At 62.2% G+C, this 113,331-nt stretch carries 103 protein-coding genes, 4 tRNA genes and 3 pseudogenes (2 of these 110 running past the window's edge); 53 read left to right on the top strand and 57 right to left on the bottom strand.

Annotated elements, in window-relative coordinates:
• Together BLV47_RS03770 and BLV47_RS03765 are read right to left on the bottom strand one after the other, a co-directional pair.
• On the bottom strand, positions 1-824 hold the 5' portion of the coding sequence (locus tag BLV47_RS03770) for a FecCD family ABC transporter permease (RefSeq protein WP_092310048.1). 214 nt of this gene lie to the left of the window's left edge; the window shows 824 of its 1,038 coding nt (coding positions 1-824); it begins with the start codon at positions 822-824; its stop codon lies off the left edge, out of view.
• Positions 821-1,696 (bottom strand): heme/hemin ABC transporter substrate-binding protein, encoded by an 876-nt coding sequence (locus BLV47_RS03765; RefSeq protein WP_092310045.1) that lies wholly within the window; start codon positions 1,694-1,696, stop codon positions 821-823. The genes BLV47_RS03770 and BLV47_RS03765 overlap by 4 nt, the downstream gene beginning before the upstream one ends.
• 219 nt (positions 1,697-1,915) lie before the next feature.
• Between BLV47_RS03765 and BLV47_RS03760 the strand changes: the two genes are divergently transcribed.
• Positions 1,916-2,233 carry a Rieske (2Fe-2S) protein gene (locus tag BLV47_RS03760; RefSeq protein WP_092310042.1) on the top strand — a complete coding sequence of 106 codons (318 nt, stop codon included), beginning with the start codon at positions 1,916-1,918 and terminating at the stop codon, positions 2,231-2,233.
• Here BLV47_RS03760 and sfsA read toward each other — a convergent pair.
• Together sfsA and BLV47_RS03750 are read right to left on the bottom strand one after the other, a co-directional pair.
• Entirely contained in the window at positions 2,230-2,943 is a 714-nt protein-coding gene (gene sfsA / locus BLV47_RS03755; RefSeq protein WP_092310039.1) for a DNA/RNA nuclease SfsA, read from the bottom strand. The genes BLV47_RS03760 and sfsA overlap by 4 nt on opposite strands.
• A complete protein-coding gene (locus BLV47_RS03750; RefSeq protein WP_092310036.1) occupies positions 2,943-4,115 on the bottom strand; it encodes a pyridoxal phosphate-dependent aminotransferase in 1,173 nt (390 codons plus the stop codon). The genes sfsA and BLV47_RS03750 overlap by 1 nt, the downstream gene beginning before the upstream one ends.
• A gap of 342 nt (positions 4,116-4,457) precedes the next feature.
• Between BLV47_RS03750 and dksA the strand changes: the two genes are divergently transcribed.
• From dksA to BLV47_RS03680, 14 genes are all read left to right on the top strand, one after another.
• On the top strand, positions 4,458-4,898 hold the full coding sequence (dksA, locus tag BLV47_RS03745) for an RNA polymerase-binding protein DksA (RefSeq protein ID WP_011063504.1): 441 nt from the start codon (positions 4,458-4,460) through the stop codon (positions 4,896-4,898).
• A gap of 110 nt (positions 4,899-5,008) precedes the next feature.
• A complete protein-coding gene (gene gluQRS / locus BLV47_RS03740; RefSeq protein WP_092310033.1) occupies positions 5,009-5,905 on the top strand; it encodes a tRNA glutamyl-Q(34) synthetase GluQRS in 897 nt (298 codons plus the stop codon).
• Positions 5,906-5,982: 77 nt separating this feature from the next.
• Positions 5,983-6,159, top strand: a complete 177-nt coding sequence (locus tag BLV47_RS03735; RefSeq protein WP_003176118.1) for a hypothetical protein — start codon at positions 5,983-5,985, stop codon at positions 6,157-6,159.
• The gene (locus BLV47_RS03730) at positions 6,143-9,097 is read left to right on the top strand and encodes a sensor histidine kinase (RefSeq protein WP_161799193.1); all 2,955 of its coding nucleotides are present in this window, start codon (positions 6,143-6,145) and stop codon (positions 9,095-9,097) included. Before BLV47_RS03735 ends, BLV47_RS03730 begins: the two co-directional genes overlap by 17 nt.
• A 22-nt stretch (positions 9,098-9,119) precedes the next feature.
• Positions 9,120-10,547, top strand: a complete 1,428-nt coding sequence (locus BLV47_RS03725) for a sigma-54-dependent transcriptional regulator (protein WP_092310030.1) — start codon at positions 9,120-9,122, stop codon at positions 10,545-10,547.
• Positions 10,548-11,290: 743 nt separating this feature from the next.
• Positions 11,291-12,688: a polynucleotide adenylyltransferase PcnB gene (locus BLV47_RS03720; protein ID WP_092310027.1), complete on the top strand. Its 1,398-nt coding sequence runs from the start codon at positions 11,291-11,293 to the stop codon at positions 12,686-12,688.
• 3 nt (positions 12,689-12,691) lie between these two features.
• Complete coding sequence (folK, locus tag BLV47_RS03715; protein WP_092310024.1) at positions 12,692-13,171, top strand: 2-amino-4-hydroxy-6-hydroxymethyldihydropteridine diphosphokinase; 480 nt, start codon at positions 12,692-12,694, stop codon at positions 13,169-13,171.
• 395 nt (positions 13,172-13,566) lie between these two features.
• Positions 13,567-14,367 (top strand): 3-methyl-2-oxobutanoate hydroxymethyltransferase, encoded by an 801-nt coding sequence (panB, locus tag BLV47_RS03710; protein ID WP_060841129.1) that lies wholly within the window; start codon positions 13,567-13,569, stop codon positions 14,365-14,367.
• Positions 14,364-15,224 (top strand): pantoate--beta-alanine ligase, encoded by an 861-nt coding sequence (gene panC / locus BLV47_RS03705; protein WP_092310021.1) that lies wholly within the window; start codon positions 14,364-14,366, stop codon positions 15,222-15,224. Before panB ends, panC begins: the two co-directional genes overlap by 4 nt.
• A 470-nt stretch (positions 15,225-15,694) precedes the next feature.
• Positions 15,695-17,359 (top strand): glucose-6-phosphate isomerase, encoded by a 1,665-nt coding sequence (gene pgi, locus BLV47_RS03700; protein ID WP_092310018.1) that lies wholly within the window; start codon positions 15,695-15,697, stop codon positions 17,357-17,359.
• A gap of 126 nt (positions 17,360-17,485) precedes the next feature.
• Complete coding sequence (gene acs, locus BLV47_RS03695; RefSeq protein ID WP_092310015.1) at positions 17,486-19,423, top strand: acetate--CoA ligase; 1,938 nt, start codon at positions 17,486-17,488, stop codon at positions 19,421-19,423.
• Positions 19,424-19,475: 52 nt separating this feature from the next.
• Positions 19,476-20,342: an oxygenase MpaB family protein gene (locus BLV47_RS03690; RefSeq protein ID WP_092310012.1), complete on the top strand. Its 867-nt coding sequence runs from the start codon at positions 19,476-19,478 to the stop codon at positions 20,340-20,342.
• 246 nt (positions 20,343-20,588) lie between these two features.
• Complete coding sequence (locus BLV47_RS03685; protein WP_092310009.1) at positions 20,589-21,605, top strand: class I SAM-dependent rRNA methyltransferase; 1,017 nt, start codon at positions 20,589-20,591, stop codon at positions 21,603-21,605.
• A gap of 106 nt (positions 21,606-21,711) precedes the next feature.
• Positions 21,712-24,630 (top strand): DUF748 domain-containing protein, encoded by a 2,919-nt coding sequence (locus BLV47_RS03680; RefSeq protein WP_092310006.1) that lies wholly within the window; start codon positions 21,712-21,714, stop codon positions 24,628-24,630.
• A 184-nt stretch (positions 24,631-24,814) separates the two neighbouring features.
• On the opposite strand, the gene BLV47_RS03675 is transcribed toward BLV47_RS03680, so the two are convergent.
• Both BLV47_RS03675 and BLV47_RS03670 read right to left on the bottom strand, forming a co-directional pair.
• The gene (locus BLV47_RS03675; RefSeq protein WP_092310002.1) at positions 24,815-25,171 is read right to left on the bottom strand and encodes a BON domain-containing protein; all 357 of its coding nucleotides are present in this window, start codon (positions 25,169-25,171) and stop codon (positions 24,815-24,817) included.
• A 241-nt stretch (positions 25,172-25,412) separates the two neighbouring features.
• Positions 25,413-25,829: a pilin gene (locus tag BLV47_RS03670; RefSeq protein ID WP_092309999.1), complete on the bottom strand. Its 417-nt coding sequence runs from the start codon at positions 25,827-25,829 to the stop codon at positions 25,413-25,415.
• A 248-nt stretch (positions 25,830-26,077) separates the two neighbouring features.
• On the opposite strand from BLV47_RS03670, the gene BLV47_RS03665 reads away from it, so the two are divergent.
• From BLV47_RS03665 to yacG, 4 genes are read left to right on the top strand one after another with little or no spacing between them, the layout of a single operon-like run.
• The gene (locus tag BLV47_RS03665; RefSeq protein WP_092309996.1) at positions 26,078-27,295 is read left to right on the top strand and encodes a type II secretion system F family protein; all 1,218 of its coding nucleotides are present in this window, start codon (positions 26,078-26,080) and stop codon (positions 27,293-27,295) included.
• Between the two features lie 2 nt (positions 27,296-27,297).
• A complete protein-coding gene (locus tag BLV47_RS03660; RefSeq protein WP_092309993.1) occupies positions 27,298-28,170 on the top strand; it encodes a prepilin peptidase in 873 nt (290 codons plus the stop codon).
• A complete protein-coding gene (gene coaE / locus BLV47_RS03655; RefSeq protein ID WP_092309990.1) occupies positions 28,167-28,790 on the top strand; it encodes a dephospho-CoA kinase in 624 nt (207 codons plus the stop codon). The genes BLV47_RS03660 and coaE overlap by 4 nt, the downstream gene beginning before the upstream one ends.
• A complete protein-coding gene (gene yacG, locus BLV47_RS03650) occupies positions 28,787-28,990 on the top strand; it encodes a DNA gyrase inhibitor YacG (RefSeq protein WP_092309987.1) in 204 nt (67 codons plus the stop codon). Before coaE ends, yacG begins: the two co-directional genes overlap by 4 nt.
• A gap of 19 nt (positions 28,991-29,009) precedes the next feature.
• Here yacG and BLV47_RS03645 read toward each other — a convergent pair whose 3' ends face one another.
• The 3 genes from BLV47_RS03645 to BLV47_RS03635 form a co-directional block, all read right to left on the bottom strand.
• Positions 29,010-29,225 (bottom strand): hypothetical protein, encoded by a 216-nt coding sequence (locus tag BLV47_RS03645; protein ID WP_016968161.1) that lies wholly within the window; start codon positions 29,223-29,225, stop codon positions 29,010-29,012.
• A 63-nt stretch (positions 29,226-29,288) separates the two neighbouring features.
• The gene (locus tag BLV47_RS03640) at positions 29,289-29,978 is read right to left on the bottom strand and encodes an energy-coupling factor ABC transporter permease (RefSeq protein ID WP_016968160.1); all 690 of its coding nucleotides are present in this window, start codon (positions 29,976-29,978) and stop codon (positions 29,289-29,291) included.
• A complete protein-coding gene (locus tag BLV47_RS03635) occupies positions 29,975-30,442 on the bottom strand; it encodes an FAD/FMN-containing dehydrogenase (protein ID WP_092309984.1) in 468 nt (155 codons plus the stop codon). Before BLV47_RS03635 ends, BLV47_RS03640 begins: the two co-directional genes overlap by 4 nt.
• A 146-nt stretch (positions 30,443-30,588) precedes the next feature.
• Here BLV47_RS03635 and BLV47_RS03630 point away from each other — a divergent pair, with 146 nt between their 5' ends.
• From BLV47_RS03630 to BLV47_RS03600, 7 genes and pseudogenes are all read left to right on the top strand, one after another.
• On the top strand, positions 30,589-31,218 hold the full coding sequence (locus BLV47_RS03630; protein ID WP_092309981.1) for a DUF1780 domain-containing protein: 630 nt from the start codon (positions 30,589-30,591) through the stop codon (positions 31,216-31,218).
• A 187-nt stretch (positions 31,219-31,405) separates the two neighbouring features.
• Positions 31,406-31,579 carry a DUF3094 family protein gene (locus BLV47_RS03625; protein ID WP_092309978.1) on the top strand — a complete coding sequence of 58 codons (174 nt, stop codon included), beginning with the start codon at positions 31,406-31,408 and terminating at the stop codon, positions 31,577-31,579.
• A gap of 60 nt (positions 31,580-31,639) precedes the next feature.
• Positions 31,640-32,311 (top strand): annotated as a pseudogene (locus BLV47_RS03620) (NAD(P)/FAD-dependent oxidoreductase); the annotation flags it as partial.
• 225 nt (positions 32,312-32,536) lie between these two features.
• Positions 32,537-34,222: an IS21 family transposase gene (gene istA / locus BLV47_RS03615; protein WP_062838241.1), complete on the top strand. Its 1,686-nt coding sequence runs from the start codon at positions 32,537-32,539 to the stop codon at positions 34,220-34,222.
• Positions 34,110-34,859: an IS21-like element IS1474 family helper ATPase IstB gene (istB, locus tag BLV47_RS03610; RefSeq protein WP_062838242.1), complete on the top strand. Its 750-nt coding sequence runs from the start codon at positions 34,110-34,112 to the stop codon at positions 34,857-34,859. Before istA (BLV47_RS03615) ends, istB (BLV47_RS03610) begins: the two co-directional genes overlap by 113 nt.
• Before the next feature lie 55 nt (positions 34,860-34,914).
• A complete protein-coding gene (locus BLV47_RS03605) occupies positions 34,915-35,586 on the top strand; it encodes an NAD(P)/FAD-dependent oxidoreductase (protein WP_341865635.1) in 672 nt (223 codons plus the stop codon).
• Positions 35,587-35,825: 239 nt separating this feature from the next.
• Complete coding sequence (locus BLV47_RS03600) at positions 35,826-37,037, top strand: M24 family metallopeptidase (RefSeq protein ID WP_092309975.1); 1,212 nt, start codon at positions 35,826-35,828, stop codon at positions 37,035-37,037.
• 339 nt (positions 37,038-37,376) lie between these two features.
• Here the strand turns inward: BLV47_RS03600 and BLV47_RS03595 are convergent, their stop codons facing one another.
• Entirely contained in the window at positions 37,377-38,006 is a 630-nt protein-coding gene (locus tag BLV47_RS03595) for a response regulator transcription factor (protein WP_092309971.1), read from the bottom strand.
• A gap of 329 nt (positions 38,007-38,335) precedes the next feature.
• Between BLV47_RS03595 and BLV47_RS03590 the strand changes: the two genes are divergently transcribed.
• Together BLV47_RS03590 and BLV47_RS03585 are read left to right on the top strand one after the other, a co-directional pair.
• The gene (locus tag BLV47_RS03590; RefSeq protein WP_092309968.1) at positions 38,336-39,511 is read left to right on the top strand and encodes an EAL domain-containing response regulator; all 1,176 of its coding nucleotides are present in this window, start codon (positions 38,336-38,338) and stop codon (positions 39,509-39,511) included.
• 122 nt (positions 39,512-39,633) lie between these two features.
• Positions 39,634-43,284: a transporter substrate-binding domain-containing protein gene (locus tag BLV47_RS03585; protein ID WP_092309965.1), complete on the top strand. Its 3,651-nt coding sequence runs from the start codon at positions 39,634-39,636 to the stop codon at positions 43,282-43,284.
• A gap of 96 nt (positions 43,285-43,380) precedes the next feature.
• On the opposite strand, the gene BLV47_RS03580 is transcribed toward BLV47_RS03585, so the two are convergent.
• The 7 genes from BLV47_RS03580 to rluD form a co-directional block, all read right to left on the bottom strand.
• A tRNA-Pro gene (locus tag BLV47_RS03580) sits at positions 43,381-43,457 on the bottom strand.
• 93 nt (positions 43,458-43,550) lie between these two features.
• Positions 43,551-43,626, bottom strand: a tRNA-Lys gene (locus BLV47_RS03575).
• A gap of 5 nt (positions 43,627-43,631) precedes the next feature.
• Positions 43,632-43,708 (bottom strand) — tRNA-Pro (locus tag BLV47_RS03570).
• A 9-nt stretch (positions 43,709-43,717) separates the two neighbouring features.
• A tRNA-Asn gene (locus BLV47_RS03565) sits at positions 43,718-43,793 on the bottom strand.
• Positions 43,794-44,088: 295 nt separating this feature from the next.
• Positions 44,089-46,653, bottom strand: a complete 2,565-nt coding sequence (clpB, locus tag BLV47_RS03560; RefSeq protein WP_092309962.1) for an ATP-dependent chaperone ClpB — start codon at positions 46,651-46,653, stop codon at positions 44,089-44,091.
• Positions 46,654-46,783: 130 nt separating this feature from the next.
• Positions 46,784-47,509 carry a peptidoglycan editing factor PgeF gene (pgeF, locus tag BLV47_RS03555; protein ID WP_092309959.1) on the bottom strand — a complete coding sequence of 242 codons (726 nt, stop codon included), beginning with the start codon at positions 47,507-47,509 and terminating at the stop codon, positions 46,784-46,786.
• Positions 47,506-48,468 (bottom strand): 23S rRNA pseudouridine(1911/1915/1917) synthase RluD, encoded by a 963-nt coding sequence (rluD, locus tag BLV47_RS03550; protein WP_016964308.1) that lies wholly within the window; start codon positions 48,466-48,468, stop codon positions 47,506-47,508. The genes pgeF and rluD overlap by 4 nt, the downstream gene beginning before the upstream one ends.
• Before the next feature lie 150 nt (positions 48,469-48,618).
• On the opposite strand from rluD, the gene BLV47_RS03545 reads away from it, so the two are divergent.
• The 3 genes from BLV47_RS03545 to BLV47_RS03535 all read left to right on the top strand — a co-directional run bounded on the left by BLV47_RS03545 (position 48,619) and on the right by BLV47_RS03535 (position 51,584).
• Positions 48,619-49,641, top strand: coding sequence for an outer membrane protein assembly factor BamD (locus tag BLV47_RS03545; protein ID WP_092309956.1), 1,023 nt, complete (start codon positions 48,619-48,621; stop codon positions 49,639-49,641).
• Positions 49,642-49,768: 127 nt separating this feature from the next.
• Positions 49,769-50,002: a PP0621 family protein gene (locus BLV47_RS03540; RefSeq protein WP_092309952.1), complete on the top strand. Its 234-nt coding sequence runs from the start codon at positions 49,769-49,771 to the stop codon at positions 50,000-50,002.
• A gap of 253 nt (positions 50,003-50,255) precedes the next feature.
• Positions 50,256-51,584, top strand: coding sequence for a sigma-54-dependent transcriptional regulator (locus BLV47_RS03535; RefSeq protein ID WP_092309949.1), 1,329 nt, complete (start codon positions 50,256-50,258; stop codon positions 51,582-51,584).
• Here the strand turns inward: BLV47_RS03535 and thiO are convergent.
• Genes thiO through pilV form a run of 6 tightly spaced genes read right to left on the bottom strand, consistent with a single transcriptional unit; the run spans position 51,581 to position 55,237 of the window.
• Positions 51,581-52,681, bottom strand: a complete 1,101-nt coding sequence (thiO, locus tag BLV47_RS03530) for a glycine oxidase ThiO (RefSeq protein WP_092309946.1) — start codon at positions 52,679-52,681, stop codon at positions 51,581-51,583. The genes BLV47_RS03535 and thiO overlap by 4 nt on opposite strands.
• Positions 52,682-52,736: 55 nt before the next feature.
• Complete coding sequence (locus BLV47_RS03525) at positions 52,737-53,138, bottom strand: type IV pilin protein (protein WP_092309943.1); 402 nt, start codon at positions 53,136-53,138, stop codon at positions 52,737-52,739.
• Positions 53,139-53,153: 15 nt separating this feature from the next.
• Positions 53,154-53,597, bottom strand: a complete 444-nt coding sequence (locus BLV47_RS35250) for a hypothetical protein (protein ID WP_143038235.1) — start codon at positions 53,595-53,597, stop codon at positions 53,154-53,156.
• A 7-nt stretch (positions 53,598-53,604) separates the two neighbouring features.
• Entirely contained in the window at positions 53,605-54,087 is a 483-nt protein-coding gene (locus tag BLV47_RS03515; RefSeq protein WP_244168836.1) for a pilus assembly PilX family protein, read from the bottom strand.
• Complete coding sequence (locus tag BLV47_RS03510) at positions 54,087-54,797, bottom strand: PilW family protein (RefSeq protein WP_092309934.1); 711 nt, start codon at positions 54,795-54,797, stop codon at positions 54,087-54,089. The genes BLV47_RS03515 and BLV47_RS03510 overlap by 1 nt, the downstream gene beginning before the upstream one ends.
• Positions 54,794-55,237, bottom strand: coding sequence for a type IV pilus modification protein PilV (gene pilV, locus BLV47_RS03505; RefSeq protein WP_092309931.1), 444 nt, complete (start codon positions 55,235-55,237; stop codon positions 54,794-54,796). Before pilV ends, BLV47_RS03510 begins: the two co-directional genes overlap by 4 nt.
• 405 nt (positions 55,238-55,642) lie before the next feature.
• On the opposite strand from pilV, the gene BLV47_RS03500 reads away from it, so the two are divergent.
• Positions 55,643-56,167 (top strand): GspH/FimT family protein, encoded by a 525-nt coding sequence (locus tag BLV47_RS03500; protein WP_092309928.1) that lies wholly within the window; start codon positions 55,643-55,645, stop codon positions 56,165-56,167.
• On the opposite strand, the gene ispH is transcribed toward BLV47_RS03500, so the two are convergent.
• The 6 genes from ispH to murJ form a co-directional block, all read right to left on the bottom strand.
• Positions 56,168-57,115 (bottom strand): 4-hydroxy-3-methylbut-2-enyl diphosphate reductase, encoded by a 948-nt coding sequence (ispH, locus tag BLV47_RS03495; RefSeq protein WP_092309926.1) that lies wholly within the window; start codon positions 57,113-57,115, stop codon positions 56,168-56,170.
• A 103-nt stretch (positions 57,116-57,218) separates the two neighbouring features.
• On the bottom strand, positions 57,219-57,656 hold the full coding sequence (fkpB, locus tag BLV47_RS03490; protein WP_177431320.1) for an FKBP-type peptidyl-prolyl cis-trans isomerase: 438 nt from the start codon (positions 57,654-57,656) through the stop codon (positions 57,219-57,221).
• Positions 57,657-57,663: 7 nt separating this feature from the next.
• Entirely contained in the window at positions 57,664-58,176 is a 513-nt protein-coding gene (gene lspA, locus BLV47_RS03485) for a signal peptidase II (RefSeq protein WP_092309920.1), read from the bottom strand.
• The gene (gene ileS / locus BLV47_RS03480; RefSeq protein ID WP_092309917.1) at positions 58,169-61,000 is read right to left on the bottom strand and encodes an isoleucine--tRNA ligase; all 2,832 of its coding nucleotides are present in this window, start codon (positions 60,998-61,000) and stop codon (positions 58,169-58,171) included. Before ileS ends, lspA begins: the two co-directional genes overlap by 8 nt.
• Positions 61,001-61,013: 13 nt before the next feature.
• Positions 61,014-61,958: a bifunctional riboflavin kinase/FAD synthetase gene (gene ribF, locus BLV47_RS03475; protein WP_167365622.1), complete on the bottom strand. Its 945-nt coding sequence runs from the start codon at positions 61,956-61,958 to the stop codon at positions 61,014-61,016.
• 129 nt (positions 61,959-62,087) lie between these two features.
• Complete coding sequence (gene murJ / locus BLV47_RS03470) at positions 62,088-63,626, bottom strand: murein biosynthesis integral membrane protein MurJ (RefSeq protein ID WP_092309911.1); 1,539 nt, start codon at positions 63,624-63,626, stop codon at positions 62,088-62,090.
• A 251-nt stretch (positions 63,627-63,877) separates the two neighbouring features.
• On the opposite strand from murJ, the gene rpsT reads away from it, so the two are divergent.
• A complete protein-coding gene (gene rpsT, locus BLV47_RS03460) occupies positions 63,878-64,156 on the top strand; it encodes a 30S ribosomal protein S20 (RefSeq protein ID WP_016967023.1) in 279 nt (92 codons plus the stop codon).
• A gap of 109 nt (positions 64,157-64,265) precedes the next feature.
• On the opposite strand, the gene BLV47_RS03455 is transcribed toward rpsT, so the two are convergent.
• From BLV47_RS03455 to rplU, 5 genes are all read right to left on the bottom strand, one after another.
• On the bottom strand, positions 64,266-64,727 hold the full coding sequence (locus BLV47_RS03455) for a CreA family protein (RefSeq protein WP_092309908.1): 462 nt from the start codon (positions 64,725-64,727) through the stop codon (positions 64,266-64,268).
• A 19-nt stretch (positions 64,728-64,746) separates the two neighbouring features.
• Positions 64,747-65,865: a glutamate 5-kinase gene (proB, locus tag BLV47_RS03450; RefSeq protein WP_060841168.1), complete on the bottom strand. Its 1,119-nt coding sequence runs from the start codon at positions 65,863-65,865 to the stop codon at positions 64,747-64,749.
• Between the two features lie 184 nt (positions 65,866-66,049).
• A complete protein-coding gene (gene cgtA / locus BLV47_RS03445; RefSeq protein WP_016967026.1) occupies positions 66,050-67,273 on the bottom strand; it encodes an Obg family GTPase CgtA in 1,224 nt (407 codons plus the stop codon).
• 195 nt (positions 67,274-67,468) lie between these two features.
• Entirely contained in the window at positions 67,469-67,726 is a 258-nt protein-coding gene (gene rpmA, locus BLV47_RS03440; RefSeq protein WP_003228360.1) for a 50S ribosomal protein L27, read from the bottom strand.
• Positions 67,727-67,761: 35 nt separating this feature from the next.
• Entirely contained in the window at positions 67,762-68,073 is a 312-nt protein-coding gene (gene rplU / locus BLV47_RS03435) for a 50S ribosomal protein L21 (protein WP_003228361.1), read from the bottom strand.
• Between the two features lie 263 nt (positions 68,074-68,336).
• On the opposite strand from rplU, the gene BLV47_RS03430 reads away from it, so the two are divergent.
• The 3 genes from BLV47_RS03430 to BLV47_RS03420 all read left to right on the top strand — a co-directional run bounded on the left by BLV47_RS03430 (position 68,337) and on the right by BLV47_RS03420 (position 70,243).
• Positions 68,337-69,305, top strand: coding sequence for a polyprenyl synthetase family protein (locus tag BLV47_RS03430; protein ID WP_016967027.1), 969 nt, complete (start codon positions 68,337-68,339; stop codon positions 69,303-69,305).
• A gap of 122 nt (positions 69,306-69,427) precedes the next feature.
• Positions 69,428-69,769, top strand: a complete 342-nt coding sequence (locus BLV47_RS03425) for a zinc ribbon domain-containing protein YjdM (protein WP_016967028.1) — start codon at positions 69,428-69,430, stop codon at positions 69,767-69,769.
• Between the two features lie 204 nt (positions 69,770-69,973).
• Positions 69,974-70,243: a PA4570 family protein gene (locus BLV47_RS03420; protein WP_016967029.1), complete on the top strand. Its 270-nt coding sequence runs from the start codon at positions 69,974-69,976 to the stop codon at positions 70,241-70,243.
• Positions 70,244-70,333: 90 nt separating this feature from the next.
• On the opposite strand, the gene bamJ is transcribed toward BLV47_RS03420, so the two are convergent.
• The 6 genes and pseudogenes from bamJ to BLV47_RS03390 form a co-directional block, all read right to left on the bottom strand.
• Positions 70,334-70,951, bottom strand: a complete 618-nt coding sequence (gene bamJ / locus BLV47_RS03415; protein WP_044465159.1) for a BamJ family beta-barrel-assembly machinery protein — start codon at positions 70,949-70,951, stop codon at positions 70,334-70,336.
• 127 nt (positions 70,952-71,078) lie between these two features.
• Complete coding sequence (locus BLV47_RS03410; protein WP_060841170.1) at positions 71,079-71,384, bottom strand: DUF6482 family protein; 306 nt, start codon at positions 71,382-71,384, stop codon at positions 71,079-71,081.
• Positions 71,385-71,518: 134 nt separating this feature from the next.
• Positions 71,519-71,644: pseudogene (locus tag BLV47_RS36455) on the bottom strand (TIGR00645 family protein); the annotation flags it as partial.
• Positions 71,645-71,737: 93 nt separating this feature from the next.
• Positions 71,738-72,487, bottom strand: a complete 750-nt coding sequence (gene istB, locus BLV47_RS03400; protein ID WP_062838242.1) for an IS21-like element IS1474 family helper ATPase IstB — start codon at positions 72,485-72,487, stop codon at positions 71,738-71,740.
• The gene (gene istA / locus BLV47_RS03395) at positions 72,375-74,060 is read right to left on the bottom strand and encodes an IS21 family transposase (protein WP_062838241.1); all 1,686 of its coding nucleotides are present in this window, start codon (positions 74,058-74,060) and stop codon (positions 72,375-72,377) included. Before istA (BLV47_RS03395) ends, istB (BLV47_RS03400) begins: the two co-directional genes overlap by 113 nt.
• 223 nt (positions 74,061-74,283) lie before the next feature.
• A pseudogene (locus BLV47_RS03390) lies at positions 74,284-74,655 on the bottom strand (TIGR00645 family protein); the annotation flags it as partial.
• Between the two features lie 162 nt (positions 74,656-74,817).
• Between BLV47_RS03390 and BLV47_RS03385 the strand changes: the two are divergent.
• Entirely contained in the window at positions 74,818-76,650 is a 1,833-nt protein-coding gene (locus BLV47_RS03385; protein ID WP_092309905.1) for a hypothetical protein, read from the top strand.
• Positions 76,651-76,671: 21 nt separating this feature from the next.
• Here BLV47_RS03385 and BLV47_RS03380 read toward each other — a convergent pair whose 3' ends face one another.
• Positions 76,672-76,995 carry a PA4575 family protein gene (locus BLV47_RS03380; RefSeq protein ID WP_092309902.1) on the bottom strand — a complete coding sequence of 108 codons (324 nt, stop codon included), beginning with the start codon at positions 76,993-76,995 and terminating at the stop codon, positions 76,672-76,674.
• A 213-nt stretch (positions 76,996-77,208) separates the two neighbouring features.
• Positions 77,209-79,647 (bottom strand): Lon protease family protein, encoded by a 2,439-nt coding sequence (locus BLV47_RS03375; RefSeq protein WP_092309899.1) that lies wholly within the window; start codon positions 79,645-79,647, stop codon positions 77,209-77,211.
• Between the two features lie 277 nt (positions 79,648-79,924).
• On the opposite strand from BLV47_RS03375, the gene BLV47_RS03370 reads away from it, so the two are divergent.
• The 4 genes from BLV47_RS03370 (at position 79,925) to BLV47_RS03355 (ending at position 83,380) form a co-directional block, all read left to right on the top strand.
• Positions 79,925-80,413 (top strand): DUF3015 domain-containing protein, encoded by a 489-nt coding sequence (locus tag BLV47_RS03370; protein ID WP_092309896.1) that lies wholly within the window; start codon positions 79,925-79,927, stop codon positions 80,411-80,413.
• A 92-nt stretch (positions 80,414-80,505) separates the two neighbouring features.
• Positions 80,506-82,359 carry an Lnb N-terminal periplasmic domain-containing protein gene (locus BLV47_RS03365; protein WP_092309893.1) on the top strand — a complete coding sequence of 618 codons (1,854 nt, stop codon included), beginning with the start codon at positions 80,506-80,508 and terminating at the stop codon, positions 82,357-82,359.
• Positions 82,360-82,458: 99 nt separating this feature from the next.
• Positions 82,459-82,815, top strand: coding sequence for a hypothetical protein (locus BLV47_RS03360; protein ID WP_092309890.1), 357 nt, complete (start codon positions 82,459-82,461; stop codon positions 82,813-82,815).
• A 70-nt stretch (positions 82,816-82,885) separates the two neighbouring features.
• Complete coding sequence (locus BLV47_RS03355; protein WP_092309887.1) at positions 82,886-83,380, top strand: GreA/GreB family elongation factor; 495 nt, start codon at positions 82,886-82,888, stop codon at positions 83,378-83,380.
• Between the two features lie 6 nt (positions 83,381-83,386).
• Here BLV47_RS03355 and gdhA read toward each other — a convergent pair whose 3' ends face one another.
• Both gdhA and ettA read right to left on the bottom strand, forming a co-directional pair.
• Positions 83,387-84,724, bottom strand: a complete 1,338-nt coding sequence (gdhA, locus tag BLV47_RS03350) for an NADP-specific glutamate dehydrogenase (protein ID WP_092309884.1) — start codon at positions 84,722-84,724, stop codon at positions 83,387-83,389.
• 279 nt (positions 84,725-85,003) lie between these two features.
• The gene (gene ettA, locus BLV47_RS03345) at positions 85,004-86,668 is read right to left on the bottom strand and encodes an energy-dependent translational throttle protein EttA (RefSeq protein ID WP_092309880.1); all 1,665 of its coding nucleotides are present in this window, start codon (positions 86,666-86,668) and stop codon (positions 85,004-85,006) included.
• Between the two features lie 282 nt (positions 86,669-86,950).
• On the opposite strand from ettA, the gene BLV47_RS03340 reads away from it, so the two are divergent.
• From BLV47_RS03340 to BLV47_RS03320, 5 genes are all read left to right on the top strand, one after another.
• Positions 86,951-90,799: a sensor domain-containing protein gene (locus BLV47_RS03340; protein WP_092309877.1), complete on the top strand. Its 3,849-nt coding sequence runs from the start codon at positions 86,951-86,953 to the stop codon at positions 90,797-90,799.
• Between the two features lie 194 nt (positions 90,800-90,993).
• On the top strand, positions 90,994-92,247 hold the full coding sequence (gene glyA, locus BLV47_RS03335) for a serine hydroxymethyltransferase (RefSeq protein ID WP_060841179.1): 1,254 nt from the start codon (positions 90,994-90,996) through the stop codon (positions 92,245-92,247).
• A 270-nt stretch (positions 92,248-92,517) separates the two neighbouring features.
• Positions 92,518-93,831 (top strand): C4-dicarboxylate transporter DctA, encoded by a 1,314-nt coding sequence (locus BLV47_RS03330; RefSeq protein ID WP_092309874.1) that lies wholly within the window; start codon positions 92,518-92,520, stop codon positions 93,829-93,831.
• Positions 93,832-93,909: 78 nt separating this feature from the next.
• On the top strand, positions 93,910-94,623 hold the full coding sequence (locus BLV47_RS03325; protein ID WP_092309871.1) for a FadR/GntR family transcriptional regulator: 714 nt from the start codon (positions 93,910-93,912) through the stop codon (positions 94,621-94,623).
• Between the two features lie 37 nt (positions 94,624-94,660).
• Positions 94,661-95,374 (top strand): GntR family transcriptional regulator, encoded by a 714-nt coding sequence (locus BLV47_RS03320; protein WP_092309868.1) that lies wholly within the window; start codon positions 94,661-94,663, stop codon positions 95,372-95,374.
• A gap of 22 nt (positions 95,375-95,396) precedes the next feature.
• Here the strand turns inward: BLV47_RS03320 and yjiA are convergent, their stop codons facing one another.
• From yjiA to BLV47_RS03305, 3 genes are all read right to left on the bottom strand, one after another.
• Positions 95,397-96,368 carry a GTPase gene (yjiA, locus tag BLV47_RS03315; RefSeq protein ID WP_092309865.1) on the bottom strand — a complete coding sequence of 324 codons (972 nt, stop codon included), beginning with the start codon at positions 96,366-96,368 and terminating at the stop codon, positions 95,397-95,399.
• Positions 96,369-96,482: 114 nt separating this feature from the next.
• Positions 96,483-96,680, bottom strand: coding sequence for a YbdD/YjiX family protein (locus tag BLV47_RS03310; protein ID WP_010448516.1), 198 nt, complete (start codon positions 96,678-96,680; stop codon positions 96,483-96,485).
• A 16-nt stretch (positions 96,681-96,696) separates the two neighbouring features.
• Positions 96,697-98,763 carry a carbon starvation CstA family protein gene (locus BLV47_RS03305; RefSeq protein ID WP_092309862.1) on the bottom strand — a complete coding sequence of 689 codons (2,067 nt, stop codon included), beginning with the start codon at positions 98,761-98,763 and terminating at the stop codon, positions 96,697-96,699.
• A gap of 239 nt (positions 98,764-99,002) precedes the next feature.
• Here BLV47_RS03305 and BLV47_RS03300 point away from each other — a divergent pair, with 239 nt between their 5' ends.
• Entirely contained in the window at positions 99,003-99,371 is a 369-nt protein-coding gene (locus BLV47_RS03300; protein WP_092309859.1) for a PilZ domain-containing protein, read from the top strand.
• A 16-nt stretch (positions 99,372-99,387) separates the two neighbouring features.
• On the opposite strand, the gene BLV47_RS03295 is transcribed toward BLV47_RS03300, so the two are convergent.
• The 4 genes from BLV47_RS03295 to BLV47_RS03280 all read right to left on the bottom strand — a co-directional run bounded on the left by BLV47_RS03295 (position 99,388) and on the right by BLV47_RS03280 (position 103,757).
• Positions 99,388-100,116 carry a hypothetical protein gene (locus tag BLV47_RS03295; protein ID WP_425272141.1) on the bottom strand — a complete coding sequence of 243 codons (729 nt, stop codon included), beginning with the start codon at positions 100,114-100,116 and terminating at the stop codon, positions 99,388-99,390.
• Between the two features lie 33 nt (positions 100,117-100,149).
• The gene (radA, locus tag BLV47_RS03290) at positions 100,150-101,517 is read right to left on the bottom strand and encodes a DNA repair protein RadA (RefSeq protein ID WP_011063580.1); all 1,368 of its coding nucleotides are present in this window, start codon (positions 101,515-101,517) and stop codon (positions 100,150-100,152) included.
• 45 nt (positions 101,518-101,562) lie between these two features.
• On the bottom strand, positions 101,563-102,102 hold the full coding sequence (locus BLV47_RS03285) for an ankyrin repeat domain-containing protein (RefSeq protein ID WP_092309856.1): 540 nt from the start codon (positions 102,100-102,102) through the stop codon (positions 101,563-101,565).
• Positions 102,103-102,215: 113 nt separating this feature from the next.
• Complete coding sequence (locus BLV47_RS03280) at positions 102,216-103,757, bottom strand: catalase (RefSeq protein ID WP_092309853.1); 1,542 nt, start codon at positions 103,755-103,757, stop codon at positions 102,216-102,218.
• A 287-nt stretch (positions 103,758-104,044) separates the two neighbouring features.
• On the opposite strand from BLV47_RS03280, the gene mscL reads away from it, so the two are divergent.
• Complete coding sequence (gene mscL / locus BLV47_RS03275) at positions 104,045-104,458, top strand: large-conductance mechanosensitive channel protein MscL (RefSeq protein WP_092309850.1); 414 nt, start codon at positions 104,045-104,047, stop codon at positions 104,456-104,458.
• A 47-nt stretch (positions 104,459-104,505) separates the two neighbouring features.
• Here mscL and BLV47_RS03270 read toward each other — a convergent pair whose 3' ends face one another.
• The gene (locus BLV47_RS03270; protein WP_092309847.1) at positions 104,506-105,282 is read right to left on the bottom strand and encodes a ferredoxin--NADP reductase; all 777 of its coding nucleotides are present in this window, start codon (positions 105,280-105,282) and stop codon (positions 104,506-104,508) included.
• A gap of 214 nt (positions 105,283-105,496) precedes the next feature.
• Between BLV47_RS03270 and BLV47_RS03265 the strand changes: the two genes are divergently transcribed.
• Positions 105,497-106,621 carry a methyltransferase gene (locus tag BLV47_RS03265; protein ID WP_092309844.1) on the top strand — a complete coding sequence of 375 codons (1,125 nt, stop codon included), beginning with the start codon at positions 105,497-105,499 and terminating at the stop codon, positions 106,619-106,621.
• A gap of 66 nt (positions 106,622-106,687) precedes the next feature.
• On the opposite strand, the gene BLV47_RS03260 is transcribed toward BLV47_RS03265, so the two are convergent.
• The 3 genes from BLV47_RS03260 to BLV47_RS03250 all read right to left on the bottom strand — a co-directional run bounded on the left by BLV47_RS03260 (position 106,688) and on the right by BLV47_RS03250 (position 109,409).
• Positions 106,688-106,855, bottom strand: coding sequence for a DUF2474 domain-containing protein (locus BLV47_RS03260; protein WP_080963156.1), 168 nt, complete (start codon positions 106,853-106,855; stop codon positions 106,688-106,690).
• Positions 106,856-106,967: 112 nt separating this feature from the next.
• A complete protein-coding gene (gene cydB, locus BLV47_RS03255; protein WP_092309841.1) occupies positions 106,968-107,975 on the bottom strand; it encodes a cytochrome d ubiquinol oxidase subunit II in 1,008 nt (335 codons plus the stop codon).
• A 3-nt stretch (positions 107,976-107,978) separates the two neighbouring features.
• A complete protein-coding gene (locus BLV47_RS03250; RefSeq protein ID WP_092309838.1) occupies positions 107,979-109,409 on the bottom strand; it encodes a cytochrome ubiquinol oxidase subunit I in 1,431 nt (476 codons plus the stop codon).
• Positions 109,410-109,896: 487 nt separating this feature from the next.
• On the opposite strand from BLV47_RS03250, the gene BLV47_RS03245 reads away from it, so the two are divergent.
• From BLV47_RS03245 to BLV47_RS03235, 3 genes are all read left to right on the top strand, one after another.
• Positions 109,897-111,135 carry an MFS transporter gene (locus BLV47_RS03245; RefSeq protein ID WP_092309835.1) on the top strand — a complete coding sequence of 413 codons (1,239 nt, stop codon included), beginning with the start codon at positions 109,897-109,899 and terminating at the stop codon, positions 111,133-111,135.
• A gap of 98 nt (positions 111,136-111,233) precedes the next feature.
• Positions 111,234-111,512 carry a type II toxin-antitoxin system RelE/ParE family toxin gene (locus tag BLV47_RS03240; RefSeq protein ID WP_016966171.1) on the top strand — a complete coding sequence of 93 codons (279 nt, stop codon included), beginning with the start codon at positions 111,234-111,236 and terminating at the stop codon, positions 111,510-111,512.
• Between the two features lie 15 nt (positions 111,513-111,527).
• Complete coding sequence (locus BLV47_RS03235) at positions 111,528-111,818, top strand: HigA family addiction module antitoxin (RefSeq protein ID WP_016966170.1); 291 nt, start codon at positions 111,528-111,530, stop codon at positions 111,816-111,818.
• 3 nt (positions 111,819-111,821) lie between these two features.
• On the opposite strand, the gene BLV47_RS03230 is transcribed toward BLV47_RS03235, so the two are convergent.
• Together BLV47_RS03230 and BLV47_RS03225 are read right to left on the bottom strand one after the other, a co-directional pair.
• Positions 111,822-112,373, bottom strand: coding sequence for a DJ-1 family glyoxalase III (locus BLV47_RS03230; protein ID WP_092309833.1), 552 nt, complete (start codon positions 112,371-112,373; stop codon positions 111,822-111,824).
• 62 nt (positions 112,374-112,435) lie between these two features.
• Positions 112,436-112,885, bottom strand: coding sequence for a DUF4879 domain-containing protein (locus BLV47_RS03225; RefSeq protein ID WP_092309831.1), 450 nt, complete (start codon positions 112,883-112,885; stop codon positions 112,436-112,438).
• 207 nt (positions 112,886-113,092) lie between these two features.
• Here BLV47_RS03225 and BLV47_RS03220 point away from each other — a divergent pair, with 207 nt between their 5' ends.
• Positions 113,093-113,331: the 5' end (the start) of an NCS2 family permease gene (locus BLV47_RS03220; protein WP_092309829.1), read on the top strand. Its footprint extends 1,054 nt past the window's final position; the window shows 239 of its 1,293 coding nt (coding positions 1-239); the start codon lies at positions 113,093-113,095; its stop codon lies off the right edge, out of view.

The following is a 113,331-nucleotide window of genomic DNA, read 5'->3' as shown; positions in this document are numbered from 1 at the left end:
ACGAAACCGATCATGCCTGCCGCGGCTACCGCGGCGCCCACGCCCAGGGCGGTGCAGAACACCAGCTCCCGCTTGAGCCCTTCGACATCAATGCCCAGGTGCCTGGCCTCTGATTCGCCCAGCAGCAGTGCATTCAACGCCTTGGCCCTGCGGGGCAACCACAGGGCCACCAGCACCGTCACCAGCAACAACGGCCACAGGCGCTGATAACTGGCACCGTTAAGACTGCCCAGGTTCCAGAAGGTAAGGGTACGCAAGGTCGCGTCATCGGCCAGGTAGGTGAACAGGCCCACCGCCGAACTGGCCAGGGCGGTCAGGGCGATCCCCGCCAGCAGCATGGTCGCCACGTGAGTCTGGCCATTGCGCCGGCCCAGGCGATAGACCAATGCCGTGACCCCAAGCCCGCCGAGAAAGGCACAGAGCGAGAGCAGGTAGGGCGCGATAGATTCCGCCACGCCGCCGAACATCGAGCCGCCAACAATAGCGATTGCCGCCCCTAATGCCGCCCCACTGGATACGCCCACCAACCCGGGATCAGCCAAGGGGTTGCGAAACAGCCCCTGCATGGCCACGCCGGACAGCGCCAGCACCCCGCCCACCGCCAGACCGAGCAGGGTCCGTGGCAAGCGGATCTGTCCAAGGATCAACTCAGCCTGCTCCAGCCCCTGCCCATCGATGGGTAACCCGATCAGGCGCAAGGCGGCACGCAAGGTATCGATCAAGGGCAGGCTGACCGGCCCCAGCGCCAGGGACAGCCAGATAGCCAATACACACAGGGCGCCAAGCCCGAGAAACAGCGTTCGAGGTTTGACCAGGCGGCTCATGGGGCAGGCTTGGCCTGGGGATAGAAGGCCGCCGCCAGGCGTTTCAGACTATCTGGCAGACGCGGCCCCAAGCCGCCCACCAACAAGGTCGGATCCAGCTCCACCACCCGCCCAGCCTTGGCCGCGGCAGTGGAGGCCAACACCGGACTTTCCTTGAACAGCGCAACGCGGGCCGCATCGCCACTCAGGCTGCGGTCGGAGAACACCAGCACCTGAGGATTCAGTCCCGCCAGGGATTCCGCCGAAAACGGCTTGTAACCGCTATGGGTCGCCAGGTTGCGCGCGCCGGCCTGTTGCAACAGCCAGTCCGCGGCCGTGTCCTTGCCGGCGATCAGCGGCTTGCCTCCCGCGTGCCCCAGTAGCAACAGCACTCCAGGCGCCGCCTGCTGTTCCTGCACTTGTGCAATCCAGGCCCGCTGTTGCTCAAGACGCTGTTGATAGGCGCTGAACAATTGCCCGGCCTGGTCCTCGCGCCCCAGGAGTCGCCCCAACTGGCGCAGGGTGCGTTGCAGGGTCGGCAGGTCGGCCTGAGCAGAAAACAGCTCGACCTTGACCCCGGCACTGCGAATCTGCGCCAGCACCGGCGGCGGGCCCATTTCTTCAGTCCCCAGCAGAATATCCGGACGCAGACTGAGAATGCCTTCCGCCGACAGCTGCCTTTGATAGCCGATGCTCGGCAAGGCCTTGAGCGACTCCGGGTGCTGGCTGGTGGTATCGACCCCCACCAGCTTGGGCTCCGCCCCCAGGGCCACCACCCACTCGGACAAGGCGCCCCCGGCACTGACCCAACGCTGCGGCAACTCCTCGGCGGCGGCCCACGGGCTCACCAGCAGTGCGACCCAGAACGCGAGGGCGCTGGCACTCAGGCGCATAAGTAGATTTCCTTTGATAGCAGTGAGGCCCGCGAAGCGACTGTCCGTGTGACATGCCAGACTGAGCTGGCATCGAAAGGAGCAAGCACGCCGTGCCGGGCGAGGCGGCCATTTGATAATTGTTTTCATTTAGCCGTCAAGCGCCGACATGTTTCATCCTGCCGTCAGCCAAGAGCTGTGACAGCCCGGGCCCAGAGCCTTAGGACCAAGAGGATAGCCATGAAATTTCTTTGCGCCGGGAGTGAGCTGGTCGAGGCCGGCAGCCGCGGTTTCCAGTTGGAAGGCTTGAAGCTGTTTGCCGTGCGTCGAGCAGGCCAGGCCTACGTTTATGCCAACCGCTGCCCGCACCGTGGCGTTCCCCTGGAGTGGCAGCCCGAGCAGTTTCTCGACCCCAGCACCAGCCTGATCCAGTGCGCCACCCACGGCGCACTGTTTCTGATTGAAAGCGGCGAGTGCGTGGCCGGCCCTTGCGCCGGCCAGTTCCTGCAGGCCATCGACTGCCGGGAAGACAGCCGGGGGATCTGGATCGATATCTAGCCCTGCAACCGCACGTCGAGGCGCCGGTCGATACAGACTTCCTGCGCGGTCAGGCGCACGCCGTATGCCAGTACCTCAACCCCGGCGGCCACCGCTTCGCGCAATGCGGCGGCATAACCCGGATCAATCTCCTCGGCCGGACGCACGGCTTCGATGCCCGACAGATTGACGCAGTACAGCAACACGGCCCGTACACCCTCCCGGGCCAGGCTCGCCAGCTCACGCAAGTGCTTGGCACCGCGCTGGGTCACCGCATCGGGAAACGCCGCCACTGGCGAACCATCGAATCCCAGGGTGACACTCTTGACCTCGACATAGGCCGGCCCATGAGGGTAATCCAGGCGAAAGTCGATGCGACTGTTCTCCTGCCCATAGGGCACCTCGCGCTTGAGGCCGGTAAAGCCTTCCAACTCGCTGATCAGCCCGGCGCGCAGCGCCTCCTCGACCAGCCCATTGGCCCGTCCGGTGTTGACGCAGGCCAGTCGCCCCTGCGGGGTTTCACTGATTTCCCAGGTGCCCGGCAGCTTGCGCTTGGGATCATTGGAGCGGCTGAACCACACCTGCCCGCCCTCGACCATGCAATTGAACATCGAGCCGGTATTGGGACAGTGGATGGTCAGCAACTCGCCCGTAGCGGTTTCGATGTCCGCCAGAAAACGCTTGTAACGCCGCAGCAGACGCCCTTGCTCCAGGGCCGGATCGAAACGCATCAGCCTTGCCAGCTCTGCAGGCCACGGGCAATGCGCGCCACGGCCTCTTGCAGGCGCGCCAGGTTCTGGGTGTAAGCAAAGCGCACATGATGACCGGCCTGATGACGTCCAAAATCCAGACCCGGAGTGAAGGCCAGGTGCTCGGTTTCCAGGAAGTGTCGGCAGAAGGCAAAGGCATCCCCGCCAAAGGCGCTGATGTCGGCATACAGGTAGAACGCCCCTTCCGGCTCCACGGCGATACCGAAGCCCAGTTCGCGCAAGGCCGGAAGCAGAAAGTCCCGGCGGCGTCCGAACTCGGCGCGACGCTCCTCCAGCAAGCTGATGGTTTGCGGCTCGAAACAGGCCAGGGCCGCGTACTGGGCCATGCTGGGCGCACTGATGTAGAGGTTCTGCGCCAGCTTCTCCAGCTCGCCCACAGCCGCCGGCGGTGCCACCAGCCACCCCAGGCGCCAGCCGGTCATGCCGAAATACTTGGAAAAACTGTTCAGGACAAACGCACTGTCATCGACTTCCAGAACACTGGCAGCGTCCGTGCCGTAGGTCAGGCCGTGATAGATCTCATCCACCACCAGATGCCCATTGCGCGCCTTGACCGCCGCGGACAGGCCCGCCAGCTCATCACGACTGAGAACGGTCCCGGTGGGGTTCGCCGGAGACGCCACCAGGGCTCCGACACTGTCCTGATCCCAATAGCGTTCCACCAGATCCGGAGTCAGTTGATAACGCACATCCGGACCTACCGGCACCAGTTGCGCGGCGCCTTCCACCAGGCGCAAAAAATGCCGGTTGCACGGATAACCCGGGTCTGCCAGCAACCAGTGCTTGCCCGGGTCGACCAACAGGCTGCTGGCCAACAACAGGGCACCGGAGCCTCCGGGGGTGATCATGATCCGCTCGGGGTCGATGTCCAGGCCATAGCGCTGCTGGTAGAACCCGGAGATGGCTCCGCGCAGCTCGGGAATGCCCCGGGCCGCGGTGTAGCGGGTCTTGCCGGCACTCAGCGCGGCCTGCCCGGCCTTGATGATCGGTTCGGCGGTGGTGAAGTCCGGCTCGCCGATCTCCAGGTGAATCACATCGTGTCCCGCCGCTTGCAGTTCATTGGCGCGAGCCAGCAGGGCCATGACATGGAAAGGTTCGATAGCGCGACTGCGCGCACTGTAGGGCAGAGCCATTAGCCTTCCTTCATTACAAGGTGGGGAAGCAAAAAGTCCGATTCTACCCATCCATAGAAGCCAGGGAGAACCCGGAGCCGTTCACGCGGTCTGCTACCTTAGCCAACCGGCGCCAACAGAACCCGCAGATTTGACTAAAATCAATGATTGAACGAACCGTTCAACGGGCCGTGTCAGACTTTTCCCGTATCCATGGGCGATACACGACATAGGCTCGACAACCGGGAGTAGCGCGCTCTGGTTTGATCTGGTAAGTTCGCCCGCTTGCAGCCGCAGGGCCGGCAAGTGTCGGAGATGGAGCAATCCTGCGCAATGGATTACAAGAGTAGAGGCGGTCCATTCATGCCCACCCAAGCAAAGCAACAGATTCAATCGATCAGCGGTTTTGAACCTTATGTTGAAACTGCGGGCGAAGAGTACATGGGCAAGCCCATGCGCGAACACTTCACCAAGATCCTGAACAAGTGGAAACAGGACTTGATGCAGGAAGTCGACCGCACTGTTGATCACATGAAAGACGAAGCGGCCAACTTCCCCGATCCGGCTGACCGTGCCAGCCAGGAAGAAGAGTTCAGCCTTGAACTGCGTGCCCGTGATCGCGAGCGCAAGTTGATCAAGAAGATCGACAAGACCCTGCAACTGATCGAAGACGAAGAATACGGCTGGTGTGAATCCTGTGGCGTCGAGATTGGCATTCGCCGTCTGGAAGCCCGCCCAACCGCCGACATGTGCGTCGACTGCAAGACCCTGGCGGAAATCAAGGAAAAGCAGGTCGGCAAATAATCGCCGACTGAGCCTGAAACGGAGCGTACCCACGCTCCGTTTTCGTTTCCGCCGCCCTGCAGGAGCGAGCTCGCTCGCGAAAGCGATCCCCCGGAACATCGTCGCCCTTCATGACTGCCTCCACATCCTCCGCGTACATCGGGCGCTTCGCCCCCACCCCCAGCGGCTATCTGCATTTCGGCTCTCTGGTTGCCGCGCTTGCCTCCTATCTTGATGCCCGCGCCGTCGGCGGTCGCTGGCTGGTGCGCATGGAAGACCTCGACCCGCCCCGGGAAGAACCCGGCGCCCAGGCGGCGATCCTCAAGGCCCTGGAAAGCTACGGCTTCGAATGGGACGGTGACATGATCCGTCAAAGCGACCGCCACGCGGCCTATGCCGAGGTGCTCAACCGCTTGTTCAACCAGGGCCTGGCTTATGCCTGCACCTGTTCACGCAAACAACTGGAGCCCTACCACGGCATCTACCCGGGCCTGTGTCGCAACCTCGGCCATGCCCGAGAGCATGCAGCGATCCGCCTGCGCGTGCCGGAGCTGGAGTACCGTTTCACCGACCGGGTCCAGGGCGAGTACCGCCAGCACCTGGGCCGGGATGTGGGGGACTTCGTGATCCAGCGCCGGGATGGCCTGTATGCTTATCAACTGGCCGTGGTGCTGGATGATGCGTGGCAAGGCATCACCGATATCGTCCGCGGTTCGGACCTGCTGGACTCCACACCGCGTCAGTTGTACTTGCAGGAGTTGCTGGGGCTGCACCAGCCGCGTTACCTGCATGTGCCGCTGATCACTCAGCCGGACGGCCACAAACTGGGCAAGTCCTACCGCTCGCCGCCACTGCCCGAGGACCAGGCGCCGCCCTTGCTGTTGCGGGCGCTGCGGGCCCTGGGGCAGAAACCGCCAAGCGAACTGGCCTATGCCAGCGTGGCAGAGATCATGCGCTGGGGCATCGCGCACTGGGATGCCGGCTTGATTCCCCGCACGCCAAGCGTGCCGGAAGCGCAATTGAGCTGACGCCCCTTGCAGCTTGGCGCCCATCCGTTACCATCGCCGCACGTTTTCGGGCACGCAGACAATAAAGAGAGGCCGAGATGTACATCTATCGCTTGGTCCTGCTCCTGGTAGTGGGGATCTATCTGTTTTCCCCCGCCATCATGGATTGGTGGATCGATGCTACTGGCGCCTGGTATCGCCCGTATCTGCTCTGGCTGATTCTGATCGTCGTGACCTTCATCCTGCAGAGCCAAAAAGATGCCGATGAGCTTTAGCCTGACCCAGATGATCCTGATCAGCGCCGCCTATTTGCTGGTGCTGTTCGGGGTGGCCTGGATCAGTGAGCGCGGCATGATCCCGCGTTCGATCATTCGCCACCCACTGACCTACACCCTGTCGCTTGGGGTCTATGCCAGTGCCTGGGCCTTCTACGGCACAGTGGGCCTGGCCTATCAATACGGCTACGGCTTTCTCTCCAGTTACCTGGGGGTGTCCGGGGCCTTCCTGCTGGCGCCGGTGCTGCTCTATCCGATCCTCAAGATCACCCGTACCTACCAGCTGTCATCCCTGGCGGATCTGTTCGCCTTCCGATTTCGCAGCACCTGGGCCGGCGCCCTGACCACCATTTTCATGCTGGTGGGGGTCCTGCCCCTGCTGGCCCTGCAGATCCAGGCGGTGGCCGACTCCATCGGCATCCTCACCCATGAGCCTGTGCAACATCGCGTAGCACTGAGCTTCTGCGCGCTGATCACCCTGTTCACGATTTTCTTCGGTTCCAGGCACATTGCGACCCGGGAAAAACACGAAGGCCTGGTGTTCGCCATTGCCTTCGAATCGGTGATCAAGCTGATCGCCATCGGCGGCGTCGGCCTCTACGCGCTGTACGGGGTTTTCGATGGGCCACAACAGCTGGAGCTCTGGCTGCTGCAGAACCAGACCGCCCTGGCCGCGCTGCATACGCCCCTGCAAGAGGGGCCGTGGCGCACTCTGCTGCTGGTGTTCTTCGCCTCGGCCATCGTCATGCCGCACATGTACCACATGACCTTTACCGAAAACCTCAACCCCCGCGCCCTGGTCAGCGCCAGCTGGGGCCTGCCGCTGTTCCTGCTGCTGATGAGCCTGGCGGTACCGCTGATTCTCTGGGCCGGACTCAAGCTCGGCGCCACCACCAATCCGGAATACTTCACCCTGGGCATCGGCATTGCCGCCAACAGCCCGGCCCTGGCCCTGCTGGCCTATGTCGGCGGCCTTTCCGCCGCCAGTGGCCTGATCATTGTCACCACCCTGGCGTTGTCGGGGATGGCCCTGAACCATCTGGTGCTGCCGCTCTATCAGCCGCCGGCGGAAGGCAACATCTATCGCTGGCTGAAATGGACCCGCCGCGCCCTGATCGTCGCCATCATCATGGCCGGCTATGCCTTCTATCTGCTGCTGGGGGCCGAGCAAGACCTGGCCAACCTGGGAATCGTCGCCTTCGTCGCCACCCTGCAATTTCTGCCGGGCGTACTGTCGGTGCTGTACTGGCCGACCGCCAACCGGCGTGGTTTCATCGCCGGGCTGCTGGCCGGGATCCTGGTGTGGCTGGTGACCATGCTGCTGCCGTTGATCGGCAACCTGCAGGGTTTCTATATCCCGCTGCTGAACATGATCTACGTCCTCGACGACACCAGCTGGCACATGGCGGCCATCGCCTCGCTGGCCGCCAACGTGCTGATGTTCACCCTGATCTCGCTGTTCACCAACGCCAGCAGCGAGGAAGCCAGCGCCGCCGAAGCCTGTGCCGTGGACAACGTGCGTCGCCCGCAACGACGGGAACTGCATGCCGCCTCGCCCCAGGAATTCGCCACTCAACTGGCCAAGCCGCTGGGCGCCAAGGCCGCGCAAAAGGAAGTGGAGCAGGCCCTGCGCGACCTCTATCTGCCCTTCGACGAGCGTCGGCCTTACGCCTTGCGGCGCCTGCGTGACCGCATCGAGGCCAACCTCTCGGGCCTGATGGGCCCCAGTGTTGCCCAGGACATGGTGGAAACCTTCCTGCCCTACAAGGCCGGCGGAGAAAACTACGTCACCGAGGACATCCACTTCATCGAAAGCCGGCTGGAGGACTACCACTCGCGCCTGACCGGCCTGGCCGCCGAACTCGATGCCCTGCGTCGCTACCATCGGCAAACCCTGCAGGAACTGCCGATGGGCGTCTGCTCCCTGGCCAAGGACCAGGAAATCCTGATGTGGAACAAGGCCATGGAAGAGCTGACCGGCATTCCCGCGCAGCATGTGGTGGGCTCGCGCCTGAGCACCATCGCCAACCCATGGAAGGATTTGCTGCAAGGCTTCATCAATCTGCCGGACGAACACTTGCACAAGCAGCACCTGGCCCTCGATGGCCAGACCCGCTGGCTGAACCTGCACAAGGCGGCCATCGACGAGCCTCTGGCACCGGGCAACAGCGGCCTGGTGCTGCTGGTGGAGGACCTGACCGAAACCCAGACACTGGAAGACAAACTGGTGCACTCCGAACGTCTGGCCAGTATCGGGCGCCTGGCCGCCGGGGTCGCTCACGAGATCGGCAACCCGATCACCGGTATTGCCTGCCTGGCGCAGAACCTGCGGGAAGAGCGCGAGGAGGACGGCGAACTGACGGAAATCAGCGAGCAGATTCTCGAACAGACCAAGCGCATCTCGCGCATCGTGCAGTCGTTGATGAGCTTTGCCCACGCCGGTAGCCACCAGCACAACGACGAAGCCGTGTGCCTGGCCGAAGTCGCTCAGGACGCCATTGGCCTGCTGGCCCTGAATCGACGCAATTTCGAAGTGCAGTTCTTCAATCTGTGCGATCCCGACCACTGGGTCGATGGCGATCCTCAGCGCCTCGCCCAGGTGTTGATCAACCTGCTTTCCAACGCCCGCGACGCTTCCCCACCCGGCAGCGCGGTACGCGTCAAGAGCGAGGCTTTCGAGCACACGGTCGACCTGATCGTGGAGGACGAAGGCAGCGGCATTCCCAAGAACATCATGGACCGGCTGTTCGAACCGTTTTTCACCACCAAGGACCCTGGAGAAGGCACCGGACTGGGCCTTGCACTGGTCTATTCCATCGTTGAAGAGCATTATGGACAAATCACCATCGACAGCCCGGCCGATCTACAAAGCCAGCGCGGCACCCGTATTCGGGTGACCTTGCCGCGCCATGTCGAAGCGACGTCCGCTGTGAACTGAGACCGTCGAGAGAATTGAATCAATGCCGCATATTCTGATCGTCGAAGACGAAACCATTATCCGCTCCGCCCTGCGCCGCCTGCTGGAACGCAACCAGTATCAGGTCAGCGAAGCCGGCTCAGTGCAGGAAGCCCAGGAACGCTTCAGCATCCCCACGTTCGATCTGATCGTCAGTGACCTGCGCCTGCCAGGCGCCCCGGGTACCGAACTGATCAAGCTCGGCCAGGGCACTCCGGTGCTGATCATGACCAGCTACGCCAGCCTGCGCTCGGCCGTGGACTCGATGAAGATGGGCGCGGTGGACTACATCGCCAAGCCTTTCGACCACGATGAGATGCTCCAGGCCGTGGCGCGAATCCTTCGCGATCGGCAAAGCGCCGAGAACGCCGCGCCAGATCGCCCAGCGAGCAAGGCCGGGGCCGCGGCGGACAAGGCCATTGCCGGTAACAGCAACGGAGAAATCGGCATCATCGGCTCCTGTCCGCCCATGCAGGACATGTACAGCAAGATCCGCAAGGTCGCGCCGACGGACTCCAATGTCCTGATCCAGGGCGAATCCGGCACCGGCAAAGAGCTGGTGGCCCGGGCGCTGCACAATCTGTCCAAGCGCGCCAAGGCGCCGATGATCTCGGTGAACTGCGCCGCCATCCCGGAAACCCTGATCGAATCCGAACTGTTCGGCCACGAGAAAGGTGCATTCACCGGCGCCAGTGCCGGTCGTGCCGGCCTGGTGGAAGCGGCGGACGGCGGCACACTCTTCCTCGACGAAATCGGCGAACTGCCGCTGGAAGCCCAGGCCCGGCTGCTGCGCGTGCTGCAAGAAGGCGAAATCCGCCGGGTAGGTTCGGTGCAGTCGCAAAAAGTCGACGTGCGCCTGATAGCGGCGACTCACCGCGACCTGAAGAGCCTGTCGAAAATCGGCCAGTTCCGCGAAGACCTTTACTACCGCCTGCACGTGATCGCCTTGAAACTGCCAGCCCTGCGCGAGCGGGGTGCCGACGTCAATGAAATCGCCAACGCCTTCCTCGCTCGACAGAGTGCGCGCATCGGTCGTTCGGACCTGAGATTCGCCGCCGACGCCGAACAAGCGATCCGTCATTACTCCTGGCCGGGGAACGTGCGTGAACTGGAGAACGCGGTCGAGCGTGCAGTGATCCTGTGCGAAAGCCCGGAGATTTCAGCTGACCTGCTGGGCATCGATATCGAATTGAGCGACCTGGAAGACGACGACTTCGTCGGCCTGGCGCCACAGCCGGGTAACACCAGCCACGAACCCACCGAAGACCTGTCCCTGGAAGACTACTTCCAGCATTTCGTTCTAGAGCACCAGGACCACATGACCGAAACCGAGCTGGCACGCAAGCTTGGGGTCAGCCGCAAATGCCTGTGGGAGCGGCGCCAGCGCCTGGGCATCCCGCGCCGCAAGAGCGGGGTCGCCAGCGAAAGCTGAACCGAGGCTGTCGAATGTGCGGGTGACATTCGACAAAATGAAAAAAACTGTTACCCGCATCATTGGACGTAACAAAAGCCGGGGCTAAAGGTAACGAAGCCCCGGCTTTTTTTCGTCTGAATAATAGCGCCAGAGGCTCCTAACCCCTTGTTTTACTGGGGTTCACAAAAGTTGGCACGGCAACTGCTATATGTTTGGTACAAGAACAATAACAAGCAATGCACAAGACAATAAAAATAAGACGAATCGACTCACGCACAATAAAAACAACACGGCGGAGGCGCAGCTAACTGATTCTTTTGGAGAGGCGTTGTATTTGGGGCTTGCCCCGCAACCAGGCCGAGAACAACAAAAACTGCCCTAAGGCAGAGCCTGAACTGGTTGGATCGAAAGGTCATTGCAACTCAGCGATCAAAGCAATCCGTTTGCTCTTGGCTCCCGATTGGGAGCGTCACACTGGGTAAACCAGGTGACAAGGGCGATCAACAAAAACAAGAAGCCCAAAACCAATAATAAAAATAGAGCACGCAACTATTCTGGGGGAGCTTCGGCTCCCCTTGTGGTTTCTGCAATTCGTATTTCCCCCGACAAAACCCACACCGCCCTGGTAGCACGGCGCTTTGGTCAGACCTACACATGTCGCGGCAGCTTCCTACACCATCCTTCGACTAAATGCTAGAATCCCGGCCCATCATGCGGTCATTCTTCGTTTTGGCCGAACATTCCTTCAAACAGTGCATCCCATGCTGAAGAAGCTGTTCCAGTCATTCCGTTCTCCCTTGCGTCGTACGCAACACCAACGCAGCACCCCTGAAGTGCTCAATAGCAGCCAACATTCGCTGCAACGTGCCCAATTCAGCCGGTATGCGGTGAATATCGTCGAGCGCCTGCAGAACGCCGGCTACCAGGCTTACCTGGTGGGTGGCTGCGTGCGCGACATGCTGCTCAACATCACCCCCAAGGATTTCGACGTCGCCACCAGCGCCACACCGGAACAGGTCAAGGCCGAGTTTCGTAACGCGCGGATCATTGGCCGTCGTTTCAAGCTGGTGCACATTCACTTCGGTCGCGAAATCATCGAGGTCGCGACCTTCCGCGCCAACCACCCGCAAAACGACGACGAGGAGGACAGCAACCAATCCTCCCGCAACGAAAGCGGACGAATCCTGCGGGACAACGTCTACGGCACCCTGGAAGAAGACGCGCAACGCCGTGACTTCACCATCAACGCCCTGTACTACGATCCGGTCAGTGAGCGCATCCTCGACTACGCCAATGGCGTACACGACATTCGCAACAACCTGATCCGCCTGATCGGCGATCCTCGCCAGCGCTATCAGGAAGACCCGGTGCGGATGCTGCGGGCCGTGCGCTTCGCCGCAAAGCTGAACTTCGGTATCGAAAAGCACACCGCGACGCCGATCCGTGAGCTGGCGCCCATGCTGCGGGAGATCCCCTCGGCGCGCCTGTTCGAGGAAGTGCTCAAGCTGTTCCTCTCCGGCTACGCCGCCGACACCTTCGAAATGCTGGTGGACCTGCAACTGTTCGATCCGTTGTTCCCGGCCAGCGCCGAAGCCCTGGAATACAACCCGACCTACACCCACACGCTGATCAGTGAAGCGCTGATCAACACCGACTTGCGGATCAAGCAGAACAAACCGGTGACCCCGGCCTTCCTGTTCGCCGCCCTGCTCTGGCCCGCACTGCCGGCACGGGTGCTGCGCCTGCAGGAACGTGGCATGCCGCCGATCCCGGCCATGCAGGAAGCGGCTCACGAGCTGATCGCCGAGCAGTGCCAGCGCATTGCCATTCCCAAGCGCTTCACCATGCCGATCCGCGAGATCTGGGACATGCAAGAGCGCTTGCCACGCCGCAGCGGCAAGCGCGCCGACCTGCTGCTGGATAACCCGCGTTTCCGTGCCGGCTACGACTTCCTGCTGCTGCGGGAAAGCGCCGGCGAGCAGACCGATGGCCTGGGTGAATGGTGGACCGATTACCAGGACGCCAACGATGCCGAACGCCGGGACATGATCCGCGAACTGAGCGGCAAGGAAGATGCGAGCGGCGCCCCTCGCAAACGTCGACGCAGCAGCGGCGCCAAGCGCAAGCGTGTCGGCGGCTCCAACGCTTCGGGCGAATAGTGGATGGAACGTATCTACATCGGTATGGGCAGCAACCTGGCGGCCCCCGAAGAGCAACTGCTCAGCGCCATCGAGGCCCTGGCGCAGTTGCCCGCCAGCCAACTGCGCGGCGTCTCGGCCTTCTATCAAAGCGACTCCCTGCTTCCCGGCCAACCGCGCTACACCAATGCTGTGGCGGCGCTGGACAGCAACCTCGAACCCCTGGTGCTGCTCGATGCCCTGCAAGCAATCGAAAACCAGCAGGGCCGCGAGCGCAATGAACGCTGGGGGCCGCGTACCCTGGACCTGGACATCCTCCTGTTCGGTGACCGCCTGCTCGACGAACCCCGTCTCAAGGTGCCTCATTACCACATGCACGCCCGCCCCTTTGTCCTCTATCCCCTGGCAGAACTGGCCCCTGCCGAGTTGCGGCTAGCCGATGGGCGCACCCTCAAGGCACTGCTCGATGCCTGCCCATTTGTCGGCCTGGAACGCCTGGCCTGAGCGCTGAAACGGATCAGTAACGGCGGTAACACTCGCGGCGTAACAAGGCGGTAACACATCTAATTGACTTCCCGAGTCCTCATCACGACTATAGGCGTCCCGTTGCCGCCATCCCGGCGTTAAAGGGCGCAATTCAAGCGAGGCTTGTTCGCGGCGACCCCAGGAAACGTCAGGCCAAGGCGCTTGTGCAACGGCGGTGGCACCCGCTGGTACAGAGCACCTTCTGGGCACAAAATGATGTGCCCGAGAGCGCCAAGACGAGTCCCGGCCGCACTTTCAAATCGCTTGGAACCAGGCTGTATAAGCACGACAAAAGACCGTGCGCCTGAAAAACGAAGAATCACGCGCGTTACTCGCAGTAGTTTCCAAAGCGCCTGAAATGAGGACCCCTTTTCATGCCAGACATCACTCTGACCACCCTGCAAAGCCTCAAGCAGAAAGGTGAAAAAATCACCATGCTGACCTGCTATGACGCGACCTTCGCCCACACCTGCTGTGAGGCCGGTGTCGAAGTCCTGCTGGTAGGCGACTCCCTGGGCATGGTGTTGCAAGGGCACGACAGCACCCTGCCCGTCAGCAACGCCGACATGGCCTATCACGTCGCAGCGGTCAAACGCGGCAACAACGGGGCACTGATCCTCGCCGACCTGCCTTTCATGTCCTACGCCACCCCCGAACAAGCGCTGAGCAGTTCCGCCCAGCTGATGCAGGCCGGCGCGCACATGGTCAAGATCGAAGGCGCGGCCTGGCTGGCCGAATCGGTTCGCCTGCTGAACGAGCGCGGTGTTCCGGTGTGCGTGCACATGGGGCTGACGCCACAGACCGTGAATGTCCTGGGCGGCTACAAGGTCCAGGGGCGCAACGAGAGCCAGGCGCGGCAGATGCGTGCCGATGCCATTGCCCTGGAGCAGGCCGGTGCCGCCATGTTGCTGCTGGAATGCGTGCCCAGTGAACTGGCCGCGGAAATCACCCAGGCGGTGAAGATCCCGGTGATCGGCATCGGCGCCGGCAGCGCCACCGACGGCCAGGTACTGGTGCTCCACGACATGCTGGGCCTGTCCCTGAGCGGTCGCTCACCCAAGTTCGTGAAAAACTTCATGGCCGGCCAAGACAGCATCCAGGCGGCCTTGAGCGCCTACGTCGCAGAAGTCAAAGCCGTCACCTTTCCAGGCGCCGAACATGGGTTCTCTGCATGAATACAGTTAAAACCGTGCGCGAATTGCGCGCCGCGGTCGCTCGCGCCCGCAGCGACGGCAAGCGGATCGGCTTCGTGCCCACCATGGGCAACCTGCACAGCGGCCACGCCGCGCTGGTGGCCAAGGCCGCTCAGCGCGTGGATTTCGTGGTCGCCAGCATCTTCGTCAACCCGCTGCAATTCGGCGCCGGCGAAGACCTGGACAAGTACCCGCGGACCCTGGCCGCCGATCAGGAAAAGCTGCTCGAAGCCGGCTGCCATCTGCTGTTCGCCCCCAACGTCGAAGAAATGTACCCCGACGGCATGGCCGGACAGACCCGAGTCAGCGTGCCACAACTGTCCGAAGGCCTGTGCGGTGCCAGCCGTCCCGGTCATTTCGAGGGCGTGGCCACGGTGGTCAGCAAGCTGTTCAACATGGTCCAGCCCGATCTGGCGGTATTCGGCCAGAAGGACTACCAGCAACTGGCCGTCATTCGCGCCCTAGTGCATGACTTGAACATGCCGATCCAGATCATCGGCGAACCGACCGTACGCGCCGACGACGGCCTGGCGCTGTCCTCGCGCAACGGTTACCTGAGCCCGGAACAGCGTGCCATCGCCCCGGCGCTGTACCGCAGCCTGAAGCAGATTGCCCAGGCCATCCGCAGTGGCGAACGCGATTATCCGAAGCTGCTGGCCGAGCAACAGCAGCAACTGGAAGCCGCCGGCCTGCGCCGGGACTACCTGGAAATCCGTCACGGGAAAAACCTGCGTCCCGCCACCGCCGAAGACCGCGACCTGGTGATTCTGGTCGCGGCGTATCTGGGCTCCACCCGTCTGATCGACAACTTGCATCTGGACCTCGATACAACGGCATAAGCACCTGATTGCCCGAACCCCAACCTTCGGGCAAACTGCCGCCGGCTGGGGCCTGCAGCCAATACTGCAAGCCCCGTTCGAGGACCCGAGCGAGGAACGTCCATGCATGCCGTCTTGCCCAAGGTGCAACCGAGTGGCTCAAGCTTCAGCCGCACAGGTTGCGGAGACTTCCCCGGTGATGCACGGGACCTTGCCAGAACCGGGTTCCCGGCCCAGGCCAGCCGATTCACCCCCTATTATTCCCACTGAAAACCCCTTTGCCGCCCTGATTGGCTGCGCTAGTACAAAATAGTACCGGCCACAAGTCGGACAAAGCCAAGACAGAACAGCACGCCGGGGTTACTGTTATCGCCCTGGGTGATTAATCGAATCAGCACAGGGCTGAGCGAACGAGGTCCTTGGGACCATGCACGACGTTCCAGGCTTTTCAGTGTCCAAAAGGCAGTTCAAGCAAAAGGAAAACCGCAGCGATGGCGTACTACCGCACTCCTCACGACGTTACCGCTCTGCCCGCCTGGCAAGCGTTGAAAGACCACCGCCAAGCCATGCAGGATTTCAGCATGCGCGAGGCGTTCAATGCCGATCCACAGCGCTTCAGCCAATTCACCCTGAGCAGCTGCGGACTGTTTCTCGATTACTCGAAGAACCTGATCACCAGCCAGACCCGCGACCTGCTGGTGAACCTGGCCAAGGAAGTCGGCCTGGCCGATGCCATCAAGTCCATGCTCACCGGCGAGCCGGTCAACGCCTCTGAAGGCCGCCCGGCCCTGCACACCGCACTGCGCCGTCCAGTTGGCGACAAGCTGTCGGTGAACGGCGTCAACGTGATGCCCGAAGTGCACAAGGTCCTGAACCAGATCACTGAACTGGTCGGGCGCATCCACGACGGCCTGTGGCGCGGCTACACCGAAAAACCCATCACCGACGTGGTGAACATCGGCATCGGCGGCTCCTTCCTCGGTCCGGAGCTGGTCTCCGAAGCCCTGCTGTCCTACGCCCAGAAAGGCGTGCGCTGCCACTACCTGGCGAACATCGACGGCAGTGAGTTCCACGAGCTTTCGGCGAAGATCCGCGCGGAAACCACGCTGTTCATCGTGTCCTCCAAGTCCTTCAATACCCTCGAAACCCTGAAGAACGCCCAAGCCGCGCGGGCCTGGTATCTGGCACAAGGCGGCTCCGAAGCCGAACTGCATCGCCACTTCATTGCCGTGTCGAGCAACAACGCCGCCGCGGTGGCCTTCGGGATTCGCGAAGAAAACATCTTCCCGATGTGGGACTGGGTGGGTGGCCGCTACTCGCTGTGGTCCGCCATCGGCCTGCCGATCGCCCTGGCCATCGGCATGTCCAACTTCAAGGAACTGCTGTCCGGTGCCTATACCATGGACCAGCATTTCCAGAGCGCGCCGTTCGAACAGAACATGCCGGTGCTGCTGGCCCTGCTGGGGGTGTGGTACGGCAACTTCTGGGGTGCGCAAAGCCACGCGATCCTGCCGTACGACCACTACCTGCGCAACATCACCAAGCACCTGCAGCAGTTGGACATGGAATCCAACGGCAAGAGCGTGCGTCAGGACGGCACACCGGTGGCCACCGACACTGGCCCGGTGATCTGGGGCGGCGTCGGTTGCAACGGCCAGCACGCCTATCACCAGTTGCTGCACCAGGGCACCCAGCTGATTCCGGCCGACTTCATCGTGCCGATCGTCAGCTTCAACCCGGTGGCCGACCATCATCAATGGCTGTACGCCAACTGCCTGTCCCAGAGCCAGGCGCTGATGCTGGGCAAGACCCGCGCCGAAGCCGAGAGCGAACTGCGCGAGAAAGGCCTGAGCGAAGCCGACGTGGCGAAACTGGCGCCGCACAAGGTGATTCCCGGCAACCGTCCGAGCAACACGCTGGTGGTGGAACGCATCAGCCCACGGCGCCTGGGCGCCCTGGTAGCGCTGTACGAGCACAAGGTCTTCGTGCAAAGCGTGGTCTGGGGCATCAACGCTTTCGACCAGTGGGGCGTAGAGCTCGGCAAGGAGCTGGGCAAAGGTGTCTACAACCGCCTGGTTGGCAGCGATGAAACCCTGGCCGACGACGCATCGACCCAAGGCCTGATCAACTACTTCCGCGGCCGTCACCGCGGCTGATCGACCTTGCCTTCCCAGGAGCCGGCCCAGCCGGCTCCTGTCCGGGCCCCGGCCCTGCCCCTTGAACCTTCCTGACACTTGTGCGCAACCTTATGACTTGTCGCAAAACAAGAATAAGGAACCGTCATGTTCGATATCAGCACTTTTCCCAAAGCCGATGCCGTCCGCCGGGCGGCGCAAATGAGTCAGGACGACTACCAGCACCTCTACCGTCAATCCATAGAACAGCCGGACCAGTTCTGGGCCGAGCAGGCCAAGCGCTTCCTGCACTGGAGCAGCCCCTGGGACAGCGTACACAGCCACGACATGCGCACCGGCGAGGCCAGCTGGTTCAGCGGCGGCCAGCTCAACGTCAGCTACAACTGCATCGATCGTCATCTGGAAAAACGCGGCGATCAGCCAGCCATCATCTGGGAAGGCGACAACCCCGCCGACACCAAGCGCATCACCTACAAAGAACTTCACGGGCATGTCTGCCGCCTGGCCAACGTGCTGAAAAGCCGCGGCGTGAAGAAAGGCGACCGGGTGTGCATCTACATGCCGATGATTCCCGAAGTGGCCTACGCCATGCTCGCCTGCACCCGGATCGGTGCCGTGCATTCGGTGGTGTTCGGCGGCTTCTCGCCGGAAGCCCTGCGCGACCGAATCCTCAATGCCGACTGCCACACCGTGATCACCGCCGATGAAGGCGTGCGCGGCGGCAAATTGATTCCGCTGAAGAACAACGTCGACAAGGCCCTGCTCAGTTGCCCCGATGTCAGCAGCGTGGTGGTGGTCGAACGCACCGGCAGCCCGGTGAACTGGGTGGAAGGTCGCGACATCCACTACGAGCAGGCTGTAGCCACGGCCAGCGACCAGTGCCCCGCCGAACCGATGGACGCCGAAGACCCGTTGTTCATCCTCTACACCTCCGGCAGCACCGGCAAACCCAAGGGCGTGCTGCACACCACGGGCGGCTATCTGCTGCAGGCGGCGATGACCTTCAAGTACGTGCTGGACTACCGCGACGGCGAGGTTTTCTGGTGCACCGCCGACGTCGGTTGGGTCACTGGCCACAGCTACATCCTCTACGGCCCACTGGCCAACGGCGCGACCACGCTGATCTTCGAAGGCGTGCCCAACTACCCGAGCACCTCGCGCTTCTGGGAAGTGGTGGACAAGCACCAGGTCAATATCTTCTACACCGCGCCCACCGCCCTGCGTGCCCTGATGCGCGAAGGCAGCGCCCCCGTGCAACGCACTTCCCGCAGCAGCCTGCGGCTCTTGGGCAGTGTCGGCGAACCGATCAACCCGGAAGCCTGGGAGTGGTACTTCAATGTCGTGGGCGAGCAGCGCTGCCCGATTGTCGATACCTGGTGGCAGACCGAGACCGGCGGCATCATGCTCAGCCCCCTGGTCAGCGCCCGGCAGGTCAAACCCGGCTGCGCCTCGACCCCGATGTTCGGCGTACAACCGGTACTGCTGGACGACCAGGGCAAGGAAATCCAGGGCGTCGGCAGCGGCATCCTGGCAATCAAGGCCAGCTGGCCGGCCCAGATCCGCAGCGTCTATGGCGATCCCAAGCGCATGGTCGAAACCTACTTCGCGCCTTACCCCGGCTACTACTTCACCGGCGACGGTGCCCGGCGCGACGAGGATGGCAGCTACTGGATCACCGGACGCATCGATGACGTGATCAACGTTTCCGGGCACCGCATCGGCACCGCCGAAGTGGAAAGCGCGCTGGTGCTCCACGACAGCATCGCCGAGGCCGCCGTGGTCGGTTACCCCCACGACCTCAAGGGCCAGGGGATCTATGCCTTCGTCACGCCCATGCAAGGTGTCGAACCCAGCGAGGAACTGAAGAAGGAACTGCTGGCGCTGGTCAGCCGCGAGATCGGCAGCTTTGCCAAACCGGAGCTGATCCAGTGGGCACCGGCCCTGCCGAAAACTCGCTCGGGCAAGATCATGCGGCGTATCCTGCGCAAGATCGCCTGCAACGAGCTGGATACCCTGGGAGACACGTCGACCCTGGCGGACCCCAGCGTGGTGGAAGGCCTGATCGACAAGCGCCTGAACGCTTGAAACCGGCGCGGCCACGGCCGCGCCTTTTTTTCACTCTCCACACCGAGCTGTCATGGAATTCATTCGCAGCCGTATCGAAAGCCAGGTCATGAGTCTGTCCGGCCTCTCGCTGGGCCAACTCGACCTGGAAAACCCCAAGGGCGACCCCGGCCTGTTCGGGCCGGGGTCGGTCAGTTGGCAGGTGCACGCCGACTTCAGCAGCATGCTGATTGGCGGCATCAGCGCCCTGCTGATGCAGGCCCTGCATCCCCTGGCCCTGGCTGGCGTCTGGGACCACTCGAATTTCCGCCAGGACATGATCGGTCGCCTGCGCCGCACCGGGCAGTTCATTTCCGGCACCACCTTCGGCTCCCGTCAGGACGCCGAGTGGCTGATCGACAAAGTACGCGGCATTCACTTGCACATCGTCGGCACCGCCCCGGATGGCCGCCCTTATGCCGCCAGCGATCCGGATCTGCTGACCTGGGTGCATGTGGCGGAAGTCAGCAGTTTTCTCGCCGCGCACCTGCGCTACCTCAACCCTCGTTTGTCCGGGGCCGACCAGGATCGCTACTACGACGAGATCGCCCTGATTGCCGAACGCCTGGGAGCCCGGGACGTACCCCGCTCACGACGGGCCGTCGCCGATTACCTGCAAGCCATGCGTCCACAGCTGCTGTGCGACGAGCGCAGCCACGAAGTGCTGCGCCTGCTCCTGGCCGCTCCCGCCCCCAGCCGACTGGCCAAGCCCTTTGGCTCCCTGATGATGCAGGCCGGTATCGACCTGCTGCCGGATTGGGCTAGCGCCATGCTCGACGTCAACCAGAACCCGCTGCAACGCCAACTGATTCGCGCCAGCGTCAAACGCAGTACGCCGATGCTGCGCTGGGCGGTACGCGACAGCTCGGTGCACCGGGCGAAGCGACGCATGGGCCTTTAAAACACCAGTGCTCAAACACAACCCGACTGGCCGGCTTGCGATTGATCGGTCCCCCGGCTTGTACGCGGCAGACGGGTGTAGGAGCTGGCTTGCAAGCGGAGGCGTCCATGAGATCGCCTTCGCCAGCAAGCTGGCTCCTACAGCGTGGGTGTCCGTGAGATCGCTTTCGCCAGCAAGCTGGCTCCTACAAGGGGCGGGACGCTGGTAAACTGCCGCGCCTCACTCCTCAGCTCCAAGGCGCCCCGCATGTCCTCCTTGAATCAGGCGCTGCGCGCCGCCCTCGTTCACCGCCAGGAACTGCTCGCCGAGCTGCATCAGCAAGGCACTGACTGCTACCGTCTGTTCCATGGCAGCCAGGAAGGCGCGGGAGGCTTGGCCATCGACCGCTACGGCCCCCAACTGCTGGTGCAGAGTTTTCACCAGACGCTGGAGCGCGATGATCTGCTGCAATTGCACGACATCGTCAATCAGCAGCTGAACCTGTCGACCCTGCTGGTCTACAACGACCGCTCCCGAGGCAACTCGCGCATCGATCGCGAAGACAGCGTGTACCGCGCCGAAGAGCAAGCCCTGGAAGACCTGATCGGACACGAGTGGGGGCTGAATTACCGGGTCCGGGGTCGTCATGCCGGACAAGACCCGTTGCTGTTCCTCGATCTGCGCAACGCCCGCGGTTGGGTCAAGCAGCACAGCGCCGGAAAGAGCGTGCTCAATCTGTTTGCCTATACCTGCGGCGTCGGCCTCTGTGCCGCAGCCGGTGGTGCCCGGGAGGTATGCAATCTGGACTTCGCCGAAGGCAACCTGGCGGTAGGTCGGGAGAACGGCAGGCTCAACCCGCACCTGCCCGAGATGCAGTTCGTGCAGTCGGATTACTTCCCGGCGATCCGCCAGTTGGCAGGCCTGCCCATCAGCCAGCGACGCGGCCAGAAACTGCCGAGCTACCCACGCCTTGAGCAACGCCAATATGACCTGGTGCTGCTGGACCCTCCGGCCTGGGCCAAGAGTGCGTTCGGCACCGTCGACCTGCTGCGCGACTACCAGAGCCTACTGAAGCCGGCGCTGCTGGCCACGGCCGAAGACGGTGTGTTGATCTGCTGTAACAATCTGGCCAAGGTGCCGATGTCGCAGTGGCGCGAGCAAGTGTTGCGCTGTGCCGAAAAAGCCGGGCGCCCGGTGCGCGATTGCCAGGTCCTGACACCTGCCGCGGACTTCCCTTCCCATGACGGCCAGCCGCCGTTGAAAACCCTGGTCCTGCAACTTTGATCGAGCGCAGGAAATCTGAATATTCCTGAAGACTGGATTGGTTTCGGAACCGTAAACGCGTGCCATACTCCAAGGCACTTCCGAGTCAGATATGATGAAGCCTCGCATGACCAAAGGATTGATTCGCGCTCTGTGCGCCTTGTTGACCGCTCTCGCCCTTTACAGTCTGCTGGGCTTTCTGATTCTGCCGGGCATTGCCTTGCGGGTGGCCAATCAGCAACTGGCCAATTACGCCACGACCCCAGCCCATATCCAACGCATCGAACTCAACCCCTTCAGCCTGGAGCTGACCGTCTGGGGCCTGAACATCGGCGAGCCGGGCAAGGAGCAAGTGGCCTTCGAACGCCTCTACGCCAACCTGCAACTGGACAGTCTGTGGACCCGCGCCCTGCACCTGGCAGATGTCGAACTGGACCAGCCCAAGACCGAAATCCTCTTTGACAAGGACGGCAAGCTCAACCTCCTGGCGCTGTTCAAGCTGCCCGCCAGCGAGCCGACTCCGAGCGACCCCAACGCCAAACCGTTTCCGGTACGCATCGAGCGCATCAAGCTGGCCGGCGGCTACCTGCACTTTCAGGATCTGCGCCCCAGCGAGCCCATCGAGTTCATCTACAACAAGCTCGATTTCGAACTGAAAAACCTCAGCACCCTGCCGGACGACAGCGCCGACATGACCCTGGTCGCTACCGGGCCAGAAGGCGGACAGATCGACTGGAGCGGCAACTTCAGCGTCATCCCGCTGACCTCCGAAGGCACTCTGAAAGTCAGCGACGGCAAGATGAAAGCCTGGTGGCCCTACGTGCGCGACGCAGTGCCACTGGTACTGGAAGACGGGGTGGTCAACCTCAGCACCCACTACAAATTCAGCCTGGCCAAGGAAACCGAGCTGCTGCTGGACAACACCTCCATCAGCGTCGCGCCCTTCGCCATCAAGGCTCCGGATGGACGGCCACTGGCGCGCCTGGAGCGCCTGGAGGTGAGCGAAACCAGCGTGGACCTGGCCAAGCAACAGGTGATCGTTGGCAAGATCCGCAGCCAGAAGCTGGAAACCTGGGCCGCCCTTGAAGCCGATGGCCAGCTTGACTGGCAAAAACTCTTTGCCAGCCAACCCGCCAAGCCAGCCCCCAAACCACAACCGGCCGCCGCCGATTCCCCCAAGGTGCCTGCAACACCCAGCAAGCCCTGGCAGGTGCTGCTCAAGGATGTAGAACTGCGCAATTACCAGGTGCACTTGGCCGATCGCAAGGCCAAACCAGCCGTGGCCCTGGACGTGGGCCCACTGAACCTCGACCTGAAGAACTTCGACAGCCTCAACCAGTCGCCTTTTACCCTCAAGCTCGATACCGGCCTGGGCAAGCAAGGCAAGGTCACCGCCAGCGGCGAGGTCAATCTCAACCCCATCACCGCCAAGCTCAAGGTGCAGACCAAGGACATCGACCTGCGGATCGCCCAGTCCTACATCAGCCCATTCATTCGTCTGGAATTGCGTAGTGGCATGCTCGGCAGCGACCTGGCCGTAGACCTGAAGAAAGTCGAGCCGCTGACGTTCAGCATCACCGGCCGTGCCGAAGTGGATCAGTTGCACACCCTGGACACCCTCAAGACCCGCGACTTCGTCAAATGGAAGCAGGTGGTGGTCGAAGGTCTGAACTATCAGCACGGTGACAGCCTGAGCATCAGCCGGATCAACCTGATGCAGCCCTATGCGCGCTTCATCATCAACGATGACCGCACCACCAACATCGACGACCTGCTGATTCCACAACCGGCAGGCGCGGGCGGAAAACCCTCGGGCAAGTCCGCCCCCGGCTCCAGCAAGCCACTGGGTATTCACATTGGCGAAATCGCCATCAATGATGGTTCGGCCAACTTCGCCGACCTGAGCCTGACACCCAACTTCGCCACTGCCATCCAGCAGCTAAACGGCCATGTCGGCACCATCGACAGCCGCCAGGCCAAGCCAGCGGACGTGGACGTCAAGGGCAAGGTCGACCGCTACGCGCCGGTGACCATCAAGGGCAGCGTCAACCCGTTTGATCCAATGGCCGCCCTGGATATCGCCACCAGCTTCAAACGGGTGGAGTTGACCACCCTGACCCCCTACTCCGGCAAGTTCGCGGGCTTCCGCATTCGCAAGGGTCGGCTCAACCTCGACCTGCACTACATGATCACCAAGGGCCAACTCAAGGCCGAGAACAAGCTGGTGGTCGAGCAGTTGCAGTTGGGCGAGAAGGTCGACAGCCCGGATGCCGTGGACCTGCCGATCCGTCTGGCCGTGGCGTTGCTCAAGGACACCGACGGCAAGATTTCCATCGAATTGCCGATCTCCGGCGACTTGAACAACCCGCAGTTCAGCGTCATGCCTATCGTCTGGCAGACCTTGCGCAATCTGGTACTGCGCGCGGCCGAAGCACCCTTCAAGTTCATCGGCGGCCTGATCTCCGGCGGCGGCTCGGAAGACTTGAGCAACGTCTCCTTCGCTCCCGGTTCCAGCGAACTGAGCAAGGAGTCGGAATCGACCTTGACCACCCTGGCCAAGGCCCTCAAGGAACGTCCGACCCTGCGCCTGGAAATCGAAGGCACCAGCGCCCAGAGCAGTGACGGTCCATTGATCGCCGAACAGCGCCTGGAGCGGGAGTATCAGTACAACTACTACAAGATCCTCCAGCGACGCGGCGACAAGGTTCCGGCCCAGGCGTCCCTGCTGCAGGTTCCCGAAGGCGAGAAGACGCCGTTGCTGGAAGGCATCTACCGTACCCGCCTGAAACAGCAGCCTCCGGCAGAATGGGAACAGCTCAGCCGCGACGAACGCAGCGCCAAGCTGCGTGAAGGTCTGATCAAGTTCTGGAGTGGCAGCGAGGTGTTGCTGCGCCAACTGGGCCAGGAACGGGCCAGCAGCATCAAGGACTTCCTGGTGGACAAGGGCCAGTTGGCCGACGACCGCGTTTATTTCATCGATGCCAACCTGGGCCAGGCCGAGAGCGACGGCAAGGTGGTCACGCCGCTGCATCTGGACAGCGAATAAGCTGCGCCCCACCATCGGGCCCGCAACAAGCCCCCCACAATAGAACAGGCCCCGACACGCAGTGCCGGGGCCTGTAATGATCACATCCTTGTGATCTTCCGCATGAACCCATGAAAGAAGCGGCAGACCTGTAACTGGGTCCGTCTACCGCTTCCTCTCCCTGTCCAGGCGAGAAGCTGGAGTCTTACTCGGCTTTAAGGCCGTCAGCGGAGACTGCCTTGACGCCTTTGATTTTCTTGGTGATTGCCACTGCAGTGGCCTTCTGCGATTCGGTGATCGCGACGGTGGACGACAGCGACACCACGCCCTTGTTGGTTTCGACCTTGATGTCGGTGCCAGGAATGCCTTTCTCGGTAACCAGATCGCTTTTCACTTTGGTGGTGATCCAGGTATCGGAGGTCACCTCTTTGGCCTTGGTCACTTCACCGGCAGCCACAACCATGGGCGACTGGGTGCTTTGAGTAGTCTGCGCAAAAGCTGCGTTAGCCATGGTCAGGGTCAGAGCGGTAGCAGTTGCGGCAGCGATAGCAAACTTCTTCATACGAATAACTCCTGTTCTTTGAGAAAGCCTGCTCCAGGTCCTGGCAGCAGGGTTACCGGGGATATTGCAGGTGCTATGCCAAGTTCAGGCGACAAAAATACTTGTTATAAAACAATGACTTATATAAAAACCAAAAAATCGACAGCATGCAAAATGCACGACCGCTCAAAAGTCTGCATGCAAGTTGCGGTTTTTTCCCTGAGCGATCCGAGTGGCCCGCGCCGCAACGCCAGGTCAGGCTTCAAGCGTCCTCCGCCATGCAGCCCTTGGGCGCATAATCGGCCTCCACCGTGGTGCTGCAGGTCCATCCGGAAACCGCCGTGCGGGTCAGCAGCAGGGTCTTGTTCAGCACCGTTCCGGGGGCATTGAGGAGGGTGCAACCAATGCTCCCTTCACCGGAGGCCGCGCTGCCAGCGGCGCTCATCCGACAGTTGGCGGTCTGGGCCGAGCCTCCAATCAGGGCCAGGGTCGGGTCGGTCCCCTGGTTCAGCAGGTCCTCGACATTCACCCTGAGCGCCGAGATCTCGGCCAACGCGGCAATCACCTTGGCCCGGGCCTGATACTGGGCGTACAGCGGCATCGCCACCATGGCGAGAACGCCAATGATGGCCACCACCACGAGTAATTCGATCAGGGTAAAAGCGGATTGATGTTTCATGGGTTTGCCTCCTGGCAACAATGCTCTGTGGATCGTCAGCAAGACCTGAAGCATTCCCTGTGCCAGGGCCGCCCCTCGGAATACGCGGGCTGTAGAGGTGATAGCCCTTGGCCTTGAGCGCAAGAAGTCGCACAAACTGACAAATTTCGTCACCTCATGACCCTGCTCGGCAGGTGCCCCGCAGCTAGGCTTCAACAGGTGCGGCCGGCCCGCGCGACCAGAATCCTCCCCTGCCCAAGGATCCAAGCATGGCGGCAAAAGCTCCCACGACCAGTGTCTATGTCTGGCATGGCGTCGACGGCCAGGGCCAGGTGATGCGCGGCGAACTGAGCGCTGCCAATCCGCTACTGATCAGGGCCCAGCTGCGCAAGCAGGGCATCACCCCGACCCGGGTGCGCCGCAAGCCAAGGGCCTGGCCCCGACTGGGCCAAGGGATCAGTACCCGGGAGATCGCCCTGTTCACTCGCCAACTGGCCACGTTGATGCAGGCAGGTGTACCGCTGCTGCAGGCCTTCGACATCATTGCCGACAGCTTTGAACAGCCCCTGATGCGCCAGCTGCTGGCCAGCCTCAAGCGCGAAATCGAGGCCGGTTCCAGCCTGGCGACCGCACTGCGCCAGCATCCACGCCACTTCGATGCGCTGTACTGCAATCTGGTGGACGCCGGCGAGCAGGCCGGGGCCCTGGACACGCTGCTGGAGCGTGTCGCCACCCACAAGGAAAAGAGCGAAAACCTCAAGGCCCGGGTCAAGCAAGCCATGGTCTATCCGCTGGCGGTGATCGGAGTGGCAGTCATCGTCAGCAGCATCCTGTTGCTCAAAGTGGTGCCCCAGTTCCAGAGCCTGTTCGCCGGGTTCGACGCCGAACTGCCGCCGCTCACTCAATGGGTGATCAACCTCTCGCACCTGCTCCAGCGCCACGGTGGACTCTTGCTCGCCGCCAGCCTGCTGGTCGGTGTCGGTCTGATCCAGGCCTATCGACGCTCGGCGCGCCTGCGGGACAGAGTGGATTCGGGGCTGCTGCGCTTGCCCCTGGCCGGCCCACTGATGCAAAAATCCGCCGTGGCGCGCTATGCCCGGACCCTGGCTACCACCTTCGCTGCCGGGGTGCCGCTGGTGCAGGCTCTGGATTCGGTGGCCGGAGCCAGCGGCAATGGGGTGTTCCAGCAAGCGGTGGAGCGCATTCGCCAGCAGGTGGCCAGCGGCATGCAACTGCACTTTGCCATGCGCGCCAGCGGCGTCTTCCCTGGCATGGCGGTGCAGATGACCGCCATCGGGGAAGAGTCGGGAACCCTGGACCACTTGCTGGAAAAGGTCGCGAGCCACTATGAAGTCGAGGTGGACCACCTGGTGGACAGCCTGACCCGTCTCATGGAGCCGTTGATCATGGTGCTTCTGGGCAGTATCGTCGGCGCCCTGGTGGTGGCCATGTACCTGCCTGTCTTTCAACTCGGTACAGCGATCTGAACATGTCCTTGACTGAAGTCCTGACCCTCTACCCCCTGTCTTTCGTATCGGCCGCCCTGATCCTGGGGCTGCTGGTCGGCAGCTTTCTCAATGTGCTGGTGTGGCGCCTGCCGAAGATGCTCGAACGCGACTGGCGAGCACAGGCCCACGAAGTGCTGGGGTTGCCCCCAGAGCCTGCGGGTGCGACCTATAACCTGCTACTGCCCCACTCCCAGTGCCCGCATTGCGCACAGCCAATCCGCCCCTGGGAGAACATTCCCCTGCTCAGCTACCTGTGTCTGCGGGGGCGTTGCCGCCATTGCAAGGCCGCCATCAGCCCCCGCTACCCGCTGACCGAGCTGGCCTGCGGGTTGATCTCGGCCTTCGTTGCCTGGCACTTCGGCTTCGGCTGGCAGGCGGGCCTGCTGCTGATCTTCAGCTGGGGGCTGATCGCCATGAGCCTGATCGATGCCGACCACCAGCTACTGCCCGACGTGCTGGTATTGCCGTTGCTGTGGCTGGGACTGATCGCCAACAGCTTCGGGCTGCTGGTCAGCCTGGGCGATGCCCTGTGGGGGGCGGTGCTGGGTTACCTGAGCCTGTGGTCGGTGTTCTGGCTGTTCAAGCTGCTGACCGGCAAGGACGGCATGGGGCACGGCGACTTCAAGCTGCTGGCGATGCTGGGAGCCTGGGGCGGCTGGCAGGTGCTGCCGCTGACCCTGCTCCTCTCCTCACTGGTGGGCGCCATCGTCGGCACCCTGATGCTGCGCCTAAAACGGGACAAAATCTCGACGCCGATCCCCTTTGGCCCCTTTCTGGCCATTGCCGGCTGGATTGCCTTGCTCTGGAGTGGTCAAATGACCGACTTCTATCTGCAGGCTGTCGGCTTACAATGACTCGCTCCCCTCACACACCCTGGACCCTTGGCCTGACCGGCGGCATCGGCAGTGGCAAAAGCGCTGCCGCCCAGCATTTCATCGACCTGGGCGTGCATGTGATCGATGCCGATCACGCCGCACGCTGGGTGGTGGAACCCGGGCGCCCGGCCCTGGAACAGATTGCCCGCCACTTCGGCCAGGGCGTGCTACAGGCCGATGGCCAACTGGATCGCGCCGCGTTGCGCAAATTGATCTTCGAGATCCCCGAGCAACGGCGCTGGCTGGAAGCGCTGCTGCATCCGCTGATCGCCGAGGAGATCGCCACGCATCTGGCCCGCGCCGAATCGCCCTACGCGATCCTGGTGTCACCGCTGTTGATCGAGTCGGGCCAGTCACGGATGACCCAACGGATCCTGGTGATCGATGTACCGCAACAGTTGCAGATTGAACGCACCCTGCAACGGGACCGGACCAGCGAACAGCAGGTCCGGGCGATTCTCCAGGCCCAGGCCAGCCGGGAGGAGCGTCTGCGTCACGCCGACGATGTGCTGGTCAACGACCGCGACCAGGCCTGGTTGCGCAGCGAAGTCGAGCGCCTGCATCACTTTTACTTAACTTTGCGTGGAGGCCAGTCATGAGCCAACCCCTGACCGTCGAATGCCCTACCTGTGGCGCCCCCGTGGAATGGACCGCGGCCAGCACCCATCGGCCGTTCTGTTCCGACCGCTGCAAACTGATTGATCTGGGAGCCTGGGCCGCCGAGGAACACAAAATCCCGGTGAGCCCGGATGCCGAGGACGAACTGTTCTCGGAAGAACTGCCGCCCCGCGCGCACTGAGTGCTCAAACCGTCGCCGGTCAGGGCCGCATGAAACTGTAGTCCTGATCGTCGTCGAGGTTCTCCGCGAGGAACTGCAACTCGTCTGCCAGATCCTCGATGCTGCGCACGCTCTTGCTCTGCTGTACCACCGCACTGAGCAACGCCCGCAGGCTCAAGCCTGGTTCAAACCCTTCCTGCTGGGCACTGTGCAGGCTGTCGCGCACTTCCTGCCGGGCCCACTGATAGACACTCATGACCGCACTCCTGGGATTTTTGCCGAGCATGCAGCGCCCCCCCAGGCGTGGCGTTGATATGGATCAAGAGCGCGGATCCTCGTCTTTCCAGGGTGCCGAGAGGTAACGGGTGCGATTGAAGGTTTCCAGCCATTCCGGGCAAAACACCACCAGAGCACTGATCACCATGCCGTTGATGAACGCCTCGGGAAAGATGATCAGCCACAGGTAACCGACGAAGTCCTCCAGCCACTCGGGCATGGCGAAACGCTCGTCGAACCACAACAGGCCCAGCGCGCAGAGCAGGCATAGCAGCGCCGACAAGGCTGCGGCGAAGAAGCCCGAACAAAAGATATAGACGAAGGGATTGCGCGGCTGGGCGCGCTCCACCAGCCAGGCGCAGGCTTCGGTAACCGCCACCGGCAGCAGGATCAGCAAGACCCCGTTGACCCCCAATGCCGCCAGATCCTGCCGGCCCAGGGCCAGCAGCCCCAATTGCGCGATCAAGCCCCCCACGATCGCCAATGGCCAATCCAGCAGCAGGGTCACCGCAGTCATGCCGATGAAGTGATAGGACACGCCAGTGTCGAAGTCCCGACGCACCAACCACAGCAGAAACAGGGCAAACACCGTACCGAACAGCAGATGCTGGCGGCGGCTGTCGGTGAACAGCTCGACCCACGGCGCCCGCAATACCGCCCAGGCCAGCACCGGGACATACAGGAGCCAGCCGATGCTCAGGCTTTCCGGCGACAGCAGCGCCGCGCTGATCATGGCCGGACGTTCTCCAGCGCCGCCTTCAACTGCTCAACCGTGGCGAACTCTTGCCGGGACACCAGTTGGCCATCCTGCAATTGCAACCACAGGACCTTGTCCTCGGCAGCGGGGTAACGCGAGGCCACGCGCCCTTCCCGATCGAGCATCACCCGGTAGGGATAGTCACGCATGGCAGGTACCGCGAACATCTTGGCGATCAGCGCCGGCATGCGCTGGATGTCCGCGACAAAGACCCCATGACGCGCCTGCAGATAATCCTTGGGCTTGTCCTTGAGCGCACCGTTCACCACCTTGGCCGCATCCATACCGCGAGCCACCAGCATGAACCGCGCCTGGGAGTCGAGGCTGTAGGCCTGATCGAATTGATCCAGCAAGGTCCAGGGGGCCAGACGCTCACCGATTTCCTGGGCCTGGGCCCACAGAGGCAACAGGCTCAGCAACAGAATTGACCAGAGTTTCACTGCAGGCTCCTAAATCGAGGGGGAGGACGGCGAACAGTCTACACCGCCCTTGGCCGGGCTCCAGCAAGCGCGCCTCCGGCCCCGGGGCCAAGGTTTTTCCGCAAGCTTGCTGCTAAAGGTCATATTTGGGCGCTAAGCTTGAGGTTATGGATGACTCAGATTTTTTGCGCCTGCTTACCATCCAGGCCGAACAAGCCAACGCGTTCCTGTCCAATGCCCGCAAATGGGAGCGTGAGCGTTGGGTCTGCCAGCGCCTGCTGCAAGGCCTGAACATTCCCTATCGCAATGACGAATTCACTGCCGCCGGACAAGAGCCGCCAGATGTGCTGTTTCGCGAGGCCAGCTTCGAGGTGTTCTTCGTCCTCGATGAGGGCCGCCGTCTCAACGACGAATGGCGCGACGAACTGCAGCGGCGGCGCAGTGCGTTTTCCCTGAGCCAGCTGGTGCGCCGCGAAGCCAAGCCCAAGCGTATCCCGGCCAACGAACTGCTGCTGCGCCTGGCGCCGACCCTGCGCAAGAAAGCTCATAACTACAAGGAACGCGGGATGAACCTCGGCGAGCTGGACATCATTGCCTTCGCCGCGCTGAAACGTGAGGTGCTGGATCTGAACAGCCACTTCCCGCCGCCCACCGAATACCTGCGCCAGGGCTGGCGCTCACTGTCGCTGGTGGGGCCGACCTTCGCCCGGGTGCTGTTTGCCCATCCCGATGCACCGGAGTTCCTGCGCAGCAATCTGGGGCGCAGCATCCTCTTCGACGTCGGCATCAGTTTGTAGCGGTCGTCAATCCGCCCTGCGTGGGCATGGCGCATTACCCCTCGGCAATGGTAAAAAAGCGTCCTGCCTGCCAACGCCGGGACCTCGTCATCGCCCCCGCATGGCAGCGGCTATGCTCGACTCATGCCCGATTGCATTGCGCTGTAACATTCCCCTGTGTTGCGACGTCTACCTGACGAGGCCCTTTATGAGCAGCCGCCTGAACCCCGACGACCAACGCCATGTCGAAGAATATCTGCAACTGCCCCAGCACCGAGTCGAGCGCCGGCCCTTCCGGCCGTGGATGCTCCTCGTGGTGGTGGTTGCGGTGACCGTCGCCCTCGGCCTGTTGAGCCGTTTCATCAGTTACCTGACGCTATGAGCTGCTTCGCGCTCGCTCGGTTGACTGCACCGATTTCTTTTAGCCTTGCGAGATATCCCCATGACTCATCGTATTGTCATCGTTGGCGGCGGCGCCGGCGGCCTGGAGTTGGCGACCCGCCTGGGTAAGACTCTGGGCAAGCGCGGCACCGCCAGTGTGATGCTGGTGGACGCCAACCTGACCCATATCTGGAAGCCCCTGCTGCATGAAGTGGCCGCCGGTTCGCTGAACTCCTCCGAAGACGAACTCAACTACGTCGCCCAAGCCAAATGGAACCACTTCGAGTTCCAGCTGGGGCGCATGAGCGGGCTCGATCGCCAACGCAAGCGAATCCAGCTGGCGGCGACCTATGACGAAGCCGGCGTGGAGCTGCTGCCGGCCCGGGAGCTGGGCTACGACACCCTGGTGATTGCCGTGGGCAGTACCACCAACGACTTCGGCACCCAGGGCGCGGCCCAGCACTGCCTGTTCCTCGACACGCGCAAGCAGGCCGAACGTTTCCACCAGCAGTTGCTCAACCACTACCTGCGGGCCCACGCCGGGCAGACCGATGCAGTGGAACAGATCAGCGTGGCCATCGTCGGCGCCGGAGCCACCGGCGTGGAACTGGCCGCCGAACTGCATAACGCGGCCCATGAGCTGGCGGCCTATGGCCTGGATCGTATCCAGCCGGAAAACATGCATATCACCCTGATCGAAGCCGGACCACGGGTGCTCCCGGCCCTGCCCGAGTGCGGATTTCGGAGCACCGTGACCGGCCGTTTCGGTTGATCGTGACCGGTCATTTCGCTAACGCGTGACCGCTCATTTCGGTAGCAACGTGACCGATTTTCCGCCTGTTCCGAAACAGGTGGTCACGGCTTACCGAAATCGCCGGTCACGACTTAGCGAAAGCCTTCCCCTTCGTTGCGCATGACCTGATGCGCCGCCATCCTCGACCGATTTCGGGAGAGGAAGATGGCGGCGCCGCGAGTAGCCATGCGAAACATCAAAGAATGTCTGCGCCTCAAGTTTGAGGCCGGCTTGTCCCACGAGAAGATTGCCCGTGCCTTGCAGCTGTCCAAGGGCGTGGTTAGCAAGTACATCGCGGCGGCGCGGGTGGCCGGGCTGGACTGGCCGGCGCTGGTGGCCATGGACGAGGCCGCGCTGGCGGCCGCCTTGTTTGCACCGACGTCGACGAACAAGCCGCGCGGTGAGCGAGTGCTGCCCGATGTGCTGAGCATCCACCGCGAGTTGCGACGCAAGGGCGTGACCTTGCAGCTGCTGTGGGAGGAATATCTCGCCGCGCATGCGGGCCAGCCGACCTACCGCTACACCCAGTTCGTCGAGCACTACCGGCGCTACGCCCAGACGCTCAAACGTTCGATGCGTCAGCTGCACCGTGCGGGCGAGAAGCTATTCATCGACTATGCCGGGCCGACGCTGCCGGTGGTCGACCCGGCCACCGGCGAAGTGCGCCGGGCGCACATCTTCGTCGCCGCCCTGGGCGCCTCGAATTACACCTATGCCTGCGCGACGCCAGGCGAAACCCAGGTGGACTGGCTGACCTCGCTGGGCCAGGCTCTGACCTACTTTGGCGGCGTGCCGGAAATGGTTGTGCCGGACAATCCGCGCGCCCTGGTCGCCCAGCCGGATCGCTACGAGCCGGGCCTGAACCGGGCCACGCTGGAGTGCGCGCGTCATTACCAGACGGTGATCCTGCCGGCACGGCCACGCAAGCCTCAGGACAAGGCCAAGGCCGAGGTGGCGGTGCAGGTGGTCGAGCGCTGGATCATGGCGCGGCTGCGCCATCGGCAGTTCTTCAGCCTGCATGCGCTTAACCAGGCCATCGCCGAGCTGCTGGAGGATCTGAATCGGCGCCCGTTCAAGCGGCTCGATGGCTGCCGGCGCGACTGGTTCGAGCGCCTGGATCGCCCGGCCTTGCGAGCGCTGCCGGTGCATCCCTACGAGGTCGCCACCTTCAAGCGCTGCAAGGTCAGCATCGACTACCACATCGAGGTCAATGGCAGCTTCTACAGCGTGCCCTCCGCCCTGGCCCGGCAGAACGTGGACGTGCGACTGACGGCACACACCCTGGAAGTGCTGCATGGCAACCGGCGGGTGGCCAGCCACCTGCTGCTGGGGCGACGCGGCGCTTACAGTACCCAGCGCGAGCACATGCCCGCGGCGCACCAGGCGCATCGCGAATGGACGCCACAACGCCTGCTCGACTGGGGCGCGCGGATCGGCCCCTACACGCGCCAACTGATCGATCACCAACTGACCCACAAGCCGCACCCGGAGATGGGCTACCGCGCCTGCCTCGGCCTGCTCTCGCTGGCCCGGCGCTATGGCAATGCACGCCTGGAAGCCGCTGCCGAACGTGCCGTACACCTGCGCGCCTTCACCGGGCGCAGCGTGCGCAACCTGCTCCAGCAAGGCCTGGATCAACAGCCGCTGCCCCAGCGTGCCGCCGAAACGACCTTACCCGGCGACCACGAGAACGTCCGTGGCGCCGACTACTACCAACCCCCGCAACAGGAGCTGTTCGATGATGCCGCAACACACCCTGAATCAACTGCACCAGCTACGCCTGGACGGCATGGCCCGCGCCCTGGAAGAGCAATGGACGCTGCCGGCCAGCCACAGCCTGAGCTTCGATGAACGCCTCGGCCTACTGCTCGACCGCGAACTGGCCTGGCGTGACAACCAGCGCCTGGTACGGCTGCGCAAGAAGGCCAAGCTCAAGTACGCCAACGCCTGCCTGGAAGATCTCGACCGCCGCACCGGACGCGCCCTGGACGAGCGTCTGATCGCCACCCTGGCCAGTGGCGACTGGATCCGCCAGCAGCACAACCTGCTGCTGACCGGCCCGACCGGTGCCGGCAAAACCTGGCTGGCCTGCGCCCTGGGCAACCAGGCCTGCCGCCAGGGCTATAGCACCCTGTACCTGCGCACCCCGCGCCTGCTGGAACAACTGCGCATCGCTCATGGCGACGGCAGCTTCGGCCGTACCCTGCAACAGCTGGCAAAGGTCGACGTCCTGGTGCTGGACGACTGGGCGCTAGCCCCGCTGGAGGAAGGAGCCCGGCATGACCTGCTGGAGGTGATCGACGACCGCGCTGGCAGCCGCTCCACCATCCTGACGAGCCAACTGCCCATCGAGCACTGGCACGGCTGGATCAACGACCCGACCCTGGCCGATGCCATCCTCGACCGCCTGGTGCACAACGCCTACCGACTGACGATGAAAGGCGAGTCGCTGCGCCGAAAAAAAGCCGAGGAACAAGCCGCATCGTGACCGATGCGATTACAATCCAGAACCCGCGCAACCGGGGTGGAAGCACCGGTCACGTATTAGCGAAACGCTCGGTCACGTTCACCGAAATCCGCAGCCCGAGCGCATCAGCGGCCCGGTGCACAAGACCCTGGAGAAACTCGGGGTCAAGGTGCTGACCAATGCCGCGGTCAGCGAAGTGACTGCCGAGAGCCTGATCACCGCCGATGGCCAGACCATTCCCGCCAGCCTCAAGGTATGGGCGGCAGGCATTCGCGCACCGGGTTTTCTCAAGGACATCGACGGTCTGGAAACCAACCGCATCAATCAGCTTCAGGTGCTGCCCACCTTGCAGACCACCCGCGACGAAAACATCTTCGCCTTCGGTGACTGCGCCGCCTGCCCGCAACCGGGCAGCGACCGCAACGTGCCGCCCCGGGCCCAGGCTGCGCACCAGCAAGCCTCCTTGCTGGCCAAGTCGCTGAAGCTGCGCATCGAAGGAAAAGACCTGCCGACCTACAAATACACCGACTACGGCTCGCTGATCTCGCTGTCGCGTTTCTCGGCGGTGGGCAACCTGATGGGCAACCTCACCGGCAGCGTAATGCTCGAAGGCTGGCTGGCGCGGATGTTCTACATCTCGCTGTACCGCATGCACCAGATGGCGCTGTACGGAGTCTTCCGCACGGCGATGCTGATGCTCGGCAGCCGGATCGGACGGGGCACCGACCCACGCCTGAAGCTGCACTGAGTCCCTGACTGTCCATGTGCCCCCGCTGCGCAATGTAGCGGGGTGCCAGCCTTCGATGCTGCTCGCCCGGCTCGCCAGCGCCCTGGCCCCCAGAGGGGCGCTCGGGCAAAACAGCGCTTGCAGTCAACCCGGGGTCGGTCCTGCACATGCTTGCCACTGGGCGATCTGCTGCAATGCAGTGTCCCGGCCCACCCGAGTGTGGCGCTACGCATCCTTCATAGCAGACAAGGACCCATGCCATGCAGATGCCCCAGACGCTTGAGTTGCGCAATGGCGAAAAAGCCCCTTCCACCTTCTCTGCCGCGGAATACGCCCGGCGCCTGAGTGCCCTGCGCACTCACATGGCCAGGGAGGGACTGGACGCCGCGCTGTTCACCTCGTACCACAACATCAACTACTACGCCGACTACCTGTACTGCTCCTTTGGCCGTCAGTACGCACTGGCGGTGACCCAGGAACGCACGGTGCTGATCAGCGCCAACATCGACGGCGGCCAACCGGGTCGACGGGCGATCTGTGACGCTCAAGTGATCTACACCGACTGGCAACAGGGCAACTTCCTCGTCGCGGTCAAACAGGCCCTGCCCCGAGCTTCGCGTTTGGGACTGGAGTTCGATCAGTTGAGCCTGCCCCATTACCGGGCCCTGGCCGAACTTTATCCACAGGCGCAGTTGTTGGACATCGCCGGTCCGTGCATGAACCTGCGCATGCTCAAGTCCACCGAGGAACAGGCGCTGATCCGCCAGGGCGCGCGCATTGCCGACATAGGCGGCGCCGCCGCGATCGAGGCGCTGCACGATCAGGTGCAGGAGTACGAAGTCGCGCTGCACGCCACCCAAGCCATGGTGCGGGAAATCGCCCGCACCTTTCCCCACGCCGAATTGATGGACACCTGGACCTGGTTTCAATCCGCAATCAACACCGACGGCGCCCATAACCCGGTGACGTCGCGCCGGGTCAGTCCGGGGGAAATCCTCAGCCTCAATTGCTTCCCGATGATCGCCGGCTACTACACCGCGCTGGAGCGCACGCTGTTCCTCGGCCACTGTCCCGATGCCCACCTGCAGCTCTGGGAAATCAACGTCAAGGTGCACCAGGCCGGGTTGCAACTGATCAGGCCCGGCGCCCGCTGCAGCGAGATTGCCCGGCAGTTGAACCAGATCTACCTGGAACATGACCTTCTGCAATACCGCACCTTCGGCTACGGCCACTCGTTCGGCATCCTCAACCACTACTACGGCCGGGAGACCGGCCTGGAGTTTCGCGAGGACGTGGACACGGTGCTGGAGCCGGACATGGTGGTGTCCATGGAGCCGATGATCCGGCTGCCTCAGGGCCTGCCTGGTGCAGGCGGCTATCGGGAGCACGACATCCTGATCGTCAATGCCCAGGGCGCGGAAAACATCACCGCTCTGCCCTTTGGACCACAGCACAATATTATCGGCGGCTGAACCAGCCCCCCTGGATCGGCACAGCCCGGATCACCACCATTGGCCCGATGTGCAATGCACGCAGGAAAAAACCGTCGCGCCTTCAGGCTTCACTGCCGGACCTGGCAGGGCGTGACGGCACTTGCAACGGCAACAAGAACCCTCTCAAACGCCAAGAAGTATCAGTGGCCCATGCAAGGTGGGCCACGAAGTTCGGTAGCACTTACGGTAAAACACCCGCAGAGCGGTTCCGGCAGATCTGAGCCATGTACAAAGAGCGCGATAGTGTGTCGCCCATCTTCAAAGATCGAGACTCAGACAATCGAGTACAAGAATTACAACTAGCCGGCCAGATTCAATTCAGGGAATCAACGCATTGCGCTTGGCAAACTCCGCCAGACTTACTTGAGAACCCAAGCCCAGTTTCTGCAATAAACGGGTTTTATAAGTACTGACGGTCTTGTTGCTCAAGAACAGTTTTTCACCAATAGCCTTGTTCGAATAACCCTGGGCCAGATACTGCAGCACGATCATTTCCCGGTCGGTCAACAAACCTATCTGTTCACTCTCGGACTGCTGTTGCGCGGTGGGAATGGATACATCCTGTGCCAGGGACGGGTAGAAGGTATAGCCGGCCAACACTGCATTGATGGCCACCACCAGATTGCTCAGGTCCTCCTCCTTGTTGACGAATCCACGCGCGCCCAACTGAATGCAGCGCCTGCAGAAACTCTCGACAGACTGCGAGGTCAACACCAGCACTTCGGTGGACATGCCCAGGGCCTTGATCCGTGACAGCACCTTGAGGCCGTCCAGTTTGGGAATGCCAATATCGAGGATCACCACCGCCGGTTCATGTTCACGAACCAGTTCCAGTGCATCCAGTCCATTGTCTGTTTCGGCCACAACCCGCATGTTGTTTTTTTCCAGCAAGACCTTAACGGCGAGCCGGACAACAGGATGATCGTCAACTATCAATACGCTGTGCATGTTGTCACTTCACCTTAGAAACCTGCCTGAGGGCAGGCCTTGTCGCTCGGAAGATAAACGCAATCGCACCTCGATCAGATGCAACTTTCGTATCTGCATAAACACTGTTGCCACGGAGGCATTGCTTGCGCGATGCCCTGTTGATTCCCGGGAAATTTCAGATTCCTGGCAAATAAGCAACGATACAAGAGGTTAATCACTTCCCCCAAAGGAATCAGACAGTCTGATTTTTCACTAGGAAATTTCCCACCATACATGGGGATTTGCCTTATGGCTCCCGATCCAGATTGTTAAGCAAGATGGCCGACAAATAATGAAGCGAGCCGGAAATGCAACATTTGAATGTTCTGGTTCTGGAAGATGAACCGCTGCAACGCCTGGTCACCGTGACGGCCTTGAAAAAAGTGATGTCCGGGCCGGTGCATCAGGCCGCCAGCGGCAGCGAGGCCCTGGCGCTGCTGGAGAACAGCGAGAAAATGGACATCGCCATCTGCGACTTGAAGATGTCCGGCATGGATGGTCTGGCCTTCCTGCGTAAAGCCAGCCAAAGCGGCAAGTTGCACTCGGTCATCCTCTGCAGCCAGATCGATTCGATCTTGCGCCACACCACCGTGTCCATGATCAAGCGCCTGGGTTTCAACTTCCTCGGTGACCTGGGCAAGCCCTTCGATCTGGAGCGGTTGACCACGCTACTGAAACGCCACCAGGCCCAGCGCCCCGGACTGAGCGAGGCCCCGGAACAATCCAGGCTACCGGCCCTGAAGGATGTCCTTCGAGGCCTGGACAACGGCGAGTTCGAACCTTATTACCAACCCAAGGTCGCCCTCGAAGACGCGTCGCTGCTGGGGGTGGAAGTACTGGCTCGCTGGAATCACCCCCAACTGGGCGTCCTGCCGCCCTCGCACTTTCTGTGCCTCATGGAACACCACCACCTGCTGGACCGCCTGTTCTGGCAGTTATTCGATCAGGGCCTGGCCCTGCGCCGCAAACTGGCGGAGAAAGGCACCGCCCTGGGGTTTTCCTTCAACCTGCACCCATCGCAACTGGTGTCCCAGACCCTGACCGAATCCATTGCCTCGTTGCTCACGCTGTTTCAGGTGCCGAGCGCCAGCATCACTTTCGAGATCACCGAAACCAGCCTGATCAGCGCTCCCGCCATCAGCCTGGAAAACCTGGTGCGCCTGCGAGTGATGGGTTGCGGCCTGGCCATGGACGATTTCGGCGCCGGCTACGCCAGCCTGGATCGCCTGTGTGAACTGCCCTTCAGCCAGATCAAGCTCGATGGCGCTTTCGTGCGCAAGATGGGGCATCAACCCAGGAGCAATGCGGTCATCAGCTACACCGTAGCGCTGGCTCGCTCGCTGGGCATGTCATTGATCATCGAAGGGGTAGAAACCCGCGAGCAGCAGGAACGCCTGCTGACGCTGGGGTGCGAAACCGCGCAGGGTTTTCTGTTCGCGCGTCCCATGCCGGAAAATCACTTCATCGCCTATTGCACCCGCTAGCTCCCCACGACAGCCGTTCAAGGTGGCGACCCATGGCCCCACTTCATGTACCGTCCGCCCGGCGCGCATTGCGCTACGACTCCCGGCTCAAGCCCTCCTGCCCTCCTACTTTCGACGCGATCATGCATTCACGATTTATCTGGCTGTTTTTCTGCTTGGCGCTCACCGCTGTGCAACCGGCAGCGGCCGAGCCCGCGACAGTGCCCAATACCCTGCACAGCACGGTTCACCTCGACCACCACGATCTGGCCCTGGAGGATGAAGACTGGCATTGGCTGCGCCACAAGTCCGCGTTGAAAATCGGTGCCGTCGCCACCGAGTCGGCACCGTTCAATGTCAGTTACAACGACAACTACTACGAAGGCATTTCCGCCGACGTCAGTGCCTTGATCGGGCAGATGCTCGGGATACGCATCAAGGTCGTACCCTTTGCCACCCGGGACGCCGCCTTGCAGGCCTTGCAGGCCGCCGACATCGATCTGCTGGGCAGCTACAGCTCGGAGCCAGCCAGTACCGATCCCCTCAGGTTCAGCCGCCCCTTCGCCGAGGGTCGCCTAGCGCTGTTCAGCCGCAACAACGACCTGAGGCCGGCATCCGCCGACCTGGCCGGGCTGCGGCTAGCCGTCCCCCAGGAGCACAGCGCCGAACTGCTGTCACGCTTCCCCCTCGCCCACCTGATGATCTACCCCACCCCTGACGAAGCCATTGCCGCGGCGGCCTTCGGCCATGCCGACATGTACCTGGACGATGTGCTCAGCGCCTATTTCCGTATCAATCGCTCCTACTACAGCTACCTCAAGTTCGAACGTTTCGCTGAGTTTTCCGAGGGTGGCTATGGCTTTGCACTCAAGGGGGACAACCAGCGCCTGCAGCGCATCGTCGACCAGTGCATCGAAGCCATTGGCCGGGAAAAACTCATCAGCCTCAGTCGCCGCTGGGTAGGCAGCGGCTTCATTCCAACGGACGAGAAGGTGGCCCTGACGCCAGAGGAATCGCGCTGGATCGCCCGCAATCCAGTGGTCCGCCTGGTGATCAACGATGACCTGGCACCTGTGGCCTTTTTTGACGCCAACGGCATTTTCTCCGGAGTCACCGCCGAACTGCTGGAGCTGATTGCCCAACGTACCGGCCTACGTTTCCAGGTGACCGCCCGCAACGGTAGCTACCCGGAACAGGTTGAAGCCCTGCGTAAATCGGAAGCGGACCTGGCCATCATGACCGCCAGCGCGCAACGCGAGAACAATCTGCGCTTCACCCGGCCCTTTCTGAGCAGCCCCTTTGTCCTCGTCACCCAAACCGACAAGAACGGCAGGGCACTGCCTGCCGGAGAACTGGTCGGCAAGCGCCTGGCCATACCGAGCGGCCATGTCACGTTGCAACAGGTGCGCGAGCTGTATCCACGAACCCGGGTGATCGAAGCCGGTGCCTCGCTGGACGCCATGAACATGGTCTATGAAGGCAGCGCCGATGCTGCGGTGGTATCCCTACCGGCCTCGCGTTATTACATTGTCCGTCTGTTTCAGAACCGCCTGGCCGTCGCCGACCTGATTCATACCACCCAGGCCACCGCCAACTTTGCCTTGCGCCGCAGCGACTCGGAACTGCAATCCATCCTCGACAAGGCCCTGCTCAGCCTACCCGCGGACGACCTGAACGCCATCGCCAGCCACTGGCGCTCGCCCCCGGGGATGAGCAGCCAAACCTGGCGCGACTACGCCCTGATGATCGCCGAGATCATCGCCGGAGCCTCGCTGCTGCTCCTGCTGTCACTGGCCTGGGTCTTCTCCTTGCGTCGCCGGGTCAAGGCCGAGCAAACCCTCAACGACCAATTGCGCTTTATCGAAACGCTGGCGGAAAACATGCCGCCTGCGCTCTATATCCGCGATATGGACGGCAACATGCTGTCCTGCAACCGCAGTTACCTGGAGAGCGTCGGGCTGCGCGCCGAAGAGGTGCTGAACCGCACCGTGCAGCAACTGCCGCCCGAGCACTTTGCGGCGGAACCCGATCTGCATCAGAACTACCTGCAGGCAATCAACGACGGCCAGACCATCACCTCGGTCTATGCGGTGAAGCTGCAGGGCAAGGAGGTCTGGATCGAGCACTGGATTCAGCCATTCAAGGATGCCAATGGCATTACCAAAGGCGTGATCTGTGGCTGGCTGGACATCACCAAGCATCGCCATCTGGTTCAGGAGCTGAAGGAAGCCAAGAACCTCGCGGACGAGGCCAGCCGGGCCAAGACCACGTTCCTGGCCACCATGAGCCATGAAATCCGCACGCCGATGAACGCGATCATCGGCATTCTGGAACTGGCGCTCAAACGCGCCGACAGCGACAGGATCGAACGCTCCAGCATTGAAATTGCCTACAGCTCGGCGCACAGCCTGCTGGAGCTGATCGGCGACATTCTTGATATCGCCCGTATCGAGTCGGGGCGCCTGAGTCTGTCGCCCAAACGGGCCAACCTGCGTGAACTGGTGGAGTCGGTGGCGCGGGTGTTCGAGGGGTTGGCCCGGCAGAAATGCCTGAGCCTGATCCTCGAAATCGACTCCAGCATCAACGGCGATGTACTGGTGGACGGCCTGCGTTTCAAGCAGATCCTGTCCAATCTGGTGAGCAACGCCATCAAATTCACCGAGGCCGGGTTTATCAAGGTGAGCATCGGCGGCGAACTGCTGGACAACGCGACGCTGCGAGTGCGGCTCTGTGTCGAGGACTCGGGGATCGGCATCTCGCCCTGCAGCCAGCAGCGTCTGTTCCAGCCTTTCGCCCAGGTGGAGCGCAACGTGCAGAACATCGAAGGCACGGGCCTGGGCCTGGTGATCTGCCGTTCCCTGTGCGAAATGATGGGGGGCCAGGTGTCGATGAGCAGCGCCGTGGGGCAAGGCACCCGCGTGGATGTGGAGTTACGCCTGCAGACGCTGGAGCGCGTGGCCGCCGCCGAGCGCCTGCCTGCGGTCAACAAGCGTCACATGTACCGATTGCAGATCCTGGTGGTGGACGATCATCCGGTGAACCGCCAGGTCCTGCAGCAGCAACTGTGCTTCCTCGGCCATGACGTGTTCGAGGCGCAAGACGGTCTGGAGGCCCTGCACATCTGGCGCGAGCAGGACTTCGACGTGATCATCACCGACTGCCACATGCCCATCATGAACGGGGCCGAGATGACCCGGGCGATTCGCCAGGATGAACGGGACAACGCCGCAGAGCCGATGATGATCATCGGCCTGACCGCTGACGCCCAGCAGGAGGAAGTGGAACGCTGCATCCAGGCGGGAATGAACGACTGCCTGATCAAGCCCATCAGCCTGGACGAGCTGGAGGAACGCCTGCTGGCCATGGGACAGGCCGATGAGGGCGAACACGAAAGCCTCGCCAGTCCGAAGTCCGCCAGCCCCCGCTCCTCCCGGGTATTCGATCTGGAGTCCTTGCATACCCTGGTGGGCAGCGAACCGACCATGCTGCAGCACATCCTGAGTGAGTTGCTGAGTAACAACCGCGTGGACATGCAAAGCCTCGATGCCTTGTTCCAGGAACAGGCGACCGTGGAACTGGCAGAGCTGGCGCACCGCATCAAGGGCGCTGCGCGAGTGGTCAAGGGTGAACAATTGGTCGAGAGCTGTCGCCAGCTGGAAGACGCATGCCTGAGTCCTGAGCTGTCTCTGGAGGCGGTCAGGGAGTGCATAGAGCAGGTGAAACAGGCGATCGTGACCCTGGAGGGGCGTCTGCTGGAACAGCGCAGGGTCTGGGAGGAGTTGCCCGTCGAATGAGGCAGGGGGCGCAGCTTCCTCCTGCCGCCCCGGGGCATTACGTTTTTGCAGACAAACGAAAAAGGGCACCTTGGAAGGTGCCCTTTATCGTGAATATGGTCGGGGTAAGGGGATTCGAACTCCTGACATCCTGCTCCCAAAGCAGGCGCGCTACCGGACTGCGCTATACCCCGGTAAAAAAAAGGCACCTTTAAAAGGCGCCTTCTGCGAACAGAGCTTTTGGCGTCTGATCTTAAGATTCGATTCCAGCGAACTGGTCTCAAAAATGGTGGGTCGTGTGGGATTCGAACCTACGACCAATTGGTTAAAAGCCAACTGCTCTACCAACTGAGCTAACGACCCAAAAATGGTCGGGGTAAGGGGATTCGAACTCCTGACATCCTGCTCCCAAAGCAGGCGCGCTACCGGACTGCGCTATACCCCGGTTTGAAATTGGCTCCGTGACCAGGACTCGAACCTGGGACCCAATGATTAACAGTCATTTGCTCTACCGACTGAGCTATCACGGAACTACATATTTCAAGTTACAACTCTTTACTTCATCCTCTTCGGCTGTCCCGTATCGCTACGTTCATGCCTCTGAGGCGCGCTATTTTACAATCTTCAAACTACCTGTCAACCCCTTAAATTGCTTTTAAGACAATGATTTGCGACTTCATTGCCGGTTTCTTCTACATCAGAAAAAACCTAGGGGGGTGACTGACTGCGGGGCGCACTTTACAAGCCTTTTCCTTACAGTTCAACACCCTAGTGAAAAAAAGGCCTCGCCAGGCGAGGCCTTTTTACTCACCGGCCACCCAAGGCTCAGGCAAAGACGATTTCGTCGTCCTGCACCGAGGCGGTGACTGTGGCGCCTGGCAGGAAGCCACCGGACAGGATCAACTGGGCCAGCGGGTTCTCGATCCAGCGCTGAATCGCCCGCTTCAACGGCCGCGCGCCATACACCGGGTCGTAACCCACGGCTATCAGCTTGTCCAAGGCCTCGTCGCTCAGCACCAGGCTCAGCTCGCGCTCTGCCAGACGGCTGCGCAGACGCCCCAGCTGGATCTGCGTGATGCCAGCGATCTGATCCCGCGCCAGAGGCTCGAAGATCACCACTTCGTCGACCCGGTTGATGAATTCAGGCCGGAAGTGGGTGGACACCGCATCCATCACCGCTGCCCGCTGTGCTTCACGGTCCCCTACCAACTCCTGGATCTGTGCCGAGCCCAGGTTGGAAGTCATGACGATCACCGTATTGCGGAAGTCCACGGTACGTCCGTGGCTGTCCGTCAGGCGACCATCTTCCAGCACCTGCAGCAGGATGTTGAACACATCCGGGTGCGCCTTCTCGACTTCGTCCAGCAGGATCACCGAGTACGGCTTGCGACGCACGGCTTCGGTCAGGTAGCCGCCCTCTTCATAACCGACATAGCCCGGTGGCGCACCGATCAGGCGAGCCACGGAATGTTTCTCCATGAACTCGGACATATCGATCCGCACCATGGCCTCTTCGGTGTCGAAGAGAAATTCCGCCAGGGCCTTGCACAGCTCGGTCTTACCCACACCGGTCGGGCCGAGGAACATGAACGAGCCGCTGGGCCGGTTCGGGTCGGACAACCCGGCTCGGGAACGGCGCACCGCATTGGCCACCGCCACCACGGCCTCGTTCTGGCCGATCACCCGCTGATGCAACAGGCTTTCCATCTTCAACAGCTTGTCGCGCTCGCCTTCGAGCATTTTCGACACAGGGATGCCGGTCCACTTGGACACCACTTCGGCAATTTCTTCCTCGGTAACCTTGCTACGCAGCAACTGGTTCTCGCTCTGGCCGTGCTGGTCGACCATCTGCAGGCTGCGCTCCAGATCGGGAATCACCCCGTACTGCAGTTCGGCCATACGATTGAGGTCGCCTTTACGCCGGGCCGCTTCCAGCTCCTGACGCGACTGCTCGATCTTCTGCTGGATCTGTGCAGAACCCTGCACTTCGGCTTTCTCCGAGGTCCAGACTTCTTCGAGGTCAGCGTATTCGCGCTCCAGACGGACAATCTCTTCCTGGAGTTTTTCCAGGCGTTTGATCGCCGCCTCATCGTCTTCTTTCTTCAAGGCCTGGGATTCAACCTTGAGCTGAATCAGGCGCCGCTCCAGGCGGTCCAGCACTTCCGGCTTGGAATCGATCTCCATGCGGATGCGACTGGCGGCCTCGTCGATCAGGTCGATGGCCTTGTCCGGCAGTTGCCGGTCAGTGATGTAACGATGGCTGAGCTTGGCCGCGGCAATGATCGCGCCGTCGGTGATCGCCACCTTGTGGTGCACCTCGTAGCGCTCTTTCAGGCCCCGCAGGATGGCAATGGTGTCTTCCTCGCTCGGCTCGTCCACCAGCACTTTCTGGAAGCGCCGTTCGAGGGCTGCATCCTTCTCTATATATTGGCGGTACTCGTTGAGCGTGGTGGCACCCACACAGTGCAGCTCGCCGCGGGCCAGCGCCGGCTTGAGCATATTGCCCGCATCCATGGAGCCTTCGCCCTTGCCGGCGCCGACCATGGTATGCAACTCATCGATGAACAGAATGATCTGCCCTTCCTGCTTCGACAGTTCATTGAGCAGGGATTTCAGGCGTTCTTCGAACTCGCCACGGTATTTGGCGCCAGCGATCAATGCCCCCATGTCCAGGGACAGCAGGCGCTTGCCTTTCAGGCCATCGGGCACTTCGCCATTGATGATCCGCTGGGCCAGGCCTTCGGCAATCGCGGTTTTACCCACGCCGGGCTCGCCGATCAGCACCGGGTTGTTCTTGGTCCGGCGCTGCAGCACCTGGATGGTCCGGCGAATTTCATCGTCACGGCCAATCACCGGATCGAGCTTGCCCTCTTCGGCGCGCTTGGTCAGGTCAACGGTGTATTTATCCAAGGCCTGACGCGACTCCTCGACGTTGGCGTCATTCACCGCCTCGCCGCCGCGCAGGTTGTTGATGGCGTTCTCCAGAGCCTTCTTGCTCACACCCTGGCCCAGCAGCAGTTTGCCGAGCTTGCTGTTTTCATCCATGGCCGCCAGCAGCACCAGCTCACTGGAAATGAACTGATCGCCTTTCTGCTGCGCCAGGCGATCGGCCTGGTTGAGCAGGCGCGCCAGATCCTGGGACATGTTGACGTCGCCAGTGGGGTTCTGGATTTTCGGCAGTTTATCGAGCTCTTTGCTCAGCTCCTTGCGCAGGCTGTTGACGTCGAAGCCCACCTGCATCAGCAAGGGCTTGATCGAACCGCCCTGCTGTTCAAGCAGCGCCTGCATCAGGTGCGCTGGCTCGATGGCCGGATGATCCAGGCCAACCGCCAGAGATTGAGAATCGGATAAGGCCAGCTGAAGCTTGCTGGTTAATCGGTCTATACGCATTAGTCACCTTCCTTTTGAGCAGGCCGGAGCGATGGACACACCTAAATAGAGAAACCTGCCAGATGTTTCTCTAGATGCGGTCGATTCTGGGAGATTCAAGCGCCAGCAGCTTGACGCAAGTCAGATTAGTCTAGCGCTGAAGCCAGATCAGGGAGGCAAAACGTCCGGTACGCGGGCTGCGCCGGTAAGAGTAGAAGCGTGGGTCAGTCACGGTGCAGTAACCGCCACCATAGACCGCCGTTACCCCCCGCGCCGCCAGGCGCAGGCGTGCCAGTTGGTAGATGTCGGCCATGAAGCGGCCGGCATTGACGCTTGGCACAAAGGCTTGCTCGGTAGCAGCCAACTGGCTGACGAAGGCTTCGCGCACTTCAGCCCCGACCTCAAAACGCTCCGGGCCAATGGCCGGCCCCAGCCATACCAGTACCTCGGCGGGTGCAGTATCCAGGCTGTCGAGGGTGGCCTCCAGCACACCGGCCGCCAGCCCGCGCCAACCGGCATGAGCCGCCGCAACCCGGGTTCCACTTTGGTTGCAGAACAGCGCCGGCAGACAATCGGCAGTCATCACCGCACAGGCAATACCCGGAGTCGCGGACCAACTGGCATCGGCGGTTGCCACCACCGAAGGATCCGCGTGAGCCACGGCAATCCCGTGCACCTGCTGCAACCAGGCCGGCGCAATGTCGAAACGCTCGGTCAGGCGTCGTCGGTTTTCGGCCACCGCTTCAGGTTGGTCTTCAACGTGATTGCCCAGATTGAGGCTGTCGAACGGCGCCAGGCTGACGCCGCCGCTGCGGGTGGTGACACAGGCTTTGACCCCGGCCGGCGCGGGCCAGTCAGGCAGCAGCCAGTCACTCATCCGACGAACGCCTCACGGTCTTGCTTGAGCAGTGACAACAGCCAGACGAAGTCATCCGGCAATGGCGACTCCCAGCTCATGCGTTCACCGGTGGTCGGATGATCCAGCTCCAGGAAACGGGCATGCAGGGCCTGGCGCGGGAAGTTTTTCAGCGACTCGACCATGGTCTGGCTGGCCGCCGGTGGAATGCGGAAACGACCGCCATAGGCCGGGTCGCCCACCAGCGGGAAGTTGATATGGGCCATGTGCACCCGGATCTGGTGGGTACGACCGGTTTCCAGCTTGACCCGCACATGGGTGTGGGAACGGAAACGCTCCAGTACTCGATAGTGGCTGACGGCCTGCTTGCCGCCTTCCATCACCGCCATACGCTGACGCTGCTGGCCATGACGGCCGATGGGCGCGTTGATCTTGCCCCCGGCGGTGACCACACCGATCACGATGCATTCATAGATGCGGCTGACGCTGCGACTCTGCAGTTGGGCCACCAACTGGGTCTGCGCCTGGATGGTCTTGGCCACCACCATCAGACCGGTGGTGTCCTTGTCCAGACGGTGGACGATACCGGCCCGAGGCACATTGATAATGTCGGGAACGTGATGCAGCAAGGCGTTGAGCAAGGTGCCATCAGCATGGCCAGCAGCCGGGTGCACCACCAGGCCCGCGGGCTTGTTGATCACCAGGATGTCGTCATCCTCATAGACGATGTCCAGCTCGATGTCCTGGGCGATCCACTCGCCCTGGGCCTCCTGCTCGGCGGTCAGCTCGAGTACGGCACCGCCGTGCACGATGTCCCGCGGGCGGATCACCGCTCCGTCCACAGTCAGGCGGCCGTCTTTGATCCAGGCGGAAAGGCGCGAGCGCGAATGCTCAGCGAATAGTTGGGCGGCGACTTGATCGAGGCGTTGACCGCCCAGTTCGGACGGCACCTCTGCGCGAAGTTCAATTTTATCGGACATGCTCGGACTGGGCGTCGGCACAGCCTTTGGTTTCGGCTGCGCGCTTGTGGTTAAATACGGCGTCTTTTGCCCCGAGGCTTTCAACGGGGCGCTCATCATAACAGGACGGCCCCGCCCAAGACAGCGGCCGTCATAGGGACGCAAGCCGCCATGCAAGTGAAACACCTGCTGCTGATCGCCATCCTCGCACTGACCGCTGCTTGCTCATCGAAGGAAGTCGTTGACGAAAACCTGAGCGAAGTCGAGTTGTACCAGCAGGCGCAGACCGACCTGGACAACCACAGCTACACCAGCGCCACTGCCAAGCTCAAGGCCCTGGAATCGCGCTATCCCTTTGGTCGCTACGCCGATCAGGCACAGCTCGAGCTGATCTACGCCAACTACAAGAATGCCGAGCCCGAGGCCGCCAAGTCCGCCGCCGAGCGCTTCATTCGCCTGCATCCCCAGCACCCGAACGTGGACTACGCCTACTACCTCAAGGGCCTGACCTCCTTCGACCAGGACGTCGGTCTGCTGGCGCGCTTCCTGCCACTGGACATGACCAAGCGTGACCCGGGTGCCGCCCGCGACTCCTATAACGAGTTCGCCCAGCTCACCAGCCGTTTCCCCAACAGCCGCTACGCCCCGGACGCCAAGCAGCGCATGATCTACCTGCGCAACCTGCTGGCCTCCTACGAAATCCACGTGGCCGACTACTACCTGACCCGCCAGGCCTATGTCGCCGCCGCCAACCGTGGCCGCTACGTCGTGGAAAACTTCCAGGAAACCCCTTCCGTGGGTGACGGCCTGGCGGTGATGACCGAGGCCTACCAGCGCCTGCATCTGGACGAGCTGGCCGCAACCAGCCTGGAAACCCTGAAGCTCAACTACCCGAATCACCCAAGCCTGGTGGACGGCCAGTTCGTGCCGCGCGTGGCCGAAGCCGACAACCGTTCGTGGCTGAGCAAGGCCACCCTGGGCCTGATCGAATCCCGCCCACCGCTGCCGCCGGGAGAAACCCGCGCCAACCAGGACGTGATGAAGCAGTACCAGGATGCCAAGGACGCGATCCCGTCGGAGCTCAAGCCCAAAGACAGCAACGGCGATGCGATCGAGGAAGAAAAGCACGAGGCCGCCGGCAACAACGGCGACCGCTCCTGGTTCAGCTACATGACCTTCGGCGTGTTCGACTGATAGCCAGCGCAGCTAATAAAGGGAGACTTCATGTCTCCCTTTTTCATGCCTGACACTTCTCGGGCCTGTGCGCCTGCCAGGCGCTTGGCTAAACTGCCGCCTCTCTCCCCCCACAAAGCGGGTCACCATGCTTCGTTTACTGTTCTGGATCGCCCTGATTGCCGCTGCGGTATGGTTCTGGCGCAAGTTCAAGCGCCCCGCGGCCACACCCCGCAGCCCCGCCGAACCGGCCACTACACCAATGGTGCGCTGTGCCCATTGTGGTGTGCACCTGCCTCAGGACCGGGCGCTGAGCCTGTCGCAACAGTGGTACTGCAGCCAGGCACATCTGGAACAAGGCCCAGGCCGCCAGGACCGCTGACAGCTGCGACAAGGGCTCTAGCGCGCAGCCATTCCCGACATGCGCGCCTCGAGCCCTTGCCTGCACGGGAAGCCGTTGCTTTCCCCTCGCCCTGCCAACTGCGGACTCACAGCGACAACCCACACAACTGGCGACAAAATAACCGTCGCCCAAGCCCCTGCGCGCGCCTCCCCACGGGCCTAGACTTCATCTCTCGCCTACAGCACGAGCGCTGTCGCCCGCTGTTCACTCTCGGAGAAAGACGGCCGCCGCCATGAATCCACAGCACAGAGCGCTGGTGGTCGATCAGACCAGGGAAATCCGCTCTGTGCTGGAGATCACCCTGGGCCGCATGCGTCTGCACACCCAAAGCGCCCGCAGCCTGCAGGAAGCCCGCAGCCATCTGGCCCGGGAGCACTTCGACCTGTGCCTGACCGACCTGCACCTGCCGGACGGCAGCGGCCTTGAGCTGCTGCAACATATTCGCCGGCACCATCCCCAACTGCCGGTGGCCCTGTTCAGCCACGAGGCCAGCGCGCCAACCAGCGCCCTGGCAGCCGAAACCTGCGAGCTGCTGCCAAAACCTCTGGACCTCAGGCGCCTGCGGGACTGGGTGGCCACAGCTCTGAAACGGCCACAGGCTTGCACCGCGACTCACGCCTCAGAGCAACTGCCGGGGGATTCACCGCCCATGGTCTTGCTGCGCCGGCACATCGCCAAACTGGCCGCCAGCCTCGCGCCGGTCTATATCAGCGGTGAGTCCGGCAGCGGCAAGGAACGAGTGGCCCGGTGGATCCACCAGTCGGGCCCCAGAGGCTCACAGCCCTTTGTCCCGGTCAACTGCGGGGCAATACCCAGCGAACTGATGGAGAGCGAGTTTTTCGGTCACCGCAAGGGCAGCTTCAGCGGCGCGCTGATGGATCAGCCCGGACTGTTCCGGGCCGCTCATGGTGGCACCCTGTTCCTCGACGAGATCGCCGACCTGCCGCTGGTCATGCAGGTGAAACTGCTGCGAGCCTTGCAGGAAAAGTCCGTACGCCCAGTAGGCACTCAAGAAGAACAGGCGGTGGATGTGCGAATCCTCTGTGCGACCCACAAGGACCTGAAAAGCGAGGTGCAAGCCGGACGTTTCCGCCAGGACCTGTTCTATCGGCTGAACGTCATCGAGTTACGGGTTCCCGCCCTGCGCGAACGTCGGGGCGATATCGGGCTACTGGCCAGGCACATCCTCCAGCGCCTGGCCACCAGCAGTGGCCGGCCAGCCCCACAGTTGCGCCCGCAAGCGCTGCACGCCCTGGAGCGCTACGACTTTCCCGGCAACGTGCGTGAACTGGAGAATCTGCTGGAACGGGCCCAGGCCCTTTGCGAGAGTCCGTGGATTGAGGTGGCAGACCTGAATTTACCCGCCCCCGAACCTGAGGACGAGCTCACGCCAGGGCCCGCCCCCAACCTCGATCTGGCGCGGCACCTGCAGCAGGTGGAGCGCCAACTGCTGCTCCAGGCCCTGGAACAAACCCGCTGGAACCGCACGGAGGCGGCCCGGCGGTTGAGCCTGTCGCTGCGCTCGATGCGCTATCGCATGAAGAAACTCGGACTGGACTAGACACGCCCTTCGGGGGCATAGGGCGCCGGATCGATGATCGGTGGATGCCCCAGCAACAGGTCGCAGAACAACTGGCAGGAAGCCGGTGCCAGCACCAGACCGTTGCGGTAATGCCCGCAGTTGAGCCACAGGCCGGCAAACCCGGGAACCGCTCCGATATAGGGAATACCCTCGGGAGAGCCGGGGCGCAGCCCGGCCCAGTGCCCCACCACTTCGGCATCCGCCAGGGCCGGGATCAGCTCGACGGCCGAGGCCTTGAGGCTCTCCAGTGCCGAGGCGGTCGGGGTCTTGTCGAAGCCCTCATGCTCCAGAGTGCTGCCCACCAGGATATGGCCGTCACGTCGGGGAATGGCATAACGCCCCTTGGCCAGAACCATGCAGGATAGGAAATCAGCAGCGCACTTGTAGAGGATCATCTGCCCTTTAACCGGCTCCACTGGCAGCTCCAGCCCCAGGCTGGCAAGCAACTCGCCACTCCAGGCACCGGCACAAAGCACCACCTGATCGGCACGAATCTCTCCGAGCGAGCTATGCACCCCTACCACTTGCTGGCCGTCGCGGATAAAACCACTGACCGCGCATTGCTCGTCAATGCGCACATTGGGCAAGGCCTGCAATGCCGCCTTGAGGGATTTGACCAGACGCGGGTTACGCACATTGGCCACATTGGCCATGTAGATCGCCCGCTGGTAGCCGGCGCCCAGCACCGGCACTCCGTCATGCACCGCGGAGATATCCACGGCACTCAGGGGACGGCCTTCGCGTTGCGCCCACTCCAGCGCCTGGGCCTGATCTTCGAGATCCAGCCAGTAGAGCCCGGTGGTGTGGACCTCGGGATCGACCCCGGTGGCGTTCAACAGTTGCTGCGCCAGCTGTGGATAAAAATCCTGGGACCAGTGGGCCAGGGCCGTAACCGCCGGGCTGTAGCGCCAGGGATACAGCGGCGAGACGATCCCGCCACCGGCCCAAGACGACTCACGCCCCAACTCCGAGCGCTCCACAAGTCGTACCCGCTGGCCCCGGGACGCCAGATTGAAGGCCGTGAGCAGACCGATCACCCCGCCGCCCACCACCAGCACTTGCTGTTGTTCAACCATAGTCAGATCCATTCAAGAGAAAGACAGTGGGCGCCGCAGCCCCCGAAACAAGTGATCAACGCCCCCAGCAGTCCTTGGCCGTCAGTCCTTCGGCCTGACCGCTGACGCTGGTGGCGCCGGTTTGATCGATGCTGAAACTGCCGCATTTGTCCCCCGCCATCAGCGTATCGGCCTTGGGCGAAGCGGTCAGCGAGAAGCCGGTGTCGGTCAGGGTCGGGGCAATGCTGTAGTAATCGTTGCCAGCACTCAGGTCCGGGGCGTTGCTGTAGACACCGGCTTTGGAAAAGTGGCGTTCGAGCTGCTGCGCCTGCTCGGTGAGCAACGCCGCGATCTCGCTGCGATGGGGCTTCTTCAGGTGTTCGGTGATGCTGGGAAGGCTCAAGGTCAGGACCAGACCTATGATCGCAATCACGATCATGATTTCGATCAGGGTAAAACCTTGGTTGGATCTGCGCATGGTCAAGAATCTCGCTTACTGAATTTGTCGCCACAGGATGCGCCGGCTGCCACCCCTGGAGCTTTCCTCCAGGGAGCTGCTGGCGCCGCCAGGGTCGCTGACGATCTTGCGGGGCTGATGGCTGGAAACACCCGCACGGCCGGTGAGCGCATCAACGGTGCCCGTGAAGAAGGCTTCCTTGTCCGCCACGTCTCCGGCACCGTCGGCGTCCAGCGGCGCGGCGCCGAGCATCTTACCGCTGAACGCCTGCAACTCGATCAATTTCCCGCAGGCCAGGCTTGAACATCCCACGCCAGCCTTGAACCACCCAGCACTCAAGGGCCACGGACCGGATAGACCGAACGGCTGCGAAACCTGATCAGCTACCGTGGCTGGCGACTGGACATCACTCGCGACAACCAGCCCCCAATTGCCCGGCAGCGCGACTGCAAACACCAACGGCCGCAGGTATCGAAGCACGCCGGACTCAGTACTTGGCATAAATGCTCTCAAGCACGCTGCGCGCCTGCCCCGCCAGCCCTATTGCAGTCACTCGGTACAACGTGGCCGAGGTGTCGGGGGGCAGGCCGACCGCATTCAGGACAGTCCCCAGGTTCTGCACCGCATAAAAACCCTCGCCAGTGGCGATCCAGGTCACGGCCGAAACCTCATTGAACCCGGCACCGTTGACCACCGTCGATTCAGCGGGAGGTGCGCAGCGCACAGGATCTGCGCACAGCGGCAAAGAGTAATCACCCTGGCGGACCGCGCTTTCCCCCAGGCGCAACGCCGCCTCCGCGGCCTGGAAAGCCCGATTGTGCCGGACCAGACTGGCGGCCATCTTTTCCTGCAAAGTGGCGTTCTGCAGGGATGACAGGCCAATCAGGCTCAGCACCAGCAGAAACACCAGACTCACCAACAGCGCCATGCCCCGCTCACCGACGGGCTTGAATCCTGCCGCGAACCTCATCAGGGCAACCTGTTGCGCAAGGCCACTACCACCGTGTAGCTCTGCGGGCGGACACGGGCGTCGGGATCGGCCAGGGTCAGGCGCAATCGCACGCTGCGAATCCGCGCCGGATCACCCGGATGCGAGCTGTAGCTTGAAACCTCGCTATCCGTTGCAGTGCGGGCCACACCGAAACCGACGTCAAAGGCTTCGACGTTGTCCAGCAGCACTGCTTGCTGCTTGCCCAGGCCACTGCCCAGCAACAGTTGACGGTTCCTGAAGCTGTAGAACACTCGTCGCAAGGCAAACACCTGCTGCCCGACGCCTCCTTGATGAGCCCCCGAATAGGCCACCGCGCTGCGCTGGCAGTCGGTGACCAGGCTCCAGGTCGGCGCCCCGCCATCCTCACCGACATCCGCAGTGATCAGGGTCAGCTTGTGCTCGGCACTGTCCCACTGAATCGGGGTGGCCCGGTAGCGAGAAAACTCCGTGGCGCTGCTCGCGTCGTCAACCTCGCGCAAACAACCTGCCAGCCCCGCCATGCGAATTTCCTGGAGCATCTTGCTCAGGACAAATCGCCCGTCCTCCTGCAAGTAGGCCGCGGCGTTCTGGCTGAGGTAGGTGTTCTTCGCCGCGATAAATACCTGGGTTGCGGCCAAAACCAGCACCAGCCCCAAGAGCAGGGCCAGCATCATCTCCACCAGCGCAAAACCGCAGTTGCCTCGCTTCACCGCGTGCCTCCCGGCTCCACCGCCACTCGGCTGCTGACTTCAAGGCTGCGCTGGCTTTCGACCTGGCCCGCGGCGCGGGAGTCGTCCCAGGTGATGCGAACGGTATAGACCTGCCCGCTGACGCTGATGCGGCCCTTGGCGCTGGGGCCGCCAAAGCTGGCGACGTTGCCGGCGAAGTCCGCCAAGTCCTGATCCCGCACCGTGCCCGCACTGCCCCCAGAGGGAGTGGCAAGGGTGTAGTCGGCAGATGCATTGGCCCGGATGCGGTCGAGCATGTCGTAGGCGATAAAGCTGGCCTGGGTGCTCATACGCGCACTGTCGGTATGCTGCAGCGCCCTGATCTGCAGCGCCGCGGCTCCCAACAGGCCCAACGCCAGAATCGACAGCGCCACCAGCACCTCGATCAAGGACATGCCGTCCTGTGCATGCCACCGGTTCATCCGTAACGTCCTCCATGACTCCCCTTTCATTGCGCCAGACACCGGCCACTCGCCGCAGCGGCTGCCGCACGCAGGCGATGGCCCATCGAGCTCCGCCAGGAAGGCGCAAATCGATGCCGCCTCCAGAGGTTAGTCTCGGCGTCGCTTCCAGGGCGCTGGCTGGAACACCTCGCAATACATTGCCCTGCGCCCCCACACAGCGCGTACCGAAGGCGACAACGGACAGAACGATCTACGGTTGCGGCTAGCTGAAACCCTTTGTACGCAAATTCACCGCAGGCCTTGGCAAAGTCCTCGGCTATAACAATTCAACGCCTGGCCGGTCGGAGACTGGCACCTCGGCCCTTTGGCTCAAGGGCCGTTAAGCTATTGCGTGAAACCGGGCGCACCAGGGAGGGATACCGCATGCATGAGAAGGGTTTCAGCCTGATCGAACTGCTGAGCGCGCTGGCGGTGCTGGCGCTGTTGCTGCCACTGTCCGGCGCCGCCTTCAGTGAGCTGCTGCGCTCCAATCGCCAGCAGGACACCGCGCAGATGCTTGCCAGTGGCCTGCGCAATGCCCGGGCGGCGGCGATCCTGCATCAACGCACCGCGCTGATCCATGGCCTGGACAACGACTGGAGCCAAGGCTGGCGCATCATTCTGGACATCAGTGGCAAGGGGCCGGAGGATTCGGGAAATCCGCTATTGATCGAGCGGCGCAGCGGCGGGCAGGTACTGATCGTGGGTAATCGCCCCGTGCAGTACTACGTGCGTTTCAGCCCACTGGGCAACCCGTTGCTGCCCAGTGGCGCCTTCCAGGCCGGCACCCTGCACATCTGCCAGGCCGGCCAGGAGCACGGCCGTCATCAGGTGGTGCTGTCACGCAGCGGGCGGGTCAGCCTGCGCAGCGATTCCGCCGAGCAGGCCTTGTGCGCGCCAGCAGGCTGATCAGAGCAGGGAGCGAACCCGCAGCTCTTTGGGCATGGAGAAGGTGATGTTCTCTTCGCGCCCCGCCAGTTCGTCGGCTCCCGTTGCACCCCAGGCTTGCAGTTGCTGGATCACGCCACGCACCAGCACTTCCGGAGCCGAAGCGCCGGCGGTGATGCCGATGCGCTCGACACCGTCGAACCAGCTGCGCTGCAGATCCTCGGCACCGTCGATCAGGTAGGCCGGGGTGGCCATGCGCTCGGCCAGCTCGCGCAGGCGGTTGGAGTTGGAGCTGTTGGGGCTGCCGACCACCAGCACCACGTCGCACTCGTCGGCCAGTTGCTTGACCGCGTCCTGGCGGTTTTGCGTGGCGTAGCAAATGTCGTCCTTGCGCGGGCCGCCGATGGCCGGGAAACGCGCACGCAGGGCATCGATCACCCGGCTGGTGTCATCCATGGACAAGGTGGTCTGGGTCACGAAGGCCAGGCGCTCGGGGTTGCGCACCTGCAGCGCGGCCACGTCCTTCTCGTCTTCTACCAGGTAGATGGCGCCGCCGTTGCTGGCATCGTACTGGCCCATGGTGCCTTCGACTTCAGGGTGGCCGGCATGGCCAATCAGGATGCATTCGCGACCGTCGCGGCTGTAGCGCGCCACTTCGATATGCACCTTGGTCACCAGCGGGCAGGTGGCATCGAACACCTTGAGGCCACGACCGGCGGCCTCGTTGCGAACTGCCTGGGAAACACCGTGGGCGCTGAAGATGACAATGACGTCATCCGGCACCTGGTCCAGCTCTTCGACGAAGATCGCTCCGCGATTGCGCAGGTCTTCGACGACAAATTTGTTGTGCACCACTTCATGCCGGACGTAGATCGGCGGCCCGAAGACTTCCAGGGCGCGATTGACGATTTCGATCGCCCGGTCCACACCGGCGCAGAAGCCACGGGGGTTGGCGAGTTTGATTTGCATGCTGTGCCTCGTGTCTTGCGCGCAAGAAGTTAGATCGTTGTAGACAGCGGATCGCCGGCAAGCCAGCTCCTACAGAATAGGAGACAGCTTGCCGGCGATGCTTTTAAAGCGCTTTGACGTCGATGATCTCGACATCGAAGGTCAGGGTCTTGCCGGCCAGCGGGTGGTTGAAGTCGACGGTGACCTGAGCGTCATCGAAGGCTTTGACCACACCGGGCAATTCAGTGTTCGCCGCGTCATTGAAGATCACCAGCAAGCCTTCCGACAGCTCCATGTCCTGGAACTGCGAACGCGGGATGATCTGTACGTTCTGCGGGTTGGGCTGGCCGAAGGCGTTTTCCGGCTCGATCGTCAGCTTGCGCTTGTCACCGGCCTTGAAGCCGAACAGCGCTGCTTCGAACCCGGGCAGCAGGTTGCCATCGCCGACCTTGAAGGTCGCCGGGGCCTTGTCGAAGGTGCTGTCTACGGTGTCGCCGTTCTCCAGGCGCAATGCGAAGTGCAAAGTGACTTCGGTGTTCTGACCGATGCGTTGTTCAGCCAATACCTGTTCAGTCATGAACGGCTTCTCCGGTTTTCTTGCTCTTGAACATATCCAGGGCCAGCATCACCGCGCCGACGGTAATGGCGCTGTCGGCGAAGTTGAATGCCGGGAAGTACCAGCGGTTCTGCCAGTGCACCAGGATGAAATCGATCACGTGCCCCAGGGCGATGCGGTCGTAAAGGTTGCCCAAGGCACCGCCCAGCACCAGGGCCAGGGCGACGGCCAGCCAGGTTTCATTGCGCCCCAGGCGCTTGAGCCAGATCACCAGCACCGCGCTGACCACGATCGCGATCAGGGCAAACAGCCAGCGCTGCCAGCCGGAACTGTCAGCCAGGAAGCTGAAGGCGGCGCCGGTGTTGTAGGCCAGGGTCCAGCTGAAGTAGTCCGGGATCACCACCACCTGCTGGTACATGCTCAACGAACTTTCGAAGTGCAGCTTGCTGACCTGGTCGATGACCAGGACCAGCACGCTCAACCACAGCCAGCCCAGACGGCCGAAACGGCCTGCGGCGTTAGGCATAGTGACGAACCTCGCCTGCGCCGCTGATGTTGTCGACGCAACGTCCGCAGATCTCCGGGTGCTCCGGATGCACACCAACGTCTTCGCGGCAGTGCCAGCAACGGGCGCACTTGACGAAGCTCGACTTGACCACTTTCAGCTTGAGACCGCTGACTTCGGTTTCCACCGCGTCGGCCGGGGCCTGGGCCAGGGGTGCGACGCTGGCAGTGGAAGTGATCAGCACGAAGCGCAGTTCGTTGCTCAGCTTGGCCAGATCGGCCGACAGCGAGTCCTCGGCGTACAGGGTCACTTCGGCCTGCAGGTTGCCACCCACCGCTTTCGCGGCGCGCTGGTTCTCCAGTTCCTTGTTGACCGCCGCCTTGACCGCCATGATCCGCTCCCAGAAGGCACGGTCCAGCTCGAAGCCTTCCGGCAGTTCGCTCAGGCCTTCGTACCAGGTGTTGAGCATCACCGATTCGTTGCGCTCGCCCGGCAGGTACTGCCACAGCTCGTCGGCGGTGAAGGCCAGGATCGGTGCGATCCAGCGCACCAGCGCTTCGGAAATGTGGAACAGCGCAGTCTGGCACGAACGCCGGGCCTGGCTGTTGGCACCAGTGGTGTACTGGCGGTCCTTGATGATGTCCAGGTAGAAGCCGCCCAGCTCCTGCACGCAGAAGTTGTGCACCTTGGAGTAGACGTTCCAGAAGCGGTATTCGCCGTAGTGCAGCTCCAGCTCGCGCTGCAGCAGCAAGGTACGGTCCACGGCCCAACGGTCCAGGGCCAGCATGTCTTCAGCCGGCAGCAGGTCGGTGGCCGGGTTGAAACCGCTCAGGTTGGAGAGCAGGAAGCGCGCGGTGTTGCGGATCCGCCGGTAGGCGTCGGCGCTGCGCTGCAGGATCTGGTCGGAAACCGCCATCTCGCCGGAGTAGTCGGTGGCCGAAACCCACAGGCGCATGATGTCGGCGCCCAGGGTGTCGTTGACCTTCTGCGGGGCGATCACGTTGCCCAGGGACTTGGACATCTTGCGGCCGTTCTCGTCCACGGTGAAACCGTGGGTCAGCAGCTCGCGGTAAGGCGCGTGGTTGTCGATGGCGCAACCGGTGAGCAGGGACGAGTGGAACCAGCCGCGGTGCTGGTCGGAACCTTCCAGGTACAGGTCGGCCCGCGGGCCGCTTTCGTGGCCCATCGGGTGCGAGCCGCGCAGCACGTGCCAGTGGGTGGTGCCGGAATCGAACCAGACGTCCAGGGTGTCGCTGATCTTGTCGTACTGGCCGGCTTCGTCGCCCAGCAGTTCAGCCGAGTCCATCTTGAACCAGGCTTCGATGCCTTGCTGTTCGACGCGCTTGGCCACCTCTTCCATCAGCTCGACGGTACGTGGGTGCAGCTCGCCGCTTTCCTTGTGCAGGAAGAACGGAATCGGCACGCCCCAGTTGCGCTGGCGGGAGATGCACCAGTCCGGACGGTTGGCGATCATCGAGTGCAGGCGCGCCTGGCCCCAGGCCGGGACGAACTGGGTGTCCTCGATGGCTTGCAGGGCACGCTGGCGCAGGGTGCCGCCGGCTTCCGGCTGCTTGTCCATGCCGACGAACCATTGCGCGGTGGCGCGATAGATCAGCGGGGTCTTGTGGCGCCAGCAGTGCATGTAGCTGTGGCTGATGGTTTCGGTGTGCAGCAGCGCACCGACTTCGCTCAGCTTGTCGACGATGGCCGGGTTGGCCTTCCAGATGAACTGGCCGCCGAAGAACTCCAGCGACGACGCGTAGACACCGTTGCTCTGTACCGGATTGAGGATGTCGTCGTTGACCATGCCATAGCGCTTGCAGGTCACGAAGTCGTCTTCACCGTAGGCAGGCGAGGAGTGAACCACGCCGGTACCGGCGCCCAGTTCCACGTACTCGGCCAGGTACACCGGCGATAGACGGTCATAGAACGGGTGACGGAAATTGATCAGTTCCAGGGCCGAACCCGGGGCGGTGGCGATCACCGAGCCTTCCAGGCCGTAGCGGGCCAGGCATGACTCCACCAGCTCCTCGGCCAGCACCAGCAGGCGCTCGCCGGCGTCGACCAGAGCGTAATTGAACTCCGGATGGACGTTCAGCGCCTGGTTGGCCGGGATGGTCCATGGGGTGGTGGTCCAGATCACGATGGCCGCTGGCTTGGCCAGCTTGGCCAGGCCGAAGGCGGCAGCCAGCTTGGCTTCGTCGGCAATCGGGAAGGCCACGTCGATGGTGGCGGACTTCTTGTCCTGGTACTCGACTTCCGCCTCGGCCAGGGCCGAGCCGCAGTCGAAGCACCAGTTCACCGGCTTCAAGCCCTTGAACACGAAGCCGCCCTTGACCATCTCTGCCAGGGCACGGATCTCCCCGGCCTCGTTGGCGAAGTTCATGGTCTTGTAGGGGTTGGCCCAGTCACCCAGCACGCCCAGGCGGATGAACTCGGCCTTCTGCCCTTCGATCTGCTCCGACGCGTAGGCGCGGCACAGCTCGCGGGTCTGGTCCGAGGACAGGTTCTTGCCGTGAGTCACCTCGACCTTGTGCTCGATCGGCAGACCGTGGCAGTCCCAGCCCGGAACATAAGGCGCGTCGAAACCCGCCAGGGTTTTCGAGCGGATGATCATGTCCTTGAGAATCTTGTTGACCGCATGACCGATGTGAATCGAGCCGTTGGCATAGGGAGGACCGTCGTGCAGGACGAATTTCGGACGATCCTTGCCAATCTCGCGCAACTTTCCGTACAGGCCAATGCTGTCCCAACGCTGCAGAATCTGTGGTTCGCGCTGAGGCAGGCCGGCCTTCATTGGGAAGGCGGTGTCCGGAAGGTTTAACGTGGCTTTATAGTCGGTCATTTAAGGCTCTTCATTAGCGATTGGCGCTATGGATACGTGCCACTTGGGCACGGGCGGCGGCAACATCCGCATTGATCGCCGTCTTCAACGCCTCCAGGGAGGCGAAACGCTGCTCTTCACGCAGCTTGTGGTGGAAAACCACCGTCAAACGCCGGTCATACAGATCGCCGGCAAAATCTAAAAGATGAACTTCCAGGTGGGCCTTGCCATCACCTGCAACCGTGGGCCGCACGCCGATATTGGCGACGCCGGGCCAGGTCTTGCCATCGATATCGACGCTCACCAGGTAGACCCCGGAGAGCGGCACGCGGCGGCGCTTCAATTGCACGTTGGCAGTGGGCGTACCCAACTGACGCGCCAGCTTCTGCCCGTGCAGGACCCGTCCGGCAATCCGGTACGGACGACCGAGCAACCGCTCGGCCAGAGCAAAGTCGGCAGCGGCCAGGGCATTGCGGACCTGGGTGCTACTCACGCGCAAGCCATCCAGCTCAACGGTCTGCGCGGCTTCCACGGTAAATCCGTGGCTGGCTCCGGCCTGTTGCAGGAACTCGAAATCGCCGACCCGGTCGCAACCGAAGCGAAAGTCGTCCCCCACTTCCAGGTGCTGCACCCCCAGGCCGTCCACCAGGATCCGCTCGACGAACTCGCTGGCGCCAAGCTTGCTCAGGCGCTGGTTGAAGGCCAGGCACAGGACCCGATCGACACCGGCCTGGGCCAGCAACTGCAACTTGTCGCGCAAACGGGCCAAGCGGGCCGGGGCGGTTTCCGGTGAGAAAAACTCCCGCGGCTGCGGCTCGAAGATCACCACGCAGCTGGGCACGCCCAACTCGAGCGCACGCTCACGCAGTCGCCCCAGAATAGCCTGGTGACCACGGTGAACACCGTCAAAGTTGCCAATAGTGGCGACGCAGCCCCGATGCTGGGGGCGCAGATTGTGGAGGCCTCGAACCAGCTGCATAACGCGCTTCTTGCTCATAAAGTGGCCGATTATAACCACACCCGGCGGCCGACGACAGGCAGCACCGTAACCCAAAGTGATCGAACCGACAAAACCGGTACCCACCCTGCCCCGACCATTAAAGCGTCATCAGTTCAAGGCTTTGCGATTGAAGTCGCGCAAACGGAAGCCCAGCAGGGCCAGCATGCCGAAATAGGCCACCACGCCAGCCACCACCAGAAGTCCCAGACGCAGGAAACGCGCAAGCATGAGCCCTTGGTCCCAGGCCGGCATGAAATGCAGCAATCCCAGAAGCACAGCGGACATTACCGCCACGGCCACCACCAGCTTCAGTGCAAAGCGTCCCCAGCCCGGCTGCGGCTGGAACATCTGCTGTTTGCGCAGCTGATAAAACAAAAGACCCGCATTGATGCAGGCTCCGGCACTGATGGCCAGGGCCAGGCCGGCGTGTTTCAAGGGGCCAATAAAGGCCAGGTTGAGCAACTGGGTCACGATCAGGGTGAAAATGGCGATTTTCACCGGCGTGCGGATGTTCTGCTGCGCATAAAAGCCCGGCGCCAACACCTTGATCACGATGATCCCCAGCAAACCAACGGCATAAGCCACCAGTGCGCGCTGGGTCATGGAAGCATCAAAGGCGCTGAACTCGCCATATTGGAACAGCGAGACAGTCAGCGGCTCGGCGAGTATGCCCAGCGCCAGGGCACACGGCAGCACCAGGATGAAACACAGGCGCAGCCCCCAATCGAGAATCCGCGAGTACTCATGACGATCCTTGCTGGCGTAGGTCTTGGCCAGGGTCGGCAGCAGAATGGTCCCCAAAGCGACACCCAGCACGCCGGACGGCAGTTCCATGAGCCGGTCGGCGTAATACATCCAGGACACGGAGCCGGCCACCAGAAACGAAGCAAAGATGGTGTTGATGATCAGCGAGATCTGGCTGACGGACACCCCGAGGATCGCCGGCAGCATCTGTTTCATCACTCGCCAGACACCGGTGTCCCGCAGATTCAAGCGTGGCAGCACCAGCATGCCGATCTTCTTCAGGTGCGGCAGTTGGTAGAGCAATTGCGCCAGGCCACCGGCCAGTACCGCCCAACCCAGCGCCATCACGGGCGGATCGAAATACGGGGTGAGGAACAGCGCAAAGATGATCATGCTGACATTCAGCAGCGTCGGCACGAAGGCCGGTACCGAGAAGCGATTCCAGGTATTGAGGATCGCCCCGGCCAGAGAGGACAGCGAGATCAGCAATATATAAGGAAAGGTCACTCGCAACAGATCGGAGGTCAGGGCGAATTTTTCCGATGAATCGACGAAACCCGGCGCCGTGGCCCAGATCACCCACGGCGCGGCAATGATGCCCAGGGCTGTAACCAGGGCCAGCACCAGAGTCAGCAACCCCGAGACGTAGGCAATAAAGGTGCGGGTTGCCTCCTCGCCCTGTTGACTCTTGTACTCCGCGAGGATCGGCACGAAGGCCTGGGAGAAGGCGCCCTCGGCAAAGATCCGCCGCAGCAGGTTGGGCAGTTTGAAGGCGATGAAGAAGGCATCCGTCGCCATCCCGGCGCCGAAGGTGCGCGCGATGATGGTATCGCGGACAAACCCCAGCACCCGGGAAAGCATCGTGATAGAGCTGACCGCGGCCAATGACTTGAGCAGGTTCATGAAAAGGTTGTTTGCCTGTAGATAAACAGCAGGCGAAAAGACGCCCACCTATGCGATACTCCGCGCCGCAACAGCACAGAGCCAAAGCTCGCGAGTTTACAGGTCAAGCGCCGGAAATAAATATCCCGCCTCTTCAGATCGACCACTCAGCGGAACGTATCACCCGCCCTTGACAAGACTTCAACTCATCGGCATGATTCGCGGCCTATTTTGTTTGCTATTTCCCAAAAAGTCTTTCGAGGAGCTCGACGGTGGCCAACACACCTTCCGCCAAAAAACGTGCAAAACAGGCTGAGAAGCGTCGCAGCCACAACGCCAGCCTGCGTTCCATGGTTCGTACCTACATCAAGAACGTAGTTAAGGCCATCGACGCCAAAGACGCCGCTAAAGCGCAAGCTGCTTATGTTCTGGCCGTGCCAGTTATCGACCGTATGGCCGATAAAGGCATCATCCACAAGAACAAAGCTGCTCGCCATAAAGGTCGTCTGAATGGCCACATCAAGGCTCTGAACCTTGCTGCTGCAGCCTAAGCGACGCGCTTGTTAAAAAACCGACCCAAGGGTCGGTTTTTTATTGCCTGCCATTTATCACCTCGACCAGCCAGCCCCACCCGGAGCCGGCTCGCCAAGATTCAACATTTCACTGATGTGGCCAAGGCAGGATAGGAATCGCCGTCACCGCATTCTGCGGACTGCCCTCGATCACCCGATCGCTGTAGACCAGGTACACCAGGGTGTTGCGCTTCTTATCGAGAAAACGCACCACCTGCATGGTCTTGAACACCAGGGAAGTACGCTCCTTGAAGACCTCCTCACCATCCTTGACCTCACCCTTGAACGCGATCGGCCCCACCTGGCGACAAGCGATGGACGCCTCGGCACGATCCTCCGCCAAACCCAGGCCACCCTTGAGGCCACCCGTCTTGGCTCGCGACAGATAGCACGTCACGCCGTCCACCTTGGGATCATCGAAAGCCTCGACCACGATGCGATCATTCGGCCCGACAAACTTGAACACCGTGGACACCTGGCCAATTTCCTCGGCCGAAACCATGAACGGCATCGCCAAGAGCAAGCCCAACAATCCTTTTGCTACGCGCATTCGCTTTTCCTTCGTTCGCTTACACCAGAATCAGGTTATCGCGGTGAACCAGCTCCGGCTCAGCCATGTAACCCAGGACACCCACAATTGCATCAGAGGGCTGACCGATAATCTTCTGCGCCTCAAGCGCACTATAGTTGGCCAGGCCACGGGCGATCTCACGACCGTCAGGCGCCACGCAAACCACCATTTCGCCACGCCGGAAACCACCCTGCACCTGCTTGACCCCCACCGGTAACAAGCTCTTGTTGCCCTGGGCGAGCGCCGATACCGCCCCCTCATCCAGCACCAGGGTGCCACGGGTCTGCAGATGGCCGGCCAGCCACTGCTTGCGCGCCGCCAGCATGCCGCGCTCCGGCGACAACAAGGTGCCAATGCGCTCGCCGGCCTTGAGGCGATCCAGCACCCGCTCCAGACGCCCACCCACAATGATGGTGTGCGCACCGGAGCGCGCCGCCAGTCGCGCCGCACGCAGCTTGGTCTGCATGCCGCCGCGCCCCAGGGCACCACCAGTACCGCCAGCCACGGCATCCAGCGCCGGATCGTCGGCACGCGCCTCGTAAATCAACTGAGCATCGGGATTGCTGCGCGGATCAGCATCGAACATGCCATCGCGATCCGTGAGAATCACCAGCAGATCGGCCTCCACCAGGTTGGCAACCAGCGCCGCCAGGGTGTCGTTGTCGCCAAAGCGGATTTCATCAGTGACCACGGTGTCGTTTTCATTGATCACCGGGATGACCTTGAGCTCCACCAGCGCCCGCAGGGTACTGCGCGCATTGAGGTAACGCTTGCGGTCCGACAGGTCGTCATGGGTCAGCAGAATCTGCGCGGTATGCCGGCCATGCTCGGCAAAACTCGACTCCCAGGCCTGCACCAACCCCATCTGGCCAATGGCAGCGGCCGCCTGCAACTCATGCATCGCACTCGGTCGTGCGGTCCAGCCCAGGCGGCTCATCCCGGCCGCCACAGCGCCCGAGGAAACCAATACCAATTCGACGCCAGCCTCATGCAAGGCCACCATCTGCTCGACCCATACACCCATTGCAGCGCGATCCAGCCCCTTGCCGTCCGCCGTCAGCAGCGCGCTACCGATCTTCACGACCCAGCGTTGCGCACCCGTCACCTTGCTCCGCATCTTATTCAACCTTTGCCAGCGAGCAGCGCGACCGAGCGCCACTCATGGGGTTATTCGTATTTACGCCTTGCAGATACCAAAACGCCGCTCGAATGAGCGGCGCCTTGAGAGCTGGCTGGCAGCGATGATAACACCGCGCCACGCCAGATAAACCGTCTTCGCGGGCCAGCCCGCGACGACAGGATCAGTCGCGGACGTAGATGATTTCCGGACCATCCTCGTCATCCACATCCTCTTCATCCCAATCATCGTCACCGATGTCGTGGACACTCTTGACGCCACTGCGACGCAGAGCACGCTGATCATCCAGCGCCTGCAACTGGGCACGCGCCTCATCCTCGATACGCTGATCCAGCTCGGCCAGCTCGTCGGCGTAGGCCGGGTCGGCCGCCAGACGGTCAGCGCGATCCTCCAGGTAACGCATGATGTCGCGACTCAGACGCTCGGTGCCATCCTTGGAAATGGCCGAGATCACATAGACAGGACCGGTCCACTGCAGGCGATCAACGATCTCCTTGACTCGCTCCTCACGCTCTTCCTCAAGGATCTGATCGCTCTTGTTCAATACCAGCCAACGCTCGCGCTCGGCCAGGGACGGACTGAACTTGACCAGCTCGTTGACAATCACCTCCGCAGCATCCGCCGGACTGCTTTCGTCCAGCGGCGCCATATCCACCAGGTGCAGCAGGATACGCGTGCGCGCCAAGTGCTTGAGGAAGCGAATCCCCAGGCCCGCACCATCGGAAGCCCCTTCGATCAGCCCCGGAATATCGGCAATGACGAAGCTCTTCCAGCGATCGACGCTGACCACGCCCAGGTTCGGCACCAGGGTGGTGAACGGATAATCGGCCACCTTCGGCTTGGCCGCGGAAACCGAGCGAATAAAGGTACTTTTGCCGGCATTCGGCAGGCCCAGCAGACCGACGTCCGCCAGCACCTTCAGCTCCAGCTTGAGATCACGCTGCTCACCCGGCTTGCCTGGAGTGGTTTGGCGCGGCGCACGATTGGTACTGGACTTGAACCGGGTGTTACCCAGGCCGTGCCAGCCGCCCTGCACCACCATCAGGCGCTGACCGGCCTTGGTCAGGTCGCCAATGACCTCCTGAGTGCCGGCATCGATGATGGTGGTGCCGACCGGAACCCGCAGCTCCAGATCTTCACCCTTCTTGCCGGTGCAGTCGGTACTACCACCATTGGAACCGCGCTCGGCATCGAAATGCCGGGTGTAACGATAATCCACCAGAGTATTGAGGTTTTCGTCGGCGACCATATAGATCGAGCCGCCGTCACCACCATCGCCGCCGTTGGGACCACCGTTCTCGATGAATTTTTCCCGACGGAAACTCATGCAGCCATTGCCGCCGTCGCCGGCCTTTACTCGAATCGAAACTTCATCAACAAACTTCATGTTCAAACGCCTCTCGCCACACGGGCGAGCTGAAAAGCACTAAGACATAAGACTCTTGCAAAAATGAGCGCAGCGACCTCAATCAACGACCGAAACATCCAACGCTGGCAGCTCGTACAAACAGTTTTGCAAGAGACTCATCCCACAAACGAAAAAGCCCCGTCGCGAGACAGGGCTTTTCCAGCGATCGCGCAATTAAGCTGCGACAACGCTCACGTAACGACGACCGAAGGCGCCTTTTACTTCGAACTTGATCACGCCTTCGATTTTCGCGAAGAGGGTGTGATCTTTACCCATGCCAACGCCGTAGCCAGCGTGGAATTGGGTGCCGCGCTGACGCACGATGATGTTGCCGGCCTTGATGACCTGGCCGCCATACATCTTCACGCCAAGGCGTTTGGCTTCTGAGTCGCGACCGTTACGGGTACTACCACCAGCTTTTTTGTGTGCCATGAGTTCAATTCTCCTAGTGAGGAATTAGGCTGAAATTAAGCCTGAATACCGGTGATTTTGATCTCGGTGAACCACTGGCGGTGGCCCATACGCTTCATGTGGTGCTTACGGCGACGGAACTTGATGATGCGGACTTTATCGTGACGACCTTGGGAGATCACTTCAGCCTTGACGGTTGCGCCAGCAACAACAGGTGCGCCGATGTTCACGTCGTCGCCGTTGGCGACCAGCAGAACGCGGTCAAAAGTCACGGATTCGCCAGTGGCGACTTCCAGTTTTTCGATCTTCAGGTATTCACCTTCAGCGACCTTGTATTGCTTACCGCCGGTAACGATTACTGCGTACATGGTATTTCTCCGATAATCCTGCTCACCCAGCTCTTTATAAGAAGAGGTATTGGCTGGCATGGCTGCATGGGGCTGGAACGGCCCAAGTGCAATTGCGTAAGGCAGGTGCTGCCCAGGAAGTTCAGGGTGCGCGATTGTACGCAAGGCACAATAGCGATGCAAGTGCCGTTCAGGCGGCGCGAAGCACCGCCGGGAGCGCGCCTTGACACCTGCGGACGCGGGTCCTAGCATGCCGCGCAACCCTTCTGGAGCACCTGTCGCTGATGCAACCCCAAGCTTTCTACCGCGCGGTGGCGGACGATTTTAGCGCCGTCGACGGCATCATCAAGAAACAGTTGACTTCCCGAGTACCGCTGGTTTCAAAAATCGGTGACTACATCACCTCGGCCGGAGGCAAGCGCCTGCGTCCGCTGCTGGTGTTGCTATGTGGCAAGGCCCTGGGCCGCGAAGGCGATGACCTGCGCCTACTGGCCGCCACCATCGAGTTCCTGCACACCGCCACCCTGCTGCACGACGACGTGGTCGACATGTCCGGCATGCGCCGTGGCCGCTCCACCGCCAACGCCATGTGGGGCAATGCTCCCAGCGTCCTGGTGGGCGATTTCCTGTACTCGCGCTCCTTCGAGATGATGGTTGAACTGGGCTCGATGCCGGTCATGCGCATTCTGTCCCAGGCCACGCGGATCATCGCCGAAGGCGAAGTGCTGCAACTGTCCAAGGTGCGTGACGCCAGCACCACCGAAGAAACCTATATGGAAGTCATTCGCGGCAAGACCGCGATGCTCTTCGAAGCCTCGACCCACAGCGCCGCCGCCCTGGCCGGCGCGACGCCGGAACAGGCCGAAGCCCTGCGCACCTTTGGCGACCATCTGGGCGTGGCCTTCCAACTGGTAGACGACCTGCTGGACTACCGTGGCGATGCCGAAACCCTGGGCAAGAACGTCGGTGACGACCTGGCGGAGGGTAAACCGACCCTGCCGCTGATCTACACCATGCGTGAAGGCACCCCGGAACAGGCAGCCCTGGTACGCCAGGCGATCCAGAAAGGCGGTATCGAGGACCTGGAAAGCATCCGTGCCGCGGTTGAGGCGTCGGGCTCCCTGGACTACACCGCGCAACTGGCTCGCGACTACGTGGCTCGCGCCATTACCTGCCTGGAAGCCCTGCCACCCAGCGAATACCGTGACGCGCTGGTGGAACTGAGCGAATTCGCCGTCGCCCGCACCCACTAAACCGCGCTGGCTCCTGCCGATCTGCAGGAGCCGGCTCGCCGGTGCAGCTGCCCAGCGCCCCCTCCGCGACAAAACCCTATACAATGTGCGCTTTTTAGCCATCCTGACTTTGAGGAGCTTAAGTGAGCACTTTGCCACCCTGCCCAAAATGCAATTCCGAATACACCTACGAGGACGGCACCCAGCTGATCTGCCCCGAGTGCGCCCACGAGTGGTCTGCCAGCGGCGAAGCCGAAGCCGCATCCGATGAAGCCGTGAAGAAAGATTCGGTGGGCAACGTGCTGCAAGACGGCGACACCATCACCGTGATCAAGGACCTCAAGGTCAAGGGCACCTCTCTGGTGGTCAAGGTCGGCACCAAGGTCAAGAACATCCGCCTGTGCGATGGCGACCACGACATCGACTGCAAGATCGACGGCATCGGCCCGATGAAGCTCAAATCCGAGTTCGTCCGCAAGGTCTGACGCCTGCACCCTCTCGCGCCTGCCGCGAGAGGGTATCCCGCCTATACCCCCGCCATGCTTGATTCATACGCCTGCTAGCGAAAAGCCAGCCGATTTGATCGAAAACAATTTCCACACAGAAAAAAGCAGAAACCGCCAATAGGTACTTGCTATTCATTGAATAAGAATTATTCTCATTGAAACCCATTCAAGGAGATGACACCCATGACTTATTTGATTGATGCCTGGCTGGACCGGCCACACCCCTATCTGCGAATCCTGCATCGGGAAACCGGGGAAGTCTGTGCTGTGCTGGAAGAGGAAGCCCTGAGCGAGCTGCAGGACCAGGGGGATCTGGACCTGAACGGTTTGAGCTCCAGCGAGCCGCTGGTACTCAAGGAGTTGGTGCGCAACCTGTTTTTGTTCTGCTACGCCAGAGCCTTGCGGCCAACCGGCGCCGATGGCCAGAGCCTGGGCGCAAAAATCCGTCTATGAAACCAGGACCGCGAAAGGGGCAAGCTGGCCGAAGATGAACTGACCGCGCGTGCGCGGCCGCCATCGCCAGCCATCTGGCCCCTACACGGGTTACAGAACGTCCAGCAGCTCGACGTCGAACACCAGAACGCTGTGCGGCGGGATGCTGCCCACGCCTTGTGCGCCGTAAGCCAGTTCGCTCGGCACGTACAGACGCCATTTGCTACCGGCGTTCATCAGTTGCAGCGCTTCGGTCCAGCCGGCGATCACGCCACCTACCGGGAACTCGGCAGGCTGGCCGCGCTCGTAGGAGCTGTCGAACACGGTGCCGTCGATCAGGGTGCCGTGATAGTGGGTGCGCACGCTGTCTTCGCGAGATGGCTTGGCGCCGTCGCCCTGGGTCAGCACTTCAAATTGCAGACCGGAAGCCAGGGTGGTGATGCCTTCACGCTTGGCGTTTTCCGCCAGGAAAGCCAGGCCGGCACCAGCAGCCGCTTCAGCCTTGGCTGCCGCTTCGGCCTGCATGATTTCGCGAATCACCTTGAAGCTGGCGGACATCTCTTCCTGACCCACACGGCTTGGCTTACCGGCGAATGCGTCGGTCAGGCCCGCCAGGATTGCGTCCAGGCTCACACCCGGTGGCGGGTTGTCGCGCAGCTGGTCACCCAGCTGACGGCCAATACCGTAGCTGACGCGGGTTTCGTCGGTGGACAGATTTACTTCGGACATGACACTGCTCCGCTGTGCGGACGGCCCAGGAACGGCCGCAAAAACTCAGGGCCTCCCGGAGCGCCCGGAATCAAAAGGGCGAGCAGACTAGCACAGAAGTTCGGCGATAATCAGCGCAACCCCGCCATTACCAGGCAGAGCGCATAGTGATCGGTACCTTCAGGCTTTCTTCGGCACTGGCGGACAAACCGCACATCTCATCGTGCACCGAAGTGTGGATCAGGTTGAAAGGCAACTTGGGAAAGGACTGCAATACCTCACGGGCATGCTCTACCGAACGCAGATGAAACATCTGCCCCTGGGCGTCGCTGAGCGGGTAAGCAGCCCCGTGCATGCGCGCTTCCAGCAGATAGATCCCGCCTTCCAGGGAGATCAGGTTCAATTCATCGACTTTTCCGGCGATGGCGTAGGCATTCATTTCCTGCAGGTTCATGAGCGCACCTCGTGCATTGGAAACCTCCGACGCCTACATGGATATTCCTCGGCCAAGAAAAGCACAAGCCACAAACAACACCGCCCGTCCGTTTCGCAACGCACAGGCGGCCGGTATTCATCCAGCAGGCGCAATCAGTGCTTGGTCAGCTTGTCCAGGTAGCCCATGGCAAACGCCGAAATCACGAAGGTCATGTGAATCACCACGTACCACAGCAGGTACTCGGTCGGAGTGTTCTTGGCGTCCATGAACACCCGCAATGCGGATTTCGGTGAACGTGACCGAGCGTTTCGCTAATACGTGACCGGTGCTTCCACCCCGGTTGCGCGGGTTCTGGATTGTAATCGCATCGGTCACGATGCGGCTTGTTCCTCGGCTTTTTTTCGGCGCAGCGACTCGCCTTTCATCGTCAGTCGGTAGGCGTTGTGCACCAGGCGGTCGAGGATGGCATCGGCCAGGGTCGGGTCGTTGATCCAGCCGTGCCAGTGCTCGATGGGCAGTTGGCTCGTCAGGATGGTGGAGCGGCTGCCAGCGCGGTCGTCGATCACCTCCAGCAGGTCATGCCGGGCTCCTTCCTCCAGCGGGGCTAGCGCCCAGTCGTCCAGCACCAGGACGTCGACCTTTGCCAGCTGTTGCAGGGTACGGCCGAAGCTGCCGTCGCCATGAGCGATGCGCAGTTGTTCCAGCAGGCGCGGGGTGCGCAGGTACAGGGTGCTATAGCCCTGGCGGCAGGCCTGGTTGCCCAGGGCGCAGGCCAGCCAGGTTTTGCCGGCACCGGTCGGGCCGGTCAGCAGCAGGTTGTGCTGCTGGCGGATCCAGTCGCCACTGGCCAGGGTGGCGATCAGACGCTCGTCCAGGGCGCGTCCGGTGCGGCGGTCGAGATCTTCCAGGCAGGCGTTGGCGTACTTGAGCTTGGCCTTCTTGCGCAGCCGTACCAGGCGCTGGTTGTCACGCCAGGCCAGTTCGCGGTCGAGCAGTAGGCCGAGGCGTTCATCGAAGCTCAGGCTGTGGCTGGCCGGCAGCGTCCATTGCTCTTCCAGGGCGCGGGCCATGCCGTCCAGGCGTAGCTGGTGCAGTTGATTCAGGGTGTGTTGCGGCATCATCGAACAGCTCCTGTTGCGGGGGTTGGTAGTAGTCGGCGCCACGGACGTTCTCGTGGTCGCCGGGTAAGGTCGTTTCGGCGGCACGCTGGGGCAGCGGCTGTTGATCCAGGCCTTGCTGGAGCAGGTTGCGCACGCTGCGCCCGGTGAAGGCGCGCAGGTGTACGGCACGTTCGGCAGCGGCTTCCAGGCGTGCATTGCCATAGCGCCGGGCCAGCGAGAGCAGGCCGAGGCAGGCGCGGTAGCCCATCTCCGGGTGCGGCTTGTGGGTCAGTTGGTGATCGATCAGTTGGCGCGTGTAGGGGCCGATCCGCGCGCCCCAGTCGAGCAGGCGTTGTGGCGTCCATTCGCGATGCGCCTGGTGCGCCGCGGGCATGTGCTCGCGCTGGGTACTGTAAGCGCCGCGTCGCCCCAGCAGCAGGTGGCTGGCCACCCGCCGGTTGCCATGCAGCACTTCCAGGGTGTGTGCCGTCAGTCGCACGTCCACGTTCTGCCGGGCCAGGGCGGAGGGCACGCTGTAGAAGCTGCCATTGACCTCGATGTGGTAGTCGATGCTGACCTTGCAGCGCTTGAAGGTGGCGACCTCGTAGGGATGCACCGGCAGCGCTCGCAAGGCCGGGCGATCCAGGCGCTCGAACCAGTCGCGCCGGCAGCCATCGAGCCGCTTGAACGGGCGCCGATTCAGATCCTCCAGCAGCTCGGCGATGGCCTGGTTAAGCGCATGCAGGCTGAAGAACTGCCGATGGCGCAGCCGCGCCATGATCCAGCGCTCGACCACCTGCACCGCCACCTCGGCCTTGGCCTTGTCCTGAGGCTTGCGTGGCCGTGCCGGCAGGATCACCGTCTGGTAATGACGCGCGCACTCCAGCGTGGCCCGGTTCAGGCCCGGCTCGTAGCGATCCGGCTGGGCGACCAGGGCGCGCGGATTGTCCGGCACAACCATTTCCGGCACGCCGCCAAAGTAGGTCAGAGCCTGGCCCAGCGAGGTCAGCCAGTCCACCTGGGTTTCGCCTGGCGTCGCGCAGGCATAGGTGTAATTCGAGGCGCCCAGGGCGGCGACGAAGATGTGCGCCCGGCGCACTTCGCCGGTGGCCGGGTCGACCACCGGCAGCGTCGGCCCGGCATAGTCGATGAATAGCTTCTCGCCCGCACGGTGCAGCTGACGCATCGAACGTTTGAGCGTCTGGGCGTAGCGCCGGTAGTGCTCGACGAACTGGGTGTAGCGGTAGGTCGGCTGGCCCGCATGCGCGGCGAGATATTCCTCCCACAGCAGCTGCAAGGTCACGCCCTTGCGTCGCAACTCGCGGTGGATGCTCAGCACATCGGGCAGCACTCGCTCACCGCGCGGCTTGTTCGTCGACGTCGGTGCAAACAAGGCGGCCGCCAGCGCGGCCTCGTCCATGGCCACCAGCGCCGGCCAGTCCAGCCCGGCCACCCGCGCCGCCGCGATGTACTTGCTAACCACGCCCTTGGACAGCTGCAAGGCACGGGCAATCTTCTCGTGGGACAAGCCGGCCTCAAACTTGAGGCGCAGACATTCTTTGATGTTTCGCATGGCTACTCGCGGCGCCGCCATCTTCCTCTCCCGAAATCGGTCGAGGATGGCGGCGCATCAGGTCATGCGCAACGAAGGGGAAGGCTTTCGCTAAGTCGTGACCGGCGATTTCGGTAAGCCGTGACCACCTGTTTCGGAACAGGCGGAAAATCGGTCACGTTGCTACCGAAATGAGCGGTCACGCGTTAGCGAAATGACCGGTCACGATCAACCGAAACGGCCGGTCACGGTGCTCCGAAATCCGCACCCGCAACAGGTGAATCGACGAGATCGCCACGATGGACGCCGCCACCTTCATCTTCAGCGACGAAGAATCCATCTTGCCCAGCCAGCTGAGCTTTTCCTTGTTTTCATCAATGTCCAGCTGCGAGACGAAGTTCTCATAGCCGGAGATCATCACCATCACCAGCAGACCGCCCACCAGGGCCATGTCGATCAACGACAGCAGGACCAGGATCAGATCCGACTCAGCCATCGAAAACACATTGGGAATGACGTGAAAGACTTCCTGGAAGAACTTCAATGCCAACGCCAGCAGGCCCAGGGACAAACCGAAGTAGATCGGCGCCAGCAGCCAGCGTGAGGCATACATCGTATTTTCGATAAAACGTTCCATTGAATCTCGCACCCGGAGTAAAAAACGGCGGCGAGTATATCAGCGCGCCAAATGCCCATAAACCAAAGGCAATCTCCGTTTCTACGAGTTTTTCCGCACGTTTTTTCTGCTAGTGTCGAACCGTTCCTACCACTCACCGACATTGGACAGGAAGACTGGAAAATGGATTTGCGATTGCCTTTGACAAGCATCGGCCTTGGCCTGGTTCTGCTGATCAGCGGCGGCTGTTCACCCTGCGACGAAAACAAGCAGGCCAGCCTCGAAGAGAGAACCCGGCAGTTCGAGGCCTCCCTGGACGCTATCCAGGATCCCAAGCTCAAAGATGCCGTCAGCGATCTCGGGGGCTCGCTACTGCTTCTGGAGCGTGCGCAAGGCAAGCTTGCCAGCAAGCCGATCGACACCGAATACGGCGAAGACAGCCTGGCCCTGCTCAAGCACTACCCCACGCCACAAGCCTTGGTGGACACCTACGTCAATGGCCTGTTCGTGCTGCGCAAGCCTTCCAGCTCCGACTACCTGACCGACCTGCAACCGGTGTTTCCCTTCAGCTTCGACATGCCCGCGCAGTTCCCCTTTCCCCACGGCCTGGAGTGGCAGTCGGTCACCTTGAGCAACAACAAAGTCATCCCCTTCCAACCTGAATGGTCGGAAACCGATCCGGGGATTCAACTGAGCCCGTCAAGCTCCAACCTGACCAGTCCGGACGACCTGACCGTAACCTACCCTTTTATCGAGGGCCTGGAGGTGGACAACAAGAACCAGCCGCAGCCCGTCTCCCTGCTGGGCAAGCTTGAAGTGATCGCCCCCAGTCGCGTTCTCACCTTCGAGCTGAGCAAGGCCGATATCGGCAAGCCACGCCAAGACGGCAACATCCGCCTGACCCTGCTGTCGCTGGAGAAAAACGTCGCTGAAATCGAACTGAACAACAGCAGCCCGCTCCCCGAAGAGGCCAACGACACGTCGCTCAACCCGCTGTTGACACAAGCCCGGGACAGCACCGGCCAGATCCTCTCCCGCTCCGGCTCGATCAACGAGAGCGCGGCACAAATTGCCTTTTACCAACAGCAACTGGCCGAGATGCAGAAGCAGAAAAGCTGGAGCGACGACTTCGAGAAACAACTGGAGAACGAGCAGAAGGCCTTCGAGCAACAACACACCAATCATTACGCCAAGGTGTATTTCAACGGCGTGGTGGAAAAGCTCGAGGTGGCGGTGCTCGACTTCGCTCAGGCCAGCGTCACACGCAAGGACCTGGACCTGCCGGTGCATCGTTTCGACCGCAGCACCACCGACAAGAACGTCCAGCCGCTGCCCATGCCAGTGGTGGTCTATGACGATCAGGCTGCCAACTACCTCAAGGGCGCTCAGCTCGACGAGGAAACCCTGAAGAAATCCGTGACCATCAACCAATCGGTGGAGGATGCCAGCGCAATGCGCATTGAGTTCAGCCACCCACGGACCTTCAATGACGAACTGCTGGGCTCGGAGTTCAGCACCGGCGACACGCCCCTGACCTTCTTCACCCAGAACGACAAGGGCCAGCGCGGCGAACCGATCGAACTGCCCGACGAGGCCTTCGAGATCGACCCGCTGCGCGGCATCATCACCTACGACCTCAACCTGTTCCCGGAAACCCCGGCTTACGCCGTGGGCTCCATTCCACTGTTCCTGGCCAGCATCAAGAAGGACAGCATCAGCACCCGGCAGCTGCCCAAGGGGCTCGAGCTCAAGGGCAATGCCCTGATCGTGGACCAGAAACTCTTCCCCGCGGACGCCTGGCGCTTTTATGCCAAGGACGACAACGGCCAGTACCTGAAGGAGATTCTCGCGACCAGCCATACCGCCTCGGCCGATGGTCCGGCGCTGTTCGACGTGCACTACTTCTATGGCCAGCCCAGCCAGTTGGAGAGCTATACCCGCAGCGACCTCGAAACCGTGGAATATGGCTTCGAGGTCAAGTTGGAGAAAAGCGAGTCGGCACCACCGGCCTCCTGAGGATCAGGGCTCGGGCTGGAACTAGAAGTCGCCGACGCCGCGTCCCCGTTCGCCATTGATCTGCCGCAGTTGGGCCTGGAGGTGCAGGCACCAGATCTGCGGGTCGTCGGCCAACTGATAGCCATGGGTGGTCAGGCTTTCAACGATCGAGTCGAGAATCGATTCGGCGACCACGGGGCCACAGAACGGTCCCTGGGACTTGATCGCGGAGGGTTGTTCACCGGCCATTCCGGCGGCGAAGAGAAGAGTCCACATACCGTTGTCCCCCGCCAGTGGGCGGACGCTGCATTCGATACGGGTAACCAGGCCAAGGCATTGGCGGGTGAGACAAAGGTTGCGCGACATGGCGGCGACCCTCGGTAGAACCACTGTTCAGCCTTCAGTTGAGGGCTGTTTCGATCCAGCGACGACTGTCGTTCTCCTTGCCCTGAGAATAGAAGAAAAGCCCGATAAACAAAGTTGAGCGATCCGACAGGCGCCGAATGGTCTATTTTGTCAAATTGACGTCAGACTCCCGACGCCGACAGCGAGGGACACAGCCCTCGCCATCGACAGCCGTCACGCAGGCTTGGCCTCGCTCAACGCCTCTTGCGCCAACTCCTTTTCCGCCTCTTTGAGATCTTCTTCACTGATCATCTCGGCGATGACCCGCAGACGCTCCACAACCCGCGCATTGACGCTGCCTTCAGGGAACTGCCCTTCGGCATCCGGCTCACCGGCCGGCTCACCCACCAGCAAGCTCAGGGCCTCGTCTGCCTGACGCACCGCGTAGACATGGAACTGCCCGGCACGCACCGCCTGCAGCACTTTCTCGTCGAGCATCAGGGTGGCCACGTTGGCCTGGGGAATAATCGCCCCCTGCTCTCCCGTCAGGCCGCGAGCCTCGCACAACCGGAAGAAGCCTTCGATCTTCTCGTTGACCCCGCCTACCGCCTGCACTTCGCCGAACTGGTTGATCGAGCCGGTGATGGCAAAACACTGCTTGAGCGGGGTTTTCGACAGCGCCGAAATCAACGTGCAGGCCTCTCCCAGGGAGGCACTGTCGCCGTCCACGTAGCCGTAGGACTGCTCCAGGGCAATGCTGGCGGAAATCGCCAGAGGGAACTCCTGAGCATAGCGGCTGCCCAGGTAACCGGTCAGGATCATCACCCCCTTGGAGTGAATCGGCTGACCAAGATTGACCTCACGCTCGATGTCGACAATACCGCTGCCGCCCGGATACACCGTGGCGGAAATCCGCGCCGGCACCCCGAACGCCGAGTCGCCGACTTCCAGCACCGTCAGGCCGTTGCACTTGCCCACGGCCGCGCCGTCGGTGTCGATCAGGATGATCCCGGCCAGCATGTCGTCGAGGATCCGCGCCGACACCCGGCCGGTACGCGTGGCCTTGGCTTTCAGTGCCCGCTCGATGTGCCCGGCGTCGGTCATCTCGTCCGAGGCCAGGTGACGGATGAAGTCGGCCTCGCTGACCAGCTGGAACAGATCGCCAATCCGCGCCGAAAGGCGCCCCTGGTGTTCCGCCAGACGTGCACTGTAGGTAGCCAGCCGCGCCACGGCATCGGCTGTCAGCGGCGCCATGCCCTCCTCCGAGGTGCGGGTTTTGAGCAGCTGGGCGAATTGCTCCAGGCTCTCGTCCACCATCGGAATGTCTTCGTCGAAATCCACCAGTACCCGGAACATCTCCTGGAAGTCCGGGTCCAGGTCCTGCAGCGTGTAATACAGCTGGCGGGCACCGATGATGATGACCTTCACCTGCAACGGGATCATCTGCGGCGTCAGGGTCACGGTGGCCAGGCGACCCATCTCGCCCAGAGGCGATTCCATCTTCAGCTTGCGCGACTGCAGGGCACGCTTGAGGGCGTCCCAGACAAAGGGCTCGCTGAGCATCTTCTCGGCTTCCAGGATCAGGAAGCCGCCATTGGCCCGATGCAAGGCACCGGGGCGCAGTTGCCGGTAAGTGGTGTAGAGCGCGCCCTGATCGGTGCTGTACTCGATCCGGCCAAACAGATTGTCGTAGGTCGGATGAGGCTCGAACACCACCGGCGCACCACCACTGGCCGGGTGACCCACCACCAGGCTCGGGCAGTACTGCTCTTCCAGCAGCTTGCGCGCCACCGCGTCGGTCTTGCTGTCGTCCACCAACTGCTCGACCACCGTCTTCAACAGATAGACCTGCATCGCCTGCAGATATCCACAGACTCCGGCGTTTTCCGCGTACTTCTCGGACAGCGGCGCGAGCAAGGGCTGCAAGGCCAGGGTGATGGTTTCCTCATTGAGCTGGCGCAACTGGTTGCTCGACTCGCGCTTCCATTGCGGCAGACTCGCCAGCTCTTCGTTGAGGCGCTCTTCCAATGCGGAAATGTCCTCATGGAAGCGCTCGCGATCGGCCTCCGGCAACTGAGCGAATTCGGCTTCGTCCAGGGCCTTGCCATCGAACATCGGGGTAAAGGCGATGTTGCTGCTGTCGCGGTACAGCGCCACGTCCTTTTCCAGCGCCAGGCGCTCGATCACATCCAGGGCACGGTCATAACGCTGGTTGAAGGCGCGGTCGATGGCGCTCTTCTTCTGCTGATAAGACGGATGCTCGAACACCGCTGGGAAGGTCGCCAGCAGGTTATCGATCAGGCCGTTGATATCGCTGATGAAGCTGCCCGCGGCACCGGCGGGCAACTCCAGTGCCCTGGGCTCCCTGGGCTCGTCGAAATTGTTGACGTAGACCCAGTCGGACGGGGTCTGCAGGCGCTTGCCTTCGGCCTTCAGGTAACGCTTGACGAAGGAGAAGCGACCGGTGCCCGGCTCGCCCATGACAAACACGTTGTAACCGGGGCGCGGCATGGCCACGCCAAACTGCAAGGCTTCGACCGCACGTTCCTGGCCAAGCACACCGCGAAAGGGCTCCAAATCATTGGTGGTCGAGAAGCTGAACTGTTCAGCAGAGAAAGGGCGGGTCAGCGCTTCAGGCGCAAGACGCAGGCTGGCAGCAACAGGATCAGGCATCGGGCTTCCTTACATCAGGCGGGGCAGATGGCGGCATTCTGGCGCCGGGTATGCCCGGCTGGCAAGGCGCGCCTCAGGGGAAAGCATAGACAAGCCGGATACCGTCCCCAGCGACAAATAAATCCTGCTGTTTCAGGCACTGTTTGTAAAAAATCACGGAACCCGGGGAACCTGCCTAAACTCCAAACTGCGCGGCTGGATAGATAACCGGCCCACTGGTGCCCCCACGGGCCAGTCTCCCCCCGTCCATTGGTATGCACACAAAGAGAACAACGCTATGAAACGGATTCTTCTCGGTACTCTTTTCACCGCTGTATCCATCAACGCCATGGCTCAAGCGCCCGGCGGTCCGGATTGCGGCTGGGGCAACATGCTGTTCCAAGGCCAGCGTGGCACGCCTGCGCACTTCCTGGCCTCCACCACCAACGGCACCTCCGGCAACGCCACCTTCGGCATGACCTCCGGCACCAACGGTTGCTCCACCAACGCCTCGCTGACCTATGGTGGCAAATCCTGGTTTGCCATGAACGGCATGATGAACGAGCTCTCCGAAGACATGGCCAAGGGTCAAGGCGAAGCCCTGACCACCTACGCCGTGGTACTCGGCGTAGCACCTGAAGACCGAGCGCACTTTGCCGCGGTCACCCACGAACACTTCCAGCAGATCTTCAGCAAGGCTGACGTGACCGCGGAAGATGTGCACACCAATACCCTGGCCGTGTTGAAGAACGATGCGCGCCTGGCGAAATACGCCACTCCAGCTTAATCTCGACCCGCCCGCTTCCTTCGGGGAGCGGGTTTTATTTTGCGGACCTTGCCCATCTTGGGTCTTTGTATTTCCGACTTAAGTTGCCCACCATGCTCAAACGCCTTGCCTACCTGGCGCTCTGTGTCTGCGCCCCGCTGTATGCCGCGCCCCAGATCGACCCTCAACGTTTGCAGCAACTGGCCCATGACCCCTTCTGGATTTCCATAGGTCATTACGAAACCGCCAAGCTCGGTGGCTGGCGCAGTTACGTCAGCGACCCGAAGTTCTTCCTGGCGGTCGACGGTGCCCATCATCCCGATGCCGAACTGGCCGCGACCCTGAAAGCCCTCTACGCCCCGGCCGACGCAGGTGACCGGCATGCCCAGTGCGTCTACCCATCCCGCACCCGCTGGCTCAAGGCACAACTGGGCCTGAACGATTTGCCCCAGGTGGACTGCGCCGAGTTCAGGCAGTGGTTCAAGGATGTGTCGCCCCACAGCACGGTGATGATCTTTCCGGCCGCGTACCTGAACAGCCCCTCGTCGATGTTCGGCCACACCCTGTTGCGCATCGACCAGGCCGATGTGCAGAGCAACCACACCGCCCTGCTCAGCTACGCGATCAACTTCGGCGCCTATATCGAAGGGTCCGACAACAGCATCCTCTACGCCTGGAAAGGCTTGATGGGCGGCTACCCGGGGCTGTTCGCCCTGGTGCCCTACCAGGAAAAGCTCTCGGAATACCGCAGCCTGGAAAACCGCGACCTTTGGGAGTACCGGCTGAACCTGACCCAAGCCGAAACCGAACGCATGGTGGAGCACGTCTGGGAACTCAAGCAGATCAAGTTCGACTACTTCTTCTTCGACGAAAACTGCTCCTACCGCCTGCTGGAACTGCTGCAGGTGGCTCGGCCAAGCCTGCGCCTGACCGGCCAGTTCCCCCTGACCGCCATTCCCACCGACACGGTCAAGGCCGTCAAGGACGCCGGCCTGGTGGAGCGGATCGACTATCGCCCCTCCCGGGAGCGGGAGCTGCTCAGCCGCGCCCAGCCCCTGAGCCACGCCGAACAGCAGTGGGTACTCAAGGTCAGCGCCGATCAGAAACAAATGCAGACCGGCGAATTCAAGGCCCTGCCCCGGGATCGCCAGGCCTTGATCGTCGATGCCGCCTACCGCCTCGAACGCTACCGGGCCAACGGCCTGGAACGTGATGCGGAGCGCTCCCAGCGCAGCTTCGAACTGCTGCGGGCGATCAACCAGAACCCGGCGCCAGAGCTGCAGATCCAGCGGCCCGGCCTGCCGGAAGACGGACATCAGTCCCGCACCTGGCAACTGGGCGTCGGCACCCGGGACGACCGGGCTTTCGCCGAATACGGCCTGCGCATGGCCTACCACGACCTGAACGACAACGCCGAAGGCTTCCCCCTGGGGGCGCAGATCGAGATCCTGCAGATGAAACTGCGCCAGTACGAAGGCAACCACTGGCAGCTGCAACAGCTGGACCTGGCCACCATCCGCTCGCTGACCCCGCGCAACGAACTGCTGCAACCCTGGTCCTGGCAGGTCACCGGCGGCCTGGAGCGGGTGCCGGGCAAGCACGACGATGAAACCCTGGTCAGCCACGTCAACGGTGGAGCCGGCGGCACCTGGCAACTGGGCGAGGACACCCTGGGCTTTGTCCTGGGCAGCGTGCGAGTCGAACACAACGCTGATTTCGCCGGTTTCATCGCCCCGGCGGCAGGCTTCAACTCCGGGCTGCTGTGGAAAAACCCGCTGGGCAATTTCAGCCTCGAAGCCAAGGGCGACTACTTCACCAACGGCGAGGTGCGCCGCAGCCTGAGCCTCAACCAGCAATGGGAACTGTCACGCAATCTGGGCCTGCGTTTGAGCGCGCAACGGGAGTTCAGCCAACTGGCGCCCCCGGTGAACGAAGTGCTGCTGGAACTCAAGTGGTATCACTATTAACAGCAGCCGCAAGCTTCAAGCTGTTAGCGACAAGGTTTTCACGCCTCGCCGACAATCGCCCTTCTAGACTTCACTCAGGTGAAGCCCGGGAGCTTGTGGATGTGGCGTTATGCTTGGGCTGTGCTGGCACTGGCCCTGATCGGTGGCTGTGAGTCGAACCACGAGTATTTGCTCAAGCAAGGCTATCCGCCGGACTTTGTCGACGGCTTCGATGCGGGCTGCGTCAGCGGCCGCCAGGCGGCCGGATCGATGAGCGGCGAGTATCGCAAGGACGTTCCGCGCTACCTGGCGGACCCGCAATACGCCGCGGGCTGGGACGACGGTTTCCGCCAATGCCAGGGCATGCTGGAGAATCAGGACCGCAACCGTTACCGCGATCGTCACTGGGACGAGCGGGAGCGGGCCTGGCAACAGGAAAAGGATCGCGACGCGGCCCGGGCCTATCGCTCGCCGTAAGTCGCTTACAGGCAACCGCCCTGCTTGAAAGTCTGCAACCATGGCCTCCCCTCCACTCAAGGAGCACCTCATGAGCCGCGCTTTCGTCAATGAAGATCAGGCCGCAGCCCAGGCCGAACAGCCCGTGGAGCGCCAGATCAGCACCCAGCCCAACTACGTCACGCCCCAGGGCCTTGCCGAATTGCAGGCCAAAGTCGCCCTGCTGCACAGCCAGCACGCGGAGCAAAATGCCCTGGGGGATGCCGCCGACAAGCAGCAGGTGGCCGAGCTTGAGCGCGACCTGCGTTATTTTACCCAGCGCCTGCATAGCGCCCAGGTGGTCACGCCAGCCACTTCAACCGACAAGGTACAGATCGGCAGCCGCGTAACCTTCGCCGATGAACAGGATCATCAGCAAAGCGTGCAACTGGTGGGAGAGGATCAAGCCGATGCGGCCCGGGGACTGATCAACTGGGCCTCGCCCCTGGGCCGTGCCCTGCTGGGGGCACAACCCGGTGACGAGGTTCTGTGGCAGCGGCCGGCGGGCAATCAGTTGATCGAGATCATCCGTATCGAACCGGCCTGAGACGCCTCAGACCACGCCCTGGGCCAGCATGGCATCGGCCACTTTGACGAAACCGGCGATGTTCGCGCCCTTGACGTAGTTGATCCGGCCATTTTCTTCGCCGTAGTGCACGCAGGCATGGTGGATCGACTGCATGATGGCGTGCAGTTTGCTGTCCACTTCACCCGCGGTCCACAGCAGGCGCATGGCGTTCTGCGACATCTCCAGGCCGCTCACCGCAACGCCACCGGCATTGGAGGCCTTGCCCGGGGCAAACAGGATGCCCGCATCGATAAAGATATCCACAGCCTCCAGCGTGGTGGGCATGTTGGCGCCTTCGGCCACGCAGGTGCAGCCGTTGCGCAACAGGTTGCGGGCGGCTTCGGCGTCCAGCTCGTTCTGCGTAGCGCAAGGCAGGGCGATATCGCAGGCCAGGTCCCATGGGGTCTTGCCGGCGCGGAACTCCAGGCCGAAACGGGCCGCCAGCTCGCTGATCCGCCCACGCTGCACGTTCTTCAGCTCCAACACCGCCAGCCACTGCTCCTCGCTCAGGCCGGACTCGCAGTACAGGGTGCCTTCGGAGTCGGACAGGGAAATCACCTTGCCCCCCAGGTCCATGACCTTGCGGGCCGCGTACTGGGCCACATTGCCGGAACCGGAGATCGCCACTCGCTTGCCTTCAACCCGGCCGCCACGACGCTTGAGCATTTCCTCGGCGAAGTACACACAACCGAACCCTGTGGCTTCCGGACGAATCAGGCTGCCGCCGTAGCTGATGCCCTTGCCGGTCAGCACGGAAGTGAACTGGTTGCTCAGGCGCTTGTACTGGCCAAAGAGGAAGCCGATTTCCCGGGCGCCAACGCCAATGTCGCCTGCCGGCACGTCCACATCGGCGCCGATATGCCGGTACAGCTCGGTCATGAAGGCCTGGCAGAAGCGCATGACCTCGGCATCGCTCTTGCCTTTGGGGTTGAAGTCCGAACCGCCCTTGCCGCCGCCCATGGGCAGCGACGTCAGGGAGTTCTTGAAGGTCTGTTCGAAGGCGAGAAACTTGAGCACGCCCATGTTGACCGACGGATGGAAGCGCAAGCCGCCCTTGTAGGGGCCGATGGCGCTGTTCATCTGGATGCGGAAGCCGCGGTTGACCCGGACCTTGCCCTGATCGTCGACCCAGGACACACGAAACACCACGGTGCGCTCCGGCTCGCAGATACGCTCGAGAATGCCCGAGCTCAGGTAGTGCGGATTGGCTTCGAGAAACGGCCAGAGGCTGCGCAGTACCTCTTCCACTGCCTGGTGAAACTCGGGCTGGTCCGGGTCGCGCTTTTTCAGGCGGGCGAGGAAGTCTTCGACGGATTCGATCATGGGAAGTCTCGGCAAATTTATTGTCGTTAAGGAGAGATTTGCTCAGGACTTTATCAATTCAATCCGCACCGTGACAGCGCAAAATGTCGCAGTTCTGAATTTAAATGGTGCATTAGATATAAATGGCGACGATTTTCAGGGGTTTTGTGCACGGATTTGGTGGCACAAATTGCTGGGCCTGCACGCTTTTGGGGAGCCGCGAAAACCCCTTCGCCGGCATGTCGACGAACAAAAAAAAACGGAGCCCGAAGGCTCCGTCTCTTTCAAGCAGCGACCCGATCAGGCCAGCTTCTTGTGCCGCACACGGTGCGGTTGCGCCGCGGCTTCGCCCAGGCGCTTCTTGCGATCGGCTTCGTACTCGGTGTAGTTGCCTTCGAAGAACACCGCTTGGGAATCGTCTTCGTACGCCAGGATGTGAGTAGCCACCCGGTCCAGGAACCACCGGTCGTGGGAGATCACAATGGCGGCGCCCGGGAAGTCCAGCAGGGCTTCTTCCAGGGAACGCAGGGTTTCAACGTCGAGGTCGTTGGACGGTTCGTCGAGCAGCAGGACGTTGCCGCCCTCTTTCAGGGTCAGGGCCAGGTGCAGGCGACCGCGCTCACCACCGGACAAGTCCTTGACGAACTTCTGCTGGTCACCGCCCTTGAAGTTGAAACGACCGACGTAGGTACGCGACGGGATCTCGTAGTTGCCGATGCGGATCTGGTCGGAACCGTCGGAAATCTGCTGGAACACGGTCTTGCTGCCGTCCAGGTCCTCACGGCTCTGGTCCACACAGGCAAGCTGCACGGTTTCGCCGATCTCGATGCTGCCCGAATCCGGGGTTTCCTTGCCCATGAGCATGCGGAACAGGGTCGATTTACCGGCACCGTTGCCGCCGATCACGCCAACGATGGCGCCTTTGGGCATGGAGAACGACAGGTTGTCGATCAGCACGCGATCGCCATAACCCTTGGTGACGTTCTTGAATTCGATGACCTTGTCACCCAGGCGCGGACCGGCCGGGATGTAGATCTCGTTGGTTTCGCTGCGCTTCTGGAATTCCTGGGACTGCATTTCCTCGAAGCGTTGCAGACGGGCCTTGGATTTCGACTGGCGGGCCTTGGCGCCTTTGCGCACCCACTCCAGCTCTTCCTTCATGGCCTTCTCATGGGCCGACTGCTGCTTGGATTCCTGGGCCAGACGCGCGGACTTGGCTTCCAGCCAACCCGAGTAGTTGCCCTCGTAGGGAATACCGGCGCCGCGGTCGAGTTCGAGAATCCAGCCGGCGACGTTGTCCAGGAAGTAACGGTCGTGCGTGATCGCGACCACGGTGCCCGGGAAGTCGTGGAGGAAATGCTCCAGCCAGGCCACCGAGTCGGCGTCCAGGTGGTTGGTCGGTTCGTCCAGCAGCAGCATGTCGGGGGCCGACAGCAGCAGGCGGCACAGCGCCACGCGACGCTTCTCACCACCGGACAGGTGCTCGACCTTGGCATCCCAGGCTGGCAGGCGCAGGGCGTCGGCGGCCACTTCCAGCTGGCGCTCCAGATTATGGCCGTCGCTGGCTTGCAGGATGGCTTCCAGCTTGGCCTGTTCGGCGGCCAGCTTGTCGAAGTCGGCATCCGGCTCGGCGTAGGCGGCGTAGACTTCGTCCAGGCGCGCCTGGGCGTCCTTGATCACGCTCACCGCTTCCTCGACCACTTCACGCACGGTCTTGGTCGGATCCAGCTGTGGTTCCTGAGGCAGGTAGCCGATGTTCAGGTCCGGCATCGGACGGGCTTCACCTTCGAACTCGGTGTCGACGCCGGCCATGATTTTCAGCAGCGTGGACTTGCCCGAACCGTTGAGGCCCAGCACGCCGATCTTGGCGCCGGGGAAAAAAGACAGGGAGATGTTTTTCAGGATTTCCCGCTTCGGCGGAACAACTTTGCCCAGCCGATGCATGGTGAAGACGTATTGAGCCATGGTGAACCTAGCGTCAGTGACTGATGAATAGAACGGGCCGGGCCCGGGCCAGGCCATGCGCAGCGCTGGCATTGACCATGATCAATACCGGCGGGCGGAAAAAGCCTGATGGTCTGGAGCTGGAACGCTCCCGCGTAACCGGCAAAACTACCTCAATGGACGATCCAGGTCCAGCCGAGCGGGACTGGCACTTTGCCACAACTCAAGGCATGCTAGCCGCCCTTCGGGCGTCCGGCTTATAGTGCACGTCGCGCCAGCCCAGCCAAACCGCAGGATCACAGCTTGTCCAACGTCATTTCGCCACAGCCCGCGCGCGCTAGAGCCTCCGCGTCGGCCCATCCTTTGCGGGGCACACTCAAAGGCGCACTGGCAACGCTGGTGTTGCTACTCCTGGCTCTGTTGTTCTGGCAACTGCTCGATCAATTGCAGCAGACCCGCAAGGACCAGCGTCAGCACGCCATCGACTACAGTGCCGAACTGGCCGACCACCTGAGCCTGAACCTGGCACTCAATGCGCAGATCGCCCTCAATCTGCTGCCGATCGTCGAATCGCCCCAGGACAGCCAGCAACAGCAGCAATTGCTGTACAAGCTCCAGCGCTCCCTGCCGGATGTGCGCAGTTTTGCCTTGCTGGACGCCTCTGGACAGATTCTCAGCGACAGTGCCAGCGACAGCCATGACGCCCCCTGGCTCGCCGACCTGATCCAGCGCAGTCACTTGCAGCGCTACTACTACAGCAACCCCGCCGACGGTTCGGTGGTGCATGTGCTGCTGCACCAGTCCAGTGGTGCCACCCCCAGCTACTGGGTCCTGCGCCTGGCGCCCAGCTTCCTGCAGACCCTGGTGCGCCAGAGCGAAGGCAACTTCAAGCCCACCTGGGTGATCGAGAACCGCCTCAGCCGCCAGGTGATCAAGCGCGACGAGCACAGCACCCCGACCCCGGGCATGCTGGATCCCGATGAAATGGCCGACAGCGTGCTGCTGGTGCCCCTGAGCAACAGCGACTGGCAACTGCGCGGCCTGTTCGACCAGCAGGCGGTGATCGAGGAACTGCTGCCGGCCTTCATCGGCAAATGCCTGCTGGGCCTGGCTTTCTCCTTGATACCAGTGATCGCCCTGTTGAACATGCGCCGGCGCCAGCGCCAGTTGCACGAAGGCCGGCGGCGCTACCAGGACATTTTCGAAGGCACCGGCGTGGCCCTGTGCGTCATGGACATCTCCGGGCTCCCCGAGTTGCTCGACAAACACCATGTACACAACAGCGACCAACTCAAGCGCTGGCAAGCCAGCCACCCAGATCATCGCCAGCAGTTGCTGGGCGAATTGCGCATCACCGAAGTCAACCAGGTGGCCCTGCGCCTGCTCAACGTCGAGTCCAGCGAGCAGGCCTGGCAACTGCTGATAGAAGGCGACCCGAAGAACGGCAACGCGATCGGCAGCCAATTGCTGGAAGCGGTGGTCAACCAGCAGAAGCAGCTGGAACTGGAAATCAAGCTCAGCGACGCCCAGGGCAATGACCAGCACCTGTGGCTGGTCCTGCGCCTGCCTGAGGCCGTCGAGGACTACAGCGCGGTGATCCTCAGCATCAGCGACATCACCAGTCGCAAGCTGATCGAGCTGTCGCTGCTGGAACGCGAGGGGTTCTGGTCCGATGTGGTGCGCACCGTGCCCGATCACCTGTATGTGCAGGATGTGATCAGCCAGCGGATGATCTTCAGCAACCACCACCTGGGCCAGACCCTGGGCTACAACAAGACCGAACTGCACCAGATGGGCGAATACTTCTGGGAAATCCTCCTGCACCCGGAAGATGCCGACCTCTATCACCGCCTGCGCCAGGAACAGCGCCACTCGGCCTACGCCCAGCTCCTGCAATGCCAATTGCGCTTCCGCCACCGCAGCGGCCAGTGGCGGCGCTTCGAAATCCGCGAGCAGGCCCTGGCCCGGGATCGCTACGACCAGGTAACGCGGATCATCGGCGTGGCCAAGGACATCACCGACCAGATCGAGGCCAGCGAGTCGCTGCGTGACAGCGAGCAACGCTACCGCATGCTCGCCGAGAGCATCAGCGACGTGATCTTCTCCACCGACAGCAAGCTCTCGCTGAACTACGTCAGCCCCTCGGTGCATGCGGTACTGGGCTACGACGTGGAGTGGATCTTCCAGAACGGCTGGCAGTCGACCATCGCCAACCCGCAGCAACTGACCGGCATCTATACCCTGATGGACCGGGTCAGCAAGGCCCTGGACAAACCCGAGCAACTGGCGCAATTGCGCAGCCAGGTGCAGACCCAGCTGTTCCTGTTCGACTGCCTGCGGGCCGACGGCCGCAAGATCCCCATCGAACTGCGCCTGGTCCTGGTGTGGGACGAGCACGGCGCCTTCGAAGGCGTGCTCGGGGTCGGCCGCGACATCAGCCAGCAGCGCCGGGCGGAAAAAGACCTGCGCATGGCGGCCACGGTATTCGAGCACTCGACGTCGGCGATCCTGATCACCGACCCGGCCGGCTACATCGTCCAGGCCAACGAAGCCTTCAGCCGAGTCAGCGGCTACGCCGTGTCCCAGGTGCTCGACCAGTTGCCCAACATGCTCACCGTCGACGAGCAGCAGGAAGCCCATCTGCGCTACGTGCTCAAGCAGTTGCACCAGCACAGCACCTGGGAAGGCGAAGTCTGGCTCAAGCGCCGCAATGGCGAACACTACCCGGCCTGGGTCGGGATCACCGCGGTGCTCGACGACGAAGGCGACCTGGCCAGCTACGTGTGCTTCTTCAGCGACATCAGCGAGCGCAAGGCCAGCGAACAGCGGATTCACCGCCTGGCTTATTACGACGCCCTGACCCACCTGCCCAACCGCACCCTGTTCCAGGACCGCCTGCACACGGCCCTGCAATCAGCGGAACGGCAAAAGTCCTGGGTGGTGCTGATGTTCCTCGACCTGGACCGCTTCAAGCCGATCAACGACTCCCTGGGCCACGCCGCGGGGGATCGCATGCTCAAGGAAATGGCCACACGGCTGCTGGGCTGCGTCGACGATGACGACACCGTGGCGCGCATGGGCGGCGACGAGTTCACCCTGCTCCTGCAACCCCGTTCCAGTCGCGAAATCGCCCTGAACCGGGCCATCAACGTGGCCGAGAAGATCCTTGCCAGCCTGGTCAAGCCCTTCGTCCTCGAAGGCCGGGAGTTCTTCGTCACCGCCAGTATCGGGATTGCCCTGAGTCCGCAGGACGGCAACGAACTGAGCCAGTTGATGAAGAACGCCGACACCGCGATGTACCACGCCAAGGAACGCGGCAAGAACAACTTCCAGTTCTACCAGGCCGACATGAACGCCAGCGCCCTGGAGCGCCTGGAGCTGGAAAGCGACCTGCGCCACGCTCTGGAGCAGGAAGAATTCGTGCTCTATTACCAGCCGCAATTCAGCGGCGACGGCAAGCGCCTGACCGGTGCCGAGGCGCTGCTGCGCTGGCGGCATCCGCGGCGCGGCCTGGTGCCGCCGGGGGATTTCATTCCGGTGCTGGAAGAGCTGGGTCTGGTGGTGGATGTCGGCGACTGGGTAATCAGCGAAGCCTGCCGCCAGCTCAAGGCCTGGCACCAGGCCAAGGTACGGGTGCCGAAGGTTTCGGTGAACATCTCCGCGCGGCAGTTCTCCGACGGCCAGCTGGGCATGCGCATCGCCACCATCCTCAAGGACACCGGCCTACCGCCGGCGTGCCTGGAGCTGGAGCTGACCGAAAGTATCCTGATGCGCGAAGTCAGCGAGGCGATGCAGATCCTCGACGGCCTGAAGAACCTAGGCCTGAGCATCGCGGTGGACGACTTCGGCACCGGCTATTCCTCGCTCAACTACCTCAAGCAGTTCCCCATCGACGTGCTGAAGATCGACCGCACCTTCGTCGACGGCCTGCCATCCGGCGAGCAGGATGCGCAGATCGCCCGCGCCATCATCGCCATGGCCCACAGCCTGAACCTGGCGGTGATCGCCGAGGGCGTGGAAACCCACGAGCAGCTGGAGTTCCTGCGCGAACATGGCTGCGACGAGGTCCAGGGCTACCTGTTCGGCCGGCCGATGCCGGCCAATCGCTTCGAGGCGCAATTCAGCAACGACGCCCTGTTCATGTTCGACTAACCCCCGCGTACGTAGGAGCCGGCTTGCCGGCGAAGGCAATTCAGGGACCTCTTCGCTGGCAAGCCAGCTCCTACGAGAGATCACGTACTACGTGAAGGCCACTTGTCTGCGACATGATGTCCTTTCATATGCCATCTAAAACCCATTGGGTTAGAATGCCTCCCTTTTCTGCCCCCCGATCCTTGAGGACCGCCATGTTCAGCCGTGATTTGACTATTGCCAAGTACGACGCCGATCTCTTTGCCGCCATGGAGCAAGAAGCTCAGCGCCAGGAAGAGCACATTGAGCTGATCGCTTCGGAAAACTACACCAGCCCAGCGGTGATGGAAGCTCAAGGCTCGGTACTGACCAACAAGTACGCCGAAGGTTACCCGGGCAAGCGCTACTACGGCGGCTGCGAATACGTCGACGTGGTTGAACAGCTGGCCATCGACCGCGCCAAGGAGCTGTTCGGCGCCGACTACGCCAACGTCCAGCCACACGCCGGCTCCCAGGCCAACGCTGCGGTCTACCTGGCCCTGCTGCAAGGCGGCGACACCATCCTGGGCATGAGCCTGGCCCATGGCGGTCACCTGACCCACGGCGCTGCCGTTTCCTCCTCCGGCAAGCTGTACAACGCCATTCAATACGGCATCGATGCCAACGGCCTGATCGACTACGACGAAGTCGAGCGCCTGGCCCTTGAGCACAAGCCGAAAATGATCGTGGCCGGTTTCTCCGCCTACTCGCAAATCCTCGACTTCCCACGTTTCCGCGAAATCGCCGACAAGGTGGGCGCCTACCTGTTCGTCGACATGGCCCACGTGGCCGGTCTGGTTGCCGCTGGCGTCTACCCGAACCCGGTGCCGTTCGCCGACGTGGTGACCACCACCACCCACAAGACCCTGCGCGGTCCACGTGGCGGCCTGATCCTGGCTCGCGCCAACGCCGACATCGAGAAGAAGCTGAACTCCGCGGTATTCCCGGGCGCCCAGGGTGGCCCGCTGGAGCACGTGATCGCCGCTAAAGCGATCTGCTTCAAGGAAGCACTGCAGCCTGAGTTCAAGGCCTACCAGGAACAAGTGGTGAAGAACGCCCAGGCCATGGCCGAAGTGTTCATCGCCCGCGGTTTCGACGTGGTTTCCGGTGGCACCAAGAACCACCTGTTCCTGCTGTCGCTGATCAAGCAGGACATTTCCGGTAAAGACGCCGACGCCGCCCTGGGCAAAGCGTTCATCACCGTGAACAAGAACTCCGTGCCTAACGACCCGCGCTCCCCATTCGTCACTTCCGGCCTGCGCTTCGGTACTCCGGCCGTGACCACCCGTGGCTTCAAGGAAGCCGAGTGCAAGGAACTGGCCGGCTGGATCTGCGACATCCTGGCCGACCTTTCCAACGAAGCGGTGATCGACGCCGTGCGTGAAAAGGTCAAGGCCATCTGCAAGAAGCTGCCGGTATACGGCGCTTAATCAGCCCGCAGACCGCAGCACAAAAGAGCCCGGCCCAGCGCCGGGCTTTTTTATGCCTGTGGAAAACGTCCGGGCAGCGCCAGCGAAAGAGGAAAAACCACTGGTCAGACCGGTCATGCCAATTTGCGTCATAGCTCTTGTAAACCCGTAAAACCCAAGCGTAGACTGCGCCTGCACTGGACATACCGGTAAGACCACAATAATTAAGTCCTCCATCCGCTGCGCCCCCAATGCGCACGGCAGACAGGACACCGACCAGGATTCCTCCCCATGCTCAGATGGTGCTCGCGTTCGATTTTCCTCCAGGTTGTGCTCGGACTGATGCTTGGCATCGTCTGCGGCCTCACCCTCCCCGAATACTCCTCACAACTCAAACCACTGGGCGATGGCTTCATCAAGCTGATCAAGATGCTCATCGGCCTGATCGTGTTCTGCGTGGTGGTCAGCGGCATCTCCGGCGCCGGCGATCTGAAAAAGGTCGGACGCATCGGCCTCAAGTCGGTGATCTACTTCGAGATCCTCACCACCATCGCCCTGGTGATCGGCCTAGTCATGGCCTTCAGCACCGGTATCGGCAGCGGCGCCAATATTCACCTGGAACAGCTGTCCACCGCGGACATGGGCGACATTGCCCAGCGCGGCCAGCACATGCACACCACCACCCAGTTCCTCATGGACCTGATCCCCACCTCGGTGATCGGCGCCTTTGCCGAGAACAACATTCTCCAGGTGCTGCTGTTCTCGGTGCTGTTCGGCAGCGCCCTGAACCTGGTGGGCGAAGCGGCCTCGGGCATTTCCCGGCTGATCAACGAACTTAGCCACGTGATCTTCCGCATCATGGGCATGATCGTGCGCCTGGCGCCTATCGGGGTGTTCGGCGCCATCGCCTTCACCACCAGCAAATACGGCCTGGATTCGCTGCAGCACTTGGGCAGCCTGGTGGGCCTGTTCTACCTCACCTGTTTTGCTTTCGTGGCGGTGATACTCGGCCTGGTGATGCGCCTGTCGGGCCTGCGCATGCTGCCCTTCCTCAAGTATCTGCGCGAAGAATTGCTGATCGTCCTCGGCACCGCCTCCTCCGATGCCGTGTTGCCGCAGATCATGCGCAAGCTGGAGCACCTGGGCATCGGCAGCTCGACCGTGGGCCTGGTGATACCCACCGGCTACTCCTTCAACCTCGACGGTTTCTCCATTTACCTGACCCTGGCCATCGTCTTCATCGCCAACGCCACCGGCACGCCGTTGTCCATGTCGGACCTCTTGACCATCCTCCTGGTGTCGCTGATCACCTCCAAGGGCGCCCACGGCATTCCCGGTTCGGCCTTGGTGATCCTGGCCGCGACCCTGACCGCGATCCCGGCGATCCCAGTGGTGGGCCTGGTGCTGGTACTGGCGGTGGACTGGTTCATGGGCATCGGTCGCGCGCTGACCAATCTGATCGGCAACTGCGTGGCCACCGTGGCCATCGCCCGCTGGGAGAAGGACATCGACGTGCAACGAGCCAACAAGGTGCTCAGCGGTCAACAGGGCTATACCTTCCAGGCACGAAAACCGGTGGCAGGTGCCCACCAGCAGGAATTTTGATCCAACCTTGTGCCTGCCCACGGCAGGCACAACCATCAGCGCGGCAACACGCGCTACCGATAGCTCATGGAGTCAACAGTGATCAGCTCGTCAACGGTTGTGAATTCAGTGGTGGAAAAGCTCCGGGCCGCCCTCGCCCGTGGCCAGTGGCGCTCCGGCGACATGCTGCCCGGGCAACGTGAACTGGCCGAGCAATTGGGCATCAGCCGCCCCAGCCTGCGCGAAGCGGTGATCGTCCTGGAGACGCTGGGCCTGGTGCGCTCCATGCCCGGCAAAGGCGTGGTGGTGCTGGACGCCCCCCAGGACGAAGCCCAGGGGGCCGAGAGCCGCGTAGCCGGCGCCAGCCTCGAGGACGTGCTGCAACTGCGCTACACCCTGGAGCCCTTCATCGTCGGACTGGTGGCGCAATCGATCAGCAGCAAGGAGGTCGGCCAGTTGCGCCTGACCCTGATGGACATGCGCGAAGCCCTGGAGGCCGGCGACAGCGAAGCCGGAGTCAACGCCTACATCGCCTTCCATGAAGAACTCTTCACCCTGACCAGCAACCCGATCTTCCAGAACGTGGTGCAACAGACCAGCAATGCCCTCAAGCAAAGCGCGCAGATCCTGCGCAACTCGCCCGAGCATCTGGCCGAACGCCTGGAAGAAAATGAAGCGGTGGTGCGGGCCATCCGCAACAAGAACAGCGCCCTGGCCAGCGCCGAGATGCGTCGGCACATCCTCCAGGAAGGCCAGCGCATGGGCATCGAACTGAACATTCCAGACGATCACCTGGGCAACAACGCCTTGTAATCAACCCCCGAGTCAGCAACTGGACTGGAGACAGGCCATGGTCAGCTACGCCCTGAAAAACAACCCCTTCACCCTGGTGGCCAGCCTGCCGCGGCGCCAGTGCGGCGAAAAAAAACTGCTGGTGGATGACGTCTATCCGCAGATCTTCGATGCCATCCTCGAACAGCGCATCGCCCCCGGCAGCCGCTTCACCGAGGACAGCCTGGGACAAGCCTTTGGTGTCAGCCGCAGCATCATCCGCCAGGTCCTGGCGCGCTTGTCCCATCAGCAAGTGATCATCCTGCGGCCCAACCACCGACCTCAGGTCGCGGCTCCTGACCTGGAGCAGACCCGGCAGATCCTGCATGCCCGGCGCCTGACGGAAATCACCCTGGTGCGCCTGGCCTGCCAACAACCCCGGCGCCAGCTGCAACCTCTGCGGCAATTGATCGCCCGGGAGCGTGAAGCCATCGAGCGCGACCAGCGTGGACCGGCGATCCGCCTGTCCGGGGAGTTCCACCTGCAACTGGCAGACGTGGCCGGCAACGCCCCACTGGCGCAGTTTCTCGGCAGCCTGGTGCCCCTGACGTCCCTGGCCATCGCCCAGTTCGAAGGCCGCGCCCACCACTGCTGCGCCTGGCAAGAGCATGCAACGCTCATCGACGCGCTACAGGCGGCTGACGTCGAGCAGTCCGAAGCCCTGATGCACCAACACCTGGATCACCTGGAGCGACGCCTGCTAGGCACGCCCCCCACCGAGGCCGACCTGTAGGAGCCGGCTTGCCGGCGAAACCTCAGCCGCCCAGCATCTTCTGGAAACCCTGCCGGATCTTCTCTTCCGGCAGATCGTCGGCGATGAACACCATCACACTCTCCCGCGCCTCGCCTTCGGCCCAGGCGGTGTCCCAATCGAAGCCGTAGAGCTTGAGCACGCCCTGGAACACCATGCGCCGCGGCTCGTCGATCACGTTCAGCACGCCCTTGTACCGCAGCAGTTGCCGGCCATGATCCTCCAGCAGCTCGTTCATGAACTCGCTCAGGCGATCCAGATCCAGGGTCTGTTCGGTGCGCAGCACCAGACTGGAAATCCGGTCCACCGCAGGAGCCTGGCTCACCGGGCGCAGGCTGATGCCCCCCCCCAGATCAGCATTCAAATTGAAGCCCCGCACATCCAGCAGTTCGGCCAGGTCGATACGGCCATGCTCCACCAGCCGGATCGGCGCCCGGCGGTTGATTCGCGTCAGGCGCTGGCTAAGGGCGTCGAAGGTCGGCTCATCCACCAGGTCGCGCTTGCTCACCAGCAAGCGGTCGGCAAAGCCGATCTGCGCCTGGGCGATGGTCTGGGTCAGGTGCAGATCGGCATGCTTGGCATCCACCAGGGTGATGATGCCGTCGAGAATGTAGCGCTCACGCAGCTCTTCATCGATGAAGAAGGTCTGCGCCACCGGCGCCGGGTCGGCCAGCCCGGTGCACTCGATCACCAGCCGGTCGAAGGCGATCTCGCCGCTGTCCAGGCGCTCCAGCAACAGGTACAGGGCCTTGGTCAGATCGGTGTGGATGGTGCAGCAGACGCAGCCGTTGGACAGGGTCATGACCTGCACCGGCTGCTCGCCCAGCAGTTGGGTGTCGATGCCGGCGTCACTGAATTCGTTCTCGATCACGGCGATTTTCAGGCCGTGTTCGGCCTTGAGCAGGTGCCGCAACAGGGTGGTCTTGCCGGCACCGAGAAAACCGCTGAGCACGGTCACGGGAATAGGGTTTTGCACTACAGGATCTCCCACGCCTAAAAACGCAGGAGCCGGCTTGCCGGCGATAGCGATCTCACTGACGCCATCGCCGGCAAGCCGGCTCCTACATGGGTACGACTTAAACGCTGTGTTTCAACAGCACTTCGGACCGCCCTTGCCGCCGTAGCGGGCTTCCTGGCGTTCCCGGAAGAACGCCTCGTAGGACATCACCGGCTTGTCCGGGTGCTTGGTCTGCATATGCTCGACGTAGGTGTCGTAGTCGGGCATGCCGACCATCAGGCGCGCGGCCTGACCGAGGTATTTACCGAGGCGACTCAGGTCATTGAACATGTTTGCAATCCTCGGGTTACGCGTCCGGCACCGCCTGATAGGGCGATTCTTTATCCGTACGCTCCTTGCTGCCCCAGGCCGCAACACCGACCTTGAGCGCGTAGAACAGGATGCTGAACACCACCAGCAGGAACAAGGCTGTCAGGGTCGCGTTGGTGTAGGCGTTGAAGATCACGTGCTGCATCTGCGTGATGTCCTTGGCCGGAGCGAGGATCTGACCGTTGGCCAGGGCATCGCTGTATTTCTTCGCCAGCGCCAGGAAGCCGATCGCCGGGTTGGCGTCGAACAGCTTGATGAAGCCTGCGGTGGTGGTGCAGATCAGCAGCCACACAGCCGGCAGCAGGGTGACCCAGATGTAGCGCTGGCGCTTCATCTTGATCAGCACCACGGTGCCGAGCATCAGGGCAATACCCGCCAGCATCTGATTGGAGATGCCGAACAGCGGCCACAGGGTGTTGATGCCGCCCAGCGGATCGATCACGCCCTGGTACAACAGGTAACCCCAGAGCGCCACGCAACCTGCGGTGGCAATCAGGTTGGCGGTCCACGACTCGGTGCGTTTCAGCGCCGGAACGAAGGAGCCCAACAGATCCTGGAGCATGAAGCGCCCGGCACGGGTACCGGCGTCCACCGCGGTAAGGATGAACAGCGCCTCGAACAGGATCGCGAAGTGGTACCAGAACGCCATGGTGTTCTCACCCGGCAGTACATGGTGGAGGATCTGCGCGATCCCCACCGCCAGGGTCGGTGCACCACCGGCACGGGCCAGGATAGTGTTCTCGCCGATGTCCTTGGCCACTGCCTGCAGTTGTTCCGGACTGATCACGAAGCCCCAGTTGCTAACGGTCTGGGCAACCGCAACCACGTCGCCACCAACGATGGCCGCCGGGCTGTTCATGGCGAAGTACACGCCCGGCTCGATCACCGATGCCGCGACCATGGCCATGATCGCCACGAAGGACTCCATCAGCATGCCGCCGTAGCCGATGTAACGGGCGTTGGCTTCGTTATCCAGAAGCTTGGGCGTGGTCCCCGAGGAAATCAGCGCATGGAAGCCGGACACCGCGCCACAGGCGATGGTGATGAACAGGAACGGGAACAGGCCGCCCTTCCACACCGGGCCGGTGCCGTCGGTGAACTGAGTCAGGGCCGGCATCTTCAGCTCGGGCATGGTGATCAGGATGCCGATCGCCAGGGCGATGATGGTGCCGATCTTGAGGAAGGTCGACAGGTAGTCCCGCGGAGCCAGGATCAGCCACACCGGCAGTACCGCGGCGACGAAACCGTAGCCGATCAGCATCCAGGTGATCTGGATACCGGTGAAGGTGAACAGCTTGCCCCACACCGGGTCCGCCGCCACCTGGCCGCCCAGCCAGATGGAGCCGAGCAGCAGCACCACACCGATCAGGGAAATCTCGCCGATGCGGCCCGGACGGATGTAGCGCATGTACACACCCATGAACACCGCGATCGGGATAGTCGCCATGACCGTGAAGATGCCCCACGGGCTCTCGGCCAGGGCCTTGACCACGATCAGCGCCAGCACCGCGAGGATGATGATCATGATCAGGAAGCAGCCGAACAGCGCGATGGTCCCCGGGATACGGCCCATTTCCTCACGGACCATGTCGCCCAGGGAACGACCGTTACGCCGGGTGGACAGGAACAGCACCATGAAGTCCTGCACCGCACCAGCCAGGACCACACCGGCAATCAGCCACAGGGTTCCGGGCAGATAGCCCATCTGCGCCGCCAGGACCGGGCCCACCAGGGGGCCTGCGCCGGCAATGGCAGCGAAATGGTGACCGAAGAGAATATGTTTGTTGGTCGGCACGTAGTCCAGACCGTCATTATTGACCACGGCGGGCGTAGCCCGGCCCGAGTCCAGCTGCATTACATTGTTGGCAATGAACAGACTGTAATACCGGTACGCCACCAGATAGATGGCCACGGCGGCGACCACAATCCACAAGGCGTTGATCGCCTCACCGCGACGCAATGCAACGACGCCGAGGGCGCACGCTCCTACGATTGCCAGCAGCAGCCAAGGAACATGGCGTAGCGGGCTATTATTATTTTTCATGTTTTTATTCCAGCCAGGGTGGACAGAAAGACAGCGTTTCGAGTGTAGCGCTACTGCTCTCAAAGACCACCCCCCACGTTGGTCTAGAGCCTTCTTTTAACGAATGAGCAGTTTTTTTTTCGAAACTTTTTCAACTCAGGCAACACTGAACGATAACGCCGCCGCACGCTTTCAGGTCGCCTGTAGCGACACTCATAAAGCGCGGTCTATAGTCAGTGCACCACGCAGAGGGCCAGCCCATGAGCGAGCAACATGCCGACCGCCGACGCTTCAAGCGCATCGCCTTCGATGCAAAGACCAAACTGAGCCAGGGCACCCACCGCTGGCCGGTGCAACTGCTGGACCTGTCCCTCAAGGGCTTGCTGATCGAGCGCCCCGATCCCTGGCTGGGCGACCCCAACCGCATCTTCGAAGCCGATATCCATCTCGGTCCCGATGCCGATGTGCGCATGGACGTGCAACTGGCCCATGACAATCATGGCCAGCTGGGATTCGTCTGCCTGCACATCGGCCTGGAGTCCATCGAACACCTCAGGCGCCTGATCGAGCTGAACCTGGCAGACCCCGAGGAACTGGAGCGCGAGCTCGGAGCCTTGATCGATATCTGATCGGCCCCAGTGTTGCTCAGGGAAACAGCGCCGGTTCGGGAAACTCGCTTTCCATGTCCCAATAACCCGCCTGTTGCCGCGAGGCAACGGTCCACTGGCCGTCGACATAACGGAAGGTGCGATAGGTGGTGATGAACTCTTCGTTCTCCATCGACGAGGCCGACGACACCTGTTGGATGCTTTCAGTGCCGCCCTTGTCCGAAGGCACGATCTGCCAGGCGGCCTTGCCGGTCTGGGCGAACACCAGCGGCTGCTTCTCGCCGCCTTCCCCCTGGCACAGCACCGGGTCCAGCTGACTCTGCTCCGGCGTCAGTACCTCAGTGAGCGGACCGCTGTAGCTGCCCATGGGCGCAGTCTGGTCAATGGTCAGGAAAAACGCCGGTGACGGCAGTCCGTTCAGCGGAGCCTTTTCCACCGTGGCCATCGGGTAGCCCAGGGACTTCTGCGCCAACACCTCGCCGCCATCGGACACCAGGCGCGCCAGCGCTCCCAACGGGGCAACCGAAGGATCATCATCGGACTGCAGCAGACTGTCGGCGTCCAGGCCATTGCCCCAGCTGTCGGCATGCAGTTCAGGGGTGATACGCACATCCTCCAGTACTTCCAGCACCGAGCCATCCCCCACCAGTACCTGCTGCGCGATCCGATAGCCTTCCGGTACTTCGGCCTGTTGGGCCACGGCCAGCGCCGAACAGCCCAACAGCCCCGCCCCCAGCATCCAGCGCTTCAACCTTGTCATGCCCATCCCCTGCATCCTTCCCTGCGAGTCCAGCTCTGATTATTCGAAAAGCGCATCCAACGCCTGCTCCAGGCGGGTCACGGCAATGATCTTCAAGCCTGGCGGCGCCTCCTTCGGTGCGTTGCCCTTAGGCACGATGGCCCGCTTGAAGCCATGCTTGGCCGCCTCTTTCAGGCGCTCCTGACCACTGGGCACCGGGCGCACTTCGCCGGACAGCCCCACCTCGCCAAACACCAGCAAGTCATGGGGCAACGGACGATTGCGCAGGCTCGACATCACCGCCGCCATCAGGGCCAGGTCGGAGGCGGTTTCCAGCACCTTGACCCCGCCCACCACGTTGAGGAACACGTCCTGATCGTGGGTGGGAATGCCGCCATGGCGATGCAGGACCGCCAGCAGCATGGCCAGGCGATTCTGATCCAACCCCAGGGTCACCCGTCGCGGGTTGGCCAGGTGGCTGTCATCCACCAGCGCCTGCACTTCCACCAGCATCGGCCGGGTGCCTTCCCAGGTGGCCATCACCACACTGCCCGGCACCTCTTCCTGGGCCCGGGTGAGGAAAATCGCCGAAGGGTTGGAGACTTCCTTCAAGCCGCGGTCGGTCATGCCGAACACCCCCAGCTCGTTGACCGCGCCAAAACGGTTCTTCACCGCCCGCAGCAACCGCAGGCGACCGTCGGACTCCCCCTCGAAATACAGCACGGTGTCGACCATGTGCTCCAGCACCCGCGGCCCGGCCAGGGCACCTTCCTTGGTCACGTGGCCCACCAGGAAAATCGCCGTGCCGCTCTGCTTGGCGTAGCGCACCAGCAAAGCAGCGCTCTCGCGCACCTGGGACACACCGCCCGGGGCCGATTGCAGTTGCTCAGTGAAAATCGTCTGGATCGAGTCGATCACCATGACCTTGGGTTTTTCCACCCGGGCGGTGGCGATGATGGTTTCGATACAGGTTTCAGTCATCACCCGCAGCTGATCCTGGGGCAGGCCCAGGCGCCGCGCCCGCATCGCCACTTGCTGCTGGGATTCCTCGCCGGTGACGTACAGCGCCGGCATGCGCGTGGCGATATTGCACAGGGTCTGCAACAGGATGGTCGACTTGCCGATCCCCGGATCACCGCCGATCAGCACCACCGAACCGTCAACCAGGCCACCGCCCAGCACGCGGTCGAGTTCGCCGGAGGCGGTGGAGAAACGCGGAATTTCCTCGACACTGACCTCCGCCAGGGTCTTGATCTGCGCCTGTTGCCCAGCCCAACCGGTGCGCCCGGCCGGCGCTGCGGCGCCGCCGCTTTCGATCATGGTCTCGGTCAGGGTGTTCCAGGCCCCGCACTCGCCGCATTGCCCGGCCCATTTGGGAAAGGTGGAGCCGCACTCGGTGCAGCCGTACATGCGCTTGGCCTTGGCCATCTGAACCCCCGGCAAAAACCGCGATGATAGCTCAGCTGGAACGGATCAGCGCGACGGCGCGGTGCGTATCTGCCCGCTGGCCAGCCGCGTGGCGCTATTGCCCAGGGGGTCCTCGGCATTCAGGTCCGCGCCTTTGGCCGCCAGGGCCTGAAGCAGTTCCTCCCGCTTGAACAGCCCGGCATACATGGCGGCAGTCTGCCCCGCGCCGTTGCGCTGGTCGGGGCTGCAATCGGCGGCCAACAGGCGCCGGGCAATCTGCACCTCGCCCTTGAAGATCGCCCCCATCAGCGCCGTGTTGCCGCGTTTGTCCTGGGCGCAGGCGTTGGCGCCGGCGTCCAGCAGGCGCTCCACCGCCAGGCCCTGGCCGTGATAGGCGGCCAGGATCAGCGCCGTATAGCCCTTTTCATCCTGGGTATCGAGGGAATAACCGGCCTCGATAAAGGTATCGAGCATCTCCACGTCGCCCCGGCGGGCGGCATCGAAATAGTAGTGTTCCAGCTGTACCTTGACTGCCACCGGGTCGGTTGGCTGTGCCTGGGCAGCCAAGGCCCAGGCCAGGGTCAGCAGCGAAATGCACAGACGCATGACGCACCTCCTTTTTCCTGAGAAGCGTAGGAGCCGGCTTGCCGGCGAAGGGCGCCGCCTGAAGCAGCGCGGCGCCCATGTTCACTGGCAAGCCAGCTCCAAGACGTGAAGGATCAGTCGCTCAGCTTGGCCGCCAGCGCCTTGACCCGGGCCAGGTCGCCCTTGGCCACGCGGGTCACGCCAGTGCCGTACTCCGGGTCGGCCTTATAAAGGAACGACAGGATGATGTGCTTGCTCTCGTCGTCAGTGGTGGCCAGGGAGCCGCCGAAGCTGTCGATCAGGTCCTGACGCTCTTTCTTGCTGAAAGAGCGATACAGATCCCCTGCCTGCTTGAAGTTCTGCTCGCGCTGGATCTTCGCCTGCTGGGTGCTGCCCGCCAGCGCCATCTGGCTGTAGCGCGCGGTTTGCGGCTCTTCGCGCGGCATCAGGCGACTCGGCTGGTAGTTGACCCCGGTGCTGGTGTGGCCCGGGTTCATGGCGCCATCCTGGTTGCCGTTGTTCACCGGGCTCTTCGGCGCGTTGATCGGCAGTTGCAGGGCGTTGGCGCCGAGGCGATACATCTGGGTATCGGCGTAGGAGAACACCCGGCCTTGCAGCAGGCGGTCTTCCGACGGTTCGATCCCCGGTACCAGGTTGGACGGGGCCATGGCCACCTGCTCGGTTTCCTGGAAGACGTTGGCCGGATTGCGGTTCAACACCATCTGCCCAACCTTGCGCTCAGGCACATTCGGCCAGATCTTGGTGGCGTCCAGCGGGTCGAAATCAAACTTGGCCAAGTCTTCGGGTTTCAATACCTGGACATACAAGTCCCACTTGGGGAAGTCCCCTTTATTAATGTGGGTTACCAAGTCGTTGCTCATATGGCTGTAATCACGCCCCTGAACCTCGACCACCTGTTTCGGATCGAGATTGTTCAGACCTTGCAGACTCTTCCAGTGAAACTTCACGTAGTGCACTTCGCCTTTGGCGTTGATCAACTTGTAGGCGTGCACGCCATTACCATCCATTTCCCGGTAACTGGCCGGAGTTCCGGAGTTGGAATACAGCTCGGTCAATGTGCGAGTGGCTTCGGGAACATGAGAGAAGAAATCAAAACGCCGCGAATCATCATCCAGGTTGGTACGCGGATCGGGTTTGAACGCGTGCACCATGTCCGGGAACTTGATGGCATCGCGAATGAAGAACGTCGGGAAGTTGTTGCCGACCAGGTCCCAGTTGCCCTCTGCGGTATAGAACTTGGTGGCGAAGCCCCGTGGGTCGCGCAGGGTTTCCGGGGAGTGGTTGCCGTGCACTACCGACGAAAAGCGCACGAATACCGGGGTGGTTTCACCGGCGGCAAAAACCCTGGCCCGGGTCAGGTCACTGAGGCTGTCGGTGACGGTGAAGGTGCCGTGGGCACCGGTGCCACGGGCGTGCACCACACGCTCTGGAATGCGCTCGCGGTCAAACCGCTGGAGCTTCTGGATCAGTTGCACATCTTGCAGCAACACCGGGCCGGTGGCGCCTGCGGTCTGTGAATTCTGGTTATCGCCCACTGCCGCGCCATTGTCGCGGGTCAGCGTGGCGGCCTGTACGGAAAGGGAAAGCAGACTGGCGGCAAGCACGCCCAGTATGCGTCGCTGGGAAAGACTCCCAAGGCCAAGAGAAGCGGTCATGTTGAATTCCTCTAGTTATATAAGGCGCATCCCGATGCGCTCGCTAGAGGCTAGTGGCTAACTATTTGAATGATAAATAGAAAGCCCGCAACCACTCGATTGAAAGAATGTTCTGGTTATCTCAGCTGATGCGGGGTATATCGCGCGCGTTCTGCTGGCACTTTGAATAAACTCTTTGCCGATTTATCGGTCAATAACCCCGCAAGCTGTTAAAAGTTGTGTCGGCAAAATGCTTTTTGCTGAATTACACTGCCGTAACCAACCTCATCTGTAACAAGGAATAACCTATGGGCGTGCTAAGTGAGTTCAAGGCCTTCGCGGTCAAAGGCAATGTGGTCGACATGGCCGTGGGTATCATCATCGGTGCCGCGTTCGGCAAGATTGTCTCGTCCTTTGTCGGCGACGTGGTCATGCCGCCCATTGGCCTGCTGATCGGTGGGGTGGACTTCGCTGATCTGGCCATCACCCTCAAGGCGGCCGAGGGCAATACCCCTGCCGTGGTCCTGGCCTATGGCAAATTCATCCAGAGCATCATCGACTTCATCATCATTGCCTTCGCCATCTTCATGGGGGTCAAGGTGATCAACCGCCTGAAACGCGAAGAAGCCGTAGCCCCGACACTGCCACCGGTGCCGAGCAAGGAAGAAGAGCTGCTGGGGGAGATCCGCGATCTGCTCAAGGCTCAGAACAACAAGCCCTGAGGCGGGTTCTGCAATGAGACAACGGCGCCCTTGAGGCGCCGTTTTGGTTACCAGTAGTTTTCCACCGCCACCTGCCCCGGCCGCCGGCTCAGGCTCAGGCTCATGCCCCGCTGCTTGAGCAAGGCCCGGGTGTCATCGATCATCTGCGGGTTGCCGCAGAGCATCACCCGGGAATGCTCGGGGGTCAGTTCCACGCCTGCGGCGCGTTCCAGTTCGCCGTTCTCGATCAATTGCGTGATGCGCCCATTGAGGCTGCCCGGGTGCTGCTCGCGGGTCACGGTGCTGATGAATTGCAGCTTGTGGGCCACTTCCGCCAGGTATTCGCGCTGGGGCAACTCGGCGAGCAATTGCTGATAGGCCAGTTCCTTGGCCTCGCGCACGCTGTAGACGAGGATGATGCGTTGGAATTTTTCCCACACCTCGAAGTCCTGCAGGATCGACAGGAACGGCGCAATCCCGGTGCCTGTGGATAACAACCAGAGATCGCGACCGTCGACGAAACGGTCCAGGGTCAGGTAGCCGAAGGCCTGGCGATCCACCAGCAGGCTGTCCCCCACTTCCAGACGGCTCAGCTCGCTGGTGAACTCACCACCGGGCACCACGATGGAAAAGAACTCGAGAAACTCGTCGAACGGCGATGACACCATGGAATAGGCGCGCCACACCGTGCTGCCATCGGCCTTGGTCACCCCGAGGCGGGCGAACTGCCCGGCACGAAAGCGAAAACCCGCGTCCCGGGTGGTGCGCAGGGTGAACAGGCTGGAGGTCAGCGGCTGGACCTCAAGCAGGGTCTGGCGGGTGTATTTCTCTTCACTGGCACTCATGACAGGCTCCACAAAAGCGATGCTCTAGTGTCCCGCAAAGCGCCGGACAGAAACACCGGCGGTTTGTAGTGGCATAGAGCGCGGGCAATCCCCGACAAAAAAACGTACCATTTAGCCCCGCTTCGAACGGCCCGCACCGCCGCTGTTCGAGGGATCCCGTGCGCACGACAGCCCCCAGCGCCGGGACATTCACCGATTACCTAGAGTCCGCCCCATGCCCCTGCTTGCAAGCCCCTTCGCCCAGCTCGACCTGATCCGCCAGCCCGAACAGCAGAACGAGCCGCTGCAAGCCTTCGACGCGGCGGACGAGTACCTGCTCAACCACCTGGCCGAGCAGCAACCGGCCAGCGACACCCGGGTGCTGATCCTCAATGACAGCTTCGGCGCCCTGGCCGCCAGCCTGTTGGGCAAGGTCCAGGTCACTAGCAGTGGCGATTCGTACCTGGGTGCCCTGGCCCTGGAAAAGAACCTGGTGCGCAACGGCCTGCCCTTCGACGCCCTGCGTGTGGTGCCGGCCAGCGAGCCCCTGACCGGGCCGTTCGACCGGGTGCTGATCCGTGTCCCCAAGACCCTGGCCCTGCTGGAAGAACAGCTGATCCGCCTGCAGGGGCAACTGGCCCCAGGCGCCCAGGTCGTGGCGGCGGCCATGGTCAAGCACCTGCCCCGCGCCGCCGGCGACTTGCTGGAGCGCTACATCGGCCCGGTGCAGGCCTCCCTGGCGGTGAAAAAGTCCCGCCTGCTGATCGCCACGCCAGAAGCCAGGCCGGCGGTCGTGTCGCCCTACCCGACCCGCTATCGCCTGGAACAGCCAGCCATCGAGCTGCTCAACCACGCCAATGTGTTCTGCCGCGAAGGCCTGGACATCGGCACCCGCGCCTTCCTTCCGCACCTGCCGCAGAACCTCGGCAGCGCCCGGGTCGCCGACCTGGGCTGTGGCAACGGCGTGCTGGCCATCGCCAGCGCCCTGGACAACCCCCAGGCCCACTACACCCTGGTGGACGAATCCTTCATGGCCGTGCAGTCGGCCCGGGACAACTGGCAGGCCGTGCTGGGCGAGCGCGAGGCCCAGATGCGCGCCGGCGATGGCCTGGCCGGTCAGGCCCCGCAATCCCTGGATGTGGTGCTGTGCAACCCGCCGTTCCACCAGCAGCAGGTGGTGGGCGACTTCCTCGCCTGGCGCATGTTCCAACAAGCCCGGGAGGCCCTGGTGGTGGGCGGCGCGCTGTATATCGTCGGCAACCGCCACCTGGGCTATCACAGCAAGCTGGCGCGGCTGTTCCGCGGCGTCGAGCAAGTGGCGGCAACGCCCAAGTTCGTGATCCTCAAGGCGCGCAAGTAACAGGCAAAAAAAACCCTCCGCTGGCGGAGGGTTGAAACCGTGCCGCAAGGCAACGGGATGGGATGATCAGTGGGTGGTCAGGCCGGCGGCGCTCATGAACATGCGCATCAGGCTGGCCGCCACGAACAGGGCCAGCACACTGCCACCCCAGATCATCGCCAACCAGCCAAGGCGCCGCCAGAGTGGCTGTTTTTCCGCCTGTTCGATTTCCTGCAATGAGTGTTTACCGCTCATGATTTCAACTCCTGCTTGACCCAAACCCTCGTAGGAGCTGGCTGGTCAGCGAAAGCGCCGGCCAGCCTGGCACGAGGCCCAAGGGCCCGTTCGCCGGCAAGCCGGCCCCTACCTAGTGGTAACCGTCGTCGTGGGTGACCTTGCCGCGGAACACGTAGTAGCTCCAGAAGGTGTAGCCCAGGATGAACGGGATGATGAACAGCGTGCCCACCAGCATGAAGCCCTGGCTTTGCGGCGGCGCCGCGGCGTCCCAGATGGAGATCGACGGCGGCACGATGTTCGGCCACAGGCTGATGCCCAGGCCGCTGTAGCCGAGGAAGATCAGCACCAGGGTCAGCAGGAACGGCGTGTAGTGGGCGTTGCGGGCCACGGCGCGCAGCAGGCCGTACATGGTCACCAGCACCAGGATCGGCACCGGCAGGAACCAGAACAGATTGGGCAGGGTGAACCAGCGCGCGGCGATCTCGGCATGGGCCAGCGGGGTCCACAGACTGACGATGCCGATCACCGCCAGCACCACATAAGCCAACGGCCGGGCCAGGTCATGCATCTGCTGTTGCAGCTTGCCCTCGGTCTTCATGATCAGCCAGGTGCAGCCGAGCAAGGCATAGGCCACCACCAGCGCCAGGCCGCAGAACAGGGTGAAAGGCGTCAGCCAGTCCAGGGAGCCACCGGCAAACTGGCGGTCCACCACCGGCAAGCCGTCGATGAACGCCCCCAGGGCCACGCCCTGGAAGAAGGTCGCCGCCGCCGAGCCACCGATAAACGCCTTGTCCCAGATATGACGCTTGTTTTCCTTGGCCTTGAAGCGGAACTCAAAGGCCACCCCGCGGAAAATCAGGCCGATCAGCATCAGGATCAGTGGCAGGTACAGCGCCGAAAGCACCACCGAATAAGCCAGCGGGAAGGCGCCAAACAGAGCCGCGCCCCCCAGCACCAGCCAGGTTTCGTTGCCGTCCCAGACCGGGGCGACGGTGTTCATCATCACGTCACGGTCGCGGTCGTCCTTGACGAACGGGAAGAGAATCCCGATCCCCAGGTCGAAGCCGTCCATGACCACGTACATCATGATGCCGAAGATGATAATCACGGCCCAGATCAGTGGAAGATCGATACCCATGACTCAATTCCCCTTGTTCAGGCTGATGCTGTGATGGTCATCGTCCGCGGCAGACAGCGGACGCGCCGGGGTACGTTTCTGCCCGGGACCACCGTGACTGGTTTCCGCGCCTTCGTTGGTCACCGGCCCTTTGCGCACCAGGCGCATCATGTAGCCCAGGCCCACGCCGAACAGCGAGAAATACACCACCACAAACAACGCCAGGGTGATGCTCATCTGCACGAAACTGTGTGCGGACGAAGCATCCGCCGTGCGCATCAGGCCATAGACCACCCAGGGCTGACGACCGATCTCGGTGGTGAACCAGCCCGCCAGGATCGCGATCAACCCGGACGGCCCCATCCACAACGTCAGGTACAGGAACGGACGCGAGGTGTAGAGCGTGCCGCGCTTGCGCAGCCAGACGCTCCACAGGCCGGTGAAGATCATCAGCATGCCCAGGCCCACCATGACCCGGAACGACCAGAACACGATGGTCGAGTTGGGACGGTCTTCAGGCGGGAATTCCTTGAGCGCCGGCACCTGCTTGTCCAGGGAGTGGGTGAGGATCAGGCTGCCCAGATAAGGGATTTCCACTGCGAATCTGGTTTTCTCAGCCTTCATGTCCGGCCAGCCGAAGAGGATCAGCGGGGTCGGCTCATTGCCGATGTTTTCCCAGTGACCTTCGATGGCGGCGATTTTCGCCGGCTGGTGCTTGAGGGTATTGAGACCGTGGAAGTCACCGATCACCGCCTGCACCGGCGCCACGATCAAGGCCATCCACATGGCCATCGACAGCATGCGACGAATGGCCGGGTTGTCGCGGCCCCGCAGCAAGTGCCAGGCTGCGGACGAGCCGACGAAGAACGCCGTGGCGACGAATGCCGCCACCGCCATGTGCGCCAGGCGGTAAGGGAATGACGGGTTGAACACCACCGCCAGCCAGTCCACCGGAATCACTCGGCCATCAACGATTTCGAAGCCTTGCGGGGTCTGCATCCAACTGTTGGAGGACAGAATCCAGAAGGTCGAAATCAACGTGCCAATGGCCACCATCACCGTGGAGAAGAAGTGCAGCTTGCGCCCGACCTTGTTCCAGCCGAACAGCATCACCCCGAGGAAACCTGCCTCGAGGAAGAACGCAGTGAGCACCTCATAGGTGAGCAAGGGGCCGGTGACAGCGCCAGCAAAGTCGGAGAAACGGCTCCAGTTGGTGCCGAACTGGTAGGACATCACCAGGCCGGAAACCACCCCCATGCCGAAGTTGACAGCGAAGATCTTCGACCAGAAGTGGTAAAGATCGCGATAGGTATCGTCGCGGGTCTTGAGCCACAGGCCTTCGAGTACCGCCAGGTAACTCGCCAGGCCAATGGTGATGGCCGGGAACAGGATGTGGAACGAAACGGTGAATGCGAACTGAATTCGGGCGAGATCAATGGCCTCTAAACCGAACATAAGCTTTCCTCTATCAGGTAAAACCGGCTGCGGGCCAAAGGCCAGCGCCTACTGCCCCCACGGATATGGAGTTCGGCGAATTCGGATTCGTTCTTTTTTAAACCATCGCAACGTAGGGATTCCGGCCCTTCGGCCTCCACATCAAACCACTGGAAAAGGTTTTGATCTGGGTCAAGCAACGTTAAAAGAGTAGTCCTATTTTCAGCGCGCAACTCTGTGGTTATTTGCCGCGTGACAGCTTGCCTCACCCGCCAACTCCGGGGCTTTCCCGGCTTTTCCCACGCGGCAAAGCTACGGCAAGGACCGCAGGGCCCTGCCCGAGGATTTCCCGTCGCCCGCGCGGCGGCAGCGGCCACATGGGTTCGCGCCCCGGCATTCGAGCGAAAAAGCAGATAGATGCGTGGCTAACGATTTTCCCGCTCCCCGCAACTATTGGTTACACCTTGGTGATAACCTCGTCGCACTCCCCGCTCAGATTGACCACCCGATGCCCAGCCAAGACCCCCAGCTGCTCCGCCACCATCGTCCATTCATCGCCTTCTGGCTGGCCCGGATCTTCACCGCCAGCGGTTTCCAGATGCTCACCGTGGCCATCGGCTGGAACCTCTACCAACTGACCGGCAATGTGCTCGACCTGGGGTTGGTGGGGCTGGTGGAGTTCGCCCCCCGCGTGCTGTTCATGCTGCACACCGGGCATGTGGCCGACCGCTATGACCGGCGCCGGGTGGCGGCTATCTGCCAGTCTTTGCAAGCCTTGATCGCCCTGGCCCTGGCCATCGGCAGCCTGACCGACAGCGTGACCCGGGAAATGATCTTCATCCTGGCCTTCCTCCTCGGTGGCGCCCGCTCCTTCGAGATGCCCACCACCCAGGCCCTGCTGCCGAGCATCGTGCCCACGGGGCTGTTTCCCCGGGCCGTGGCCGCGGCGCAATCGGCGCAGCAGTCGGCAACCATCGTCGCCCCGGCCCTGGGCGGGTTGCTGTATGCCTTCGGCAGCATCTGGGTCTACGGCCCCACCGTGATCCTGTACCTGATCGCCTGCCTGTTGATGCTCAACCTGCCGGCCCGGCAGACGCCACTGAACAAGGGCAAGGCCACCCTCGATTCGCTGCTGGCGGGCATCCGCTTCATCCGCAGCCGCCCGGATATCCTCGGCGCCATCTCCCTGGACCTGTTCGCGGTCCTGCTGGGCGGCGCCACCGCGCTGCTGCCGGTGTTTGCCAAGGACATCCTGCTCACCGGCCCCTGGGGCCTCGGGCTGCTGCGCTCGGCACCGGCAGTGGGCGCCTTGCTGATGTCGCTGTGGCTGGCGCGTTTCAGCGTCGAGCGCAAGGTCGGGCGGGTGATGTTCACCGCCGTCGGCGTATTCGGTGTGGCCACCATCGCCTTCGGCCTCTCGACCTCGTTCTGGTTTTCCCTGGCGGTGCTGGTGGTGCTGGGGGCGGCGGACATGATCAGCATGGTGATCCGCGCGTCATTCGTGCAGCTGGAAACACCGGACGAAATGCGCGGCCGGGTCAGCGCGGTGAACGGCCTGTTCATCGGCGCTTCGAACCAGCTGGGGGAATTTGAATCCGGGCTGACCGCCCACTGGTTCGGCACCGTGCCGGCGGTGGTCCTGGGCGGGGTCGGCACGCTGCTGGTGACCGGGGTCTGGATCAAGCTGTTCCCGACCCTGGCCAAGCGCGATCGGATGATCGAGCGGGTGGAAGAGGCCAAGGTGTGAAACCTCAGGCGGTTTACCCCTGTAACAGCTTGTTGATCATTCTCTGCAATACAAAACCGCTACGAAGAGTGTAAGGTATCGCCTTACACTCGCTCCCCATGATCAAGTCCTTTCAGCACAAAGGCCTGCGCGCCTTCTATGAAACCGGATCGACTCGTGGAATACGGGCTGAGCATGCACGCCGGCTGGCCCGCCAGCTGTCGTTCATGGATCACGCCAGCGAACCGGCAGACCTCAACCTGCCGGGTTGGCGGCTGCACCCACTCAAGGGCGACCTGCACGGCTATTGGTCCTTGGTGGTGTCCGGCAACTGGCGAGTGATCTTTCGTTTCGTAGGTTCGGATATCGAACTGGTCGATTATCTGGACTACCACTGAACAGGAGGCAGAATCATGCCCATCCACAACCCGCCCCATCCCGGTGACACCCTGCGCCTGGATGTCTTGCCTGAGTTGGGCATCAGCGTGACGGAGCTGGCCCGGCATATCGGTTATGCCCGTCCGCATCTGTCCAAGGTGTTGAACGGCCATGCACCAATCCGCGCGGAACTGGCGGTTCGCCTGGAACGTGCCGGAATCGGCAAGGCCAAGGTCTGGCTCGCGGTGCAGGCCGACTACGACATCTGGCACACCGAACAGGAGTTGCAACCGGTGATCGAGCCCATCGCGGCTCATGTCGGCTGAGCCCTAAACCAGCAACTCTGCTGCCACCTGAGCGCGCTTGCCGCGGCCGCACAGCGCCTCCACCAGGGCCAGGGCAAACGCCAGGGCCGCGCCGGAGCCCTGGGCGGTAATGCAGTTGCCATCCACCACCACCGGCTGGTCGACAAAGCTGCAGCCCAACAACTGATGGCTGGCGCTGGGCAGGCAGGTCATGCGCCGCTGGCGCAGCACCCCATACGCCTGCAAGGCCAAGGCCGGTGCTTCGGCAATGCCGGCGAAGAGCCTGCCAGCTGCTGCCTGATCCTTGAGCAGCTGCATCAGGGGTTGATGGCTCGCCAAATGCTGGGCACCTACCGCGCCGCCGGGCAACACAATCAGGTCGAAGCGCTGGGCCAGTACATCCACCAGCATGGCGTCGGCGGTCAGCCGGGTGCCCCGGGCGCAGGTGAGCATGCGCCGGTTTTCGACGCTGGCCGCCAGCACTTCGACTTCGGCGCGACGAAGTACATCGATCAGGGTCACGCTTTGCAGATCATCGATGCCTTCGGCAAGGGTGACCAAGGCTCTGAAGGTCATGAGGATGACTCCACAAGGAACGTCTTCAGAGCTTAGTCAGCTTTGCCCCCAGTCGTTCGCCGCTACCTGATGTAGATCTGCGCACTCAGGGTATTGCCCGGCGCGTTGATCGAGGTGTTGCTGAAGCTGAAGGTGCCTTCCTGCTTGCCCGCCAGATCGAACACATAGATGTAGCCCACGGTAATCCCCGAGTTGCCACAGGGCACATAGGCGGAGCCGTCTTCGCACACGGCCGAGCGGGTGCCGTCGACCTCGAAACCGTCCAGGTTCACATGGGGCTCGCGGCCGTAGCCGATCTCCAACACATAGACCTTGATGTTCGGCCCGTTGTGATCGCACTCGGTGCGTTCACGGCCGTCGGAAACATCCTCCAGGCCGCAAGACGGCGACAGCACCTTGAGAATCTCCACCCGGCTCAGCGGCGGTGCCGAGCGCGCCATGGCCGGGGCCGCCAGCCAGCAGGCTGCCGCGCCGAGCAATGCCAGGGCCGTCATTTTCACTGTGCTGCGCATAAATCCTCCCTTGAAAGCAGGGCGCAGTATGCGCTACTTGCCAGCGGGGCAAAACATCGCCGACGATCGCAGCCATTGGCCCACGCTGCTGGTATGATGCGCGGCTTTTTCCGACCCAGAGCAAATCCTCAGGCACCTCATAAAGTCTGTGCTTTGCTGTTGGAGTCGATACATTCACGGCGCCCGGCGGCGCCACGGGGAGCAGACATGCTGGAAAGGCTGTTTCAACTCAAGGCACACAACACCAACGTGCGCACCGAGATTCTTGCGGGCGTCACCACCTTCCTGGCCATGGCCTACATCCTTTTCGTCAACCCGAGCATCCTCGGCGAAACGGGCATGGACAAGGGCGCGGTGTTCGTTGCCACCTGCTTGGCGGCAGCCATCGGCTCCACCGTCATGGGCCTGATCGCCAACTACCCGATCGCCCTGGCGCCGGGCATGGG

The organism is Pseudomonas saponiphila, from assembly GCF_900105185.1.
Classification (GTDB): domain Bacteria; phylum Pseudomonadota; class Gammaproteobacteria; order Pseudomonadales; family Pseudomonadaceae; genus Aquipseudomonas; species Aquipseudomonas saponiphila.
This window is presented reverse-complemented; position numbering and strand designations above follow the sequence as displayed.

Excerpts from the sequence above, each read along its gene's own strand:
- BLV47_RS03765 (WP_092310045.1), bottom strand. The coding sequence starts at position 1,696 with ATGCGCCTGAGTGCCAGCGCCCTCGCGTTCTGGGTCGCACTGCTGGTG.
- BLV47_RS03760 (WP_092310042.1), top strand. The coding sequence starts at position 1,916 with ATGAAATTTCTTTGCGCCGGGAGTGAGCTGGTCGAGGCCGGCAGCCGC.
- sfsA (WP_092310039.1), bottom strand. The coding sequence starts at position 2,943 with ATGCGTTTCGATCCGGCCCTGGAGCAAGGGCGTCTGCTGCGGCGTTAC.
- BLV47_RS03750 (WP_092310036.1), bottom strand. The coding sequence starts at position 4,115 with ATGGCTCTGCCCTACAGTGCGCGCAGTCGCGCTATCGAACCTTTCCAT.
- dksA (WP_011063504.1), top strand. The coding sequence starts at position 4,458 with ATGCCCACCCAAGCAAAGCAACAGATTCAATCGATCAGCGGTTTTGAA.
- gluQRS (WP_092310033.1), top strand. The coding sequence starts at position 5,009 with ATGACTGCCTCCACATCCTCCGCGTACATCGGGCGCTTCGCCCCCACC.
- BLV47_RS03735 (WP_003176118.1), top strand. The coding sequence starts at position 5,983 with ATGTACATCTATCGCTTGGTCCTGCTCCTGGTAGTGGGGATCTATCTG.
- BLV47_RS03730 (WP_161799193.1), top strand. The coding sequence starts at position 6,143 with ATGCCGATGAGCTTTAGCCTGACCCAGATGATCCTGATCAGCGCCGCC.
- BLV47_RS03725 (WP_092310030.1), top strand. The coding sequence starts at position 9,120 with ATGCCGCATATTCTGATCGTCGAAGACGAAACCATTATCCGCTCCGCC.
- BLV47_RS03720 (WP_092310027.1), top strand. The coding sequence starts at position 11,291 with ATGCTGAAGAAGCTGTTCCAGTCATTCCGTTCTCCCTTGCGTCGTACG.
- folK (WP_092310024.1), top strand. The coding sequence starts at position 12,692 with ATGGAACGTATCTACATCGGTATGGGCAGCAACCTGGCGGCCCCCGAA.
- panB (WP_060841129.1), top strand. The coding sequence starts at position 13,567 with ATGCCAGACATCACTCTGACCACCCTGCAAAGCCTCAAGCAGAAAGGT.
- panC (WP_092310021.1), top strand. The coding sequence starts at position 14,364 with ATGAATACAGTTAAAACCGTGCGCGAATTGCGCGCCGCGGTCGCTCGC.
- pgi (WP_092310018.1), top strand. The coding sequence starts at position 15,695 with ATGGCGTACTACCGCACTCCTCACGACGTTACCGCTCTGCCCGCCTGG.
- acs (WP_092310015.1), top strand. The coding sequence starts at position 17,486 with ATGTTCGATATCAGCACTTTTCCCAAAGCCGATGCCGTCCGCCGGGCG.
- BLV47_RS03690 (WP_092310012.1), top strand. The coding sequence starts at position 19,476 with ATGGAATTCATTCGCAGCCGTATCGAAAGCCAGGTCATGAGTCTGTCC.
- BLV47_RS03685 (WP_092310009.1), top strand. The coding sequence starts at position 20,589 with ATGTCCTCCTTGAATCAGGCGCTGCGCGCCGCCCTCGTTCACCGCCAG.
- BLV47_RS03680 (WP_092310006.1), top strand. The coding sequence starts at position 21,712 with ATGACCAAAGGATTGATTCGCGCTCTGTGCGCCTTGTTGACCGCTCTC.
- BLV47_RS03675 (WP_092310002.1), bottom strand. The coding sequence starts at position 25,171 with ATGAAGAAGTTTGCTATCGCTGCCGCAACTGCTACCGCTCTGACCCTG.
- BLV47_RS03670 (WP_092309999.1), bottom strand. The coding sequence starts at position 25,829 with ATGAAACATCAATCCGCTTTTACCCTGATCGAATTACTCGTGGTGGTG.
- BLV47_RS03665 (WP_092309996.1), top strand. The coding sequence starts at position 26,078 with ATGGCGGCAAAAGCTCCCACGACCAGTGTCTATGTCTGGCATGGCGTC.
- BLV47_RS03660 (WP_092309993.1), top strand. The coding sequence starts at position 27,298 with ATGTCCTTGACTGAAGTCCTGACCCTCTACCCCCTGTCTTTCGTATCG.
- coaE (WP_092309990.1), top strand. The coding sequence starts at position 28,167 with ATGACTCGCTCCCCTCACACACCCTGGACCCTTGGCCTGACCGGCGGC.
- yacG (WP_092309987.1), top strand. The coding sequence starts at position 28,787 with ATGAGCCAACCCCTGACCGTCGAATGCCCTACCTGTGGCGCCCCCGTG.
- BLV47_RS03645 (WP_016968161.1), bottom strand. The coding sequence starts at position 29,225 with ATGAGTGTCTATCAGTGGGCCCGGCAGGAAGTGCGCGACAGCCTGCAC.
- BLV47_RS03640 (WP_016968160.1), bottom strand. The coding sequence starts at position 29,978 with ATGATCAGCGCGGCGCTGCTGTCGCCGGAAAGCCTGAGCATCGGCTGG.
- BLV47_RS03630 (WP_092309981.1), top strand. The coding sequence starts at position 30,589 with ATGGATGACTCAGATTTTTTGCGCCTGCTTACCATCCAGGCCGAACAA.
- BLV47_RS03625 (WP_092309978.1), top strand. The coding sequence starts at position 31,406 with ATGAGCAGCCGCCTGAACCCCGACGACCAACGCCATGTCGAAGAATAT.
- istA (WP_062838241.1), top strand. The coding sequence starts at position 32,537 with ATGGCGGCGCCGCGAGTAGCCATGCGAAACATCAAAGAATGTCTGCGC.
- istB (WP_062838242.1), top strand. The coding sequence starts at position 34,110 with ATGATGCCGCAACACACCCTGAATCAACTGCACCAGCTACGCCTGGAC.
- BLV47_RS03600 (WP_092309975.1), top strand. The coding sequence starts at position 35,826 with ATGCAGATGCCCCAGACGCTTGAGTTGCGCAATGGCGAAAAAGCCCCT.
- BLV47_RS03595 (WP_092309971.1), bottom strand. The coding sequence starts at position 38,006 with ATGCACAGCGTATTGATAGTTGACGATCATCCTGTTGTCCGGCTCGCC.
- BLV47_RS03590 (WP_092309968.1), top strand. The coding sequence starts at position 38,336 with ATGCAACATTTGAATGTTCTGGTTCTGGAAGATGAACCGCTGCAACGC.
- BLV47_RS03585 (WP_092309965.1), top strand. The coding sequence starts at position 39,634 with ATGCATTCACGATTTATCTGGCTGTTTTTCTGCTTGGCGCTCACCGCT.
- clpB (WP_092309962.1), bottom strand. The coding sequence starts at position 46,653 with ATGCGTATAGACCGATTAACCAGCAAGCTTCAGCTGGCCTTATCCGAT.
- pgeF (WP_092309959.1), bottom strand. The coding sequence starts at position 47,509 with ATGAGTGACTGGCTGCTGCCTGACTGGCCCGCGCCGGCCGGGGTCAAA.
- rluD (WP_016964308.1), bottom strand. The coding sequence starts at position 48,468 with ATGTCCGATAAAATTGAACTTCGCGCAGAGGTGCCGTCCGAACTGGGC.
- BLV47_RS03545 (WP_092309956.1), top strand. The coding sequence starts at position 48,619 with ATGCAAGTGAAACACCTGCTGCTGATCGCCATCCTCGCACTGACCGCT.
- BLV47_RS03540 (WP_092309952.1), top strand. The coding sequence starts at position 49,769 with ATGCTTCGTTTACTGTTCTGGATCGCCCTGATTGCCGCTGCGGTATGG.
- BLV47_RS03535 (WP_092309949.1), top strand. The coding sequence starts at position 50,256 with ATGAATCCACAGCACAGAGCGCTGGTGGTCGATCAGACCAGGGAAATC.
- thiO (WP_092309946.1), bottom strand. The coding sequence starts at position 52,681 with ATGGTTGAACAACAGCAAGTGCTGGTGGTGGGCGGCGGGGTGATCGGT.
- BLV47_RS03525 (WP_092309943.1), bottom strand. The coding sequence starts at position 53,138 with ATGCGCAGATCCAACCAAGGTTTTACCCTGATCGAAATCATGATCGTG.
- BLV47_RS03515 (WP_244168836.1), bottom strand. The coding sequence starts at position 54,087 with ATGAGGTTCGCGGCAGGATTCAAGCCCGTCGGTGAGCGGGGCATGGCG.
- pilV (WP_092309931.1), bottom strand. The coding sequence starts at position 55,237 with ATGAACCGGTGGCATGCACAGGACGGCATGTCCTTGATCGAGGTGCTG.
- BLV47_RS03500 (WP_092309928.1), top strand. The coding sequence starts at position 55,643 with ATGCATGAGAAGGGTTTCAGCCTGATCGAACTGCTGAGCGCGCTGGCG.
- ispH (WP_092309926.1), bottom strand. The coding sequence starts at position 57,115 with ATGCAAATCAAACTCGCCAACCCCCGTGGCTTCTGCGCCGGTGTGGAC.
- lspA (WP_092309920.1), bottom strand. The coding sequence starts at position 58,176 with ATGCCTAACGCCGCAGGCCGTTTCGGCCGTCTGGGCTGGCTGTGGTTG.
- ileS (WP_092309917.1), bottom strand. The coding sequence starts at position 61,000 with ATGACCGACTATAAAGCCACGTTAAACCTTCCGGACACCGCCTTCCCA.
- ribF (WP_167365622.1), bottom strand. The coding sequence starts at position 61,958 with ATGCAGCTGGTTCGAGGCCTCCACAATCTGCGCCCCCAGCATCGGGGC.
- murJ (WP_092309911.1), bottom strand. The coding sequence starts at position 63,626 with ATGAACCTGCTCAAGTCATTGGCCGCGGTCAGCTCTATCACGATGCTT.
- BLV47_RS03455 (WP_092309908.1), bottom strand. The coding sequence starts at position 64,727 with ATGCGCGTAGCAAAAGGATTGTTGGGCTTGCTCTTGGCGATGCCGTTC.
- proB (WP_060841168.1), bottom strand. The coding sequence starts at position 65,865 with ATGCGGAGCAAGGTGACGGGTGCGCAACGCTGGGTCGTGAAGATCGGT.
- cgtA (WP_016967026.1), bottom strand. The coding sequence starts at position 67,273 with ATGAAGTTTGTTGATGAAGTTTCGATTCGAGTAAAGGCCGGCGACGGC.
- rpmA (WP_003228360.1), bottom strand. The coding sequence starts at position 67,726 with ATGGCACACAAAAAAGCTGGTGGTAGTACCCGTAACGGTCGCGACTCA.
- rplU (WP_003228361.1), bottom strand. The coding sequence starts at position 68,073 with ATGTACGCAGTAATCGTTACCGGCGGTAAGCAATACAAGGTCGCTGAA.
- BLV47_RS03430 (WP_016967027.1), top strand. The coding sequence starts at position 68,337 with ATGCAACCCCAAGCTTTCTACCGCGCGGTGGCGGACGATTTTAGCGCC.
- BLV47_RS03420 (WP_016967029.1), top strand. The coding sequence starts at position 69,974 with ATGACTTATTTGATTGATGCCTGGCTGGACCGGCCACACCCCTATCTG.
- bamJ (WP_044465159.1), bottom strand. The coding sequence starts at position 70,951 with ATGTCCGAAGTAAATCTGTCCACCGACGAAACCCGCGTCAGCTACGGT.
- BLV47_RS03410 (WP_060841170.1), bottom strand. The coding sequence starts at position 71,384 with ATGAACCTGCAGGAAATGAATGCCTACGCCATCGCCGGAAAAGTCGAT.
- istB (WP_062838242.1), bottom strand. The coding sequence starts at position 72,487 with ATGATGCCGCAACACACCCTGAATCAACTGCACCAGCTACGCCTGGAC.
- istA (WP_062838241.1), bottom strand. The coding sequence starts at position 74,060 with ATGGCGGCGCCGCGAGTAGCCATGCGAAACATCAAAGAATGTCTGCGC.
- BLV47_RS03385 (WP_092309905.1), top strand. The coding sequence starts at position 74,818 with ATGGATTTGCGATTGCCTTTGACAAGCATCGGCCTTGGCCTGGTTCTG.
- BLV47_RS03380 (WP_092309902.1), bottom strand. The coding sequence starts at position 76,995 with ATGTCGCGCAACCTTTGTCTCACCCGCCAATGCCTTGGCCTGGTTACC.
- BLV47_RS03375 (WP_092309899.1), bottom strand. The coding sequence starts at position 79,647 with ATGCCTGATCCTGTTGCTGCCAGCCTGCGTCTTGCGCCTGAAGCGCTG.
- BLV47_RS03370 (WP_092309896.1), top strand. The coding sequence starts at position 79,925 with ATGAAACGGATTCTTCTCGGTACTCTTTTCACCGCTGTATCCATCAAC.
- BLV47_RS03365 (WP_092309893.1), top strand. The coding sequence starts at position 80,506 with ATGCTCAAACGCCTTGCCTACCTGGCGCTCTGTGTCTGCGCCCCGCTG.
- BLV47_RS03360 (WP_092309890.1), top strand. The coding sequence starts at position 82,459 with ATGTGGCGTTATGCTTGGGCTGTGCTGGCACTGGCCCTGATCGGTGGC.
- BLV47_RS03355 (WP_092309887.1), top strand. The coding sequence starts at position 82,886 with ATGAGCCGCGCTTTCGTCAATGAAGATCAGGCCGCAGCCCAGGCCGAA.
- gdhA (WP_092309884.1), bottom strand. The coding sequence starts at position 84,724 with ATGATCGAATCCGTCGAAGACTTCCTCGCCCGCCTGAAAAAGCGCGAC.
- ettA (WP_092309880.1), bottom strand. The coding sequence starts at position 86,668 with ATGGCTCAATACGTCTTCACCATGCATCGGCTGGGCAAAGTTGTTCCG.
- glyA (WP_060841179.1), top strand. The coding sequence starts at position 90,994 with ATGTTCAGCCGTGATTTGACTATTGCCAAGTACGACGCCGATCTCTTT.
- BLV47_RS03330 (WP_092309874.1), top strand. The coding sequence starts at position 92,518 with ATGCTCAGATGGTGCTCGCGTTCGATTTTCCTCCAGGTTGTGCTCGGA.
- BLV47_RS03320 (WP_092309868.1), top strand. The coding sequence starts at position 94,661 with ATGGTCAGCTACGCCCTGAAAAACAACCCCTTCACCCTGGTGGCCAGC.
- BLV47_RS03310 (WP_010448516.1), bottom strand. The coding sequence starts at position 96,680 with ATGTTCAATGACCTGAGTCGCCTCGGTAAATACCTCGGTCAGGCCGCG.
- BLV47_RS03305 (WP_092309862.1), bottom strand. The coding sequence starts at position 98,763 with ATGAAAAATAATAATAGCCCGCTACGCCATGTTCCTTGGCTGCTGCTG.
- BLV47_RS03300 (WP_092309859.1), top strand. The coding sequence starts at position 99,003 with ATGAGCGAGCAACATGCCGACCGCCGACGCTTCAAGCGCATCGCCTTC.
- BLV47_RS03295 (WP_425272141.1), bottom strand. The coding sequence starts at position 100,116 with ATGGGCATGACAAGGTTGAAGCGCTGGATGCTGGGGGCGGGGCTGTTG.
- radA (WP_011063580.1), bottom strand. The coding sequence starts at position 101,517 with ATGGCCAAGGCCAAGCGCATGTACGGCTGCACCGAGTGCGGCTCCACC.
- BLV47_RS03285 (WP_092309856.1), bottom strand. The coding sequence starts at position 102,102 with ATGCGTCTGTGCATTTCGCTGCTGACCCTGGCCTGGGCCTTGGCTGCC.
- BLV47_RS03280 (WP_092309853.1), bottom strand. The coding sequence starts at position 103,757 with ATGACCGCTTCTCTTGGCCTTGGGAGTCTTTCCCAGCGACGCATACTG.
- mscL (WP_092309850.1), top strand. The coding sequence starts at position 104,045 with ATGGGCGTGCTAAGTGAGTTCAAGGCCTTCGCGGTCAAAGGCAATGTG.
- BLV47_RS03270 (WP_092309847.1), bottom strand. The coding sequence starts at position 105,282 with ATGAGTGCCAGTGAAGAGAAATACACCCGCCAGACCCTGCTTGAGGTC.
- BLV47_RS03265 (WP_092309844.1), top strand. The coding sequence starts at position 105,497 with ATGCCCCTGCTTGCAAGCCCCTTCGCCCAGCTCGACCTGATCCGCCAG.
- BLV47_RS03260 (WP_080963156.1), bottom strand. The coding sequence starts at position 106,855 with ATGAGCGGTAAACACTCATTGCAGGAAATCGAACAGGCGGAAAAACAG.
- cydB (WP_092309841.1), bottom strand. The coding sequence starts at position 107,975 with ATGGGTATCGATCTTCCACTGATCTGGGCCGTGATTATCATCTTCGGC.
- BLV47_RS03250 (WP_092309838.1), bottom strand. The coding sequence starts at position 109,409 with ATGTTCGGTTTAGAGGCCATTGATCTCGCCCGAATTCAGTTCGCATTC.
- BLV47_RS03245 (WP_092309835.1), top strand. The coding sequence starts at position 109,897 with ATGCCCAGCCAAGACCCCCAGCTGCTCCGCCACCATCGTCCATTCATC.
- BLV47_RS03240 (WP_016966171.1), top strand. The coding sequence starts at position 111,234 with ATGATCAAGTCCTTTCAGCACAAAGGCCTGCGCGCCTTCTATGAAACC.
- BLV47_RS03235 (WP_016966170.1), top strand. The coding sequence starts at position 111,528 with ATGCCCATCCACAACCCGCCCCATCCCGGTGACACCCTGCGCCTGGAT.
- BLV47_RS03230 (WP_092309833.1), bottom strand. The coding sequence starts at position 112,373 with ATGACCTTCAGAGCCTTGGTCACCCTTGCCGAAGGCATCGATGATCTG.
- BLV47_RS03225 (WP_092309831.1), bottom strand. The coding sequence starts at position 112,885 with ATGCGCAGCACAGTGAAAATGACGGCCCTGGCATTGCTCGGCGCGGCA.